Source organism: Aeromonas allosaccharophila, from assembly GCF_016026615.1.
Taxonomy (GTDB): domain Bacteria; phylum Pseudomonadota; class Gammaproteobacteria; order Enterobacterales; family Aeromonadaceae; genus Aeromonas; species Aeromonas allosaccharophila.
In genome coordinates, this window is record NZ_CP065745.1 from 3,397,501 (window position 1) to 3,510,975 (window position 113,475).

The window sequence follows — 113,475 nt, forward strand, 5'->3', positions numbered from 1 at the left end:
GGTCCATGGTAGCGCCAATCAGGAAAGCTGGTTACCATGGAGGTGAATATAGTGTTGCACCTTTTTTGCTTTCATTTACAAAAGGTCTTTTAAGATGAATTTATCCAAGTTTCCCGTATATATGCAGGCCGCAATCCTTGCTCTGGTATTGGCAGTGGTTGGCTACCTGGTTGCCCAGGCCCTGCAGTTCTCTTTGAAAGCGGAAGTGATTTTTGCAGCAGGTCTGGCCATCGGCGGTTTCGTGGTACCGCTGTTCCTGAAGCGCACCCCGGCTAATGTCGCCGAGTCGATCGCCAATCAGGAGACTTGCACCTTATATGTAGGCAACCTGCCCTATCGCGCCAACGAGATTGCCGTGCGCGAATTGTTTGCCGAACAGGGCCAGGTCATTTCCGTGCGGTTGATGAAGGACAAGTCAACCGGCAAACGCAGAGGTTTCGGTTTCGTGGAGATGCCCGCCGCCGATGCCGCCAAGGCGATTGCCGCGTTGAATGATAAAGAGTACCAGCAGCGCACCCTCAAGGTGCGTGAAGCGAATGACAAACGTGATAAAGAGGAGAGGGAAGGTAGCGAAGCTGACGCCTAACCGCTCGTCAGTACCTTACCTCTTCCAGTGATGACAGCCCCCATGCTTGCAAGGGGGCTGTCAGTTTCTGGGCCTCCTCATCCAGTCGGGTACAGTAAGCCCTGGCAATCACCTCTTCTATATATACAGGCTGCACGGCGCCATGCCCGCCATTGCTCAGCAACCAGGCCACCCGTTTGGCAACGGCACAGCCCGAGTCAATCAGCTGGCATTGCGGCATCAGTTGCCCAATCTCTTCATTGAGTAGCGGAAAGTGGGTGCAACCGAGCACCAGCGTATCCGGCTTATCTTCCCCCTCCAACCAGTCGGCCAGCACTTCACGCAGTAACGCCATATTGACCGGTAAACCCGCCAGCTTGTGTTCGGCTTCGATTACCAGCTCGGTGGTGCCCTTGAGCAGCACCCGCTTGCCGGGAGCGAACTGGGCGATCAGTTCGTGGGTATAGTCGCGACTCACCGTGCCCGGCGTAGCCAGCAGACCGATACAACCGTTGCGGGTCTGTGCGGCGGCAGGCTTGATGGCTGGCACCACCCCCACCACGGGAATATCCAGTGCCGCACGCAGGGCTGGCAGCGCTATGGTGCTGGCCGTGTTGCAGGCGATCACCACCAGATCGATATGATGACGGGTCACCATGGTGGTAACCAAGCGGGTGCAGGCAGCAATCAGGGCGGGCTCGCTCAATTCACCATAGGGGAAGTTGGCATTGTCGAAGCAGTAGAAATAGTTGTGTGCCGGCAGAACGCGGCGGATCTCGCGGTAGATGGTCAGGCCACCCATACCGGAATCAAACACGAGAATATTGGCCACTTGAGCTCCCCTTTGGTGCAAGGCGGCGATCATACTCCCGCCTGCCGCCAATAGAAAAGGCCCTGCCAATGGCAGGGCCCGGGTTTTTCCCATCAAGAGGAGACTATTTACAGGGAGTAATCCATCGTCACGTAGTAAGCGCGCTCATCGGCCGGATAACCCACCGCAGTCTGATACTCCTTATCCAGCAAGTTGTTGATCTTGCCAGATACCTTGAGCGCCGGGGTGACCTTGTAGCCGACCGCCAGATTCCACACGCTGTAGCCACCAAGTGTTGTGGTGTTGGCCGCATCGCCATAGCGCTCACCCTGATAGATCCAGCTCAATGAACCATCAAACTGCTGCCACTGCGCCTGCGTCACCCACTTGGCCCCTTTGCGGGAGATCAGCTGCAACTGCTTGTCGGTTACCTTGTCTTTGGGATCCTTGTATTCGGCAGAGACTCTATGACTCAACCAGCCGGTATCAAACTCCCCTTCCAGCTCGATCCCTTCAATGCGCGCCTTGCCAACGTTCTGTGGTGTCCACATACCCTGACTGTTGGGCGCCCACTGGATCATCTGTTCGAAGTCGTTGCGATAACCGGTGGCTCGCCACTCCACGCCAGCGGTTTGACCGTCCAGCATCAGCTCGCTGCTCTTCGACTCTTCCGGTTTCAGGTTGGGATTGCCAGAGCCCGGATAATAGAGGTCGTTAAAGGAGGGGGCGCGGAAACCGGTGCCGTAGCGGGCACTCAGGCGGTAATCCTCGACAAAGCGCCAACCTGCGCCGGTTTGCCAGGTGTTGTGGCGACCAAACTGCTCGTTGTCGTCGCTACGGCCGCTCAGCTCGCCCTGCCAGGTCTGGTTGTCAAACAGGGCAAGGGCATAGAGACCGGTGTTGTCGCGCTCTTTGGCGTCGGCTGGATACGTGGCGCCGGAGGAGCGGGAGCGATCATCCAGTCGATCACTCTGCCAATCGGCCCCGCCTCCCAAGGTCCAGCTCTCGTTCAATTTCAAGCTGTTGACCCAGTTCAGGCTGTACTGGCGGGTATAGGTCCGGTTATCAGCCTGATCGCGGCCACTAGTGTCCTGATAGTCGTACGCATCCTGTTTGGAGAAGGCGCCACGCAGCTCGCTCAGATAGCGGTCATCGTGATAGCGCGATCCCAACTGATAGCTCTGGTTTTCAGTCCAGGTCTCGTTGCGCTGATGGGTGGCAGGCCCCCAAGCGGAAGCGGTGGAAGAGCGGTCGTACTGGGCGACATTGCGGAACCAGCGGGTCGTACCGAACAGATCCCAGTTGCTGTCGAGCGCCTGCTGGTAGTCCAGCATGGCATTGTAGCCCTGATGCCCATGACGGTCGCCATCGTTGATGCCGGGCAAGGGGTGTACGTTGTAACCCGATTCATCATCGAAGCCACCGGCAACCTTGAGTTGACCGGCCTCGCCCACCTGGCTGGCGCTACTGAAAGCGGCCTGGCGCTGTTGATGGGAACCGGCACCAATATTGAACTTGTGCTGATTGGTCCCCTTGTCGGGGCGGGTAATGATGTTGATCACCCCGCCGATGGCGTCAGAACCGTAGATGGTGGCGCGCGGACCGCGGATATACTCGATCCGCTCTACCTGATTGAGCGGCAGGTTATTCAGTTCGGTCATCCCGGCGGTCAGGGAGGCACTGCGCACCCCATCCACCAGCACCAGCGTCTGGGAAGAGGTGCCGCCACGCACCCGCAGCGAGCTCAGCTGGCCACGGCCGCCATTGCTGACCACTTCCACTCCGGGCAGGGTCTTGACCACATCGGTCACGGTCTGGGCTTGCAGACGATCGATCTCGTCCCGGGTCACCACATTAACCGGGGCAAGCACGCTGGAGGCAGGTTGGGCGACGCGGGTGGCGGTCACCACCATGGTGGGATTGACGGGAATGGTCAGCTGCTGGGCAAACGCCGCCGTCGGCAACAGGGCAGCCGCCAGAAATTTCTTCGACATGAGAGATCCTTAAGTTCGCGTAAGTATCTACTTCGTGGCCGGTTTCTCTCGGCCCGAAATACGAACTCTGGCAGGTCTTCGGGCTCGGGGGCTGATGGCCTACGGCGACGGCTTCCCGCCTGACGGCAGTGCCCTGATGTCGCTTCGTTCCCCCTTACCGCTGCGCGCCAGCTCCGGATTCTCACCGGATTCCCTATTAAGCATGATGCGCCAAAGCGGGAGGATTATAGGCAGAGCAAAGCTGGATGTATAGCCATCCAGATTTCTATTTATTGCCAACCAGCGCTGCCAGCCGCTGTTGAGCCCCCTCCATCACCGCCTTCACCCCGGGATGGGAGAGATGGCGCCCCGCCGAGACCAGATAGTAAGAGAGGGTGACCTCGGTCAGTGTCGCGATCCGCTCCACCCCGTAGAGGCGACCAATCTCGTCGGCCATTGCCAGCGGCGCCGGGAAGATCCCCATCCCCGCCTTGCCGAACGACTTCATCAGGGTTGAGTCGTCAAACTGACCAACCAGATGGGGATGTATGCCCTGCTGGCGATACCACGCCAGCAGCCGATCGTGGGTGGCCGATTTCTCTCCAGGGATCAGCAGCGGCAACCCCTCCAGCGAGGCGGGAAAGCCATCCCGTGCCCGCGCCGCCACCTCCGGGCTGGCAAACAGCGCCAGCGGGCTGCGCCCCAGCTCGTGGTTGTAGCCACGCACCCCGCTGTCGGGAGGAAGCGGGCGATCGATCAGCACCATGTCCAGCTTGTGGCGTGCCAGCTCGCTGAACAGCTGCTCGGCCCGCTCCTCGTGACACACCAACCGCAGCGGGGTCGCCAGCGCCATGGCGGGGGCCAGCAGCTCGAACGCCAGTGTGCGGGGTACCGAATCGGCGATCCCCACCTGCATGGTCAGCTCCTGACTGGCGTGGCGCAGGGTGTGCTCCAGCTCGGCGCCGAGCGAGAAAATCGCCCCCGCCTGCTCCTGCGCCTGCCGTCCGGCGGCGGTCAGCACCAGACGCCGCCCCACCCGGTTGAACAGTGCCACCCCGAGGGACTGCTCCAGCTCGGCGACCTGACCGCTGATGGTCTGCGGCGTGAGATGCAGTTGCTCGGCGGCTTGCGTCACGCTGCCGCAGCGCGCCACATGCCAGAAGTAGTAGAGCTGTTTGTAGTTGAGCATGCCGTTCCCTATCAGTTTTTACCGAACAACCATCAGCGAGAATCTGATTTTATCGAAACATTGCGGGCTCTAGCATGCAACCATTATCTGAACTGCCCTGCGAACCATCATGCTGGACGTTGTTGTTCTCTTCTTTCTGTTTGGCCTGCTGGCCGGTCTGGTGCGCTCCGAGCTCAAGCTGCCACCTGCCCTCTACGACACCCTCTCCCTCTTTCTGCTGCTGGCCATCGGCCTCAAGGGCGGCGTCGGTCTGGCCCAGCAGTCCTTGCAGCCCCTGCTGCCACAACTGGCGCTGGTGATCCTGCTCGGTGTGGTGCAAACCCTGCTCGGCTTTGCCGTGCTGCGCCTCAAGATGAACCGGGTCGATGCCGCGGCTACCGCCGCCCACTACGGATCGGTCAGCGTTGCCACCTTCGCGGTCGGGGTGAACTGGCTCACCGAACGGGGCATCAGCTTTGAATCCCAGCTCTCCATCTTCCTCGCGGTGATGGAGATCCCGGCCATTCTGGTGGGCATAGTGCTGGCCCGCGGCATCAGCCGCGAGACCCGCTGGCGCATGCTGGCCCACGAGACCTTCCTCGGCAAAGGGGTGACCCTGCTGCTGGGCGGCATGGTCATCGGCTATCTGGCCGGACCGGATGGGATTGCCCCGCTCAAACCGCTGTTTGTCGACCTGTTCAAGGGGGCGCTGGCGCTGTTCCTGCTGGAAATGGGCCTCATCGTCGCCCGCCAGTGTCAGGACTTGCGCAAGCATGGCTTCTTCCTGCTCGGCTTCGCGCTGTTGATGCCGCTCGCCTCAGCGGGACTGGGATTGGCTACTGGCCAGCTGATGGGGCTCTCCCTCGGCGGCCTGACCCTGCTGGCGACTCTGGCGGCCAGCGCCTCCTATATTGCCGTGCCGGCCACCATGCGCATCGCCGTGCCTCAGGCCAACCCGGGGTTGTCCCTCAGCGCCGTGCTGGGGATCACCTTCCCGTTCAACATCATGCTGGGGATCCCGCTCTACCACAGCTGGGCCCGCCACTTCACGGAGTAGCCACATGCAGACCGAGAGCCGCACCCTGCTGACCGTCATCACGGAGGCAAATCTGGAGCCAACCCTGCTGCGCACCCTCACCCGCGAGGGGCTTCGCGGCTACACCATCACGGATGCCCGCGGACGCGGCGATCACGGCGAGCGCAACGCCAGCTGGAGCGAGAGCGGCAACATCCGGCTGGAGGCGATCTGCAGCCGGGAGCAGGCGGAACGGTTGCTGGCCCACCTGCAGAGTCGCTACTACCCCGACTACGCCATGATCGCCTTTCTGCAACCGGTCGAAATCGTGCGACCCGAGAAATTCTGAGCCGGCTTGCCGGCTCTTTTTGTTTACCGAAAGCAAACGTTTAACAGCAAGGAACCAGAAAAGATGAACACCCCTCCCCTGATCGGCCTGGTAATGGGCTCCGACTCCGACTGGCCAGTGCTGCAGGCTGCCGCCCGTATCCTCAAGGAGCACGGCGTCCCCTACGAGGCGCGTGTGGTCTCGGCCCATCGCACCCCGGACCTGCTGTTCGAGTATGCCGCCACTGCCCGCGAGCGCGGCCTGCGCGCCATCATCGCCGGAGCTGGTGGCGCCGCTCACCTACCGGGCATGGTCGCCGCCAAGACCACATTACCGGTGCTGGGGGTGCCCATTCCCTCCCGTCATCTCAAGGGGATGGACTCGCTACTCTCCATCGTGCAGATGCCCAAAGGGGTGCCGGTCGCCACCTTCGCCATCGGCGAGGCGGGGGCTGCCAACGCCGCACTGTTTGCGGTCTCTCTGCTCTCCGTTGCACAAGACGGCGACGCCCCCCGCTACCGGCAGCAGCTCGACGACTTCCGCACCCACGAGCGAGATCGGGTGCTGGCACTGCAACTGGAGGAACCGACATGATAGTGCCACCCGCCACCCTCGGCATGCTCGGCGGCGGTCAGCTTGGCCGCTACTTTGTGATGGCCGCCCACCGCCTCGGCTACAAGGTGGTGGTGCTGGATCCCGACCCCGCCAGCATCGCCGGTGCCGCCGCCGATCACCATATTGTCGCCCCCTATGACGACCCGACCGCCCTGCACGAGCTGGCCAGCCGCTGCGAGGCCATCAGTTGCGAGTTCGAGAACGTGCCCGCCGCCACCCTCGCCCTGCTCGAAAAACAAAAGCCGGTGCGCCCGGCCGCCAGCGCGGTGCGCATCTGTCAGGATCGCCGTGAAGAGAAAGCCTTTCTGCGCGGAGCCAACATCCCGGTCGCCCCCCATCTGGCGCTACAGCCGGAAGAGCCCATCCCCGCACAGACCAGCGAACTGTTCCCCGCCATCCTCAAGACCGCCCGCGAAGGGTACGACGGCAAGGGGCAGTGGCAGATAAGCAATCTGGATGAGTTGGCGAGCGCGCTGGCCGCCAGTGGCGTGCCTTGCGTACTGGAGCAACGGCTGGCGCTGGAGGGGGAGTTTGCCCTGACCCTGGCCCGCAGCCCGAGTGGCGCAATCAGCGCCCTGCCGCTGGTGCAGAACTGGCACAGCGACGGCATCCTCGATCAGACTCGCTCCCCGGCCAATGTGCCGGTGCTGGAGAGCGAGGCCAAAGTAATCGCCGAGCGGCTGATCGCCGCCCTCGATTACGTCGGGGTACTGACGGTGGAGTTCTTTCTGGTGGAGGGACGACTGCTGGTCAACGAGCTGGCGCCCCGCCCCCACAACTCGGGTCACCCCAGCCTCGACAACGCTGCATGCAGCCAGTTCGAGCTGCAGGTGCGGGCCCTGTGCGATCTGCCGCTACCAGAGCAGATCGCCGTGCGGCCCGCCCTGTTAATCAACCTGCTGGGGGATCTCTGGCAAGACGGCACGCCCGACTGGGCCGCCCTGCTGGCGCTGCCCGGCCTGCATCTGCATCTCTACGGCAAGGGCGAACCCCGCCCCGGCCGCAAGATGGGCCACATCACCATCACGGGTAACAACTGGCCAACGGTGGCGGAGATCTGCCGCCAGGCCCGCCAGCTGCTGGGGCTAGCGCCGCGCTGATCGACCATCGGAAATGCAAAGACCCGGGCATGGCCCGGGTCTCTGTTATTGCTTGCTGTGGCAGGGAGGCTTAATCAGGCCCGCTCCACCGCTACCGGCGCCGGCAGGCGGATGGTGAGGGAGAGCACCAGCGCCACCACCAGCAACACCAGGATCAGGTTGAAGGTCGCCATAAAGCCGCCAAACAGGGAGGCCACGATGGAGCCGATGATGCTGCCCAGGCCAAAGCCCAGATAGATGACGCCGTAGTTCTTGGTCAGGTTGTTGAGACCGAAGAAGTCGCTCACCAGCGAGGGATAGACGGTGATGGTGCCGCCGAAGCTGAACGCCACACAAGCCACCGCCACGAAGAACAGGTTGGCGTTGAGCGGCACGAACAGCAGCAGCACCATGCCCGCCAAGGTAATCAGCTGGGCGATGGTGATGACCCGGATGCGGGACATCTTGTCGGAGAGGATACCCAGCACCAGACGGCCACCCAGGTTGGCCATGGCGATGATGGCGACGGCGTTGGCGGCCACCACGGCAGGCAGACCCACCATGTTTTCGCCGATATCCTTGGCCACGCCGATGACATAGAGGCCACTCATGCAGGCGGTGAGGAACATCAGCGCCAGCATCCAGTACTGCGGCTTGCGCATCGCCTCGGCCAGGGTGAAGTCACGGCTCTCGCTCTGTTGCAAAGAGGCGGCCTGCTTGGGCGCATCCTTCATCAGCATGCCGCCCACCAGCACCATGGACATGGCGATCAGCCCCCACAGCTGGAAGGTGGTCTCAAGGCCGGAGCTGGAGAGCAGCAGCAGGTTGATGTATTTGAAACCGAGGCTGCCAAGGCCATAGGCTCCGATGGAGCAGGCGGAGATCAGCCCCTTGCGCTCGGGGAACCACTTCACGCAGTTGGAGAGGGTCATCAGGTAGCCGGTACCATCGGCAAAACCGACCAGAATGCCCGCGCAGAGATAGAGCATCGCCAGATTGCTGGCGTGGGCGGTGAGGAAGAAGCCGATGCCGAGCAGCACACCGGCACCCAGGGTCACGTTGCGCACCCCGAACCGCTCCTGCAGCTTGCCCGCCATGGAGGAGGCAACCGCCAGCGACAGGCTGAGCAGGCCAAAGGCGAAGGCCACCTGACTCACCGGCTCGTCCAGCTTGTCGGAGAGCTGGGCGTTGAACAGGCTCCAGGTGTAGACAGAACCCAGTGCGAACTGGGTGATGATGGTACCGATCAGTGTCAGGTACCGGGTGCGATTCATCTCTTTGGTCATGATGCGTCTCGGTCGATGGCCTTAAGGAAACTGGGGCCACTATAGACAAGACGCTGTTCACGCCGATCGATTAAGGCATGAAATGCAGATCGGCGGGAATGAATGACAATCAGAGCCGCATCAGCTGACGGAACGCCTTGATGTTGCTGCGACTGACCGGCACCTCGAACGGCAGATCATGGAGCCGGATGAGATAGGTGCTGTTAAACCAGGGGACTATTTCGCGGATCTTGTTGATGTTGACGCAGTAGGAGCGGTGGCAGCGGAAGAACCCCTCGGCAGGCAGGCGGCTAACAAACTCGCTGATGGTCATGGTCATCACGTAGCGATCATCGCGGGTGTAGACATAGGTGAGCTTCTCATCGGCTTCCGCGTAGTAGATCTGCTCGCAGGGGGTGACGATGATGCGCTCCCCCTTCACCAGATTGACGGTGCGATTGTGCGGGCTGCTCCCCTCGCCGTTCGCCTCCCCCGTGGTGGCAGGCTGCGACTTGCCCGCATGCTCGAGCTTTTGCAGCAGATTGATGATGCGCGGCTCGTTGTAGGGCTTGAGGATATAGTCGAACGCCTCCAGCTCGAACGCCTCCACCGCGAACTCCTTGTAGGCGGTGACGAAGACGATGTGGGGCGGATGGCTCGACTTGTGCAGGTTCTTGGCCAGCAACAGCCCATCGATTGAGGGGATCTGGATATCCAGAAACACCACATCCACCTCGTGATCCTGCAGGTATTTGAACGCCTCCAGCCCATCTTCGAAACTCGCCACTATCTCGATTTGGCTGTGCTGCCCCACCAGATAGGCCAGCTCTTCACGGGCCAGATACTCGTCTTCCACAATGATCGCTTTCAGCATGACAACACCTCTCGCGGCACACACTTATCCTCAACCATGATGGCACTCAGCATGGCATCGACTCCTGATCCGGCAGATAGAAACTCACTTCGGTACCCGGCTCCAGCCGCTTGAGGTGCAGACCATCGCCATAGAGCAGCTTGACCCGCTGATGCACGTTCATCAGACCGATGCTGCGGCTCTCCACCCGACCGGCGGCGACCCCGTCGATCACCGCCTGACTGATGCCGTAACCTGTGTCTCGCACCGATACCCGGATGCCGCCCGCCAGCTGTTTCACCTCGATGGTGACCCGGCCCGGCGCGCTGCGCGGCTGAATGCCGTGCAGGATGGCGTTTTCCACCAGCGGCTGCAACAGCAAGCTCGGCACCTCGATATGCACGTCATCCACATCGAACACCACCTCCAGTTTGTCGCCAAAGCGGGCCTGCTCGATGGCCACGTAGTCGCGCACCTGCTGCAACTCCTCCTTGATGTCGATGAGGGTGTCACCCTTGTTGAGGTTGTAGCGCAGGTAATCCGCCAGATTGGCAATAAGCTGGCGCGCCTGCTGGGGCCGGATGCGGATCAGCGATGAGATGGCGTTGAGGGCATTGAACAGGAAGTGCGGGTTGATCTTGCTCTGCAGCGCGGTGAACTCCGCCTTGCGGGTCATCTCCTTGAGCTGCTCGATGCGCGACACCTCCATCTGGGTGGAGATGAGCTGGGAGAGGCCCACCGCCATCTCCCGCAACGAGCTGGTGATGCTGTGGGTGCGACGGTAGTAGATCTTGAGGGTGCCGCTGACCGAGCCGTTTTCCCGCAGCGGAATAATGATGACCGAGTGGAAATCGGAGAGGTGATACTGGCGCAGATCGTTGTTGATGATGATCTGGTCGAGCAGCACCGCCTGCTGGGTCATGCCGCTGATGGCGTGGTGCTCGTCCAGCTCGTAATAGTCCTTGCCCACCCCGACATAGGCCAGCACGTCATGGGTATCGGTGATGGCCACCGCATCGGCGCTGATGTCGCGCCGGATCACATCGCACACCTGACTGAGGGAGTGGCGATCGATGTTCTGGAAGAAGGGCAGTGTCTTGTTGGCGATATCGAGCGCCAGCTTGGCCTGCTTGGCGGCAATCAGCTCCTTCTCGTCATCCAGATCCTGCACCAGCTTGATGATAAGACCGATACAGAGCGCCCCGGCGATCATCGGATAGGCGATATGGCTGACGATCTCGACGCCCACCTCATGGGGTTCGGTCAGCAGCCAGATCAGCAACATGGTCAGCCCTTCGCACAGCATCCCCGCCAGAATGCCGTAAAGCCAGAGCCGTGACTTGCGGCAGCGCAGGTGCAGCCAGGTGGCGAGCAGACCGGCGATGATGCTGGCGATAAGGCAAGGGATGGAGGTGTGGCCATCCATGTCGATGAGGTAGCGGTGCAGACCGGAGATGACCCCGGCCGGAATGCCGACCCAGGGGCCGAACAGGATGCCGCCGGAGATGATGGCGATGATCCGCACGTTGATCAGCGCCCCCTCCACCGGAATGCCGGTGTAGGTGCTGAACACCGCAAACAGGCAGAAGATGGAGGCCACCAGCACCAGCTCGGCCGGGGTGTGATCCCGCTTCTGGAACAGCCGCTGGAACGGCCGGGTGCGGGTCAGAAAGAACAGGGTCATCAGCATCAGCGCCGCCCGTTCGAACACCGCCAACAACATCATCTGATTCTCAAGCATCTGCGCCCCCTTGCGGCGACCCGACCGATCACCCTAACCCGGACCAATAAATCGGGGCCGGATAAACCAGCCCCTGTGACATCAACAGTACTGACCGGCCACCCAGCCGGAGGACCAGGCCCATTGGAAGTTGTAACCGCCGAGCCAGCCGGTCACGTCCACCACTTCGCCGATGAAGTAGAGACCCGGCACCTTGCGCGCCTCCATGGTCTTGGAGGAGAGCTCGTTGGTATCGACGCCGCCCAGGGTCACTTCGGCGGTGCGATAGCCCTCGGTGCCGTTGGGCAGGATCTGCCAGTCACCCAGCAGGTTGGCCACCGCCTCCAGCTCACGCTCGTTGTATTGGCGCATCGGCTTGCTGACCAGCTGGCCCAGCTCCACCAGCTTGTCGACGAAGCGCTTGGGCAGCTCGCGCCCCAGCACGGTTTTCAGCTCCTGCGCCGGGTGCGCCTGCGCCCATTCGCGCAGGGCGGCCGGAATATCCAGCTCCGGCAGCAGGTTGATGTGGATCTTCTCACCGGCGTGCCAGTAGGAGGAGATCTGCAGGATGACGGGGCCGGAGAGGCCGCGATGGGTGAACAGCATCGCCTCCTTGAAGCGGGTGCCATCCTCGGCGGTAACCGCTACCGGCAGGCTGATGCCCGCCAGATCGGCGAACGCCTCTTTCTCGGCCTGATGGAGGGTAAAGGGCACCAGTCCGGCACGGGTCGGCAGCACGTTGAGGCCGAACTGCTCCGCCAGCTTGAAGCCGTAAGGGGTAGCGCCCAGCTTGGGCATGGAGAGTCCACCGGTCGCCACCACCAGCGAGTGGCAGCCGATCTCCCCCTTGCTGGTGGTCAGCAGGAAGCCATCGTCCTGTTTGCTGACGGTGAGGATCTCGGTCTGGAACTGCAGGGTTACCCCGGCCCAGTCGCACTCGGTGAGCAGCACATCAACGATCTCCTTCGCGCTCTCGAGGCAGAACAGCTGCCCCAGAGTGCGCTCGTGATAGTTGACCCCGTGGCGGTCCACCAGATCGATGAAATCCTGCTGGGTGTAGCGGGCCAGAGCCGACTTGCTGAAGTGAGGGTTGGCGCAAAGGTAAGCGTGGGCGCCCGCCTGATGGTTGGTGAAGTTGCAACGACCACCGCCACTGATGAGGATCTTGCGGCCCGGCTTCTTGGCGTTGTCGAGCACCAGCACGGAGCGGCCACGGTAGCCCGCCTGCGCCGCACACATCAATCCGGCCGCACCGGCCCCAATCACCACCACATCGACCTGCTTCATCATCACTCACTTATCAAAATAGAAACGGCACTTGGCCTGAACCGTGATTGCCTCTGGCGGAACAGAACGTTGGTTTCGCATCAGAATAAATAACGGCCCTTAAAGGGGCCGTTATTGTACTGGCTGAACACTAAGTGTCCACGACTATCAGGCGTTGCTGTCCATGATGCTGGCAGGAGCGCCCTTGGCCAGTTCGGCCAGCTCCTTGTCGATGAAGTAGAGGCCTTTGCCATCTTCACCCACCAGACCGAGACGGTCGACAATGCTCTTGAACAGCTTCTCCTCTTCATGCTGCTCGGCCACATACCACTGCAGGAAGTTGAAGGTGGAGTAGTCCTGGGTGGTGAAGGCCACGTGGGCCAAGCCATTGATGCACTTGGTGATGTGGTATTCATGCTCCAGCGTGGCGCGGAATACATCGCCCAGCGACTTGAACTCGTGGGGAGGGGCATCGATGGCACCCAGACGCGGCATGGCGCCGGTCTCGCTCACGTAGGTGAACAGGCGCTCCATGTGCTGGCGCTCCTCGACCGCATGTTGGCGCAGGAAGGTCGCCGCTCCCTCGAAGCCCTTGTCTTCACACCAGGCACTCATCTGCAGATAGAGATTGGAGGAGTAGAACTCCAGGTTAATCTGCTCGTTCAACTTCTCGATCATGGCTTGGGCCAGCATCTTGTTTCTCCTCAGTGATTTGGTATCGATTGTCGCCACACTCCCGCCGCGAATCAACCCGCCAACGAGAGGGAGATCCCGTTTCTTTCAGCTCAGGGGGTCAGCTCGCCAAGGGAGGCGACATCCACCGGCGCCGCGTAATCGACGCCCGGCAGCTCGAAGCCGTTGAGCTGCATGAAATCCTGCCGCAGCCCGACAAAATCCCCCAGCGCGTGGAAGTTGTCAGGCGTCACCTTGGGCCAGAGTGCCGAGACGGCAGCCTGAATGGCCGGGTCGAGCTCGTGGTCATCCATCCGGATCAGCCGGTTGCCATCGGCCACCACCCCATTGGGCCCGTACATCTTGGCGGCAAACAGTCGCTGCATCTGTTCGATGCAGCCCTCATGGACGCCGCGATCCTTCATCACCCCCATCAGCAGGCCGAGATAAACCGGCAGCACCGGAATATAGGCGCTCGCCTTGGTCACCAGCGCCTTGCAGACCGATACCCAGGCGTGGCCACCGATCTCGGCCAGCAGCAGATTGATGGTCTCGGCGGTGGCGTGCAGATGCTCCTTGGCATAACCGATGGTGCCATCCCGATAGAGGGGATAGGTGGATTCGGGGCCGATGTAGGAGTAGGCCACGGTCTGGGCGCCGGGCGCGAGGCAATCGGCCTGCTGCAACGCCTGCATCCAGAGCTGCCAATCCTCGCCGCCCATCACGGTGACGGTGTCGCGGATCTCCTCTGGCGTGGCAGGCGCCAGCGACTGCTGCACCAGAGTATCGCGCTCCAGATCCAGCCCCCAACCGCTGAATGGCAGGCCGGTGGTCTTGAGCACGGAGCGCACTTGCGTGCCGTCGGGCAGCACCCGAATGCCGCTCGCCAGCGAGTAGATCACCAGATCCACCTGCCCCAGCTGCTGGCGGATGGTGTCGATGGCCTGCTGGCGCATCCCGTCGGAGAAGGCATCACCGATCAGGTTGATGGCGATACGCCCCTCCTGCTCCGCCTCCTTGCGAAACCAGATGTTGTTGTACCAACCGGCGCTGCCGAGCCCCTTGTCGGAGGGGCCACGCTCGAACGAGATGCCGATGGTGTCGGCACTAGCCCCAAAGGCGAGCGCAATGCGCGACGCCAGCCCGAAACCGGAGGAGGCTCCCAGCACCAGCACCCGCTTGGGCCCGTTGAACTGGCCAGCGGCCTTGATGCGTTCGATCTGCTGCTGCACGGCGGCGCGACAGCCGATGGGATGGCAGTTGCGGGCAACGCAACCTTGAATCTGGGGATGAATGATCATGGGAAGGCCTCCAAAGAAACTGGCTACAGCATAACCAACTCGCGGGAGATTAACTTGATGCCGGATCGCTATCAGTCAGAAAAGCAGCGGGGAATGAGGCAGAAAAACAAAAGGGAGCGCGAGGCTCCCCAAAGCGGTATTCAGATGCTTTTTGTTGTTTTGTGTTCATTGCGAAGCACGGGCCCATCCTATGCCTCTCCCCTGTCATGGGCAAGCCAAAGGGTGTGACCGGCTTCAAACTCCTGTTTAATTTATAGGCAAACAATGGTCAGTAACTGAGTGGCCAACCCTGCGACGTTAAAAATTAAACTCATTTAAATCCCGAAACTGTGCCTACGACACCATTTTAGTTTCAGCAGAGATGGGTATAGTGGAGTGAAGGATCGGTAAGGAGATATCCCATGAGTGGAACAACCTATTACAAGCATATTCTGGCCGCGATCGACCTCTCTGAAGACAACCGCAAGGTGATCGACAAGGCGGTGGACAGAGCCCGCTCCAACGGCGCCAAGCTGTCGGTTATCCATGTCGATGTGGACCTCAAGGATCTCTACACCGAGATGATCGATATCGACATCGACAACGTGCAGGATCAGGTGATCGCCGAAGCGAAAGAGAAGCTGGAGGCCTTCCTTGCCTCGGTGGACTATCCCATCGAGAAGAAGCTGGTGATCTGCGGCGATCTGAGCGAGCGAGTCAATCAGGCGGTCAAGGAGTACGAGATCGATCTGCTGGTGTGCGGCCATCGCCAGAGCTTCTGGAGCCTGCTCACCTCCAGCGCCCGTCAGCTGATGAATACGGTGCCCTGCGATCTGCTGGTCGTCCCCTTGCAGAAGTAATGAAACCGGCGTAGTTTGATTTGCTATGAACATGACCGCATTCAATCACAACTACTGGTGGTGCTGCTCCTAAACAGGCGGCACCGCGTTTCTATTCGAGATTTTCCCAAATAAAACACCGTGACCGCCGAGAGGCGGTCAACTGTTTTTATCCCTTTGTCGCCTCCCGGCTCACCCAACTGGAGAGAGTGACATGCACAACCCCGTTATCCTGACTGGCGATCGTCCCACCGGCAAACTGCACATCGGCCACTATGTCGGTTCCCTACGCCAGCGCGTCGAAGCCCAGCACCACTACCGTCAATTCGTGATGATCGCCGATCTGCAGGCGCTGACCGACAACGGCCACAATCCGGCCAAGGTGACCGACAACGTGCTGGAGGTGATGGCCGACTATCTGGCGGTCGGCCTCGACCCGGCCAAAACCACCTTCTGTCTGCAGAGTGCCCTGCCCGCCCTCGCCGAACTCACCTGCTACTACCTCAATCTGGTCAGCGTCGCGCGGCTGGAGCGCAACCCCACCGTCAAGGCGGAGATCCAGCAGAAAGGGTTCGAGCGCACGCTGCCGGCCGGTTTTCTGGTCTATCCGGTCAGTCAGGCCGCCGACATCACCGCCTTTCGCGCCAGCCACGTGCCGGTCGGGGAAGATCAGCTGCCGATGCTGGAGCAGACCAACGAGATCGTCCGCCGCTTCAACACCCTGGTGGGCAAAGAGGTACTGACCGAGTGTCAGCCGATCCTGAGTGACACCGGCCGCCTGCCCGGCATCGACGGCAAGGCCAAGATGTCCAAATCCCTCGGCAACACCATCGAGCTCGGCATGTCGGCGGAAGAGGTCAAACAAGCGGTGTTCGCCATGTATACCGACCCCAACCACCTCAAGGTGAGCGATCCGGGTCAGGTGGAGGGGAATACGGTGTTCGCCTATCTCGATGCCTTCCACCCCGACAAAGATCTGGTCGCCGAGATGAAGGCGCACTATCAGCGCGGCGGATTGGGCGACATGCGCTGCAAGCAGGTGCTGAACGATTGCCTGCAAACCCTGCTCGCCCCGATGCGGGAACGCCGTCAGGCCGCCATCGCCGACAAGAAGATGCTGCTGGAACTGCTCTATCAGGGCACCGAGCAGGCCCGCATCATCACCGATGAGGTGTTGGCGGAGGTGAAAAGCGCTATGGGGCTGGATTACTTCGCCAGACTGCGCTGAGCCGGGGTGCCGAGCGCATCGGCGCCGTAGAGGTCGAACACCAGCTGGTGCAGCAGGCTCTTGAACCAGCCGATCGCCTCGTCGTGGGCGGTCAGCGGGTGCCCAGCCATCAGGTAGACGATGGGGATGGCGGGGTCGAGCTGGTGCATCCGCAGCGGGTAGTAGCGGCAGAAGTGGCGTCCGATCATCTCGGGCACCACCACCAGATAGCGGCCGGTCGCCATCAGCGGCGGTACCGCCATAAAGCTCGGCAACCGTACGCCCAGCTCCCGCTCCACCCCAAAGCGGGCCAGCCAGAGCTCCACCATCGCCTGACTGTGACCCCAGCTGGAGGTATGGATGTGGGGGCGGCTCACCAGTTCGACTGGAGTCAGCACATCGGGCAATTCACTGCCGAGCGGCGACAGGCAGACCAGCGGGTTGTTGAACCACTCCTCCCGCCACAAGCGGGGTGAGAGGTGATTCGCCCCGGCGAAGCCGATCACCAGATCCAGCTCCCCCTTCTCCAGCTCCCGCTCGTAATTGCTGTCTGCCAGCTCGCACACCTCAAGCCGACAGTGAGGGGCCTGCCGATGGAGCCTGTCCACCAGCACCGGCACCAGCCCGTGCTCCACCGAGCCCGGGGTGGCGATACGGAAAATCCGCCGCGCGGTGGCGGGATCAAACCCCTTGGCCTGCCGCAATCCCTGCTCCAGCATCGCCAGCGCCTGGCGCACCGGCCCGGCCAGCGCCTTGGCCCGCTCGGTCGGCATCATCTCGCGCCGACTCATCACGAACAGCGGATCATCCAGCGCCACCCGCAGCCGCCCCAAGGCGTGACTGACGGTGGATTGGGAGAGATGCAGCCGTTCGGCGGCACGGGTGACGTTGCGTTCCTGCATCAGCATGTCGAATACGGCGAGCAGGTTGAGGTCGAGACGGGCGAGCGAGCTATCCATCGATATTAGCCATAGTTAAATGCCAACAATTCATTTTTACCATAGTAACAGATTGCCTAGAATGCGCTGGCTTAATACATCGGAGATTAAAATGCGTAGCTATCTGTTATTGCTGGCCATTGGCCTGCTCTGGGGTTCCCAGTTCATTTTCATGCACCAGGCCGTTGCCGAGTTGCCCCCCATTCTGGTGGCTGCCGGTCGTGCCCTGTGCGGCAGCCTGACCCTGGGTCTGCTCTGCCTGTTCATGCGGCTCAAGAGTGAGCACACCCCGTGGCGCACCTATATGCTGATCGCCCTGCTGGATGCCACCATCCCCTTCATCATGGTCGCTTGGGGCCAGCAGTACGTGGATAGCGCCATCGCCGCCGTGGTCATGGGTTGTATCCCGTTTGTGACCATTCTGGCTGCACCGCTGTTTATTTCTGGTGAAAGAATCACCAAAACCGGTCTGCTTTCCGTGATCATCGGCTTTGCCGGTGTACTCACCCTGTTCTGGCCGAAACTCTCCCAGGGCATGAACGCCGGCCTGCTCGGTGCCGTCGCCATCCTGTTCGGTGCCAGCTGCTTCGCCATCGGCCTGCTGATGATCAAGCGCTTCGCCAAGGACCATCCGGTCGTGGTTGCCCGCAATATCCTGATCTCCTCGGCCACCCAGTTGCTGCTGGTCGCACCCTTCATGGTTGACCTGAGCAACCTGACCATGCCGAGCAGCCAGGCCCTGAGCGCGATCACCGTGCTGGGTACCCTCTGTACCGGTCTGGTCTACTTCCTCTACATGGCGCTGATCCAGAAGGCTGGCCCGACGTTCGCCTCCTTCAGCAACTATCTGGTGCCGCTGTTCGGTGTGATGCTGGGTGCCCTGTTCCTCGGCGAGCAGATCCACCCCACCACAGGTGTTGCTCTGGCCCTGATCCTCGGCTCGGTCGCCATGAACCAGTGGGCGCAACAGCGTCGCACACAGCGCGAGGTCACCCTATGTCAGGCATCCTGACCACACTGTGCGGTGGTCTGGTACTGATTGCCGGCTGGCAGTATCGCCAGCGACTGGCCGGGATCATGGGCCTGCTGATGGTACTGCTGCCCTGGTTCTTCGATAGCAAGCTGCAAGCCATGCTGAGCTATGCCCTGAATGCCTGAAGTCCATCTCTGAATGTGTGACGAGAGTCTATCTCTCCTGTTTTGGGACTGTTTTTAAAAAAACCTCCGATTTGTCCCCCGCTACCGGCGCTCTGCGCCGGTTTTTTTATGCCTGCCAGCCGGCGTCAGAGCAGATAGCGATAGCTGAGCCGCTCGTTCTTGCGCGGCCCGGTGATCTGCCAGCTCAGCAGAAAACCGCCGTCGATCTCGGTCAGCTCGGCGCTGTAGTGATCCGCCCCGCACAGATGCGGCTCGGCGGTCAGCCAGCGGCCATCCCCTTGCGGCAGCAACTCGAACAGTTCGACCGGCGCCTCATAACGCAGATGGGAGAGGCGGATCCCCCGCTCGCCGCGCTGCCACCAGAAACGGTTGTGCATGGCGAGCTCCCTTCCATGGGGCGTGGTGTAGCGACCCTGCTCGCTAAACAGCCAGCCCCCCTGATGATCGGTCACCTGCACACACCCCTCGCCCCGACCATTCCAGTCGGTCGCCGACCCCTCGCCATTGCTGGCGGTAAAGCTAAATGCTCCGACCTGTGGCAATCGCCCCCATAAACACTGGATTGCCGCTTCCATCTCGGCCATCATAGCCCCCTTGAAATTGACAACTGACGATAAATCAAACACATGAACCACTTGATAGGGGTCACCCTGCTCTGGTCATTCTCCTTCAGCCTGATCGGGGTCTACCTCGCTGGCCAGGTGGATGCCTACTTCTCGGTGCTGACCCGCATCGCCCTCGCCAGTCTGGTGTTTCTCCCCTTCCTGCGCCGCCGCTGGCTGCGCCCCGATCTGGTGGCCAAGCTGATGGCCCTCGGCGCCATCCAGCTCGGCATCATGTATCTCTTCTACTACCACTCCTTCCTGCTGCTGACGGTGCCGGAAGTGCTGGTCTTTACCATCTTCACCCCCCTCTACGTCACCCTGCTGCACGATCTGCTGGAGCGGCGCTTCAAGCCCACCTATCTGTGGGGCGCCCTGCTGGCAGTGCTCGGGGCTGCCGTCATCCGTTTCGACGGCCTGACCGAAAGCTATGTGCTGGGATTTCTGGTGGTGCAGGGGGCCAACCTCTGTTTCGCGCTCGGTCAGGTGGGCTACAAGGTACTGCTGGCACGGGAGACGGAGCAACCACCGCAACTGGCAGTGTTCGGCTGCTTCTATCTGGGGGCGCTGGTGATCGCCCTGCCCGCCTGGTGGCTGCTGGGCAAGCCGCAATATCCGACATCAGGGTTGCAGTGGGGCATTCTGCTCTGGCTGGGGGTCGGGGCTTCCGGCCTCGGCTACTTCCTGTGGAACAAGGGGGCGACGCTGGTCAGTAGCGGAGTGCTGGCGATCATGAACAATGCGCTCATTCCGGCCGGCTTGCTGGTCAACCTGCTGCTCTGGGGCAAGGATACCGATCTGACCCGGCTGACCATCGGCGGCCTGCTGATGCTGGCCTCGCTCTGGGTCTGCCAGCGCGACAAGCGCGGCCAGCCCTGACCGCACTCAGCCGACGACGGTGTTGTGCTCCCGTCTGGCCTGACCGTGGCAGGTGGCCAGCCGGGCCAGCAGATGATCGAGCTGCTCGCCGGTCTGGCTCTGCACCAGCCCGATGCTGACGGTGACCGGCCGCTGTGACAGCAGGCTGGCATCGGCAATCTCGAGGCGCAGACGCTCGGCGATCTCCAGCGCGCTCATCCGCTCGGTCTGGGAGAGCATCAGGATAAAACCGTCCTCATCCCAGCGGGCGAAGGGATCTTCCCGCCGCAGTTCATGGCGCACGATGCGCGCCAGCTTGGCCAGCATGGCATCGCAAGCCGCTTCGCCAAACAGTTGCTGGATTTTGGCCATGTGATCGACCGAGAACTGCAGCAGGCTGAAGCTGCCGCTCTCGGTCGCCAGCCGCTCCTCAAGCAGTTGCTCGAAGCGACCACGGCTCTCCAGACCGGTCAGCGGATCGGTGCCATGCCGCTCCTCCACCAGCACCACGGCAGGATCGAGGTGACGGACCACCCCCAGCAGATAGCCCCGCTCATCGCGACGCATCCGCTCTTCCAGCCGGATGTAGTGACCATGATGATGCAGAATGCGGTATTCGAGGCGCAGACCGCTGCTGCGGCCGCTCTGACAGACGAGCAGGGCATCTTCCAGCCGGGCAACATCGTCGGGATGAACCCGATCCAGCCAGCCGAGATCATCCGGCCAGCTCTCTCCCAACCCCAGCAGGCGCAGGCAGGAGGGATCGCGGCGCAACCCCTGTTGTGCAGACCAGGTCCAGATGCCCGCCTCCAGCAGCGTCATGGCATCAGACAGCAGACCCGGATCAAGCCGGGCAGTCACATCGACCAAAGGTGTCTTGAGCATTTCCATGGGGCGCCTCGAAACCGGATCTGAATACCTGCTCAATAAGTAACATTGGCGTTCACGCCGAGCAACAGGGTCAGCTCGCTTTTGTGTGATACCCGTTCATCAGCGTCTGCCAGTTCTCCGGTACGAAGTGGAAACTGGTATGCAGTTGAGACTCTTTATTGAATGAACGGAGCAAGCGCTCCAGATTGGCCTTCTGCCACTCACCGGGAGAGCGGATCGCCCCCTTGTCAAAGTCGATCACCCACACCTTGTCCGCTTTATCGAGCAGCAGGTTGTGGCTGTTGAGATCGGCGTGATAGACCCCGGCATCGTGCAGCTGACGCACCGTCTGACCTATCTTGTGCCACACCTCGGTCGCCACCGGCCCCTGTTTGAGCAGCGCCACCATATCCTTGGCACCACGAATCCGCTCGATCAGGATATCGGCGCGATAGAAGGGGCCATGCTTGACCATGCGGGCACCAAACGGACGCGGCACCGGCAACCCCAGTTCGCACAACCTGGCCAGCAGGGTGTATTCGGCCATGGCGCGGCTCGACTCGACCCCTTCGAACCAGAAGCGATCCCGCACCACCTTGCCCACCATGCCGCCGCGATAGTAGTGGCGCAGCACCAGATGACGGGACTCATCCTTGACGAACCAGGTCACCCCCCGCCCGATGGACGTACCCACCACCTGACGGTTGTTCTGCCACCAGGCAGGATCGAATAACTGGGGAGAGGGGTCGCGAAAGGCCCCTTCGGCGTACCAGCAGATCTGGTTGTGTTCGGTCTGTATTCGCATCGTGGAGATCCCGCTCGGTGGGTCATGGATCGCAATTTTTCAATTGGCGATGAGGCTGCCGCTCTGGCATGCCCGCAATAGTGGCCTTTATCAGCGATGTGCAGAGACAGGTCATGGCACTGGGCCCGGCCGATCCTGGCTGACGATTGTGCGCAATTTTACAATCCACAGGGGAGTTTGCATAATGCCATCCACCCTTTTTGCCAGCCGTGCGCCACAACATGCCGCTATTTCAAACGCCACCCTCCTCCATCTGCATCCTGCGGCTCTCCGCCATCGGGGATTGCTGCCACGCACTGGCGCTGGTGCGCGTCATCCAGCGGGAGTGGCCACAGACCCGCATCACCTGGATCACCGGCAAAATCGAGGCAACCCTGTTTGCCGATCTGCCCGGGGTCGAGGTGATCCCCTTCGACAAGAGCAAGGGATGGCGCGGCTATCGCGATCTCTGGCAGACCCTCAAGGGGCGCAAGTTCGATGCCCTGCTCCACCTGCAGGCGGCCATGCGTGCCAGCATTGCCACCCTCGGCATCCGGGCCAAGGTCAAACTCGGCTTCGACAAGGAGCGGGCCAACGATGGTCAGTGGCTTTTCACCAACCACAAGGTGCCCTCGCCCGACTCCCCCCATGTGCTGGACGGTTTCCTCGCCTTCGCCAAAGAGCTTGGCATCAAGGATCTGACCCCGGACTGGCAACTGCCCATCAGCGCCGAACATCAGGCGTGGGCAAAGGAGAAGATTGGCGGCAAACCGACCCTGCTGATCTGCGCCGCCGCCAGCAAAGCGTTCAAGAACTGGACTGCCGCAGGCTATGCCGCGCTGGCGGATCACGCCGCCAGCAAGGGCTTTCAGGTTTATCTCTGTGGCGGACCTGCCAAACTGGAGCGGGACCTGGCTGCCGACATTCAGCGCTTAAGCCAGAGCAAGCCGGTCGATCTGGTGGGGCAGACCAACCTCAAGCAACTGCTGGCGCTGATTGGCGGGGCGAGTCTGGTACTGGCCCCCGATACCGGCCCCACCCATATGGCCACCATAGTGGGCACGCCGGTGATCGGCCTCTATGCCCACCACAATCCAGCTCGCACCGGCCCCTATCTGTGCCGCGACTACGTAGTCAGCGTCTATCAGGAGCTGGTCGAGCAGGAGACCGGCAAGCCGCTGGCCGAATTGAGCTGGCGCACCCGCCTCAAGGACCCGGAGGCCATGGCCAAGATCACCCATGAGCAGGTGATCGCCGCCTTCGATCGGCTCTGCGCCGATCGCCAGCTGCCGTACTGACAGGGCAACTCGGGAATTCCGAGCCATCAGGCAGGGATAACCTGATGGCCCCAACCTGCCCCAAAAGGCACAATCAAGGCTGATGTGGGTTACGCTCCCGCAGCAAGCTACGAATACTTTGATCGGCTGGAATATGATTCCGGCCGTTTTTTTATTCGCCGCATTCTGGTAAAATTCGCCGCCTTTACATCCTCCTGACTCAATAATTTTCCGCGTTTTGCGTTTGGCTGTCTCCCTTTCGGGCACAAGACGGCGGCCTCTGCTACAACCAAAACAGCGGTTTCGATTAAAGGTAATAACATGGCGCAACAAGGCACTCTCTATATCATCTCTTCTCCGAGCGGCGCGGGTAAATCCAGTCTGCTCAATGCCTTGCTGACCCAACATAACGCTGCGGGCAAGATGCAGCTGTCGGTTTCCCACACCACGCGCGCCACCCGTCCGGGCGAAGAGCACGGCGTGCACTACCACTTTGTACAGGTGGAAGAGTTCAAGGCACTGATCGAACGCGGTGATTTTCTGGAGTGGGCCGAAGTATTCGGCAACTACTACGGCACCTCACGCGCCGCCATCGAAGCCTGCCTGGCCAAAGGGATCGACGTATTCCTCGACATCGACTGGCAGGGTGCCCGCCAGATCCGCGAGCAGATGCCGACCAAATCCATTTTCATCCTGCCCCCCAGCCGCGAAGAGCTGGAACGCCGCCTGATTGGGCGCGGTCAGGACAGCAGCGAGGTGATCGCCGGCCGGATGGCGAAAGCCATTGCCGAAATGGTGCACTACGACGAGTATGACTATGTCATTATCAATGAAGACTTCGAGCAGGCGCTGTTCCAGCTCAGGTCCATTATTGAGTGCCAACGGCTGGAGATGCGTCACCAGCAACAGGCTCAAAAAAACTTGCTGCAACAGCTACTGGCAGAGTAAGCCAAAAACAAGTAAACTTTTGCGTCATTTTTAAACACTGCTTTTCTAAATACAGAAAGCCCAAACACTGGAGTCCTGCATGGCACGCGTTACTGTAGAAGATGCTGTAAAACAGGTAGGTAACCGTTTTGACCTGGTGCTGGTCGCCGCGCGCCGCGCTCGTCAAATCGCGGTACAAGGCAAAGATCCCCTGGTCGACGAAGAGAACGACAAGCCGACTGTGATCGCCCTGCGTGAGATCGAGCTGGGTCTGGTGAACAATCAAGTGATGGACACCCAGGACCGCTACGAGCAGCAAGAGCAGGAAGCCGCCGAGCTGGCTGCCGTTGCTGCCATCGCCGAAGGCCGCGGTTAAGTAATTCCCCCGGTTGGCACCCGCCCGGGTGCCGACTGTTCATCCCCATTTACAACCGCTCGAAAACCTCGCAAACTCAGGGCTCTACCCTCAATTCCACGAATTGCCGTTTCACCGCTGCGGGGACTGTCTTGTATTTATTTGAAAACCTTAAAGAAATAGCCAGTTCCTACCTGCCGCCAGAGCAGGTTGAGAAGCTCAAGCAAGCCTATGTGGTGGCCCGCGATGCCCACCAGGGACAGATGCGTTCCAGTGGCGAACCCTATATAACCCACCCTGTTGCCGTTGCCCGGATCCTGGGTGACATGCGCCTCGATCATGAAACCCTGATGGCCGCCGTGCTGCACGACGTCATTGAAGACACCTCCGTGACCAAGGCCGACTTGGCCGAACAGTTTGGCAATGCGGTTGCAGAACTGGTGGCCGGGGTCTCCAAGCTCGACAAGCTGAAGTTTCGCGATCGCAAAGAGGCGCAGGCCGAGAACTTTCGCAAGATGGTGATGGCGATGACCCAGGATATCCGGGTCATTCTGATCAAGCTGGCCGACCGCACCCACAACATGCGCACCCTGGGCTCACTGCGACCGGACAAACGCCGCCGCATCGCTCGGGAAACCCTCGAAATCTTCGCCCCCATCGCCAACCGCCTCGGTATTCATACCATGAAGAACGAGCTGGAAGAGCTGGGCTTCGAGGCGCTCTATCCGATGCGATCCCGTGTGCTGCGCGAATCGGTGCGCCGCGCCCGTGGCAATCGCCGCGAGATCATCGACTCCATCCAGAGCGAAATCAGCGGTCGCCTGAAAGAGGCGGGGATTGAGCATCAAGTCAGTGGCCGCGAGAAGAATCTGTTCTCCATCTACAACAAGATGGAGAAAAAAGAGCTGCAATTTCATGAGGTAATGGATATCTACGCCTTTCGGGTCAAGGTGAAGGACATAGATACCTGTTACCGGGTGCTGGGGCAGATGCACAGCCTCTACAAGCCGCGCCCCGGCCGCTTCAAGGATTACATCGCCATCCCCAAGACCAACGGTTACCAGTCGCTGCACACCTCGCTGGTGGGGCCGCACGGGGTGCCGGTGGAGGTGCAAATCCGCACCGAATTCATGGATCAGATGGCCGATAAAGGGGTTGCCGCCCACTGGGCCTACAAGCAGGATGGCGACAGCTCGGGCACCACCGCCCAGATCCGCGCCCAGCGCTGGATGCAGAGCCTGCTGGAATTGCAGCAGAGCGCCGGCAGCTCCTTTGAATTTATCGAAGGGGTCAAGACCGACCTGTTCCCCGACGAGATCTACGTCTTTACCCCGGAAGGGCGCATCATGGAGCTGCCCGCTGGCGCCACGCCGGTGGACTTCGCCTACACGGTGCACACCGACATCGGCCATGCCTGTGTCGGCTCCCGGGTCGATCGCCACCCCTACCCGCTCAGCAGCCCGCTGCACTCGGGTCAGACGGTGGAGATCATCACGGCGCCGGGCGCCCGCCCCAACGCGGCCTGGCTCAACTTTGTGGTGACCACCAAGGCACGCTCCAAGATCCGCCAGTTCCTCAAGAACCTGCGCACCGAAGAGTCGGTGGTGCTGGGTCGCCGCCTGCTCAACCATGCGCTGGGCGCCAAGAATATCGAAGACATCCCCGAGCCACGCATCAAGCAGGTGCTGGCCGACACCAAGCACGAGAACCTGCAGGGGCTGCTGGCCGATGTGGGTCTGGGCAACGCCATGAGCGTCATGGTGGCGCGCCGCATGCTGGGGGATGAACTGCCGCCGGAAGAGCAACCCAAGTCCAGCAGCAAGAAGATGCCGATCAAGGGTGCCGACGGCATGCTGGTCACCTTCGCCAACTGCTGCCGCCCGATCCCGGGGGATGCGATCATCGCGCACATCAGCCCGGGCAAGGGGCTGGTGATCCACCAGGAAACCTGTCGCAACATCAAGGGCTACAGCAAGGAGCCGGACAAGTACCTGCCAGTGCAGTGGGAAGTGGACAAGGAGCAGGAACAGGAGTTCCGCACCGGCATCAGCATCGAGATCATCAATCATCAGGGTGCGCTGGCCGAGCTGGCCAACGTGATTGCCGCCACCGGCGCCAACATTCACGCCATCAGCACCGAAGAGAAGGATGGCCGGGTCTATCAGGTCAGCCTGCTCATCACCACCAAGAGCCGCATCCACCTGGCCAACATCATGCGCAAGATCCGCGTGATGCCCAACGTGCTCAAGGTGAGCCGACAGAAGAACTGAATACAGGCGGCGCAAGCCGCCTGCTGCTTTTATAGAGACAAGCCATGACCCCCGAACGCTTCAAGCGCATCACCGACATGCTGGCCCAGCGTCAGCTCGATTTGACCGTCTGTATGGAAGAGGTCCATAAACCTCACAATCTGGCCGCCATCGTGCGTACCGCCGATGCCATCGGCATCCACCGGGTACACGCCGTCTGGCCCAAAACCTGGATCCACAAGCGCAAGGGCACCGCCCGCGGCAGCCAGAACTGGGTGGATGTAAAACTGCACCCGGATATCGGCAGTGCGGTTGCCGAGCTGAAAGCCTCCGGCATGCAGATCCTGGCGACCCATCTCTCCGACAGTTCGGTCGATTTTCGCGCCATCGACTACACCAAACCGACCGCCATTCTGGTGGGTCAGGAGAAGCACGGCATCGGTGACGAGGCGCTGGCGCTGGCCGATCACCATATCGTCATCCCCATGGTCGGCATGGTGCAGTCCCTCAACGTTTCGGTAGCGGCTGCCGCCATCCTCTACGAAGCGCAGCGCCAGCGCGAGCTGGCCGGTTGCTATCAGCGCGGCTGCCCGCTCACTCTGGAAGAGCAGAACAGTATCCTGTTCGAGGGGGGTTACCCCATCTATGCCCAGCTCTGCAAAGAGAAAGAGATGCCCTATCCCCAGCTCGGCCCGGCCGGTGAAATTCTGGCGGACGAAGAGTGGTGGCAGCGGATGCAGCTGACCCGCAAAGGCTGGGCGCAGCAGAGCGAGCAGGACGATCCGCAGGAGGAGTGATGGAGAACCCTTTTGGCAGCTGGCTGGAATCGCAAATCATCCGGGATCACCTGACCAACCCGAACATAGAGGCCGGCGACTACAGCTACTACTCCGGCTACTACCACGGCAAGCCGTTCGAGGATCACTGCGTACGCTATCTGCTGGGGGATGGCTCGACCCGTGCCAGCTGGGACAGCGGCCAGTGGGGCACGGAAGTAGACCGCCTGATCATCGGCAAGTTCTGCTCCATCGCCTCGGGTGCCACCTTCATGCTGGCGGGCAATCAGGGCCACCGGCTGGACTGGGTCTCTACCTTCCCATTCAACCCAGACACCTTTGGCGAAGGGGCTCGCAGCGGCTTTCTGCGCAAAGGAGACACCCGGATTGGCAACGATGTCTGGATCGGCTCGGAAGCGATGATCATGCCCGGCATCACCATCGGTGATGGTGCCGTCATCGCCACCCGCGCCGTGGTGACCAAAGATGTGGCCCCTTACACCATTGTCGGTGGTAACCCGGCCCAGCCGATCCGTCGCCGTTTCAATGAGGAGCAGATCGTCATGCTGCAAGAGATGCAGTGGTGGGACTGGCCCCTGCCCAGCTTGCAAGCCAGCATGGCGCTGCTCTGCTCGGGGGATATCGCCGCCCTTTATCACCATTGGCAACAGGAGTGTGCCTGATGAACCCCCTCGCTCTTTCCCTGTTGGCCTTGACCCTGTTTTCTGCCGGAGCCCTTGCCGTGACCAATACCTATCCGCTCACCAGCGAAGCCGATGTGCCCACACTCTACCGGCAAACCCTGCCCGACTTCTGGCGCCAGCATGCCGTCGAAGGGGAGTTCAAGGGCAAGGATGGCGTCACCATCCGCTATGCCGCCCTGCGGCAGGAGAAAGTCGATCGCGCCATCCTCATCGTCAATGGCCGGGTCGAGAGCTATCTCAAGTATCAGGAGCTGGCGTGGGATCTCTGGCGCCAGGGCTACAGCCTCTATCTCATCGATCACCGTGGTCAGGGGATGTCCGGCCGGATGCTGGATGATCCGCAGAAGGGATATGTCGACCAGTTCGACGATTATGTGGTCGATCTCAAGCAGTTTCACGACCAGATAATCATGGCAGACCAGCCTGCCAAGCTGTTCCTGCTGGCCCACTCCATGGGCGGTGCCATCTCAGCCCGCTATCTGGAGCGCTGGCCCGAGGATATCAAGGCAGCCGTGCTCTCCTCCCCCATGATGGGCATCAACCTCGGCGGCCTGCCCAAGTGGCTGGCCAAGGGGCTGGCAGCCACCCTGGGGACGGTCGGCGGCTGGATCGGCGAGCCCCCCTACGGCCCCGGTCAGGGCCCCTATCAGGATGACGGCTTTGCCGATAACGGGCTGACCCACAGCCACTCCCGTTATCAGGCCTTCCGCCAGCTCTACGAGCAGTACCCGCAGATCAAGCTGGGTGGCGCCACTGCCCACTGGATTTATCAGGGTATCACCGGTGCCGATGCCGCCATCGCCGGGGCGGGTGCCATCAAGACCCCCCTGTTGGTCCTGCAGGCAGGCGACGACAAGATCGTGGACAATGCCGCCCAGGATCGCTTCTGCACCCTGGCAAAGTGCGAAGGGGGCAAGCCGCTGCGGATCGAGGGTGCCTGGCATGAACTGCTGATGGAGACGGATGACAAGCGCCAGCCCGCCCTGACCGCGATGGCTGAATTTTTCGCCCGCTTCTGAGCTGGCTATTTTTTGTAACCCTAAATAAATGGGGTGACAGTGCGGGCTAAGGTAAACTGCCCCTGTTTTCAATTGATGCCGAGGTAATGATGTTCAAGGTAGTTGTATCCGATCTCGATGGCACCCTGCTCAACAAGCAGCACCAGATCTCTTCCCGCACCCGGGATACCCTGCACCGCCTGGTAGAACAAGGTGTGAAATTTGTGGTCGCCACCGGCCGTCACCACGTGGACGTGCGCAGCTTCCGCGATGCGTTGGGGATGGACATCTACCTCATTACCTCCAACGGTGCCGTCGTTCATGACAAGCAGGACCAGCTGGTGTTCAACCAGCCGCTGCCAGCCGAGATCGCCGCCGAGCTGATCGCGCTGGAGCGCGACCCCTCCATCCACCTCAACGTCTATCAGGGCGATGACTGGGTGGTCGAAGAGGAGCTGCCCTGGTTGCTGAGCTTCCACGACGAGTCCGGCTTCACCTATCGGCTGGTCGATGATCTGACCAAGGAGCCGAAAGAGAAGATCAACAAGGTGTTTTACATCGGCGACCACGAGAAGCTGCTGAAGATCGAGGCGCACCTCAATCAGCGCTACGGCGACCAGCTCAACGTCACCTTCTCCCTGCCGGACTGCCTCGAAGTGATGCACGCCGGGGTCCACAAGGGTAATGCGGTGCGTGCCGTGCTGGAACAGAACGGTTTCGACATGTCCGAGGCGATCGCCTTCGGGGATGGCATGAACGACTTCGAGATGCTGACTATGGTGGGACGCGGCATTGTGATGGGCAACGCCCATGACCGCCTGAAAATGGCGCTGCCGGAGTATGAGCAGACCCTCACCTCCGATGAAGATGGCGTCGCAGTCTATCTGGAAAAACTGTTCGAACTGGAGAGCGTCAGCGCAGCCTGAGTTCAGGCCAGAAGCAGATCAACATGGATACCCGGTGTGGTATCCATGACTGTCACTGTGCCGAAGTAGGCGTGCTCACCGCTTGAAACGGTAATCACAGGCCGTGCAGCAATATTCCCGTGAAATCTGCCGATCGATGGAACGGCCCAGCAAAAGACCCAACCCGCCTCCGGTCGCCCCACCCAGCAAGGCGCCCCCCACTGCGCCTGCGATAGCGCCGACCGGCGTGCCAAGACTGCCCAAAGAGGCTCCCCAACCGGCACCCAGCTTGGCAAAGGTGGCGGCACAAGCGTAGCCACCCGCAGCACCACACCCCATTGCACAGGCCTTGCCGACCCGTTCATCCTCAACCTTGTCCACCGCCTCACTCATGCAACTTGGACATCTCATGATCCACTCCCGCTCAATCAGGACTGCATCATTATCGGTCAGGATCGATGAATGCGTCACCTGCAACCGCCATCAGCTACCAGGCTTGAACTGCTCCTTGTCGAGCCCGTGCTTCTTCATCCGCAGATAGAGCTTCTTGCGGGGAATGCCAAGGTAGCTGGCCGCCTCGGTCACCCGGCCAGAAAAGAGGAACAGGGTGTCCTCAATCACCCGCCGTTCAAACTCGTCGACCAGATCGTCCAGCGGCTCCTTGGCATTCGCGCCGGGGATGGCTCGCTCAGAGCCCGCCAGCTTGATGATCCCGACCGCATAGAGTTCGGCCACGTTTCTCAACTCGCGAATATTGCCGGGCCACTGGTGGCGCTTGAGGGTCTCCAGATAGGCACGATCCACTGCGGGCACCGTCTTGCCTATCCGCTTGCACCCTTCTCGCAAAAAATGGCGAAAAAGGGGAATGATGTCACAGCTTCGCTCAACCAGCCTCGGCAGTTTGAGTCTCACCTGTGAAAGAAAGTAGTAGAGCTGGGGCATCAGTAGTTGTTGCTCAACCAGCGCCTCGGGAGACTCCTCAAACAGGGCGATGGTACGCAGTGACTTCTCTCCCCGCCGCTCCTGCTCCAGCAGATGGTTACCCAGCCAGCGCTGGCACTCTGCCGTCAGCCTTGCCGGAGATTGCAGCACCAGCGTCCCCTGTTCCGCCTTGACCAGGCTGGCCTGGATCTCGCTCAGGGAGCTCGCTGACGAACAATCATGAAGGTGGAATGGATGCGCCTTACGCGCACTGATCTTGTGCAGCAACTGCGCCAGCGTGTAGCGACCGGAACCCGGCGCCCCCTCCAGCATCAGATCCTTGTCGGTCTGTGCCAACTGGTTGATCTGCTGGCGGATAGCGACCAGTTGCGGACTGGTGCCGATCAACTCATCCTCAACCGTCGCCCGGATCTCGCTACGCTGGACCATGATCGCGCTGCGTTGTGCACAGGCCCGCTCCAGCAGATCGAGCAACGACTGGGGATTAAGCGGTTTTTCCAGAAAATCGAAGGCCCCCAGCTTGACTGCCCGCACCGCCAAAGGGATATCGCCGTGCCCGGTGATCATGATGACCGGCAGCTCGCCATCGATCTCCAGCACCCGGTCCAGCAGCTCCATGCCGTTCATGGCTGGCATATAGATATCGGACACGACCACCCCCGGCCACTGCTGTGACAACAATGTCAGCGCCTCATGGGGAGAGGTGGTAGCCCTGGGCTGGTAGCCGGAGAGGCGCAACAGGTGGCAATAGGACTCCAACACGTCCTCATCGTCGTCCACCAGCAACACGTTGGCCTGACGATTATGGGGTAACAGCATCGCTTTTCATCTCCTTCGGGGGCTCACGCCCCCCGGCAAATTCCACTATGACCATGGCCCCCCTCTCCAACGTGGAGCCCAGTAAGATATCCGCCCCGCAGCGCGCCAGCAGGGAGCGACAGATGGTCAGTCCCAGCCCCAATCCCACCTCTTTGGAGGTGGTAAAGGGGGTAAAAAGTTTGGGCAAGATGGCCTCCCCAAATCCGGGTCCACTGTCGGCAATCCCGATGCGCAGCGACCCGCCCTCCTGTGCGAGACACAGCAGACGGATCTGGCGCAGCTCCCGTCCGGCGATGGCATCCATCCCGTTGACCAGCAGATTGACCAATACCTGTTCAACCAGCACGGGATCAGCCTCAATCCACAGTCCATCCGGCAGCTCGTTTTGCAACTGGCAGCCATCGCGCTTCGCACGGGTTTCGAGTAGCAACAGCGCCTGATCGGCCAGCTCTTTCGGATCGAGCCGGATGCGAGTATCGGGGGTGGGCGATTTACGGGCAAAATTGCGCAAAGCGGTAATGATGCGATGCATGCGCTGGCTCAGTTTCTCGATCTTGCCAAGATCGCTGCCCAGAGAGTGGTAGTGACCGGCATCCAGCGCCGCACGGCTGGTATAGAGGTAAGTCATCATGGCTGACAGCGGCTGATTGAGTTCATGGGCCAGACTGGTCATCGCCTGCCCCACCACGGCCATCTTGGCCGCCTGGATCAGCTCATCCTGCGCCTGCAGCAAGTTGTGTTCTGCCTGTTTCCGCTGCACCACCTCTGCGGCAAGCAGCCGGTTGTTCTCTGTCAGCTCCCGGGTACGCTCAGCCACCAGCGACCCCAACTCTCGGGCCGTCAGCTCCTGCCGGGTCACATCCGTGATGGTGATAATGAACCTGTGTCCGCGCCCCTGCTCGAACCGGCGCAGGTTGAAGTGCAGGAAACGGGGCTGACTGTCAGCGCCGGTGGCAATGGTGCACTCACTGTAGCCCAGTGTGAGCAGTTGCTGCCCGGGCTCGAACTGGGCAGCCAGCATGGCTTTGGCATCATCGGGGAATACCTGCCACAGAGGTTGTTCCGGTTTGATCACTGTTTGCTGGAAAAGGGTCAAGGCACTGGGGTTGACCGACTCTATGGTGCCATCGGGATGACAGGTAATTAAGCAGGCCTGGGTGTTATTGATGAGGTTGAGGGCATTGGTTTTCTCCATTTGCTGCAACTGCTGACAGAAGTGGCGCAGGCTCTCCCCCAGTTGACCGATCTCGTCCCGGCCTTGCGTTCTGACCACCGCATCCATCTGACCTTCCGCAACCCGGGCAAGATCCTGCCCCAGGGTATCGAGTCGACCAATCAACCTGCGCCCAATCAGCACCACCAGCACGAAGATGCTGATCAAGATGGATAGTCCAAGCACCACCAGGATCACCAGCTTGCCCGTTGCCACCATCTGGCTACTGTTGCGACCGAGCGCACTCAGAGAGCGGTTCGCCTCGGTCACGCTCAGAGAGACCCGCTGATGGTAGCGAGAGACGGCGCTATCAAGCTGTGGCCGTAGTGCTGTGAGCTGTTGGTGGGTTTGCGCATCGGCTTGCAACAACAGGTAAAGGTGTCCGTTCGGCTTCACCAGCGTCACGATATCCTGCAGGATCTGGCGATAGCTCACGGTCGAAGGATACTCGGCCAGGCGGGAGATCAACTCATCCATCTCGTCGATCTTGTAGCCGATAAACAGAAATGCACTCTCCAGATCCTGCTGATTGCGCTGGGCAATCACCTCGTTGACCAGCGCCAGCAGCTCATTCTCCTTGAAAGTAAGGTCTTGCAAGGCAGAGAACTCCTTGATGACGGAGCCAAACTCCCCCATGTCATTCGGGCTGCCAACCATACCGGTGAGATGCCACTCTACCTCTTGCAACAGCGGCGCCACATCGTCCACCAAATCCTGATGCAGCCAGTTGATTCGCTTCTGTAACTGTTGCAACGACTCAAGATGATCGATCTGGCGCTTGAGGTAAGTACCATGATTTTCCACCAGCAAGTTCAGTTCGGTGAACGCCTGCTGCTGTGAGCGATCATCCTCACTGCCCCGAGGATATGCGTTGCGGATATCAAGCAGGGTGCTGGAGACCGCCGCAGAAAGCTGGCTGTATTTCACCGGATCCCGGGTATCACGCAACTGTGCCAATAGCAGCAACAGACGGGAGCTGGCCCGCTCCAGCTGATAGGCGCTGCCGATGGCCGGCAGGCTCTCTTCAACAATCCGGTTTACCTGCTGCCCCAGTCGACCCCACACCATGTAAGCCGCCATCCCCATGACACAGGTCAGGACAGTAATGGAAACAAACGCGAGAATAAGGCGGCGGCCCAGACTTCTCGGCAAGCGCAGCAAGCGACCCCAACCCATCATGGCTTGACCGCCTGATCGACCAGCAGGCGAGCCTCGCCAAGACGAGCTTCCATAGCCTGGCGCCACTGGTGCATCACCTTCTCGGTTTGCGGATTGCTCTGATCTCGTTCATACAGTCCGTCAAACTGCGCCAGCAGGGCCGGGTCACTAGCCTCCAGCTCACTCAAAGGGGGTGTGCTGGCCTTGGCTCTTGCCTGCTCCAGCAGACTCTCACGGGCAGGATCACCCCGGGTATCCGCGCCGTTGATCTCCTGCCAGGTGAGCTTCAACCGCGGTAACTGCTGGGTAATGGTCTGCTCGAACAACGCCTTGAGCAGACCGGCGCGCCGGTACAGCAGATCTTTGTCGGTGACATATTTTGCCTCGCTGGCAAGGCGGGGCTGATTCAGCGTCACCTTGGCCATACCCGGGGTGGCAATAATGGCCTGCCCCTTGGCTGATAACAGATACTTGATGAAGCGGGCTGCATTGGCCGGATGTTCGCTGCTGCGAGCAACGCCAAGATAGGTAGGCAGGATTACCGCATCGGGCAGGATATTAAAGCCAACGTGATCGAAACGAGCCTGACTGTTGCGGGCATAGCTGTCGATCACCAGACCGGCACCGGCCAGACCGCGAGTCACTCCATCGCTAACCCCGAAACTGCGGGCCGTAATGGCCGACAGGTTGCTGCCGAGCCTCATCAGGAGTGCCCATCCCTGCTCCCAGCCATACTGCTGCAAGACACTCTCCACCATCATATGGGTCGTACCTGACTGGGAAGGGGAGCTCATCATCACATGCCCCATGAACTGTGGCGAAGCCAGCTGCTGCCAGGTAGTCGGTACCGGCAGGTGGTACTTGTCCAGATAGCGGCGGTTATACATGATGCCGCTGCCCGAGTATCCAACCACGGCCACCTTGTTGCCCAGACCCAACATATGGGGAGTCAGCCAATCGGGAGGCACTGTTTCAGCCGATAAACCGGCCAGCAAACCCGCCTGATCCAGCGTGTGAAAAAAAGTCGGGGATGAAGACATGATGATGTCGACCCCGGGAGCATCATCTGCCGTCAGCAGCCGCAAGGCGGGAAGCGTCCGGCGATAGATGACCTCAACGCGGATCGCCGGATATTGCCGGGAGAATCCCTCGATCACCGCCTTGACCGGCGCCTCCGAAAAGGAGGTCAATACCGTCAGGGTCGAGGCATGGAGAGGGGTCAAAGGCAGCAGGATCGCGACCAGCAAAAACGGGAGCTGTCGGCAAAATATGGGCATGGTCTCTCTGTCGGCTCGCTGGCAATTATCGGATTATGTGCGGTACATCCAATATTCAACACAAGGTGTAAAAATCATTTCATCAGGGGTGAGCCAGTTTTGACTCACCTCCCTGTTACAGGAGCCTATTGTTATTCATCGCTCGTTACCGGGACAGTCAAAAGAAGTCATTTTCGCCCCATGAAACCCACACGATTGAGTCAAGATTGACTCATTTCGGCCATTTTGCCGCTCCGTTTTCTCCTTTCATATGATGGCTCCAGCTAACAGAGCTTCCTCTGAAACCTTGCTGCCCAACATACACGGAGAACAATATGTTCAACTTTTTCAAAACGCGAGCAGACCTTCCGGTCATGGATGCCTCGCCCGATAAAATCCGCTCGATTTACCGCAAGTACCAATGGCAGGTGTTCCTCGGTCTGGTACTCGGCTACGCCATGTTCTACGTCGTCCGAATGAGTTTGAACGTGGTCAAGAAACCCATGCTGGACGCCGGCATAGTGACGCTGGAAGAACTGGGGATCATTGGCTCCGCCTTCCTGTTCACCTATGCCGTAGGCAAGTTCTCGAACGGCTTCCTCTCCGACTACGCCAACATTGGCCGCTTCATGTCGGTTTCGCTCGGTCTCTCCTCCATCTGTACCATCCTGATGGGCATGAATACCGCGACCTTCTTCCTGGTGCTGATGTGGGGTCTGAATGGCTGGTTCCAGTCGGTCGGTTCTGCACCATCCTGCGTCTCCATCTTCCAGTGGTTCTCCCCCAAACAGCGGGGCTCCGTCTATTCCATCTGGGGCGGCTCCCGCAACATCGGTGAAGGCATCTCCTGGATCCTGACCGCCAGCATCGTCAGCTTCTTCGGCTGGAAAGCAGGCTTTATCGGTGCCGGTCTTGCCTCTCTGGCTGCCGCGCTGTGCATGTATCTGGTGCTGAAAGATCGCCCGCAGACCTATGCCCTGCCAGAACCTGCCGTTGCCTTTGGCGAACAAGCGGAGATCACCAAGAAGGTCGAGCCAGCCGAGATCCGTCGCGCCCAGCTGTTTGTGCTTAAACAGCCGACCGTATGGCTGATCGCGGCAGCCTGTGCCTGCATGTACATGTCTCGCTACGCCATGAGCTCCTGGGCCGTGCTCTATCTGCAAGAGCAGAAAGGGTACAACCTGATCGATGCGGGCTTTGCCATGTCTGCCTACCCCATCGCCGGTTTCCTCGGCGCCATTCTGGCGGGCATCATCTCTGACAAAATCTTCAACGCCAACCGCCACATCCCGACCCTGCTCTACGGGTTGGCCAACATTGCCGGTATGTGCCTGATGTTCTGGGGCCCGCAGAGCCGCATGATGGATGCCGTCGCACTGGCGCTGATCGGTTATGCCATCGGGGGACTGGTCGTGTTCCTGGCGGGCCTGACAGCCTGTGACCTGATGCCAAAAACTGCCGTGGGCGCCGTGAAGGGCTTTATCGGCCTCTGCTCCTACATCGCAGCCTCCTGTCAGGAGCTGGTCTCCGCCGCCCTGATCAAAACCAGCGTGGTCGATGGTGTCACTCACTATGACTTCAGCAGTGCCCAGTATTTCTGGCTCGGTGCATCCGTGGTCTCCATGCTGCTCGCCTTGACGGTATGGAACGCCAAAAAAGTTGTCGATTATTGATCTTGTAACAGACAAAGGGTGGTCAATTGACCACCCTTTTTTCATTGCCAAATCCGAGAAGGGATGTTTCCGATGCGTAAAACCAAAATCATTGCCACTCTGGGCCCTGCGAGCTCAACGGCCGACATGGTGGAAAAACTGATGGTGGCTGGCGCCAATGTGTTTCGCCTGAACTTCTCCCATGGCTGCCGTGAGCAACATATTGCCACCGCCAGCCTGATCCGCACGACCGCCGCCCGGCTGGGGCTCCATGTCGGGATACTGGCCGACCTGCAAGGCCCAAAAATCCGTATTGCCTGCTTTGCCACAGGGAGCATCACCCTGACCCCTGGCGCCTCTTTTATCCTTGATGCGTCTTCAGGTGACCAACCGGGCGATCAGGATCGCGTCGGCCTCGACTACCCGGAGCTGATCAACGACGTACGCAGCGGCAACATCCTGCTGCTGGATGATGGCCGGATCCAGCTTGAGGTCCTGCATATCGAAGGAAACAGTATCTTCACCCGGGTGCAGATCGGTGGCCCCCTCTCCGACCGCAAGGGGATCAATGTACTGGGTGGAGGGCTCAGCGCCCCGGCACTCACCGACAAAGACAGAGCCGATATATTGACCGCCAGCCAGATCGAGGCCGACTTTATCGCCGTCTCCTTCCCTCGTTGTGCAGCCGATCTTGTTGAGGCCAGAACGCTGATCCGGGCCGCAGGCAGTCATGCCGCCATCGTCGCCAAGGTAGAACGAGCGGAAGTGGTGGCCTCGGTCGAGGCGATGGACGAGGTTATTCGCGCCGCAGACATCGTCATGGTGGCACGTGGAGATCTGGGGGTAGAGATTGGCGATGCCAGACTGCCCGGCGTACAAAAGAAGCTGATCAAACGTTGCCATCAGCTTGGCCGACCGGTCATCACGGCCACCCAGATGATGGAGTCCATGATCAGCAGCCCCATGCCAACCCGAGCCGAGGTGCTGGATATCGCAAATGCGGTGATAGACGGCACGGATGCCGTCATGTTGTCGGCCGAATCAGCGGCAGGTCTCTATCCGGTCGAGGCAGTGGAAGCCATGGCTCGCATCGCACACGGAGCAGAACGTGAAATAGACCCGATTCAACCGCGCTGGCAGAAAGCGTCCCATCACAGCGATCAATCCAGCCACTGCATGGCACTGGCAGCAATGACGGCTGCGTTCAGTCACGATCAATCCTGTGGTATCGCTGTGCTGACCTCACAGGGAGATGCAGTCACCGCTATCTCTCGCAGCAACCTGAACAATCCAATCTGGGCACTGTCCAACAAACCCATGTTACTCAACCAGATGACGATTCTGCGCGGTGTCACCCCCCTCTTTTATGAAGAGGAGGTGGAAGATGAGAGAGACTCACGGCAGCTGATAGCAACGCTGGAGCAAGCCAATCAACTACAGGGCATTCAATCTCTGCTGATCAACCGGCTCGATTCGCTGGAAGGGGCGGGTAGTGAAGATGTCTGCCGCCTGATCCCGCTCGGCAGCAAGCACCGCGACGCTCCGCCCAGCCGGAGCCCATCTTTCCTCTAACGCCGAATAGAGAAAACAAAGCCTCACCATGTGAGGCTTTGTTTTTTCAGGGTCTCCAGCCAGGGATTGGGCCGTTGCCAGCTGAAACTCTGGTTTGCGCCACCGTAACATTCGGCCAGCCGCAGCGGCGTACCGGGAGTATGGCGTCGCCCGGCCACATCGAGGCAGCGGGAGACCTTGCTGTTGAACAGCCGGTCCTTCTGCCACTCCCACTGCGGCTGACCGTCACAGGGGGCCAGCATCAGCTCGCTGTCGTTTTTGGCTTGCAGACAGCGATCCTGCAGGCGCAACTCCCCAAGATCCCACTCGAATAGCTGATCGTCTTTGCCGCTGCAGGAGAGGGCCAGCACCTTCTGTTGCGACACCGCGACGCAAAAGTCGCCGCTGGTCAGCAAGGGAGAGAGCGCCCGCTCCTGCGGTTGCGAAGTAATGGAGCCCATCATCACATCGGTTGATGGCGGCTTGATGGTACATCCCCCCAGCAGCAAGGCAGCCAGTATGGCAGGGGTGCAAGCAACGGAAATTTTATTATTCATGGAAAAACGCCTGAAGTGGGCCGATGACATCCGGTTGTCAGTGACTCGAGGCAGCAGCATAACCGAAAGCCGGGGCGCGCTGCCCGGATAGAGTGTAAACAGACGTAACAGAGATAGAGGAGAGCTGGCGCAGAAAAGGCCGGAAAGCAAAAAACCCCGCCTAAGCGGGGTTTTTCTAAATGTGGTCGGTGATAAAGGATTCGAACCTTTGACCCTCTGGTCCCAAACCAGATGCGCTACCGGACTGCGCTAATCACCGAGGCTATTTCTTTCAAAATAGTTTACTTCAAAAAACAAAGACGACCTGATGGTCATCCTCATCATACAGCAAGTATGGTGCGAAGAGAGGGACTCGAACCCTCACACCCGGGGGGCACTAACACCTGAAGCTAGCGCGTCTACCAATTCCGCCACCTTCGCATACCTGACAAGCTGTAAAATGGGGTGGCTGATGGGGCTCGAACCCACGACAACCGGAATCACAATCCGGGACTCTACCAACTGAGCTACAGCCACCACAGCTGTTTTCGTTCCACAACACGCCCGTTTAACCGGCGCACGTTTGATGGTGCGCCCGACAGGATTCGAACCTGTGACCTCTGCCTCCGGAGGGCAGCGCTCTATCCAGCTGAGCTACGGGCGCTACGCTGTCGAACGGGGCGCATTATTGATGATGAACGGGGGTTTGTCTACACTTTTCTGCCACCAATGCACTGACCGTTGATTTTTCAAGCATATCGTGCATTTTTCTTCCACTTATCCCCTGCTTGCCCCCGAAAAGGGGTAATTCCCATGTCAAATTGTCTTGCAACCTTGACTTGATTTGACACCCACCTAGAATGAATGAACGTTCATTCAATTGAAAGACACACTGATGATTCCGGATAAGAAAGAGAGCATCTTCAACGCAGCCCATGAGGTGCTGGGTGAGCGGGGTTTTCATGGTCTGTCGATTGCGGAAGTCGCCAAGAAGGCCAACGTGGCTACCGGCACCATCTATCGCTACTTCGGCGACAAGGATGATCTGATCCGGCAGCTGCATCAACACACTATCTTGCAGTGTGTCCCCATGGTCATGGCCGGTGTAGATGTCGATAAAGTTTCATTTCAACAATTTCGCCAACTATGGCTCAATATTCATACCATTTTTGTTAACGAACCAAACGCCATCAAGTGCAAATTGCAGTACGAGAGCTCGCCATTGGGGGCAGACCTGGAAACCAATCCGGTCATCCTGGCGGCATGGGAACCTCTGGACCGCTTTTTTGCACAAGGCGTGGCACAAGGACTGTTTATTGACTTACCGATACGGGCACTCCAGGTGTTGAGTCTGGACAGTGTCATGCATCTTGCCCTGCAGTGCAGGGTACACAACATCACGTTGACCGAATTGCAGTTGGAAACCGCGATCCGCGCCAGCTGGAATGCCATTTTACTCCCCCACATTTCCACCTCAGGAGCCTGTTCATGAAAAAATGGATGGCCATTATGTTGCTGATAGCGATCGCCCTGTTTGGCAGCGTCATCGGCTTCAATTTGTTCAAACAGAAGATGATTGCCCAATACATGGCCAACCGGCCGGAACCCGAGTTCCCTGTCACCGCCATGGTGACCAAGGCGCAGGATTGGGTACCGACCATCGAAGCGATCGGCTTCATCGAGCCGAATCAGGGGGTGACCCTCTCCACCGAGCTGGCGGGTACCATCGATGCCATCACCTTCGAATCGGGCAAACCGGTCAAGGCCGAACAGCTGCTGCTGAGTCTGGACTCCACCGTGGAGCGGGCCAACCTGCGCGCCTCCCAGGCCAAGCTGCCGGCGGCAAAGGCCAAGTTCGAGCGTTTCCAGAACCTCTACAAGACCAGCTCCATCTCCAAAGAGCAGCTGGATGAGGCGGAAGCGGCCTATCGCTCGCTGGAAGCGGATATCGAGAGCCTGAAGGCGACCATTACCCGCCGTGAAGTGCGCGCGCCGTTTAGCGGTGTCGTTGGCCTGCGTAACGTCTTCCTCGGCCAGTATCTGCAGCCGGGCACCGATATCGTGCGGCTGGAAGATACCAGCGTGATGCGCCTGCGCTTCACCGTGCCCCAGACCGATATCTCCAAAATCACTCTGGGCCAGACCATCAAGATCAATGTGGATGCCTATCCGCAAACCCAGTTTGACGGTCACATCACCGCCATCGAGCCAGCGGTCAACTACCAGAGCGGCCTGATCCAGGTGCAGGCTGACATCCCGAACAACGACGGTCAGCTGCGTTCCGGTATGTTCGCCCGCGCCAGCATCATTCTGCCGACGGTGAAAGATCAGATTGTGATCCCGCAAACCGCCATCTCCTTCACCCTTTACGGTCAGAACGTCTACGTGCTCAAAGAGGGCGAAGAGACTGACAAGGAAGGCAACAAGGTGAAAGTGCTGCGGGCCAAGCAGGTGGTGGTCAAGGCGGGTGAGCGCCGTGGCAACGATGTGCACGTGCTCTCCGGCATCCAGGCCGGTGACCAGATCGTACTGTCGGGTCAGGTTCGCCTGAGCAACGACACCAAGGTGCATGTGGTCGAGAACGATGCCCTGGCCGTCCCGGCACAAACCCCGATGCTGTAAGCGCGGAGATCTGCGATGCGATTTACTGACATATTTATAAAACGGCCTGTGCTGGCGATCTCGCTCAGCTTCCTGATCGCCTTGCTGGGCTTTCAGGCCATCTTCAAGATGCAGGTACGGGAATACCCCGAGGTGACCAACACGGTGATCACCGTCAGCACTGGCTACTATGGCGCCAGTTCTGACCTGATCCAGGGGTTCATCACCCAGCCGCTGGAACAGGCGGTCGCGCAAGCCGACAACATCGACTTCATGACCTCCTCCAGCCAGCTGGGCAGCTCCACCATCACCGCGTACATGAAGCTCAACACCGACCCCAACGCCGCACTGTCCGACATCCTGGCGAAGGTGAACTCGGTGCGCTCCCAGTTGCCGAAAGAGGCGGAAGACCCGTCGGTCACCTCCTCGACCGGTTCAACCACAGCGGTGCTCTACCTCGGTTTCACCAGCCCGGAGCTCAACTCCAGCCAGATCACCGACTATCTGGAGCGGGTTATCAAGCCGCAGCTCTTTACTGTGGGCGGGGTCTCCAAGGTTGACCTCTACGGCGGTGTCGAGTTTGCCCTGCGGGTATGGCTGGATCCGGCCAAGATGGCGGCCTTCAACCTGACGGCCAGCGACGTGATGACGGTGCTCAACAGCAACAACTATCAGTCCGCGACAGGTCAGGCGACCGGCTACTTCACCCTGTTCAACGGCAACGCCGAGACCCAGGTCAAGGATGTCGACGAGCTGAAGCGTCTGGTGGTTGCCACCCGTGACGGCAAGGTGATCCGCCTCTCCGATATTGCCAAGGTGAGCCTGGAGAAGAGCCACGACATCTATCGTGCCAGCGCCAACGGCCGCGAAGCAGTGGTCATGGCGGTCAACGCCGCGCCGACAGCCAACCCCATTAACATCGCCCGCGATGTGCTGGATCTGCTGCCGAGCCTTGAGCGCAACATGCCGAGCACCATGCATCTCAACGTGATGTATGACTCCACCGTGGCGATCAACGAGTCCATTCACGAGGTTATCAAGACCATCCTGGAGGCGGCTGCCATCGTACTGGTGGTCATCACCCTGTTCCTTGGCTCGTTCCGCGCGGTCATCATCCCGATCATTACCATTCCGCTCAGTCTTATCGGCGTAGTGATGATGATGGATATGTTCGGCTTCTCGATAAACCTGATGACCCTGCTGGCGATGGTACTGGCGATCGGTCTGGTGGTGGATGACGCCATCGTGGTGCTGGAGAACGTCGACCGCCATATCAAGGAGGGGGAAGAGCCGTTCCGGGCAGCCATTATCGGTACTCGTGAAATCGCGGTGCCGGTCATCGCCATGACGGTCACCCTGGCCGCGGTATACGCGCCTATCGCCCTGATGGGCGGCATCACCGGCTCCCTGTTCAAGGAGTTTGCCCTGACGCTGGCAGGCGCCGTGTTCGTCTCGGGCATCATCGCGCTGACCCTGTCGCCGATGATGTGTTCCAAGATGCTCAAGGCCAATGAAACGCCGGGCAAATTCGAGAGCACTGTCCACCACCTGCTGGAACGGATGACCGATCGCTACGACAGCATGCTGCATGCGGTGATGAAGAAGCGCATCGTCATCGTGGCGTTCGCCGTCATCGTGTTCGGCAGCCTGCCGTTGCTGTTCAAGTTCATCCCGAGTGAACTGGCCCCGTCAGAGGACAAGGGGGTCATGGCCGTGCTGGGTACCGCACCGTCCAACGCCAACCTGGACTACATCGAAAACACCATGGCGGATGTGAACAAGATCCTGGATGAGCAGCCAGAAATCGCCTTCTCCCAGGTCTTCTCGGGGGTATTCAACGCCAACCAGGCGTTCGGTATCGCCTCCATGGTGCCCTGGAGTCAGCGTGAAGCGAGCCAGAAAGAGGTGCTGGATCGGGTCGCCAATCTGGTGAAAGACATCCCGGGTATGGCCATCACCACCTTCCAGTTCCCGGAACTGCCGGGAGCCTCCAGTGGTCTGCCGATCCAGTTCGTCATCACCACCCCGAACAGCTTTGAAAGCCTGTTCCTGGTGGCCGGTGAAATTCTGGCTGCCGCTCAGGGTAACGGTCAGTTCGTCTATTCGGATCTCGATCTGAACTACGACTCCGCCACCATGAAGATCCGCATCGACAAGGACAAGGCGGGTGCCTACGGCATCACCATGCAGGACATCGGTATCACCATGGGCACCATGATGGCAGACGGTTACGTCAACCGTATCGACCTGGATGGCCGCTCCTACGAGGTGATCCCGCAGGTCGAGCGCAAGTACCGTCTCAATCCGGAGTCCATCAAGGGCTATTACGTGCGGGCCGCAGACGGCAAGTCGATCCCGCTCGGCAGCCTGATCACCATTGAAGTGGTTGGCGAGCCCCGCGCCCTGCCCCACTTCAACCAGCTGAACTCCGCCACCATCGGCGCCGTTCCGGCTCCGGGCGTGGCCATGGGTGATGCGATCAACTGGTTCCAGACCGTCGCCGACGAGAAGCTGCCACAAGGCTATCGTTACGACTTCATGGGGGAAGCCCGTCAGTTCGTCACCGAAGGCAATGCACTCTATGCCACCTTCGCGCTGGCACTGGCCATCATCTTCCTGGTGCTGGCCATCCAGTTCGAGTCGGTGCGTGACCCGCTGGTCATCATGGTCTCGGTACCGCTCGCCATCAGCGGGGCGTTGATTGCCCTGGCATGGGGACTGGCGACCATGAACATCTACTCACAGGTGGGCCTGATCACGCTCGTTGGCTTGATTACCAAGCACGGCATCCTGATCTGTGAAGTGGCAAAGGAAGAGCAGCTGCTGCGCGGCATGAACCGGATGGAAGCCGTGATGCAAGCCGCCAAGGTGCGTCTGCGTCCGATCCTGATGACCACCGCCGCCATGATTGCCGGTCTGATCCCGCTGCTCTACGCCACTGGCGCCGGTGCAGCCCAACGTTTCAGCATCGGTATCGTCATCGTGGCCGGTCTCGCCATCGGTACCCTGTTCACCCTGTTCGTGCTGCCGGTGATCTACACCTATCTGGCGTCCGAACACAAACCGTTGCCGGTATTTGATGAAACCATTCCGCCCAAGGCAAACAGCGGACACTGATCATCACGACACACCAAGGCCCCGACACGGGGCCTTTTTTATGCTTCGCAGGAAAGACGACATAAGTGCATGAAGCAGTTAAACTAAAAAACATCACATCCAGACCGCAAGGACGCCATGTCAGGACTTATCTCCAAGACCGCCGAGGCCGTAGGCCGCAACGGACTCTCATACCGCCTGCTCTCCTACATTCTGGTGTGCAGTACCGTATTGGCGATGATCATTACGGTGTTGCAACTCGCCTGGGATTACCGCAAGGATGTGGCCGTTATCGAAGACAGCATCGGCCAGATCGAGGCCTCTTTCCTGCAACCCATCGCCGCCAGCTTGTGGAACCTCGATGAAGAGCAGGTCAAGGTGCAGATCGAAGGGATCATGAACCTGCCCAACATGCAGTTCGTGATGGTCAAGGAGATGCTCGGCAACTCGGAAGTCCCGCTGTTGACCCAGGGGACCGAACGGGAAAGCTACGATATCTCCCGCGAATTCAACCTCACCTATCAGGGTGAAATCGTCGGCAAGCTGTTCGTTGCCGCCTCTCTCGAGCAGATCTACCAGCGCCTGATCGAAAAATCGGTGCTGATCATGGTCAGCCAGACCATCAAGACCCTGGTGGTCTCATTTTGTATCCTGATCATCATTTACTATCTGGTGGTGCGGCACCTCAATCGCATTGCCAGCTACGCCCAGAAGTTCAATCTGGACCGGCTCGATATGGAGCTGGAGCTGGAGGGGCGCCCGCAACCGCGCAAGAAACCCGATGAGCTGGATACCCTGGTCGCCACCCTCAACCAGATGCGCACCCGACTGCGTGACGAACTGGTTGCCCGCCATCAGGCGGCTGAACAGTTGCAGCAGGAGAGGGACTTCTCCGCCACCCTGATCAACTCGGCCAACATGGTCATCTGCTGCATGGAGCCGGATCTGACCATTGCCAGCATCAACCCGGCCGCCATCCTGCTGACCGGCTACCACCAGCAGGAGCTGCTGCAGCACAACTGGCTGGATCTGTTTGTCAGCCCGACCCAGCGGGAAGAGCTGAACAATATCCTGGCCGCAGAGGGTTCGCTGGCAGACCAGGAGGTCATCATGCATGACCAGCAGGCCCACGAGCTGGTGCTGCAGTGGACCTTCGTTCCCTTCTACGATGGCCCCAACCTCAAGTACCAGATCGGGTTTGGCTACGACATCACCCAGCTGAAAAAAGTCGAGCGGGAGATTATCCAGCTTAACGAACAGCTGGAGGGCAAGGTGGAGGAGCGTACCCGCAGCCTGAGCGAGGCGAACAACCAGCTGGGCAAGGCCTACGACGATCTGAAACAAGCCCAGCAGACGCTGGTGGAGTCGGAGAAGATGGCCTCCCTCGGCTCGCTGGTAGCCGGGGTGGCACACGAGATCAACACCCCGATCGGCATCAGCGTGACCGCCTCCTCCTATCTGCAGGAGCGGGTCGCCGACTTCAAGTCCCATATCGACTCCAAGCAGCTGTCGCGCTCCTATCTCAACGAGTTCACCGTCAACCTCGACGAATCGATGCAGCTGCTGCAGAGCAACCTGCGCCGCGCCTCCGAGCTTATCGCCAGCTTCAAGCAGGTAGCGGTCGATCAGTCATCGGAAGCGCGTTACAACTTCAGCCTCGCCGACAACCTGCATCAGGTGGTGGTCTCCCTCGGTCACAAACTGAAGAAGAGTCAGTGCGAAGTGGATATCCAGTGCGATCCCAAGCTGTCGATCTTCTCCTTCCCAGGCAGCTTTACCCAGATCTACTCGAACCTGATCCTCAACTCCATCAACCACGGTTTCGACAACTGGGACAAGCCGAAGAAGATCACCATCAAGGTGGAACAGCAGGGAGAGGAGCTGTTTATCGACTACTCGGACAACGGTCGCGGCATCCCGCCCGAAATATTGCCGCGCATCTTCGATCCCTTCGTCACCTCTAAACGGGGCCAGGGTGGCAGCGGGCTCGGTACCCACATCATCTACAACCTGGTGGTGCAACTGCTGAAAGGCCGTATCAGCTGTGCCAGCGAACCGGGCAACGGTGCCCAGTTCCATATTCGCCTGCCGATCCAACATAACTGAGCGCTGGCTCTTGTGAGCCAGCCGCTTTATCCCCATCATGCTGTGATTGCATTCTTAATGAGCGGAGAACCTCGCAATGGCACAGCATTTTGACTATATCGCCATCGGTGGCGGCAGCGGCGGCATCGCCTCGGCCAACCGGGCTGCCATGTATGGCAAGAAAGTCGCCCTGATTGAAGCCAAAGAGTTGGGTGGAACCTGCGTCAACGTCGGCTGCGTACCGAAGAAGGCCATGTGGTATGCCGGCCAGATCGCCGATGCCCTGAAATATGGCGCCGACTACGGTTTCGACACCACCCTCAACCACTTCAGCTGGGCCAAGCTGGTCGAGTCCCGCCAGGCCTACATCGGCCGCATCCACCAGTCCTACGAGAACGTGCTGGGCAAGAACCAGATCACGGTGATCAAGGGCTTCGCCCGCTTCGTCAGCAGCAACACCATCGAGGTCAATGGCGAGCAATACACCGCCGATCATATCCTGATCGCCACCGGTGGCCGTCCCGAAGTACCTGCCATTCCGGGCGCCGAGCTGGGTATCGACTCCGACGGTTTCTTCGAGCTGCAGAGCCAACCCAAGCGGGTAGCCGTAGTGGGTGCGGGCTATATTGCCGTCGAGATCGCTGGCGTGATGCAAGCGCTTGGATCCGAAACCCATCTGGTGGTGCGCAAGCACGCGCCGCTGCGCAACTTCGACCCCATGATCCACGAGACACTGGTGGAAATCATGGCGCAGGAAGGGCCCAAGCTGCACACCCACGCCATTCCCAAAGCCGTGCTCAAGAACGCCGATGAGAGCCTGACCCTGCAGCTGGAAGATGGCCGCCATCTCACCGTCGACTGCCTGATCTGGGCCATCGGCCGCGTACCGGCTACCGACAACCTCAATCTGGCTGCCGCTGGCATCGCGCTGGACGAGAAGGGCTTTATCCCGACCGACAAATTCCAGAACACCGCCGTCGCCAACATCTATGCGGTGGGTGACAACACCGGCCGCATCCAGCTCACCCCGGTGGCCGTCGCGGCGGGCCGTCGTCTCTCCGAACGGCTGTTCAACAACAAGCCGAACGAGCACCTCAACTACGATCTGGTACCGACCGTGGTGTTCAGCCACCCGCCCATCGGTACCATTGGCCTGACCGAGCCGGAAGCCATCGCCGAATACGGTGAAGATCAGGTGAAGGTCTACCGCAGCCAGTTCACCGCCATGTACTCGGCGCTGACCCAGCATCGCCAGCCCACCAGGATGAAGCTGGTCTGTGTCGGCCCGGAAGAGAAGGTGGTCGGTCTGCACGGTATCGGCTTTGCGATGGACGAGATCCTGCAAGGTTTCGGCGTCGCCATGAAGATGGGTGCCACCAAGGCGGACTTTGACAACTGTGTCGCTATCCATCCGACCAGTGCGGAAGAGTTTGTGACAATGCGATAGGCACGTTGGAAGCTGGCCTGTCACTATCAGACCCGCTTCAACAACTGTGTTTCCACGCCTCATCCCACCAGCGCAGAAGAGTTTGTAACCATGTGCTAAGCACGTCGAAGCCGGCCTGATCACCATCAGGCCGGCTTCGACAACTCAGTTCCGCTTTCCTTCCCTACTCACGACTGCATGACAGAGTGGGCCACCACACGCCAACCACTTCCTGTAGCAGCGCTATCACCACACGGCGAGATTCGACCACGGTCTGCGCATCAGTACCGCCATCACACTGCGGTTCTTACGCAGTGGCTGTCAGGTTGAATGGCATGACGATCGTATCTCCTCGCATTGCATCCAAGTCCAATCTGGCAGATTGAGGTACTCAGGCTTGCGGCTGATATCGTTCGGCCGCATGGGCTTGGCGAAGATCCGACATCAGCCCTTGACGTGCCTCATCCAGAGCGGTCCAACGTTCGGCGACATGAAGCGGCGGAATCGTCACCAACTCGCGGCGATCGAACCCGACCAGTGCAGCATCAACCAGCTCACCCACTTCCATCACCTCGGGGAGCGTGTTGACATCCACACCTGCATGCGCCCAGATTTCGGTGCGGGTTGTGGCCGGCAACACGGCTTGCACATAGACCCCTTTGGGTGACAGTTCATGAGCCAGCCCCTGCGACAAAAACAGCACATAGGCTTTGGTCGCACCGTAGAGAGAGATACCGAACTCGGGCGAAAATCCCACCACCGAACCAATGTTGACGATGCTCCCCGTGCCGGATTGCGCAAGGCGCGGTGCGATCGCTGCGGCGAGCCGCGTCAATGCGGTTATGTTCAGCGCGATCTGGGATTCGATGGCCTCGGGAGATTGCTCCAGAAAATGCCCGGATTGCGGCATACCGGCATTGTTAATGAGGATGCCGATACGTGCGTCATGCCGCAGGCGAGTTTCCAGTGCCGGCAGCTCTGCCGAATTGGTCAGGTCAGCCTGCAGCACCTCAACGGCTATCTGGTGTTGCTCACGCAGGCGCATGGCCAGCGCATCCAGCCGTGACTTGTTGCGCGCAACAAGAACAAGATCGTGGCCGCGACGAGCAAAACGTTCGGCATAGGTGGCACCGATACCGCTGGAGGCGCCGGTGATAAAGACTGTCGGTAGTGTGGTCATGTTATTTCCTTGATATGGATGGCGTGGGTGAACGAGCCAATGCGGCCGTGATCACGGCTTGATGCTGACGACGACCTTGCCCCTGGCGTGGCCCTTGGCGAGGTACTCCAGCGCTTCTTTGGCCTGGTCGAACGGGAATACCTTGTCGATAACCGGCTTGATGCGTTGAGCATCGAGCAGCTCGCCGATTTCGGTGAGTTGGTCGCCATCGGGACGCACAAACAGGAACGAGTAGGCGACGTTCCGCTTGTTCGCCCGCGACCTGATTTTTCGGCTCATCAGCCCGAACAGGAAGCGGAGCAATACGTTCAGCCCCCGGGCCCGCGCGAAGGCAGCATCCAGCGGGCCGGTGAGGGAGATAATCTTGCTGCCCGGTTTGAGGATATCGATGGCTTTTTCGATCGCATCTCCCCTGACGGTCCCCAGCACGGCGTCGTAGCCGTGCAGTTGGTGCTCGAATGCCTGTTGCTTGTAATCGACCACCTCATCAGCCCCCAGCTCGCGCACCAGCTCGATGTTGCCGCTACTGACGGTGGTGCCCACCCTGGCCCCCAGCAGCTTGGCCAGCTGGATAGCAAAGGTGCCGATGCCACCGGATCCGGCAGGGATAAACACTTTTTGGCCAGCCTGCAGATTGGCGCGCTCCTTCAGCGCTTGCCATGAGGTGAGCCCGACCATCGGGATCGAGGCGGCTTGCACGAAATCCAGATTGGCTGGTTTCAACGCCGCAGCGCGCTCAGGCACCACCGCAAATTCGGCCAGCGATCCGCTACCGAGATCGAAAATACTGGCGAAGACGGCATCGCCCGGCTTGAAACGGGTCACCTGACTGCTAACCTCGGTCACGACACCGGCCAGATCGCTGCCCAATGTGGCGGGAAGCTGAAAATGGAGCACCGGTTTGAACATGCCGGTCGGAATCATGTTGTCGATCGGATTCACGCCGGCGGCATAAACCTGAACCAGCATTTCGTCCGCCTTCAGTGCGGGACGCGGGATATCCGTGAGCCCAATCTCCGGCGACTTGCCGTAGCGTTTGAATGTGAGTGCTTTCATGGTTCGGTCATTCATCCTTGGCTGTGCATCGGGGTCAGGTCTGCGTCATCCGTGAGGAAGGCCAGCACCTCGGGCACAAAGGCCCGATAGTGCTGAAAAATGCCACCGTGCCCCGAGTCGGGGTAAATCGTCAGTCGGGCATTCGGCAGCCGGCGAGCCATGTCCGCTGACAGTCGGCTATCGACCATCAGATCATGGTCACCATTGGCCACGAACACCGGTTGCGTGATGACCGAGAGATCATCCGGCGCACTCAATCCCGCACTCCGGATCGCCTTGAGCTGGGCATATCTGGCCTGCAGGGAGATGGGCTGGTCACGGTCAGTCGTGCGCGCTTTCAGGCGAGAGAAGTACTCTTTTGCCGCGCGCTTGCCATCCGGTGTGCGGGGAAAAAACAGGAAGTGCCGCGGATCGTTCAGCGTCAATGCCGCTTTGAGGTAGGCGGTGGCGGCAACCTTGTTGATCTCGTCGATACCGCCACCACCCCGCGGCCCGGTTCCGGCAAGCACAATCCGGCGCACCAGATCCGGCGCCTGCAACGCCACCATTTGCGCCACACCACCACCTAACGAAAACCCGAGCAGATCGACCTGCTGCAATCCCATGGCGCGAATAAAGGCGATGGCATCACGACCCATCTCCTCAATGGTATGTGGCACCGCTCCCCCCGAGGCACCGACGCCGCGATTATCGAAAGCGATAACCCGACGCTTCGCGGCGATGCCATCGATAACACCGGGATCCCAGTCATCGAGTACCGCCATCAGATGGTGCAAAAAGATCACCGGCACACCGGTGTCGGGGCCCAACGCCCGATAGGCAAAAGATGTTCCGTTCACATTAAGGGTGCGGGTCGGCACATCTTTCCAATGCATATGCCCTGTCTGACGAACGGTGCTCACCGGGCGGTGACCGGCCGATCTCCCGGTTATCGAGGCGATCCCCATCTTCTTTGTAACCATGTCCGAGATCTCCGTGTTGGGTGGATTGTTTGTGGTTGCAGTGTTACTATCAAATTGATATCAACTTACTATCAATTCACAACCAAGTCACTATCAAAACAGTATGAACATGAAAAAAAGTTACGATACCCCATGCCCAATCGCGCGCAGCATGGCGATTGCTGGTGATGCATGGAGCATATTGATCCTGCGCGATGCCCATGCCGGTCTCACTCGCTTTGACCAGTTCCGGAAAAGTCTGGGGATAGCGCCCACGATGTTGACCCGCCGACTGGCGACGTTGACCGAAGAGGGTTTGCTGGAAAAAAGGCTTTATTCTGAACATCCACCCCGTGAGGAGTATCTGCTGACCGCCGCCGGTCGCGATTTTCTACCGATACTCTTCATGATTGGTGAGTGGGGTCGCCAATATCGGGGCGACGACAACATGATCCGTTTCTTCGATATGGAGGCCGACACAGAAATCAAGGCCATCGTGGTCGATGAAGTGACCGGGGCAAAGATTGGGACCCGCCCGCTGCGCGTGGTGATGCCTGATGAAAGCTGACAGGTGATTTGGCAATCGCATCGTCTTTCACCCGAACCCGGCTCAGGCCGGGTTTTTTGATCTCTCCTCGCCATTTCTCTCGCAAAACCGCCGTTCTTTACGCCGATTTTACGCCTGCCCCATGGCGCTTTATGGCGCCTTTACGCCTGTTTTACATACCCTTTCAGCGTCAATGACACCAACAGAGTCGATAGGGTTTTACATCGACTCTCGCAGCTAATTATCTCAATGGAGTCGATATGAATTGGCTATATCTGCTGCTCGTCCTCGCCTTGATGGTCTACCTGCTGCGTGCACTCACGCGCAGTCACGAGTGAGGGATCTGATATGTGGCAAGAAGTGATCTATCCGGTGGCCTTCGTGCTGCTGGTTCTGCTGCCGGCACCGCTGCTGGGCAACTACATCTACCGGGTATTTGAAGGCAAAACCCGCTGGCTGGCACCGGTCGAGCGCGCCACGCTGGCCTGTTGCGGCACCGATGGACGGGAGCAGGACTGGAAGTCCTACGCCCTCAGCCTGCTGGCCTTCAACGGCGCCGGTTTCGGTCTGCTGTTCCTGATCCTGATGGCGCAGGGGTTGCTGCCACTCAACCCGCAACAACTGCCGGGTCTGAGCTGGCAACTCGCCTTCAACACCGCGGTCAGCTTTATGACCAACACCAACTGGCAAGCCTATTCCGGTGAGGCCAGCCTCTCCTACTTCAGCCAGATGGTGGGCCTGACCACCCAGAACTTCGTCTCCGCAGGGACGGGCGCCGCCGTAGCCATTGCCCTGTTCCGCGGTATCGCTCGCCAACAGACCATCAACCTTGGCAACTTCTGGCAGGATCTGGTGCGTTTCTGCCTCTACGTGCTGCTGCCAATCGCGCTGATCATGGCGCTGGTGCTGGTGTGGCAAGGGGTGCCGCAAAGCCTCTCCGCCTATCTGCCGTTCCACGGTGTGGAAGGTCAGGAGCAACTGCTGCCGCTCGGCCCGGCGGCTTCTCAGATCGCCATCAAGCAGCTTGGCTCCAACGGCGGCGGCTTCTTCGGCATCAACTCGGCACATCCGTTCGAGAACCCGACAGCCCTCTCCAACTGGCTGGAGATGGTGACTCTGCTCACTATCGCCGCAGCCATGGTCTTTACTCTGGGCCGCTATGTGAAAGACATGGCCCACAGCCGTGCCATTCTCGGCGCCATGACCCTCATGCTGGTGCTGGGGCTCTTCGTCTCCATCACTCAGGAGCTGAAACTGGATCCGGCCCTCGCCCACCTCACCACTGACGCCAGCAATATGGCAGGCAACTGGGAAGGCAAGGAGAGCCGCTTCGGCCCGGTGCTCTCCAGCATCTGGGAAGTGGCGACCACCGCCGCCTCCAACGGCTCGGTCAACGCCATGCACGACAGCTTTGCCCCCCTCGCCGGTATGGTTGGCATGATCAACATGCTGCTGGGTGAAGTGGTGTTCGGCGGCGTGGGTGCCGGTATCTACGGCATGATGCTGTTCGTGCTGCTGACCGTGTTCCTCTGCGGCCTGATGGTGGGGCGCACCCCGACCTATCTGGGCAAACGCCTCGGTATCACCGAGATGAAGTGGGTGGTCGCCAGCATGCTGGTGATGCCGCTGGGTGTGTTGGTGATCGGTGGTATCACCCTGCTGATGCCGGATGCCAGCACCATCATCGGTCACGACGGCCCGCACGGTCTGTCACGCCTCATCTATGCCTACGCCTCGGCTGCCGGCAACAACGGCTCCGCCTTCGCCGGTTTTGCCGCCGGGGACAACTGGCAGTGCATCGCCATCGGTCTGGCCATGCTGCTCGGTCGCTTCGGCTACATCATTCCGGTACTGGCCATCGCCGGTCAGCTGGCCCGCACACCCCGTCAGGAGACGAGCGAAGGTGACTTCCCCATCAGCGGCCCGCTGTTCGTTACCCTGCTGATCATCACTGTCCTGCTGATAGGTGGCCTCTCCTTCCTGCCGGTGCTGGCACTGGGCCCGGTGGCCGAACATCTGAGCCTGATCGGGGGGGCGTTCTGATGAACCTGACCCTGTCGATCACCATCCGGATGCCAATAGCCAACTATCTGATGCTGGGAGCTTTCCAATGAGCAAGTCCACTGCAATGAGCACCGACACCATTAAGGTGAAGGGCAAGAAACAGAAATCACAGGTCCTGCAAGCCATGGTTGAGGCCCTCTATCGCTTCAATCCCAAGGCGCTGTTTGGCAGCCCTATCCTGTTCACCCTCTGGCTGGCCGCTGTGATGGCGACCGTTGAATCCCTGCTGGGGCAGCCCTTCTCGGGTGTTGCCCCCTCGCTGGCCTGGCAGCTGACCGCCTGGCTCTGGCTGACCCTCTGGTTTGCCAACTTCGCGGAAACCCTGGCCGAGGGGCGCGGCAAGGCCCGCGCCGACAGCCTGAAAGCGGGCATGAGCCAGCTCAAGGCCCGTCGGGTGACCGATGCCAAAGATGGTCAGGGCGAGTGGGTATCGGCCACCAGCCTGATGAAGGGTGATCTGGTGCTGGTACGCAGCGGCGAGATGATCCCGGCCGACGGTGAAGTGATCGCCGGTATCGCCTCGGTCAACGAGGCCGCCATCACCGGCGAATCCGCCCCCGTCATCCGCGAGTCGGGCACCGACCGCAGCGGTGTGACCGGCAACACCACCGTCGTCTCTGACGAGATCTGGGTGCGCGTCAGCAACAATCCGGGCGAAAGCACGCTGGATCGGATGATCGCACTGGTGGAAGGGGCCAAACGTCAGAAGACCCCCAACGAGATGGCGCTCGACGCCCTGCTGGTGGGGCTGACCCTGATCTTCCTGTTGGTGGTCGCGACCCTGCCTTGGTTCCTCGACTACAACGGCACTCAGGTACCGCGCCTCTACCTGATCGCTCTCTTCATCACCCTGATCCCGACCACCATCGGCGGCCTGCTCTCCGCCATCGGCATTGCCGGTATGGATCGACTGGTGAAGCTGAACGTCATCGCCAAGTCAGGCCGTGCCGTGGAAGCGGCTGGTGACGTGCGCACCCTGCTGCTGGACAAGACCGGCACCATCACCTTCGGCAACCGGATGGCCGACGAGTTGATCCCGGCACCGGGCGTTGACCCCGCCCTGCTGGCACAAGCCGCCATGCTGGCCTCGCTGGGTGACAATACCCCGGAGGGCAAATCCATCCTGACTCTGGCCAGCAAAAGCATGGCCAAGCCGAGCCAGCTGGAGAGCGACAAGGTGATCCCCTTCAGCGCCGAAACCCGGCTGAGCGGACTGGATCGCAACGGTCATCAATATCGCAAGGGGGCGGTAGATGCCGTGCTGAACTACCTCAGCCTCGACCGCAAGGCGGTACCTGAGCTGGTGCTCAAGTCAGTCGACAGCATCGCCCGTCAGGGTGGGACTCCGCTGCTGGTCTGCACTCAGGAGAAACTGTTGGGGGTGGTCTACCTCAAGGACATCATCAAGCCCGGTATCAAGGCTCGCTTCCAGATCCTGCGCCACATGGGGATCCGCACCGTGATGATCACCGGCGACAACCCGAAAACCGCCGCCGCCATCGCCGCCGAAGCCGGGGTGGATGACTTCATCGCCGAGGCGACGCCGGAGAAGAAGCTCGCCTATATCCGTCAGGAGCAGGCCGATGGTCGTCTGGTCGCCATGTGCGGTGACGGCGCCAACGACGCGCCCGCGCTGGCACAGGCTGACGTGGGGCTGGCCATGAACGAGGGTACCCAGGCCGCCAAGGAGGCGGGCAACCTGGTGGATCTCGACTCCAACCCCACCAAGCTGCTGGATGTGGTGCTGGTCGGCAAACAGCTGCTGGTGACCCGTGGCGCCCTGACCACCTTCTCCATCGCCAACGACGTGGCCAAGTACTTCGCCATCCTGCCAGCCCTGTTCATCGCCGCCTACCCGCAACTGGGAGCACTGAACCTGATGCAGCTGGGCAGCCCACAGAGCGCCATCCTGTCGGCCATCATCTTCAACGCCCTGATCATTGTGGCGCTGGTGCCGCTGGCGCTGCGTGGTGTCGACCTGAAAGGCTCGGCCGCCAGCCTGCTGCGCCGCAACCTGCTGATCTACGGTGTCGGCGGCCTGCTGGTGCCTTTCATTGGCATCAAGCTGATCGACCTGGTCATTACCGGCCTGGGTTTGGTGTAACGACATAACCGGGATGCGGGACAGACCCGCATCCCCAGCCATCCTTTTGGAGCAAGAGAATCATGATAGCAATCAGAACCCTGTTGACCCTGACCCTGCTGCTGGGGATCGCCTACCCGCTGGCCGTCACCGGGCTGGCCCAACTGCTGTTCCCCTGGCAGGCCAACGGCAGCCAGCTCACCGACAGCAAGCAGCAACTGATCGGTAGCGCCCTGCTGGGACAGAAATTCGAGCGGGCTGACTACTTCCATCCCCGCCCCTCCGCCAGCGATTTCAACACCATTGGCGGTAGCGCCAGCAATCTGGGGATGAGCTCACCGCTGCGGGCAGAGTTTGCCGAACAGGCAGCCAAGGCACAGCCTGAAACCAGCTCCCCCGCCATGCTGACACGCTCGGCTTCCGGCCTCGATCCCCACCTGCCGCTCGATGCGGTGCTGGCTCAGGTGGACCGCGTTGCCAAAGAACGTGGGCTGGATCCCGCCCAACTGACGGAGCAGGTCAAGTCAGCCACACAAGCTGGTATCCTTGGCCCGCAGGTGGTCAACATTCTCCAGCTGAATCTGCAACTGGATCATAAAAAGGGCGCCTGATGGCGCCCATTCCGGTTTGGTGATGACCTCGATTTTCGAAACGGGCAGTTGGCTCGATAGGGATAACAATGGCTGATGTGGCAAGCGCTGATGCCCTGCTGACGAGTCTGGTGCAGGAGCATGGGGATGCGTGATGAAGCAAGGGCCGACGCCCTGCTGGCGAGTCTGGAACAGGAGCACAAGGGCAAGCTGAAGGTGTTTCTCGGGGCCGCTCCCGGCGTGGGCAAGACCTACGCCATGCTGCAGGCAGTGCGGGAACAGGCCAAAGAGGAGGTCGATATCCTGATCGGCGTGGTGGAGACCCACGGCCGTCAGGAGACCCTGGCTCTGCTCGACAAGCTCGCCATCATGCCGCGCAAGATCCACATGCACCGCCAGCAGCGGCTGGAGGAGATGGATCTCGACGGCCTGCTCGCCCGCAAACCGGCCATCGCCGTGGTGGACGAACTGGCCCACAGCAACGCCCCAGGCAGCCGCCACGAGAAGCGCTGGCAGGATGTGGAGGAGCTGCTGAACGCTGGCATCGACGTCTACACCACCCTCAACGTGCAGCATCTGGAGAGCCTCAACGATCTGGTGTGGCAGCTGACCGGGGTCAGGGTGAAAGAGACCCTGCCCGATCAGGTGCTGCTGGAAGCCGACAGTCTGGTGTTGATCGACCTGCCCCCCAAGGAGCTGCTCGGCCGCCTCAAGGAGGGCAAGGTCTATGTGCCCCATCAGGCCAAGGCGGCGCTGCAATCCTTCTTCTCCCTCAACAACCTCACCGCATTACGGGAGCTGGCGATGCAGACCGCCGCCAGCCATGTGGAAGGGGATCTGCAACTGCAGTGGCAGGCAGCAGGCAAGACCACCTTGCCGCTGCGGGGCAAGCTGATGGTCTGCCTCGGCGATCAGCACGGCTCGGCGCTGGTGCGCTATGGCCACCGCTTTGCCCAGCGCCGCCAGCTCCCCTGGCTGGTGGTGCATATCGACAGCAATGGCCGCCGATCTGCCGATGTGGAGCAGGCGCTGGCGCTCGCCTCCCACCTCGGTGCCAAGGTGCTGACCCTCTCCAGTCCGGCGGTCGCCAACACCCTGCTGGAGACCGCCGAGCAGCAGCAGGTCTCCCAGTTGCTGCTCGGCAAACCCCACAAGGCGCCGTGGCGCCGCTCGCTGGTGCAACACCTGCTCAAGCAGGCGCAGGGGCTCGAAATCACCCTGGTCGATACCGGGAAGCACCAGCCCGGAGTGGGGATGCGCTCCGCGACCCCGAAGGATATCCACCACAGCCTGCTGGCGGTAGCCATCATGGGGATCACCTCGGCTGCCGCCTGGGGGCTCTCCTACTGGCTGCCACCTGCCGCCCTGCCGCTGCTGTTCGTGCTGGGGGTGCTGGCGACCGCCCTCACCACCAGTCTGGTGCCTGCGACGCTGGCGGCGGTGCTGGGCTTTATCGCCCACAATCTGCTATTCACCGCCCCCTACTTCTCCCTCAGCGTCGCCAACCACAGCGACCTGCTCACCCTGTTCGTGCTGCTTATCGTCGGCATGACGGCGGGGCGGCTCGCCTCCCGCCAGCGGCAGCAGTTGATCGGCCTGCGCGAGACCCAGCAGCTGGGCAATGCCCTGCTCTCCCTCAGTCAGGGACTGGCCACCGCCAGCAGTCCGGAGGAGGTACTCAGACAAGGTGCCCAGGCCATTTCGCTGGCGCTCGGCCAGCCGACTGTGGTGATCGACAAGGAGTTCAACGACCGGCTCGGCAACGAGAAGCACAGACCGGGACAGACCGACAAGGCGGCCATCGACTGGTGTCTGGCCCAGAAACAGAGCGCCGGGGCCCACACAGCGACCCTCAATGCCGCTGAGGCGCAGTATCACCACCTCAGCGACGATCTGGTGATTGGCATAACCCTGACCAATCCGCTCTCCTCCTCCGCCGAGCACCAGCTGCAGGCGCTGCTCACCGACATTCGCGCGGCACTGGCGCGGATCGACCTCAACGAACGGCTGGCCGACAGCCAGCTACAGGCGGAGACCGACCGGATGCGCGCCGCTCTGCTCTCCTCGGTCTCCCACGATTTGAAAACCCCGCTGGCGACCATCATGGGGGCTGGCAGTACCCTGCTGGAATATGGTGACCGGATCCCTGCTGAAGACCGCGACGAACTGCTCCACTCGGTACAGGAGGAGGCTCGCCGCCTGCACAGCTATGTGCAGAATCTGCTGGATATGACCCGCATCGGCTCCCCCGATTTCCAGCTGAAACGGGACTGGGTCGATCTGGCGGATCTGGTGGAGAGCGCCCGCAAGCGGCTCGACTCCTCCTGGCGCCAGCACAAGCTGCTGGTCCATTTCGATCAGCATGTGCCCCAGCTCTATGTGCACGGCGCCCTGATCGAGCAGGTGCTGGTCAATATTCTCGACAACGCCTCCCGCTACTCGCCGGCAGGCACCCCCATCGAGTTCAAGGTGATGCTGGCCGAGCCCGATCTCATCATCGACATCATCGATATCGGGGTCGGTATCGCCGAGTCGGATCGGGAGAAGATCTTCAACCTCTTCTACACCCAGCCGGTGGGCGATTGCGGCAGCCGTGGCACCGGGCTTGGCCTCGCCATTTCCCGCGCTATGATAGAGGCCCACGGCGGCAAGATTTGGGCCTTCTCAGGCCCCAATGGCAACGGCACCTGCATGCGCATCTCCCTGCCGCTCGCCCTCAATTCACCGGAGGTTTGATGGCTCACATTCTGGTCATTGATGATGAAGCGGCGATCCGCCGCTTTCTGCGGATCAGCCTGATTGCCGAGGGGCATCAGGTGAGTGAGGCGGTGGGGGTCAATGAAGGGCTGGAGCAGTATCGCCACCTCAACCCCGATCTGGTGATCCTCGATCTCGGTCTGCCGGATGGTGATGGCATTCAGGTGTTGCAGGCCATTCGCGAGCATCACCCCAACCCGGTACTGGTGCTGTCGGCCCGCGATTCGGAGCAGGAGAAGGTGCGGCTGCTGGATGCGGGAGCCAACGACTATATGAGCAAACCATTTGGCATTGGCGAGATGATGGCCCGCATTCGCGCGCTCTTGCGCCAGCGGGCTGGCGTCAGCAGCGGCGAGCGGCGCCACTTCCCCCAATGCGGGCTGACGCTGGATATCAGCAGCCACAAGGTGACCATGAAGGAGGAGGAGATCCCCCTCTCTCGCAAGGAGTTCGCCCTGCTGCAGGCGCTGGTGTGCCACCCCGGCAAGCTGGTGATGCAGACCCAGTTGCTCAACGACATCTGGGGGCCGAGCCACAAGGAAGACACCCACTACCTGCGCATCGTCATCGCCAGCCTGCGCAAAAAGCTGGGGGATAACCCCCAGCAACCGGCGCTTATCGAGACAGAATCCGGTATCGGCTACCGCTTTATCGGCAACTGACGTTTCACGTGGAACGACGCCCACTGCAAAGCAGCGCCAGCAGGCCGCAGCCACTGAGCAACAGGCCAAGATCCTGCAATCCGGCCGCCACCGCCAACCCCAGACTGAGCAGCAGGTAGTAGCCAAGCCCGAACAGGGCGCCAGCACTGCCTGCCACTTCGCGATAGGCCAGCAACGCCTGACTCAGCACATTGGGGATCGCCAGACCGAAAGCAACCACCACGCCCATCATGGGCAGCAGGAACCAGAGGCTGCCCTGACTCGTCCAGACCAACAATCCGGCAACCAGCGCCAGAGCGCAGGCCAGCCTGACCAGAGATGACGGCAGCCACCCCCTCCCCAGCAGATGCTTGTTGAGCAGGCTGCCGAACAGGGTCGCCAGCGCCAGCAAGATCCCCGAGTAACCAAACTCGCCGGTACTCAATCCCAATCCGGCAAACAGGAACGGCGCCAGACTGTAGTAACCAAACAGCATGGTGTTGAACAGCGCGACCAGCATGGCACTGCGCCAGAGTCCGCCATCCTTCATCATCCGGCACGCCAGCGGCCAGAGCGCGACTCGCTGAGTAGTGGCCGGACGGGTTTCCGGCAGTTGCCAGCAGGCCACCAGCAGCAAGAGAGCCGCCAGCACCAGCAGACCACTGAATACCCCGAGATAGCCGAACCCGCTCGCCAGCTGGCCGCCACTGAGCAGCCCCAGCACCGGGCTCAGGGAGAGTGCAATGCCCATCACCGAGAAGACCCGCGCCAGATCGCTACCCTGATAGCTATCGCGCAGCATGGTCTGGGTCACCACGGAGCCCACGGCGGCGCCAAAGGCCGAGATGACCCGGGCCAGCAATAGAGTTTCAAACTGGTTGGCCAGCAGCGCCAGCAGGGTGCCGACGCCATAGGTGAGCAACCCCGCCAGCATGGCGGGACGCCGCCCAATCAGATCGCATAGCCGCCCCCAGCAGACCACGCCTACCGCAAACGCCAGAAAATAGACCGACAGTGTCTGGGATGCCTGCCCTTCGCTCACCCGAAACTGGCTGGCGATGTGAGTCAGTACCGGGCTGTAGATGGTCTCCACAATCTGGGGAAACATCATCAATCCCACCACCAGCCAGAGCGGTGGCAACTTGTTGTTCATGACAAACCTCCTTCACAAGAGGTCGCCATTCTAGAGAGATGCCGATTGTCTGATTACAATAAGCAGGACTATAAACATCAAAAATCGGACACATGGCCTTTATTCTTCCCGATCACCCTTTTGACCCCGACCAGCTGACGGGCAGCGTGATCGGCATTGCCTCCGCGCTCGGCTGGCACGACTCTGGCCTGCATCAGCATCAGCGCCATCAGCTGCTGTTCGCCCAATCCGGCTGCATGATCATGGAGCTGGAAGGTCGGGTCTGCCTGCTGCCGCCTACCCGTGCGGCCTGGCTGCCAGCGGGCACAGCCCATCGGGTACTGATGCGTGGTGTCGTCGCCTACCGCTCCCTCTACTTCCAGCCACACCCCGAGTTGCCCGCCACGGTGGAGGTGCTGGCGGTCAATCCGCTGCTGTACGAACTGATTGAACGGATGGCGCTCTGGCCGTGGGACAAGCCGCAAGAGCAGCAACAGCGGACGGTGGCGCTGTTTATGGAAGAATTGGGGCTGGCGCCGCGAGAGTCATGGCAACTACCGCTGCCGACCGATCCCAGACTGGGCGACTGGCTACAGCAGTTGAAACGGGGGAATGCCCTGCCCGATCGGCTCAACCGGCTGGCCGAACGGGTGGGTGCCAGTGACAAGACCATTGGCCGCATCTTCATGCGGGAGACCGGCATGAGCTATCAGGCGTGGCGTCAGCAGTGGCGGCTGTTGCGCGCCATGGAGTTGCTGGCAGAAAGCGAGCCCATCAGCCGGATTGCCGCTGCGCTGGAGTTCTCCAGCGACAGCGCCTTCATCAGCTTCTTCAAACAACATACGGGGCAGACTCCCCTGCGCTATCTCAGCTCTCGGGGTGAGTCGCAGCAGCCTGACTCGCCTCCACCACCAGGGTATCCAGCATCAGCAGCTTGAGATTGTGGAGCGCATCCTGCACCACGGCATGGGATGCCTGTTGCAACTCGCTCTGCACATCTTGCTCCAGCTGGGCACTCTCCAGCTCGGGTCGCGGGTTCTCGTTGGCCATCACGTTCAGGCTCAGGGCACTCACAATCAGGGTGGCGATCAGGCTTTTCATCTGGTTTGCTCCGGTATGGTTGAGATGACCAGATAGCTATTCCAATAGTTGTGCCAATCCTAATGCAATTCATAACATGATGATTTTGTTTAAATTAACTATCTTGCGACAGCAAATTGAGTCGCAAAATGCATTCCGCTCGGTCATTTTTAAACCAACAGTTGGTGCTTTTAACCACGCTTGATTTTTGCACCATGTTCCACGTGGAACGTCCCATCTTTTTGATCGACACCCGCTTTTAAACTGAGCTATGGTGCTACATCTTCGTAACTGACTCTGGATCTGTCACCGAATGGAATTTTCCTTGTTCGGCGAGAAGTTCACTCGCCACGCCGGTATTACCCAACTCATGGATGACCTCAATCAGGGGCTGACCAATCCGGACGCCATCATGCTGGGTGGCGGCAATCCGGCCCCGATCCCCGCCATGCTGGAACGCTTTCAGGCCGAGGCCAAGAGCCTGCTCGACAACGGCGAGCTGGTCAAAGCGATGGCCAACTACGATGGCCCCCAGGGCAAAGACAGGTTCACCAGGGCGCTGGCAGCCCTGCTCAGCAAAGAGCTGGGGTGGGATATCTCAGCCCGTAATATCGCCCTGACCAACGGCAGCCAGAATGCCTTCTTCTACCTGTTCAACCTGCTGGCCGGTGAATTTGCCGATGGCCGCAAGAAGAAGGTGCTGTTCCCGCTCGCTCCCGAGTACATCGGCTATGCCGACTCGGCGCTGGCCGACGACTACTTCGTGGCCTACAAGCCCACCATCGAGAAGCTACCCGATGGCCAGTTCAAGTACCATGTGGATTTTGAGAGCCTGCAGGTGGGTGACGATATCGGAGTGATCTGCGTCTCCCGCCCGACCAACCCCACCGGCAACGTGCTGACCGACGAAGAGATCGAACACCTCGATCAGATCGCCCGCGACAAGGGAATCCCGCTGCTGATCGACAACGCCTACGGCGTCCCCTTCCCGGGCATCATCTTCAGCGAAGCCAAGCCGTTCTGGAACGCCAACACCATCCTCTGCATGAGCCTCTCCAAGCTCGGCTTGCCGGGCACCCGCTGCGGCATCGTCATCGCTGACGAGAAGATCATTCAGGCCATCACCAACCTGAGCGGCATCATCAATCTGGCGCCGGGCAGTCTGGGCCCCGCCATCACCATCCCGATGATCGAGAGCGGCGAGATCATCGCCCTCAGCGAACAGGTAGTGAAACCCTTCTATCAGCAGAAGGTGGAGCTGGCGGTGCAGCTGCTGCGCGAAGCGATCCCCGACCCGCGCTTCCATATCCACAAGCCGGAAGGGGCCCTCTTCCTCTGGCTCTGGTTTGAAGGCTTGCCGATCCACTGTCAGGAGCTTTACGAGCGACTGAAGGCGAAGAACCTGCTGATTGTGCCGGGTCACTACTTCTTCCCCGGCATCGACGACCCCGAGTGGCGCCACAGTCAGGAGTGCATCCGCCTTAACTACTCCCAGAGCGAGGAGCTGGTGCGCCGTGGCATCGCCATTCTGGCAGAGGAGATCAACCGCCTCTACGCCAGCTAATCCAGTTCGGCGATGCAAAAACACAAAGGCCTGCAGATGCAGGCCTTTGTCGTTTATCGCGATCCGGTTTGCTTAACCGGGCAGCGCCAGCTGGTCGGGTTTACCGATGGGGATAGCGCGGGGCTTGAGCGCCTCCGGCAGTTCGCGGGCCAGGTCGATGGTCAGCAGACCATGCTCCAGCTTGGCACCCTGCACCTCTACGTGCTGGCTCAGCTTGAAGGCGAGCTCGAAGTCACGCTCGGCAATCCCCTGATGGAGGAACTGACGCTCACCGGCCGCCGCCCCTTTGCGCCCCTTCACCTTGAGGGTGCCGTTTTCGGTCTCCAGCTCCAGCTCTTCGCGCTCGAAGCCAGCCACGGCGACCGTGATGCGATAGCCATCCTGATCACGCTTCTCAATGTTGTACGGGGGGTAAGCGGCGGTCTTCTGATCGAACAGACCTTCCAGCTCACGGGCCATCCGCTCGAAGCCGACGGCATTGGAATAGAGATGAGAAAAATCGAGGTTACGCATAATCCTATCCTTCTAATAAGCAACAGGTTCAACTCTCCACAGGCCCGTTATCGGCACCCGGGAAATTTTAAAATTTCAGTGAATTCAGGCTATCAGCCGTTGATCTCAATCTTGCGCGGCTTCATCGCCTCGGGCACTTCACGCACCAGCTCGATGTGCAGCAAGCCGTTTTTCAGATCAGCCCCTTTCACCCGCACATAGTCGGCCAGCTGGAAACGGCGCTCGAAACCCCGTTCGGCGATCCCCTGATAGAGATAGTTGCGCCCGGTGTCGGCCTGCTTGTTGCCCTTCACCGTCAGCAGATTTTCCTGGAAGCTCAGCTCCAGCTCTTCCTGGGCAAAGCCCGCCACCGCCATGCTGATGCGGTAGTCGTTGTCACCCAGCTGCTCGATGTTGTAGGGGGGATAACCGGCATTGCCATTGCTGGCCGCAGATTCGATGAGATTGGCCAGACGATCGAAACCGATGGCAGAACGATAGAGCGGAGAAAAGTCGATAGAACGCATAGTATTACCCTCTTGTGAGCGATAACGGATTGTTTGCCCTCCTGATGGACGGGCGACTGGGTCGAAACCTCTGTTGAGCGTTCCGGCCTTGTTACCTATATAGGGGCTCACTTTTTCCTTTCAAGGGGATTTTTTTCAAATTTTTTAAATGGCCACACTTATCACCCTGTTGGCCCGATTCTGATGATAATCGACCCGTGGGCCACTGATGGCAACGCGTTCAGCCCCCCATAATGGGTTGCATATCTACCAGCCAATATGGAGCCTCCCATGAAGATTACCCAGGTTCGCAACGCCACCCTGCTGCTCGACTATGCCGGCACCCGCTTTCTGATCGACCCCATGCTCTCGGCCAAAGGGGCCTTCCCCGGCTTTGAGGGCACCGCCAACAGCCAGCTGCGCAATCCGCTGGTCGAGCTGCCGCTGTCGATCGATGCGCTGGTCGATGTGGACGCCGTGATCGTCACCCACGATCATCCTGACCACTGGGATGACGCCGCCAGAGCCCTGATCCCCAAACATCTGCCGATCTTGGTACAACATCAGAAGGATGCCGATGCCATTCGTGCCAGTGGCTTTGAGGATGTGCGCCTGCTGAGCGACCAGCCCGAATTTGCCGGTATTCGCCTGCAGCAGACCGGTGGCCAGCACGGCAGCGATCAACTGATGGCGGTACTGGGCGAGCGCATGGGAGAGGTGTGCGGCGTGGTCTTCTCCCACCCCGATGAGCAGAGCCTCTATCTGGCCGGTGATACCATCTGGCATCCCTCGGTCGAGCAAGCCCTGCAACAGCATCAGCCCGAGGTCATCATCCTCAACTGCGGCGATGCGCAGGTGCCCGGGCTCGGTTCCATCATCATGGGCAAGGAGGATGTCGTCGCCGTATATCAGGCCGCACCGCAGGCCACGCTGATCGCCAGCCATATGGAGGCGGTCAACCACGCCGTGCTGTCACGTCAGGAACTTCATACCTATCTGACCGAGCGAGGCATGATGGATCGGGTGCGGATACCGGCGGATGGCGAGGCTCTCTCGCTGTAACTGACCGGGCCATGCCGAACAGCGCGCATGGCCCTTCGGCTTTCACTGCCGAACGCTTATGATGAGTGGTCTGCGCGCAGAGAGGAGCCAACACCATGACCACCCCGATCGTTGCCGTGGTGACCTTCGATCACTTCAGCCCTTTTCACTGCGCCGTCCCCTGCCTCATCTTCGGCGATATTCTGCCGGGCCAGCCGCTGTTCGAGCTCAAGATCTGCTGCGGCGATGGCAACCGCCACTCACACTCGGCACAAGGCTTCACCATTCAGGCCTCCTATGGGCTGGAGGTACTGACCGAGGCAGAGATCATCGTCATCCCCTTCTGGCACGACCCGGCTGCACGGCCACCGGCGGCGCTGATCGATGCGCTGATCGCAGCCAGAGCCAGAGGTGCCCGGCTGGTCGGGCTCTGTCTCGGCACCTATGTGCTCGCCTATGCCGGGCTGCTCAATGGTCGCAAGGCATCGACCCACTGGGAGTACGAACAGGATTTCTGCCGCTGCTTTCCCTGCGTGCAGCTCGATACCAATGCCCTCTACGTGGATGACGATGGGCTGGTCACCTCGGCAGGCACCGCCGCCGGACTGGACTGCTGCCTCTATCTGGTGCGTCAGTACCACGGCTCGGCCATCGCCAACAAGGTGGCGCGGCGACTGGTGATCCCGCCCCACCGCGAAGGGGGTCAGGCCCAGTTTATCGAACAACCGGTGCCCGCCTCCACCCGCGATGTCCGGATGAACCATTTGCTCGATCACCTGCGTGCCCATCTGGCCGAACCCCATACCCTGGATTCTCTGGCGGCCCACACCCTGATGAGCCGACGCACCTTTACCCGCCGTTTTCATCAGGCTACCGGTCTCTCGGTGGGTGAATGGCTGCTGGCGGAACGGCTCAGGCGCAGTCAGGAGCTGCTGGAAGTGAGCGGTCATTCCATCGATCGCATCGCCGAGCTGGTCGGCTTCAAGAGTGCCACCTCCCTGCGCAATCACTTCCGCGCCCGCTTTGCCATCTCCCCCAGCGAGTGGCGACGATCTTTTCGCGGCCATAACTCCTGATGATGCCCGCTGTTGCACGACCACTGGCTAACTGACCAACCTGGCATCCACTTAAGTTTTTCCTGCAAGTGTTTCACGTGGAACGTCGAGAGGCTGACTACATTGTCTGTGCTATCATCCCCGCGCCTTACTCTCTGGAGAAACAATGACCACTCGACATAACCCGCTCGAACTGTTCCAACCGGACAACAGCACCCCCGATGAACTGAGCGAGCGACAGCTGGCGCTATTTGCCCTGCTGCAACTGCGTGAACAGGAGTTTGGTTTCAATCCGAACGTCATCGTCCACTACCCGGAAACCCGTTTTCTCAATGCACCGCTCGATTATCTGGCGCAACTGATCCAGGCGCAGCAGCAACAGGGTCTTCTCATCAATGAGGTGGTGATACTCACCACTTATCCTCAGGTGCACACCCCACTGGTCGAGCGTGGCTATCGGCATGAAGCGGTTCATATGCCCGCAGGCCCCGACCATACGGCGATCTTCAGGATGCAATCTGGCACTCATGTGGCAGGCAAGACGCTCTATATCGAGGCCGTCAACGAGCAGGATCCCAAGATCCGGCCAACCTTTGTGTTGATGCTGCGCGATGAAAATGGTGAATTGCAGGGTGGCATGTCCGGATCAATCTGGAACCAGGATGAGCGACGTTACGCCTATATCGGCACAGTGGTGATGCGACCGGGACAACCCGCGGGAAGCGGCACCCGACTCGCCAATGCCGTGCTGGAGTACCTGACCCGGCAAGGGGTTTACGAGGTCAATCTCGGTACCCAGACCGCCGAGCCCTTCTATACCAAACTGAGCTTCCAGACCATTCACCACATAGTGCCAGCCTTGCGTCACCGCATGGCTAGCGATGGCACCCAATTGCCACACAATCTGGTCATCATGAGCAAACTGCTCTGATCGGGCAGATTGCAGATGTAAAAAAGCCGCTCACAAGGAGCGGCTTTTTGCTGTCTGACTGCGTCGATTAGACGTCGAGGTTGGCCACGCGCAGGGCGTTGGTCTCGATAAAGTCACGACGGGGCTCAACGGCATCACCCATCAGGGTGGAGAAGAGCTGGTCAGCACCGACGGCGTCATCGATGGTGACACGCAGCATGCGACGGGCTTCCGGATCCATGGTGGTTTCCCACAGCTGGTCCGGGTTCATCTCACCCAGCCCTTTATAGCGCTGGATGTAGATGCCACGCTTGCCTTCGCTCATCAGCCAGTCGACCGCTTCCACGAAGCTGGCAACCGGTTTGACCTTCTCGCCACGCTTGATGTAACCACCTTCCTCGATCAGGTTGGCGATCTCCTTGCCCAGCGAGACCAGTTGACGGTACTCGGAGGATTGCAGGAAGTCGTAGCTGAGCGGGTATTCGCGGTCGACACCGTGCTGACGTACCACGGCGTGCGGCACGTACAGGCTGCGCTCTTCGTCACGACGAACCTGGATCTGGTACTGGATACCGTGGTTGCTCTCGTTGAGCACGGCTTCCATACCCTGACACCAGGCCAGCAGATCGCTCTCGCTGGCCAGCAGCGCTTCGTTCAGCTCCGGCTGATAGATCAGCTGGGTCAGGACGGCATCCGGCGCGCGGCGGGACATGCGGGTGATCAGGTGAGACACGGCACGGTGCTGATTGACCAGACGCTCCAGCGCCTCGCCACCGATGGCCGGAGCAGATTCGTTGACGTGCAGGGTTGCACCATCCAGCGCCATGGCGGTCTGGTACTGCAGCAGCGCATCTTCGTCTTTCAGATACTGCTCCTGCTTGCCCTTCTTCACCTTGTAGAGCGGCGGCTGGGCGATGTAGACGTAGCCACGTTCGATGATTTCCGGCATCTGACGATAGAAGAAGGTCAGCAGCAGGGTTCGGATGTGCGCACCATCGACATCCGCATCGGTCATGATGATGATGTTGTGGTAACGCAGCTTGTCCGGGTTGTACTCGTCGCGACCGATACCGCAACCCAGAGCGGTGATCAGGGTGCCCACCTCTTGCGAGGAGATCATCTTGTCGAAACGGGCCTTCTCTACGTTCAGGATCTTGCCCTTGAGCGGCAGGATGGCCTGGTTCTTACGGTTGCGACCCTGCTTGGCGGAACCGCCAGCAGAGTCCCCTTCCACTATGTAGAGTTCGGACAGCGCCGGGTCTTTTTCCTGACAGTCAGCAAGCTTGCCGGGCAGACCGGCGATATCCAGCGCGCCTTTGCGGCGAGTCAGTTCGCGAGCCTTGCGGGCCGCTTCACGGGCACGGGCCGCATCGATGATCTTGTTGACCACGATCTTGGCATCGCCCGGGTTTTCCAGCAGGAAGTCGGCCAGCTTCTCACCCATCGCCTGTTCAACGGCGGTCTTCACTTCGGAAGAGACCAGCTTGTCTTTGGTCTGGGAGGAGAACTTGGGATCCGGCACCTTGACGGAGATAACGGCAATCAGACCTTCACGAACGTCGTCGCCACTGGCGGCAGACTTGGCCTTCTTGCTGTAGTCCTCTTTATCCATATAGGAGTTCAGAGTACGGGTCAGCGCGGTGCGGAAGCCAACCAGGTGAGTACCACCATCCCGCTGCGGGATGTTGTTGGTGAAGCAGTAGACCCCTTCCTGATAGGCGTCGTTCCACTGCATCGCCACTTCAACGCCGATGCCATCCTGCTCGGTGGTGAAATGGAACACCTTCGGGTGGATCGGGGTTTTGTTCTGGTTCAGGTATTCAACGAACGCCTTGATACCACCCTCATAGCAGAAATGTGCCTCGCGGCCATCCCGCTCGTCCAGCAGACGAATGGAAACACCGGAGTTAAGGAAGGAGAGCTCACGCAGGCGCTTGGCCAGGATCTCGTAGTGATACAGGGTATCGGTAAAGATGGTCGGGCTCGGCCAGAAGCGAACTTCGGTACCGGTGCCGGTGCTGTCGCCAATCTGCTTGAGCGGCGCCTGCGGCTCACCCAGATGATAGGTCTGCTCGTAGACGTGGCCGTTACGACGAATGGTCAGCAACAGCTTGTCAGAGAGGGCGTTAACTACCGAGACACCCACGCCGTGCAGGCCGCCGGATACCTTGTAGGAGTTGTCATCAAACTTACCGCCAGCGTGCAGCACGGTCATGATGACCTCTGCGGCGGAGCGGCCCTCCTCCTCGTGCATGTCTACCGGGATACCCCGGCCATTGTCACGCACAGAGACAGAACCGTCGGAATGGATCTTGACCAGAATATCGGAGCAGTAGCCAGCGAGCGCCTCGTCAATGGAGTTATCGACGACTTCGAACACCATGTGGTGCAGACCCGAGCCATCATCCGTATCGCCGATATACATCCCCGGGCGCTTGCGGACCGCATCCAGGCCCTTCAGCACCTTGATATTCGAGGAGTCGTAAGTATTTTCACTCATAGCTTACTCTCTGCCTTCTCTAACGTTTCGGAGATTTTACCCTGTTCCACGTGGAACAACTTGCAGTCATTCGCATCCATCATGTCTGCGAGCTGACCGGTATCGATGGCGGTGATAAACACCTGGGACGCACACTGCTTCAGCCTTGCGGCCAGCAAGCGGCGCTTGTCGACATCCAGTTCAGAGGCAAAATCGTCAATTAAAAAAATACAGCCACGGCTGCTATGTTGATTCAAATAGAGCCCTTGGGCCAGTCGCATGGCGCAGACCAGCAACTTCAGCTGACCCCGGGACAAAATATCCTGAGCGGGCACCCCGTTCGCCTTGAGGCGTACATCGGCTTTCTGTGGACCGACACCGGTATAGCCCAGCGCCCGATCCCGCTCAAACCCCGCCTCCAGCAGATCGCCGAGGGGAGTATCTTTCTCCCAGCCCCGGTAAAAGCCGAGACTGATATCGAATTCCGGCAGAAAATCCGCCGTCATCTCCTTGATCAGGGGCGTAATGGCCTGACAATAACTGGCGCGAAACTCGGCCAGCTCACCACCCAGCCGCACCAGTTCTTGATCCCAGAACGCCAGCTGGCGGTACTGGGTGCTCTGGCGCAGCAGCGCATTGCGCTGTTTCAGCAGCCGCCGCACTCGTCCCCACAGGGCAAAGAAGGTCGGCTCCTGATGGAAAACGCCCCAATCGAGCCAGGCGCGGCGAGCCTGAGGCCCGCCAGTCAGCAGGTTGAAACCATCGGGATGGATCAACTGCACCGGCAACAGCTCCGCCAAATCGGCCAGCCGCTGGGCCTGCGCCCCGGCAATCTTGAGCTGGGTCTCGCCACTCTTGTCTTTGGCAAGACCGATCGGAACCTGACGCCCCTCCAGTTCGCACTGGGCAAACAGGGTAAACGCCCTCTCCCCCTGGCGGATGACCCGCCCGGTCAAATGAGTGCGAAAGGAGCGCCCCAGACCAAGGTAGTGAATGGCTTCCAGCACGCTGGTCTTGCCGCTGCCATTGCACCCGACCAGAATGTTGAGGCCGGGCGACAGCTTGAGACTGGCTTGCTGGATATTGCGAAAGTCGCTGAGCTGGAGTTTGACCAGGGACACGACTAGATCCGCATCGGCATCACCACGTACTGAGCATCCTGATGTTCAAAATCCTCAATAATGGCACTGCTGATGGAATCGCTCAGGCTAATCCGAATTTGGTCACATTTTAACGTATTCAGCACGTCGAGCACATAAGAGACGTTAAAACCGATCTCCATCTCGCCAGCAGCATATTGTACGTCAAGCAGCTCTTCAGCTTCTTCCTGTTCCGGGTTGTTGGCGGTGATGCGCAGCAGGTTTTCCTGCAGATTGAGACGCACCCCACGGAATTTCTCGTTGGAGAGGATGGCGGCACGGGCAAACGCCTGACGCAGATCCTCGCGACCGGCGATCAGGGCCTTGTCGCTGTTGCGCGGAATGACGCGGCGCCAGTCCGGGAAGCGGCCATCCACCAGCTTGGAGGTGAAGATGAAGCCGTCCAGCGCAGCACGCAGGTTGCTGCGACCGATCTGCAGCCGCACCGGCTTGTCTTCCGCTTCCAGCAAACGCACCAGCTCCAGCACGCCCTTGCGGGGCAGGATAACCTGATGATCGGGCAGCGATTCCCCGACAACCTCGCGGCGGCAGGTGGCCAGACGGTGACCATCGGTCGCCACGGTACGCAGACCGTGGCCTTCGCTCTCGAACAGCATGCCGTTCAGGTAGTAGCGCACGTCCTGGCTGGCCATGGAGAACTGGGTCGCATCGATCAGCTTCTTCAGCTCCAGCTGGCTGATATCGAACTCGAGCACGGATTCCCAGTCCTCGATGTTCGGATACTCGGTCGCTGGCAGGGTCGAGAGGTTGAAGCGGGAGCGACCTGACCGGATGATCAGGCGCTCGCCTTCGGTATTGAGACGGATCTCGGCGCCTTCCGGCAGACCACGGCAGATATCCAGCAGCTTGCGCGCCGGTACTGTGGTGCGGCCATCTTCACTGGCCCCGTTCAGATAGACCTGACCGATCATCTCTACTTCGAGATCGGTACCGGTCAGCGACAGCAAACCGTTGCTGACATCAAGCAGCACGTTGCCGAGGATCGGCAGGGTCGGTCGGCCGCCGAGGGCGCCGGACACCAGTTGCAGAGGACGTAACAGGGCCTCACGGCTAATTTCGAGCTGCATCTGTGCTCTCCGTTGTTATCAGGAGGAAAGGGTTCGGATCAGGTTGGAATATTCGCGCTGCATCTGTCCACTCCGTTCCGTTATCAGGAAGAAAGAGTACGGATCAGGTTGGAATAGTCCTCCTTGATGTCGTGACTCTCCTCCTTCAGCTGCTCGATCTTGCGGCAGGCATGAAGAACGGTAGTGTGGTCACGGCCACCAAAGGCATCACCTATCTCCGGCAAACTGTGGTTGGTCAGCTCCTTGGCCAGTGCCATCGCCAGCTGACGCGGACGGGCAACGGAGCGGGAACGCCGCTTGGAGAGCAGATCCGCCAGTTTGATTTTGTAGTACTCCGCCACCGTCTTCTGGATATTGTCGATGGTGACCAGCTTCTCCTGCAGTGCCAACAGATCGCGCAGCGCTTCGCGCACGAAATCGATGTTGATGGCACGACCGGTGAAGTTGGCGTTGGCGATCACCCGGTTGAGGGCGCCTTCCAGTTCACGGACGTTGGATCGCAGACGCTTGGCGATGAAGAAGGCCACTTCGTCCGGCAGATGAACCTGGTTCTCGTCGGCCTTGCGCATCAGGATCGCGACGCGGGTCTCGAGCTCCGGTGGTTCGATCGCCACGGTCAGACCCCAGCCGAAGCGGGACTTGAGACGATCCTCGACACCGTTGATCTCCTTCGGATAGCGATCCGAGGTCAGGATGATCTGCTGGTTACCTTCCAGCAAGGCATTGAAGGTATGGAAGAACTCCTCCTGGGAGCGCTCCTTGTTGGCGAAGAACTGGATATCATCGATGAGCAGGGCATCGACGCTGCGGTAGTAACGCTTGAACTCTTCAATGGCGTTATTTTGCAGCGCTTTCACCATGTCCTGAACAAACCGCTCGGAGTGCATATAGATGACTTTGGCATCTTTTTTACTCTCCTTGATGGCATTGCCAACGGCGTGCAGCAGGTGGGTTTTACCCAGGCCGGTGCCGCCATAGAGGAACAGCGGGTTGTAAGCACCACCCGGATTGTCCGCTACCTGACGGGCAGCCGCACGCGCCAACTGGTTGGACTTACCCTCGACGAAATTCTCGAAGGTATAGTTCACGTTGGTGTTGCTCTTGTGGTTCGGCTCTGGCTTGGTTTCAGCCTTGCGTTCCCAGCTCTTCTGCAAGTTATTCACAGGCGCGGCCCCCTGCACTGGCGCTCTGGCGACAGCGACGGGATGGGGACGATTGCCTATATCAAAACGCAGGGTGGGGCCGTCGACCCCATAGAGTTCATTGATGATGCCGTTAACCCGGATGAGATACTTATCTCGTACCCAGTCCAGAACAAAGCGATTCGGTGCATACAGGGTCAGAGTATTGTCACTCAACTCCGCTTGAAGCGGCCGGATCCACATGCTGAATTCTGCCGAGGGCAACTCATCTTGCAGCCGGTTAAGGCACTGCTGCCATAGCGAAGCAGTCACTCTAAACTCCTGTCGATTGATTAACTAAAGACCGGCTATTCTACGTTTTTAGCCGCCGGATCTCCAGCCGTCGCCCGGTGGATCCGGCAAATAAGATCCTTGACTTTCAAGGATCCAGCGCCTTTGGATCGGATTTCATCCCCAAAGTTACCCACAGCTTGATCCACTGCCTGAATTAACGGATCCCGTCCCTCTCTCCTGTTATTTCATATAACCAAATGTCATTTATTTTTTAAATTTTATTCCAATAACATCAGGGCCAAACCAGTTATTACAACTACAAATACAAGACATTGAGAGAGAGAAACACCATGAAAACATCCATCAAACTGATTTCCGGCGCTGCCATCCTGCTCGCCACCCTGTCCGGTCAGGCCATCGCCCAGGAGACCATCAAGGTTGGCATGTCTGGCAAATATTTCCCGTTCACCTTCGTCAAGCAGGACAAGCTGCAAGGCTTTGAGGTGGATATGTGGAACCAGATCGGCGAGCGCACCGGCTACAAGGTCGAATTCGTGACCGCCAGCTTCTCCGGCCTGTTCGGCATGCTGGAGACCGGCCGCATCGACACCATCTCCAACCAGATCACCATCACCGACGAGCGCAAGGCGAAGTACGACTTCTCCCAGCCTTACGTCTATGACGGCGCCCAGATCGTGGTGCGCAAGGGCAACAGCACCATCCACGGCATCAAGGATCTGGAAGGCAAGAGCGTTGCCGTGAACCTGGGTTCCAACTTCGAAGAGCTGCTGCGCAAGAACGACCCGAACAAGAAGATAGATATCCGCACCTATGACTCCGCCTTCGAGCAGGATGTCGCCCTGGGTCGCATCGACGCCTTCGTGATGGACCGCGTCTCCACCGCCCAGCTGATCAAAGAGTCCAAGCTGCCGCTGCAACAGGCTGGCGCACCGTTCGAAACCATCGAGAACGCCCTGCCCTTCCTGAAGACCCCGGAGAAACAGGCGCTGCTGAAGAAGGTCGACGAGGCCCTGACCGCCATGCGCAAGGATGGCTCCCTGCGCCAGATCTCCGAAAAATGGTTCGCTTCCGACATCACCGACAAATAAATGATGGAATTTGACCTCGAATACACGCTGGGGCTGTTTCCCATCCTGCTCAAATATCTGGGCACCACGATGGAGATGGCCCTGTGGGGATTCGTGCTGGCACTCGTACTCTCGCTGGCCCTGGCGATAGTACGGGTGTTTCGCGTCCCCGCGATCCACTGGCTGGCGATGCTCTATATCTCGTTCTTTCGGGGTACACCGCTGCTCGTTCAGCTGTTCCTGCTCTACTACGGACTGCCGCAACTATTCCCGATATTCGTGGGGATGGATGCCTTTACCGCCGCCATCGTCGGTCTGACCCTGCACTTCGCCGCCTACATGGCCGAGTCGATCCGCGCCGCCATCCTCGGCATTCACAAAAGCCAGATGGAAGCGGCGCTCAGTATCGGCATGAGCCGTTATCAGGCGATGCAGCGGATCATCCTGCCGCAGGCGGCACGTATCGCCACCCCGTCGCTGATGAACTACTTCATCGACATGATCAAGAGCACCTCGCTGGCCTTCACCCTGGGGGTGGCCGAGATCATGGGCAAGGCGCAGATGGAAGCCTCCTCCTCCTTCAAGTTCTTCGAGAGCTTCATGGCGGTGGCGCTGGTCTACTGGGTGGTGGTGATCTTCTTTACCCGCTTGCAGCACCTGCTGGAAATTCGTCTCAACCGTGCCTATTAGGGGTTTGCCATGACAAAGCAACTGACCCGCTTGCAATGCACGTCGGAAGTCCGTTTTAACACTGCGCCTGTTTAAAGGAGGGCTCTCATGATCAAACTAACCGGCCTCTCCAAGGCATATCACGGCAATCAGGTGCTCAACGGCATCGATCTGGAGGTCAAAAAGGGGGAAATTGTCGTCATCATCGGCCCCTCCGGCACCGGAAAATCGACCCTGTTGCGCTGCCTGAACCTGCTGGAGACCCCGGATGCGGGCACCCTGGCCATCGACGATCTGCAGCTGAATCTGGCCAAGGCCAGCGAACAGCAGGCGATCGAGCTGCGCAAGCGGGCCTCCTTCGTGTTCCAGAACTACGCCCTGTTTGCCAACAAGACCGCGCTCGACAACATCGCCGAAGGGCTGATCACCGTCTGGAAGCAGCCAAAAGCCGAGGCCCGTGCCACTGCGCTCGGCATCCTCAAGGACATTGGCCTCGCCGACAAGCAGGATGCCTATCCGGCCTCGCTCTCCGGCGGCCAGCAGCAGCGGGTCGGCATTGGCCGCGCCATGGCGGCCCACTCCAAGGTGATCCTGTTTGACGAGCCCACCTCGGCCCTCGATCCCGAGTGGGTCGACGAGGTTTTGGGGTTGATGAAGGAGTTGGCCCGCCAGCACCAGACCATGGTGGTGGTGACCCATGAGATTGAATTTGCGCGTGATGTTGCCGATCGGGTGATCTTCATGGAAGGGGGGCGGATCGTCGAACAGGGCCCGCCGGATCAGATATTGGTCGATCCCAAGGATCCCCGTACCCGGGAGTTCTTGCGGAAAGTCCTTAAATAGCTCTCTCTTTGGCGGCCTGGCCGCCTTTTTTATTGAGGGATCCCTTGTTTAACCCCGGGTTGCCAGTATAATCCGGAGCCCTTGATCCTCTGGATCCTCACGCTCGGCAGTGGCCTTTTCAAGACCATGGCAGGATGAGAGGGAACGGCGGATTGACTAAAAGCCGAACTCTGTTTAGAATTCGGCCTCTTTTGCTAGTCGTCACACGCTATAGCTGGCGCGTCGGCTAAGTGTGACAATCAAAACTGTACAGAAATACGGAATCGAATCATGAAACGTACTTTTCAACCGTCCAACCTGAAGCGCAAGCGCTCTCACGGTTTCCGCGCCCGCATGGCAACTGCCAACGGTCGTAAAGTTCTGGCCGCTCGTCGTGCCAAGGGTCGTGCCCGTCTGGTAGTTTAATGCCTACCCAGCACACCTTCTCTCGGGAGTTACGTCTGTTAACTCCCGAACACTTCAAACGCGTTTTCGCCGAGCCTGTCCGGGCTGCTTCCCCGCAAATTACGCTTCTCGCCTGCCCCAATTCACTCGAACACTCTCGTCTTGGTCTCGCTGTGCCCAAAAAAGCACTCAAGCGTGCCGTCTGGCGTAACCGTGTCAAACGGGTGGTCCGGGAAAGTTTCCGCCTCAAACAACATCAGCTGCCCGCTATCGACATAGTGGTGATCGCCAAGGCCGGTGTGAAAGAGATGGATAACGAGGAACTGTTCAAGTTACTGGAAAAGCTATGGCGCACTCTGTCACGCCGTTGCAATGGGTAGCTATCAAACTGATACGCCTGTATCAGCTAATCATTAGCCCTCTGCTCGGGCCGCGCTGCCGTTTTACTCCAACTTGTTCCCAATTTGCGATAGAAGCCATCCGACTTCACGGTTTCATAAAAGGCGTTTGGTTAGCTAGCAAACGTCTATTAAAATGCCATCCCTTATCCGAGGGTGGTTATGACCCGGTTCCGCAACCAAAGCGAAGAAACTGAAGACTATGGAATCACAACGCAATCTACTCCTGATCGGTTTGCTGTTCGTGAGCTTTCTGCTCTGGCAACAGTGGGAGTCCGACAAGGCTCCGAAGCCGGCCCCGACTACCGTGGCCCAAACCGAACATTTCGTACCTGAAGCCGGTCAGACCGGTGATATTCCTCAGGTTTCCGAGCAAGCCAACGCGACTGCCGCACGCAAGCTGATCACCGTCTCCTCCGACGTGCTCAAGCTGACCCTGGATACCCAGGGTGGTGACGTCGTGTCTGCCGAACTGCTGTCTCACAAACTGGAAGAGGGCAAGGACCAACCGTTCGTGCTACTGACCAGCCAGCCAGAGCACCTCTATATCGCCCAGAGCGGTCTGGTGGGTCGCAACGGTCCGGACAGTCAGGCCGAAGGTCGTCCTACCTATGAAGCCGCCCAGACCAGCTATCAGCTGGCCGATGGTCAGGATCAAGTCGTCGTTCCGATGACCTGGACCGACAGCAAGGGCGTGGTCTTCACCAAGGAGTTCATCCTCAAGCGTGGCGACTATGCCGTTGGCGTTGATTACAAGATCGACAACAAATCTGCCGAGCCGGTTCAGGTGCAGTTCTATGGTCAGCTGAAGCAGACCGTAGCAACACCGAAGGATCAGGAAGGTCATGCCATGGTAGCCAGCGCTTACCGTGGTGGTGCTTTCTCCAGCGAAGAGACTCGCTACAAGAAGTACACCTTCGACGAGATGAAAGATGCCGACCTGAACAAGACCACCAAGGGTGGTTGGGTCGCCATGCTGCAACACTACTTCGTCTCTGCCTGGGCACCGAATGCCGACGATACCAACAGCTTCTACAGCCGCGTGATCCCTGGTAAAGGCCAGGCCATCATCGGTTACAAGGCGCCGCTGGTAGACGTGGCCGCCGGCCAACAGGCCGAAGTGACCAGCAAGCTGTGGGTCGGTCCCAAGCTGCAAGACCAGATGGCCAAGGTGGCTAACCACCTCGACCTGACCGTCGACTACGGCTGGCTGTGGTTCATCGCCCAACCGCTGCACTGGCTGCTGACCGTGTTCCACGGTTTCGTCCAGAACTGGGGTCTGGCCATCATCATGCTGACCCTGCTGGTACGCGGCATCATGTTCCCGCTGACCAAGGCCCAGTACACCTCCATGGCCAAGATGCGCATGCTGCAACCCAAGATTGCGGCCCTGCGCGAGCGCTTCGGCGACGACCGCCAGAAGATGTCTCAGGGCATGATGGAGCTGTACAAGAAGGAGAAGGTCAACCCGCTGGGTGGCTGCCTGCCGATCCTGGTTCAGATGCCGATCTTCATCGCCCTTTACTGGGCACTGATGGAGTCCGTCGAACTGCGTCACGCGCCGTTTGCCCTGTGGATCACTGACCTGTCAGTGAAGGACCCCTTCTTCGTGCTGCCAATCCTCATGGGTGCCTCCATGTGGTATCTGCAGAAGATGAGCCCGACCACCGTGACCGACCCGATGCAGCAGAAAGTGATGCAGTTCATGCCGATCATCTTCACTTTCATGTTCCTCTGGTTCCCGGCTGGCCTGACTCTGTACTGGCTGGTGAGCAACGTCATCTCCATTACCCAGCAGACCATCATCTATCGTCAGCTGGAGAAGAAAGGCCTGCACACTCGCAACTGATGCGCAGCTAATCTTCCCGTGATGACAAAAGAGGCGGCCTTCGGGCCGCCTTTTTTATTACAATGTCTCCCACTACGTTTTCCTATCAGCGAACAAACGAGCCAAGCAAGATGACAACAGATACGATCGTGGCCCAAGCCACCGCCCCAGGCCGTGGTGGCGTCGGCATAGTCCGGGTCTCCGGCCCCGCCGCCGAACAGGTCGCCGGGATAGTGCTCGGCAAGCTCCCGCGGGTGCGCTACGCCGAATATCTGCCGTTCAAGGATGAGCAAGGCCAGGTACTGGATCAGGGCATCGCCCTGCTGTTCAAAGCGCCCAACAGCTTCACTGGCGAGGATGTGCTGGAGCTGCAGGGCCACGGCGGCCCCGTCATCATGGACATGCTGATCCGCCGCATTCTGAAAATCGACGGCATCCGCCCTGCCCGCCCCGGCGAGTTCAGCGAGCGCGCCTTCATCAACGACAAGCTGGATCTGGCCCAGGCCGAGGCGATTGCCGACCTTATTGAAGCCTCCAGCGAACAGGCTGCCCGCAGCGCCATGCACTCCCTGCAGGGGCAGTTCTCCAGCAAGATCCAGCAGCTGGTGGAAAACCTGACCCGGCTGCGCATCTATGTGGAAGCGGCCATCGACTTCCCGGACGAGGAGATCGACTTCCTCTCCGATGGCAAGGTGGCGGGCGACCTCTACGCCATCATGTCCGAGTTGGACGACGTGCGTGGTGAAGCCAAGCAGGGCGCCCTGCTGCGGGAAGGGATGAAGGTGGTGATCGCCGGTCGTCCCAACGCCGGCAAATCGAGCCTGCTCAACGCTCTGGCAGGCCGTGAGTCAGCCATCGTTACCGAGATTGCCGGTACCACCCGCGACGTGTTGCGCGAGCACATCCATCTCGATGGCATGCCGCTGCACATCATCGACACCGCCGGCCTGCGCGACACCCAGGACAAGGTGGAGCAGATCGGTATCGAGCGCGCCTGGGCCGAGATCGAACAGGCCGACCGGGTGCTGTTTATGGTGGATGGCACCACCACAGACGCGGTTGACCCGCGCGAGATCTGGCCGGAATTTGTTGATCGGTTGCCAAAAAATATCGGCCTCACCGTCATTCGCAACAAGGCCGACCTGACCGGCGAGGATCTGGCACCGAGTCAGGAGCAGGGCCATGCCGTCTACCGTATCTCCGCCAAGACCGAGCTGGGACTGCCTGCCCTGCGCGAGCACCTGAAAGCCTGCATGGGCTTCCAGGGCAACACCGAAGGGGGCTTTATGGCCCGCCGCCGCCATCTGGATGCACTGGAGCGCGCCGCTGAGCGCCTGCTGGTGGCCAAGGAGCAGCTGGAAGTGTTCGTGGCTGGCGAGCTGGTGGCCGAAGAGTTGCGCCTGGCGCAAGAGTCCCTCTCCGAGATCACCGGCGAATTCAGCTCAGACGATCTGCTGGGCCGCATCTTCTCCAGCTTCTGCATCGGCAAGTAACGCCGCACGACAGACAATAAAAAGCCCGGGTTCATTCCGGGCTTTTTTGTGCGTTTTTTATCCGAAAACCTAGAGGCGGCGCAGACACCACATGAAGTAAGCACCCCCTAACAGGGTGGAGACCAGCCCGACCGGTACCTCCTGCGGGAAGAGGATTTGCTGACCGATCCAGTCCGCCGATACCATCAACAGGGCACCGAAGGCGGCAGCCCCGAGTAGATGCCAGCGGGCCCGTACCAGCCCCATCAGCTTGGCCATGTGCGGGGCCAGCAGACCAACGAACGAGAGCGGCCCCACCACCAGGGTGGCGCTGGCGGTGAGCACGGCCACCAGCAGCAGGATGGCGAGCTGGGCACGGTTGAGGCGAATGCCTAGCGCGGTCGCCACCGCAGTTCCCATCGGTAGCAGATCGAGCCAGCGACTCACCAGCAGGCAGGCGGCCAGCATCAACAGCGCCAGCCCTACCAACCCATAGGCCACCGGCAGGGTGACGTAGTAGGTGGAACCGGACATCCAGGAGAGCAGTTGCAGCACCCGCATGTCGCCGTTGGCCAGCGCAATGGCCTGCAGCGGCTCAAACAGTGCCGTGATGGCGATACCGGACAGCAGGATCCGCTCCGGCTGGAAGCCGTGCTTGCGATTAACCACCACCAGCAGCAACAGGCAGCCGAAGGCACCGAGCAGGCCACCGACCAGCATCAGCGGCAGGGGCAACGCGGGCAGCAGCAAGGCCGTCGCTATCACCCCCATAAAGGTGCCGCCGCTCACCCCCAGCAGCTCCGGGCTCGCCATCGGGTTGTTGCTGACCCGCTGCAACAGGGTGCCCGCCAGCGCCAGCAGTACGCCAGCCGCTCCCGCCGCCAGAGTGCGCGGTAGCCGCCACTCCAGCTGGGCCTGCCAACGGAGCCAGCTCGGCCAGCTCCAGCCCGTCATTCCCTGACCAAACAGCAGGGAGGCGACCATGGCCAGCAGCAGCCCGACCAGCAACAAGCCGATAAGGCGAGCCGGTGCCGGATGGCGGGCCACCAGCAGAGCGGCGTTTGCCTTAGGCGTACCCGACTTGATGCCAAGGCGCGGGATCAGCCAGAGCAGCAGTGGTGCCCCCAGCATGGCGGTCATGGCGCCGGTGGGGATCAATACCGGCCAGAAGCGGCTCAAACTTTGCAGCAGCAGATCGGTCGCCGCCAGCAACAGGGCACCGAGGATCGGTGCCCACAGCAGCCGCTGGCCGAGCTGGCGGATCCCGAGCAGCCGTACCATGGCGGGCGCCGCCAGCCCGATAAAGCCGATCAGCCCCACCACGCTCACCACGCAAGCGGTGACAAACACCGCCAACCCGAGTCCGGCAAAGCGCAGATGCTGAAGGGAGACCCCCAGACTGCGGGCGCTGGCATCATCCAGCTCCAGTACCGCCAGCGGGCGTACCAGCACCGCGGCCAACGCAGCGGCTGCCAGCAGGCGGGGCAACAGGTAACTCACCCCGCTCCAGCTGTTCTGCACCAAAGAACCACTGCCCCACACCAGCAAGCCTTTCAGCTCCTCCTGAAAGAACAGCAAGAGTCCCATGCTGATGGCCGCCAGATAGAGGTTGATCACCAGCCCGGCAAAGACGATGACCACCGGATTGAGCTGGCGACGCCAGGCCAGGGCAAACACCAGTGCCATCGCAAGGCTGCCGCCGGCCATGGCGATCCACTCCCGCCCCAGCAGCAACCAGGAGGGGGCAAACAGTGTCACCATCATCAGCGCCAGTTGGGCGCCGGAGGCCACCCCAAGAGTGGTGGGTGACGCGAGCGGGTTGCGCAGCACCTGCTGCATCAGGGTACCCGCCAGCCCGAGCGCCGCGCCGGCCAGCAGGGTGACCGCCAAGCGGGGCAGCCAACTGAAATGCACCACCGCTTGGCTGACGTCATCCAGATTGGGGGCGAACAGGCTCTGCCACCAGAGCGCACCGGGCAGCTGGCGAGCCAGATCCCAACACGCGAGCGAGAGGGTCAACCCCAGCAGGATCGAGACCGGCCGCAGTAGCGGCGAGGTGAGCAGTCGCTTCATCGGCTCACCTCCATACGCTCGGCATCTTGCAGCAATGCATCGCTGAGCAGACCGGCGAAACGGCGGGTGGCAAGTACGCCACCAAAACTCCAGACCGCAGGCAGATGCAGCACGGGCGCCTGCCGTACCAGCGGCAGATGCTGCCACAGCCCAGGCTCCTGCAGCCGTTCGCTCACCCCGATCGGAATGGGATCGACCACCACCAGCCGCGCATTGGGCAAAGTCATAAACTGCTCGATGCTGACCACCGAGAACCCCCAGTCATTGGTCTGCTCCTGCCAGCCATTGCGCAGACCGAGCCGCGTCATCACCGCATCGAACAGGCTGTGGCGACCAAACACCCGCACATGGCGCTCATCGATAAACTGCACCACCAGCAGGGGCGGCAGATCCGAAGGCAATTCCGCCTGCATCTTGGCGAGATCCCGCTCCAGCCTAGCCAAAAGTTGTTCGCCCTCGGCGGTTTTGCCCACCATACGGGCGAGGGTCAAGGTCACCTCGTGCAGCCGCTGCCACAGATCGGTTTGTGCATCATAGAGGGCGATGGTGCTTACCGGCGCGATGCGGGAAAGGGTTGGCGCCAGCGGGGCCGCCAGCGGCGAGATGAGGATGCGATCGGGTTTGAGCTCCGCCAGCAGCTCGCGGTTGGGCTGGGTGCGCAGGCCGATATCCACTACCTCGGCGGGTAACCGTGGCTCGCCGACCCAGGCCTGATAGGGGCCAGCATCCCCCACCGCCAGCGGCGTCACCCCGAGCGCCAGCAAGGTTTCGGCGATGGTCCAGTCGACGGTGGCGATACGGGGTAGCGGCGCAGAAGCGCTCGGGGATGTGTCGGCCTGCGCCGCAAGTGGCAGCAGCAGGCTAATAAGGCAGGGTGCCATCTTCTTCAATAAACGGTTCAAGAGAGCCCCCCGGTCAGACGATGGCGATGGGATGGGCATGAGCCGGATGGCGAATGACCTCCATCGGGATGCCATAGATGGCGTGCAGGGTCTCGCTGGTCATGATCCCCTCCGGTTCGCCGTGGGTGAGCAGGCGGCCGGAGTGAAGCGCCACCAGCCGATCACAGAAGCGGGATGCCATATTGATGTCGTGAATGACGATGATGACCCCGAGGTTAAGCTGACGGCTGAGCTGCCTGACCAAGGTCAGCACCTCCACCTGATGGGCCACATCCAGCGCGGCCAGCGGCTCGTCCAGCAGGATGAAGCGGCTCTCCTGCGCTAGCAGCATCGCCAGCCAGACCCGGCCCCGCTCGCCACCGGAGAGGGTATCCACCAGCCGATCGGCAAAGCGTTCGGTATGGGTAAGAGCGATGGCCCGATCGACCTGACGGTGATCCTCCGCCCCCATCCGGCCCAGCAGGCCACGCCAGGGGTAGCGGCCCATCTCCACCAGCTCCCGCCCGAGCAGATTCTCGGCGCTCGGCAGATGCTGGGGCAGATAGGCCACTTGACGGGCGAACTCCCGGTTGCCCCAGTCGGGCAGGGGCTTGCCATCGAACAGGATTTCGCCATCGCTGAGCGGTTGCTGGCGAGCCAGCAGCTTGAGCAGGGTCGATTTGCCCGAACCATTGTGGCCGATGAGGCCATAGACCTGTCCCTGCTCGAAACGCAGGTCAGTGGGGTGCAGCAGCGTGCGGTCATTGACCGTGAAGCTGGCTGATTTCATCTCGAACATAAGCCATTCCTGTGCTGGCTTGCCGCCAGTCTCATCGATGCCGACATCAAGCCGGCACCTCGCAATCCAGGTGGGCGATCGCATCGCGGCTCACTGCGGCACGGCGCGCGCCGGTCAGTTCAGTGAGCTGGCCCTGACGCATCTCCAGCAGGCGATCGGCCAGCGGGAAGTAGTGATCGTCGTGGCTGATGGCGATCACCGTCTTGCCCATCTCCTTGAGGCGCGGCAACAGCAGCTGATAGAAGATGCGGCGGAACTGGGGATCCTGATCCGCGGCCCACTCGTCAAACAGCATCACCTCGCGCTGCTCGGCCAGCGCCAGCAACAGAGCGACCCGCTTGCGCTGTCCCTGGGAGAGATCAATATCGGCGATAAAGTTGTCCTCTATGGCGAGCTTGCTGCCCATCTGCAACCGCTCCAGCCACTCGGCCACCAGCTCATCCTTGGGTTCCGGCCCCAGCAGGTGCTGGAACAGGTGATAGTCGGTGAAGATGGCGGAGAAGAGCGCCAGATAGGCGTTGCGATCGGTGACGGGTTCACCATCCAGCAGGATCCGGCCCGATACCGGCTGGTAAAGGCCGGTCAGCAGCATGGCCAGCGTCGACTTGCCGGATCCATTGCCACCGATGATGAAGATCTGCTCACCTTTTTCGATGACCAGATCGATGGGACCGACGGCAAAGCCGCCCTCCCCCTGATAGTGAAAGCTCACCTGCTCCAGCTCGATTCGCTGCCAGGGGCGGATGGTGGGTGGCAGCGGGAAGTCAGCATCCGGCTCGGCCAGATTGAGGGCGGCGATCTTGTCGAACGCCACCTGGGCGGCAAGCAGAGTCGGCAGGGCGCCAATCCCCTGCAATAGCGGAGTGCGCAGGAACAGCAAGGTCAGCGCAAAGGTAGCCGCCACATTGGTATTGGCCCAGCCCAGCCCGTTGGCCAGAAAGAAGACCAGACCGATGGCCCCCAGCATCATGATATTCGACCAGTTCACCGCGCTCAGGTGATAGGTGTCGGCGCGGATGATCTGCTGGCGGTAGTCACGGGCATTCTGCTCATAGAGCTGGTGATAGACGAAGTGAGCCCGCTCGCGGTTGAGTGCCAGCTCCTTGCTGCCGGCGATGATGGCCTGATAGTTCTGATAGAGCCGATCTTCGGCCTGACGCATATGAGAGAGATGGCGATAAACACGGTTCACCAGCAGCCAGCCCACCACCATGGTGACGGTGACCCAGAGCGCGGTTACCCCGAGCAACGCAGGAGAGAGCCAGCCAAGATAGAGGGCAGAGCCCAGCGTGAGCACCAGCCCCTGCACCAGCTCCGGCAGGCGCACGAAGGCGATGGTGATCTGGCCGATATCGCTGGAGAGGGAGGCCAGCAGCGGCCCCTGACCAATCTGGCGGATGCGGGCGACATCGGTATCCAGCAGTTGCTTGAGCAGACGGCCGCGCAACCGGTAGACAAAATGGTGACCGAGGGTGGTCAGGGCCAGCTGAGATCCGAGTGTGATCACAAGCAGCAGCACTATCAGGCCGACCAGCTGGCCGAGGATCGGCAGCGGATCACCTATAGATTCGATAAGAGACTGATTGATAAAGGCAATGACGCCAATCCCGCTGACGGCACTGAGCAGACTGAGCAGGGTAATGGCGATAAAGGGCCAACGATATTGGCGATAAACCAGAGACAATAGTTCCATAACGGGCCGGTATTCCAGAGAGATCAGGACAACTGCGGGTGAAAAGAAGGGCGGGAACCCGGTTCCCGCCCGACTTCGATTACCAGCGGTAGTTGATGCTGCCCACTACGCTGCGCGGCTCGCCGTAGTAGCAGTAGTAGTCACAACTGGCCACGTAGGTTTCACCCAACAGGTTGTTGACGTTGAGCTGGGCACGCCAGTTCTTGGCAAAGTCATACCCGATCATCGCATCCCAGACGGTATGGGCCGGCACCTCGGCAGAGCCGTAGATGGGGGTGTAGTCCGCATTCACGGCGCCGATGCCGACGCTGGAACCGATATAACGCACGCCGGTACCCAGCTCCAGACCGGAGGCCACCCCTTGCTGCACCTTGTAGTTGCCCCAGAAGGAGGCGATGTGGCGCGGGATCAGACTGGCACGGCGATCGCCACTGCCGGTGTCATTGGTTTTGGCATCGGTGTAGGTATAAGCCGCGGTCAGACGCAGCGCATCGGTCGCCTGCACGCTCCCTTCCAGCTCAATCCCCTGAGAAGTCACTTCACCCGCCTGGGTCTGCTGGCCGGAACCGGTAGAGACCAGCGAGTTGGTCTGGGCCAGATCGAACAGCGCCAGATTGATGTAACCATCGAGGAAGGCTGGCGCATACTTCACGCCGGTCTCGTAGAGCTTGCCCTGGAGCGGCTTGTAGGAACTCTTGGTGTTGGGATCGATCCCCGGCAACACCTCGAACGACTCGGCATAGGCAAAGTAGGGAGAGAGACCGTTGTCGGCCAGATACATCAGGCTGCCCGAGAGGGAGAGCTCGTGATCGTACTGGCGCTGGTCCTTGCTGGTATTGGTGTTGTGGGTCTCCACATAGTCAAAACGACCACCGGCAGTCAGCAACCAGCGATCGTCCCAGCGGATCTGGTGCTGGGCATAGAGGCCGCTCTGGCCCTTGGTGCTCTTCTGGTGAGTGGCGGTCGACTCGTCAAAACCGGGGAAGCCGCTGTAATCCGGGTTCATGGTATTGATAGAGCCCATGCCGTAGTTGTCGGCCTCGACACCTTCATTGACATGGCGCTGCAGATCCACCCCCAGCAACAGGGTCTGCTCGGTGCTGTCGGTGTTCCAGTAGCCCACCATCTGGTTATCCATGGTGGCACTCTTGGTATTGCCATCCCGGTAGACCAGACCGCGGTAGGCGGTCGTGCCTTCATAGGTCGGGAAGATATAAGTCTGGCGCAGCAGCAGATCGTTGTAGTTGAAGCGGACGTTCTGCTTGAACTCCCAGCTCTGGTTGAGCTGGTGGGCCAGCTCGTAACCGGTGGAGATCTGGGTATTGCGGTTGCGATCGTAATCCGGCTGGCTCAGGTTGGTGGAGGGATCGATCTGGCCGCCCGAAGTGTTCAACGTGCCATAGACCGGGAAGAAGCCGTTGGTCGGGACTCCTTCGTCGTGCAGGAAACTGGCCAGCAGGGTCAGGCTGGTACGATCCGAAAGATCGAAGGTGACGCTCGGCGCCAGATAGACCCGATCGTTATAGGTGCCGGTGAGCACCCCATCACGCTCTTTATAGAGAGCAACCATCCGGTAGCGGCTGCTGTCGGAGAGCGAGTCAGAGACATCCACCCCGACCTGATGATGATCCCGGCTGCCAAGCTGCAGATCCACCTGCCCTTGCGGCGTGGCGGTCGGTCGTTTGCTAATGGCATTGATCACCCCGCCCGGAGGTGCCTCACCGTAAAGGATCGAGGCTGGCCCCTTCAGCACTTCCACACTCTCCAGACCGAACGGTTCCGGCGTCCAGACGTAATAGCCGGTGCCAAACAACCGGTTGCCATCCAGATAAGAGGCTGCATCGAAGCCACGCACCTTGAACCAGTCGGTGTTGTTGTCGGAACCATAGAGGCCGGTCAATACGCCGGAACGGTAGCGAATCGCTTCATCCAGCTGCAACACGGCGTGCTGATCCAGCTCCTCGCGATTAACCACGGAGACGGCGCGAGGGGTCTCGGCCATCGGCACTTCCACCTTCATGGCCGTACCGGTCACCACCATGGTTTCGCTGGCTTTGGGCAGCTCAGCAGTGGTTTGTTCGGCCATCAGCGGCAGGGAGACGAGCAAACCGGAGAGTGAAAGCACGCCGAAGGCGCCCTTCTTGCCGGGTCCTGTAGTGTATTTTTGCGCAATCATATTAAAGTCTCGTTTATCAATGAGTTATGTTGTTTTAATTGTTATTTTTGGTCGTTTTTAACGACATCACCCTGTTCCATGGGCGAATAAAGCAGCGCAATCCTACTACAGGAGCCGTGATCGAATCGATTCAATAATTGCTAATCATTTGCATCTGCATTGTTATCTAACTGCGTTATTGGCAGGATTTTACGGGGGATGGGAGTCATCAGGAGAACCATTCGCGGAGAAGAAAATGAAGAGGAGTATAAAGAAACAGAAAAAAGATCGGCGGGATGGATCCAACGGCATTATCTGACTGGATCCATTATCCCCAAGCTTTATCCATATTTATCCACACCCTTTGGCGGTAGAATCCGGCTTTCCGTTTCTTTGTCTGAAATCAGGATCCATTCCATGGCCAAACTCAATCTCGTCGTCGGCTCCATGCTGGGCGCCGCCGAATATGTCGCAGACCACGTCGCCAACCTGCTGGAACAGGCTGGCCACCAGACCCGGATCCACAACCCGGCCAAGCTGGCAGAGGTGCTGGATGATGCGGGATCCATCCTGCTGGTGGTCACCTCGACCCACGGTGCCGGTGATGTGCCCGACAACCTGCAACCCTTCGCCAAGGATCTTGCCGAGCAGCATCCGGATCTTAATTCATTGAAATATGGCGTGATCGCCCTTGGCGACAGCAGTTATGACACCTTTTGCCAGGGCGGCAAGACGCTGGATCGACTGTTGACCGAGTGCGGTGCCAGCCGGATCGGCGAGCGGCTCGACATCGATGTGACCCAACACGAGATCCCCGAAGATGCCGCAGAAGTGTGGATCCGCGACTGGATGACGATGATCGCCTGATCAGCGTGCGGGAGATCCTGAAAAAAAGCTTGATCTCCCCACTTATCCCCAGATCGACTATCCACCATGTTATTAACAGATTGATCCGGGGGAGTTGTTCTACAAGGTTACCCACAACGCCCAGGGGTAATGTGCATAACTACGGTGTAAAGCTCTGCAAAACCTATAGTTATCCATGTATTAGATCCAGACCGGCAGACCTCTGTGTATAAAAGCCCTGGTTATCCCCTCGTTCACCGGGCCAGGATCCAAGCTTTTCCACAAGCTAGGATCGTCCTTAAATTAATGATCTTTATGATCAAAAAGGGCTTATCAACAGAAAGGGCGGATCCTAATAAGAGATCCAGTAAAAGATCGATCTAAAGATCCTTAAGATCTAATTAGTGGATCCTCCCTTCATACTGAACGTTAAGTAGACGTTCCCCTCAGGACGCGAAACAGATAGAATGTTCCGCCCTTTAGCCCAGGCAAATAAAGATCTTCAGGCGTGCAGATCAAGGTGATCCCAATGCAATACCATGAACAATTTGATGTGATCGTCGTCGGTGGCGGTCATGCCGGAACCGAAGCAGCAACTGCGGCAGCCCGTATGGGCATGAACACCCTGTTGCTGACCCACAATATCGATACGCTGGGACACATGTCCTGTAATCCGGCGATCGGCGGGATCGGCAAGGGACACCTGGTCAGGGAAGTTGACGCACTCGGCGGGATCATGGCGCGTGCCATCGATCTTGGCGGGATCCAGTTCCGCACCCTCAACTCCTCCAAGGGCCCGGCGGTGCGAGCCACTCGTGCCCAGGCGGATCGCCTGCTCTACAAGGCCGTCGTTCGCCAGATGCTGGAGAACTACCCGAACCTGAAGATCTTCCAGCAGGCCTGTGACGATCTGATCATGGACGGGGATCGTGTTGCCGGTGTGGTCACCCAGAGCGGGATCCGCATCAGCGGCAAGACTGTGGTGCTGACGGTCGGTACCTTCCTGAACGGGTTGATCCACATCGGGATGGAAAACTACAAAGGCGGCCGCGCCGGGGATCCTCCCTCGATCGCCCTGGCCCAACGCCTGCGTGAACTGCCGCTGCGCATCGATCGTCTCAAGACCGGTACGCCGCCGCGCATCGATGCCCGCAGCGTCGATTTCTCTGTGATGCAGGCCCAGCATGGCGATGATCCGCGTCCGGTCTTCTCGTTTATCGGCGATGCCAGCCAGCATCCGCGTCAGGTGCCCTGCTACGTCACCCATACCAACGAGCGTACCCACGAGGTGATCCGCAATAACCTGGATCGCAGCCCCATGTACGCCGGGGTGATCGAGGGGATCGGCCCGCGCTACTGCCCGTCGATCGAAGACAAGATCACTCGTTTCGCCGACAAGACGGCGCACCAGATCTTCGTCGAGCCGGAAGGCCTGACCACCCACGAACTCTATCCGAACGGGATCTCCACCAGCCTGCCGTTTGACGTGCAGGTGCAGATCGTCCGTTCCGTGCGTGGCTTCGAGAACGCCCACATCACCCGCCCCGGCTATGCCATCGAATATGATTTCTTCGATCCGCGGGATCTCAAGGCCAACATGGAGAGCAAGTGCATTCCAAACCTGTTCTTCGCTGGCCAGATCAATGGCACGACCGGTTACGAAGAGGCGGCGGCACAAGGCCTGATGGCCGGTCTGAACGCCGCCCTGCGTGCTCAGGACAAGGATCCCTGGAACCCGCGTCGGGATCAGGCCTACATGGGCGTGATGATGGACGATCTCTCCACCCTGGGGACTCGCGAGCCTTACCGCATGTTCACCAGCCGCGCCGAATACCGCCTGCTGCTGCGGGAAGACAATGCCGATATCCGTCTGACCGCCATCGGTCGCGAACTGGGTCTGGTGGATGACGAGCGCTGGAGCAAATTCAACGCCAAGATGGAACAGGTCGAGCTGGAGCGTCAGCGCATGCGTTCAACCTGGATCCACCCGCAACACCCGTCACTGGAAGCGGTCAACGCCCTGGTCAACACCCCGCTGACCCGCGAACAGAGTCTGGAAGAGCTGCTGCGTCGCCCCGAGGTGACCTACGATGCGCTGATGGCCATCGAAGGGGTTGGCCCTTCCGTGACCGATCCTGCCGCGGCCGAACAGGTTGAGATCCAGATCAAGTACGCCGGTTACATCGAGCGTCAGCACGATGAAGTGGAAAAGCAGCTGCGCAACGAAAACACCCTGCTGCCGCTGGATCTGGACTATCGCGAGGTGAACGGCCTCTCCAACGAGGTGAAAGCCAAGCTGAACGATGCCAAGCCGCAGACCATTGGTCAGGCTTCCCGTATCTCCGGCATCACCCCGGCGGCCATCTCCATCCTGCTGGTTCACCTGAAAAAACACGGCCTGCTGCGTAAAACCGCCTGAGGAATCCCATGCTGGAAAGATTGAACGGCCTGCTCAAGCAGGCCGAAATTGTTATCACCGATACCCAAAAGAGCCAACTGGTGCAGTTGGTCGAGTTGCTGCACAAGTGGAACAAGGCTTACAATCTCACCTCGGTGCGAGATCCGGACGCCATGCTGGTCAAGCATATCCTCGATAGCCTGGTGGTAAGCCCCCACTTGCACGGTGAGCGCTTCATCGATGTGGGGACCGGTCCCGGCCTGCCGGGATTGCCGCTGGCGATCATCAATCCGGACAAGCAGTTCGTCCTGCTCGACAGTCTGGGCAAGCGGATCAACTTTATCCGTCAGGTGATCCAGGAGCTGGGTCTGACCAATGTGACGCCGGTCAAATCCCGGGTTGAAGAGTATCAACCCGAGGTGGGGTTTGATGGTGTACTGAGTCGGGCATTCGCCTCGCTGGAGGACATGCTGAGCTGGTGTCACCACCTGCCGTCAGAACAGGGCTGCTTCCTGGCGCTCAAGGGACAATATCCCGAGCAGGAGCTGGCCCAGTTGCCTGCCAATATCCGTCTGGTAGCCTGTCATGAGTTGCGGGTGCCGGAGCTGGAAGGCGAACGTCATCTGCTGGAATTCAAACATATCCAGCCCGAATAGGGTCGCAGTTTCATTTAGGGGATCGTGTGGGAAAAGTCATCGCCATAGCCAACCAGAAGGGTGGAGTGGGTAAAACTACCACCTGTGTGAATCTGGCCGCCTCCCTGGCTGCCACTCGGCGCAAGGTGCTGGTGATCGATCTGGATCCGCAGGGCAATGCCACCATGGGCAGCGGTGTCGACAAGTATGACGTCGAGCGCACCGCCTATGAGCTGCTGATCGAGGATGCCCCCATCAGCGAAGTGATCATCCCCGAAACTTCCGGGGGTTATCACCTGATCGCCGCCAACGCCGACGTGACCGCGGCCGAAATCCGTCTGATGGAGTTTTTCGCCCGCGAAATCCGCCTGCGCAATGCGCTGGCCTCGGTGCGGGACAAATACGACTACGTCTTCATCGACTGCCCGCCTTCTCTCAACATGCTGACCGTGAACGCCATGGCTGCCGCCGACTCCGTGCTGGTGCCCATGCAGTGCGAATATTACGCGCTGGAGGGGCTGACCGCCCTGGTCGACACCATCAGCAAGCTGGCCGCCGTGGTCAATCCGGAGCTCAAGATCGAAGGGGTGCTGCGCACCATGTTCGATCACCGCAACCGGCTGGCCAATGATGTGTCCGATCAGCTAAAACAGCACTTCGGCGACAAAGTCTACCGCACCATCATTCCCCGCAACGTTAGACTGGCGGAGGCCCCGAGTTTCGGTGCCCCGGCCATGCACTATGACAAATCATCGGTGGGCGCCAAGGCCTACCTGGCACTGGCTGGCGAAATGCTGCGCCGCCAGGAGCAGGAGCGTCAGGCGACCATCGCAGACCGAGAGAGCATATGACTCCGAAAAAACGTGGACTGGGCAAGGGGCTGGATGCCCTGCTCAGTACCAGCACGGCTGCCCGCCAGAAACAGGTGATGAGCGATCAACGTACCGAAGAGGCCATGGCCCCTACCAATCAGGGCGAGCTGCGCAAGCTGCCGGTGGAGTGGTTGCAGTCCGGCAAGTACCAGCCCCGCAAGGATATGTCCCAGGATGCACTGGAAGAGCTTGCCAACTCCATCCGCGCTCAGGGGGTGATCCAGCCCATCGTGGTACGCCCTCTCGGCGAGCAATCCTTCGAAATCATCGCCGGTGAACGGCGCTGGCGCGCCTCCCAGCTGGCCCGTCTCGAGGTGGTGCCCTGCATCGTCAAGGATGTGCCCGACGAGGCCGCCGTCGCCATCGCGCTGATTGAAAATATTCAGCGGGAAGACCTCAATGCCATCGAAGAGGCGGTCGCTTTACAAAGACTGCTGACCGAATTCGAACTCACCCACCAGCAGGTGGCCGAGGCGGTGGGCAAGTCCCGCACCACGGTGACCAACCTGCTGCGCCTCAACCAGCTCAACGACGACGTGAAGCGTTTCGTCGAGCATGGCGACCTCGACATGGGTCATGCCCGTGCCCTGCTGGCCCTGAGCGGCCAGGCCCAGTCCGAACTGGCCAAGCTGGTTGCCCAGAAGGGGCTGACCGTGCGCGATACCGAGAAGCTGGTGCAAAAAGCGCTCGAACCGGCAAAAGCCAGGGTCGAACCTGCCCGTGATCCGCAGATCGGTTACCTGGAGCGCCAACTGGCAGAAAAAATTGGCAATCAGGTGCAACTTCAGCCTGGCAAGCGGGATAGCGGGAAGTTAGTAATAAGTTACGAGAATTTGTCTGATTTGGACCGTATATTGGGCTATTTTGGCGTGTCGGAATCGTGATTTTTACGCTTTTTGTAGTAATAAAACATCCATTCCTTTTGATATGGCCATAACCTTGATTTGCCGCTGAAAGCCGCAAAAATTAAGGATTTTTGTCATATTGCAATAGCTGCCCTCAAGGGTATAATTTGACCGGCTTTAAGAGCTGTTAACATGGGGTCTTCGGATCCCGATTTTTTACAGTTCTGTAATGTTCAGGGGTAGGTTGGTGAAGCAGAAATTAGCCTTGGAAGGTTTGACACTGGCCTTGGTTATGCTCGTTTGTCAGCTCATCCTGATCCTGGCGATGAGTGCCGTCTGGTTTTACCTGACTGGTGCCAGCGCCGGTTATTCCGCCCTTTACGGAGGGGGGATGTACTGGGTTCCTCAAGCCTTGTTTACTGTCTGGGTGCTGCGCCGCAAGGTGACAACCGAGAGTGTGGGCCTGGTTTTGCGGGACTTTTATGGTGGGGCTGGGATTAAGCTCATGTCGACGGCAGGTCTGTTTGCCCTGTTGTTTGGTGCGGGAGTCGAGGTCGTTACCGTCTCGTTTTTCGCCACTTATATCCTCGCCCTCGTTGTACAGTGGATGGTTTCATTCACGCTTAACAACCACTATTAGGAAAACTCATGTCTGCAACCGGAGAAGTCCTGACTCCTCAGGGATATATCTCCCACCACCTGACCCACCTTCAAGTCGGGTCCGGGTTCTGGACGGTCAATATCGACTCAATGATATTTTCCGTCGTGCTAGGCGCCCTGTTTATCCTGTTGTTCCGCAAAGTAGCCGTTAACGCTACCAGCGGTGTGCCGGGTAAGCTGCAGTGCTTTGTGGAGATGCTGGTCGAGTTTGTGAATGGTAACGTCAAAGACATCTTTCACGGTCGCAACAAGGTCATCGCACCTTTGGGGTTGACCGTGTTTGTGTGGATCTTCCTGATGAACTTCATGGATCTGATCCCCGTTGACTTTATCCCTCACGCTGCACAATTGATGGGTATTCCCTATCTGCGTGTGGTTCCCTCTGCTGACGTTAACATCACCATGTCCATGGCTTTGGGCGTGTTCTTCTTGATCCTGTACTACAGCATCAAGGTCAAGGGTATCGGCGGGTTTGTGAAGGAGCTGACGCTTCAGCCTTTCAACCACCCGGCGGCCATCCCGGTTAACCTCATCCTGGAAACTGTTACGCTGATTTCCAAACCTGTTTCTCTGGGTCTTCGACTGTTCGGCAACATGTATGCTGGCGAACTGATCTTTATCCTGATTGCGGGTTTGTTACCCTGGTGGTCACAGTGGATCCTGTCCGTGCCTTGGGCAATTTTCCACATCCTGATCATCACTTTGCAGGCATTCATTTTCATGGTTCTGACCATCGTCTATCTGTCGATGGCGCAGGAAGACCATAATTAATGCAACTCAAATAATCCTTTTTATACAATCAATTACATCTAAATAACTGGAGATCCTCATGGAAAACTTGAACATGGACCTGCTGTACATCGCTGCTGCAATGATGATGGGTCTGGCTGCTATCGGCGCTTCCATCGGTATCGGTATCCTGGGTGGCAAGTTCCTGGAAGGTGCTGCTCGTCAACCGGATCTGATCCCTGTTCTGCGTACCCAGTTCTTCATCGTAATGGGTCTGGTGGATGCGATCCCGATGATCGCCGTTGGTCTGGGTCTGTATGTGATGTTTGCGGTTGCTGGCTAAGTCGTTACGACTCTCCAGGCATAACCCATTAACTAACTTAAGAGGACATCGGCTGTGAATATCAATGCCACCCTCCTCGGCCAAGCAATTGCTTTTTTCTTCTTCGTAGTGTTTTGCATGAAGTACGTATGGCCGCCGCTGATTGCTGCCATCGAAGCCCGTCAGAAAGCTATTGCTGACGGTCTCTCTTCTGCCGAACGTGCCAAGAAAGATCTGGATTTGGCCAAGGCCAACGCCACCGATCAGCTGAAAGAAGCCAAGCTGCAGGCTGCTGAAATCATTGAACAGGCTAACAAACGTAAAGCCCAGATCATTGATGAAGCTGCCGCTGGTGCCCAATCCGAGCGGGAAAAAATCCTGGCTCAGGGCCGTGCCGAGATCGAAGCTGAACGTCATCGTGCCAAAGAAGAACTGCGTAAGCAGGTTGCTGCTCTTGCCATTGCTGGTGCAGAGAAGATCCTGGCGCGTCAAATCGACCAGGCTGCCAACAGCGACATCGTCGACAAACTGGTAGCAGAACTGTAACGGGAACGGGGCTATGTCTGAACTGACTACAATCGCTCGCCCCTACGCCAAGGCTGCTTTCGAGTTTGCCGTTGAGCACAAGGCGGTTGACCAGTGGCTGGGTATGCTCGGTTTCGCTGCGCAAGTAGCGGAAAACGAGACCATGCACAACCTGGTAAACGGCTCTGTGGCTGCCGAAGAGCTGGCAAATCTATTTGTCGGTATCTGTGGTGAGCAACTCGACGAGCATGGCCAGAACCTGATCCGGGTGATGGCCGAGAATGGTCGCTTGGGTGTGCTGCCGGCGGTCGTTGCTGAATTTGTAGCGTTCAAAGCTGAACTGGATAAAGAGGTTCAGGCTGACGTGATTTCGGCGATCGAACTGACCGACCAGCAGAAAGCCAATATTCAGGCTTCTCTGGAACAACGTCTCGCGCGCAAAGTGAAGCTGAATTGCAGCATCGATGCGTCCTTGATGGCCGGGGTGCTCATCAAGGCCGGTGATCTGGTAATCGACGGCACAGTCCGCGGTAAGCTGGATCGCATGGCTGACGCGCTGCAATCTTGATTGGGGTATTAGAGCATGCAACTGAATTCCACTGAAATCGCCGAGCTGATCAAGCAGCGCATTGCGCAGTTTGATGTAAAAAGCGAAGCGCGTAACGAAGGTACTATCGTCTCTGTGAGCGACGGTATCATTCGTATTCACGGCCTGGCCGATGCCATGCAGGGTGAGATGATCGAGCTGCCGGGCAACCGCTACGCTCTGGCATTGAACCTGGAGCGTGACTCCGTCGGTGCAGTGATTATGGGTTCCTATGACGGTCTGTCAGAAGGAATGAAAGTAAAAGGTACTGGCCGTATTCTGGAAGTGCCGGTAGGTCGTGGTCTGTTGGGCCGGGTGCTGAACACCCTGGGTCAGCCGATCGACGGTAAAGGTCCGATCGACAACGACGGCTTCTCGCCGATCGAAGTGATCGCACCGGGCGTTATCGAGCGTAAGTCTGTTGACCAGCCGGTCCAGACCGGTCTGAAAGCCATCGATGCCATGATCCCTATCGGTCGTGGCCAGCGTGAGCTGATCATCGGTGACCGTCAGGTTGGTAAGACCGCCATCGCGATCGACACCATCATCAACCAGAAAGATTCCGGCATTAAGTGTGTTTACGTTGCGATTGGCCAGAAGGCCTCCACCATCGCCAACGTGGTGCGCAAGCTGGAAGAGCACGGTGCCTTGGCCAACACCATCGTGGTCGTCGCCTCTGCCTCCGAAGCGGCTGCCCTGCAGTACCTGGCTCCGTATGCCGGTTGCTCCATGGGTGAGTACTTCCGTGACCGCGGTGAAGACGCGCTGATCATCTATGATGACCTGTCCAAACAGGCCGTAGCTTATCGTCAGATCTCCCTGCTGCTGCGCCGTCCGCCAGGACGTGAAGCTTACCCGGGTGACGTTTTCTATCTGCACTCCCGTCTGCTGGAGCGTGCTGCTCGCGTTAACGCCGAGTACGTAGAGAAGTTCACCAATGGTGCCGTAAAAGGCCAGACCGGTTCTCTGACCGCGCTGCCAATCATCGAAACCCAGGCGGGTGACGTTTCTGCGTTCGTTCCGACCAACGTGATCTCCATCACCGATGGTCAGATCTTCCTGACTTCACAGCTGTTCAACTCCGGTATTCGTCCGGCGGTTGACCCGGGTATCTCCGTATCCCGTGTAGGTGGTGCTGCCCAGACCAAGATCGTCAAGAAGCTGTCCGGTGGTATCCGTACCGCACTGGCCCAGTATCGCGAACTGGCGGCATTCGCCCAGTTCTCTTCCGATCTGGACGATGCGACTCGCAAGCAGCTGGATCACGGTGTGAAAGTGACCGAGCTGATGAAGCAGAAGCAGTACTCTCCGCTGAGCGTGGCTCACCAGTCTCTGGTGCTGTTCGCCGCCGAGAAAGGCTATCTCTCCGATGTCGAGCTGAACAAGATCGTCGACTTCGAAGCCGCTCTGCTCTCTTACGCCAATACCCAGCATGCCGAGCTGATGGCTGAAATCAATGCCAAGGCCGACTACAACGACGCGATCGTTGGCAAGCTGACTGCGTTGCTGGATGACTTCAAGGCAACCCAGACCTGGTAAGCGTGTGTGGCAGCGCGAGCTGCCACCTGATGGAGAGTAAGAGATGGCCGGCGCAAAAGAGATACGTAACAAGATCGGGAGTGTGAAAAACACTCAGAAGATCACCGGCGCTATGGAAATGGTGGCAGCAAGCAAAATGCGCCGTGCGCAGGAACGCATGTCTGCCAGCCGTCCGTACGCTGAAACCATGCGCAAGGTGATCGGCCATATCGCTCAGGGGAACTTGGAATACAAGCACCCCTACCTCATCGAACGTGAGGTCAAGCGAGTGGGTTACATCGTCGTCTCCACCGACCGTGGCCTGTGTGGCGGTTTGAACATCAACCTGTTCAAGGCTGCCCTCAATGATATGAAGCAATGGAGCGCGAAAGGTGCCAAGGTTGACCTGGCACTGATCGGTAACAAGGCCTCCAACTTCTTTGAACGGCACGGCGCCAAGGTGAAAGCTCACGTCGCAGGACTGGGCGATAACCCGAGCGTCAATGACCTGATTGGTTCAGTCAAGGTCATGCTGAAGGCTTACGACAACGGTGAGATTGACAAGCTGTATCTGGTGTACAACAAGTTCGTCAACACCATGGTGCAGCAACCACGGGTCGATCAACTGCTGCCTTTGCCCGTAACTGAAGACAGCAAGCTCGCCAAGAAACACCACTGGGATTACCTCTATGAGCCGGATCCCAAGCAACTGCTGGATACCCTGCTGATTCGCTATGTCGAGTCCCAGGTGTACCAGGGGGTAGTGGAAAACTTGGCAAGTGAACAGGCAGCCCGAATGGTTGCCATGCAAGCCGCGACTGACAACGCCGGTAACCTGATTAACGATCTGCAACTGGTATACAACAAGGCCCGTCAGGCCAGTATTACCCAGGAGCTGACAGAGATCGTATCCGGTGCTGCTGCGGTGTAAGGCAAGGGTTATCAAAGGTTTAGAGGATTTGACATGAGTAACGGTTTCATCGTCCAAATCATCGGCGCTGTGGTGGACATCGAGTTCCCGCAGGATGCCGTGCCCCAGGTGTACGATGCACTGAAGGTCGTTAGCGAAGGTCAAGGCCAGGGTCTGGTGCTGGAAGTTCAGCAACAGATCGGTGGCGGCGTCGTTCGTTGCATCACCATGGGCTCCTCCGACGGTCTGCGTCGTGGGTTGGAAGTAGTGAATAGCGGTAAATCCATCCAGGTTCCGGTCGGTACTGCGACTCTGGGTCGGATCATGAACGTACTGGGCGAGCCAATCGACGAAAAAGGTCCGATCGGTGAAGAAGAGTGCTGGTCTATCCACCGCGCTGCCCCCAGCTACGAAGATCAGTCCAACAGCAACGATCTGCTGGAGACCGGCATCAAGGTTATCGACCTGGTATGCCCGTTCGCCAAGGGTGGTAAGGTTGGTCTGTTCGGTGGTGCCGGTGTAGGCAAAACCGTAAACATGATGGAGCTGATCCGTAACATCGCGATCGAACACAGTGGTTACTCTGTGTTCGCCGGTGTAGGTGAGCGTACCCGTGAGGGTAACGACTTCTACCACGAGATGATGGAGTCCAACGTACTGGACAAAGTATCTCTGGTTTACGGTCAGATGAACGAGCCGCCCGGAAACCGTCTGCGCGTAGCGCTGACCGGCCTGACCATGGCCGAGAAGTTCCGTGACGAAGGTCGTGACGTGCTGTTCTTCGTGGACAACATCTACCGTTACACCCTGGCCGGTACTGAAGTATCCGCACTGCTGGGCCGTATGCCTTCCGCAGTAGGTTACCAGCCGACTCTGGCCGAGGAGATGGGTGTTCTGCAAGAACGTATCACCTCCACCAAGACTGGTTCCATCACCTCCGTACAGGCCGTTTACGTGCCTGCGGATGACTTGACTGACCCGTCTCCGGCGACCACCTTCGCCCACCTGGATGCGACTGTCGTACTGTCCCGTCAAATCGCGGCACTGGGTATCTACCCGGCCGTTGACCCGCTGGACTCTACCTCTCGTCAGCTGGATCCGCTGGTGGTTGGCAAAGAGCACTACGAGACCGCTCGTGGCGTTCAGACCGTACTGCAGCGCTACAAAGAGCTGAAGGACATCATCGCCATCCTGGGTATGGATGAACTGTCAGAAGAAGACAAACTGACCGTAGCCCGTGCCCGTAAGATCGAGCGTTTCCTGTCCCAGCCGTTCTTCGTAGCAGAAGTGTTTACCGGTTCTCCGGGTAAATACGTGCCGCTGAAAGAGACCATTCGTGGTTTCCAGGGCATCCTGAAAGGCGAGTATGACGATCTGCCCGAGCAGGCGTTCTACATGGTTGGCGGTATCGACGAAGTCGTCGAGAAATCCAAGAAACTGTAAGCCTCGACAGGAGGGCCCATGGCAGAGATGATCTCCTTTCACCTGGATGTGGTGAGCGCCGAAGGAAAACTGTTTTCCGGTCGCGTGCAAACTGCTCAGGTATCAGGCTCCGAAGGTGAGTTGGGTCTCCGCCACGGTCATGCTCCGTTGCTGACTGCCATCAAGCCGGGCCTGGTCCGCTTGGTGAAGCAGAACGGAACTGAAGAGGTGCTGTACATCTCCGGCGGCATGCTGGAAGTACAACCTGAATCCGTGACCGTGCTGGCGGACACCGCGATTCGTGCTGACGACTTGGATGAGGCGAAAGCCCAGGAAGCCAAGCGGGCAGCCGAAGAGCGGATCCACAGCTCCCATGGTGATATCGACTACGCCCAGGCCGCTACCGAGCTGGCCAAGGCGATGGCTCAACTGCGAGTCATCGATATCGTCAAAAAGAATTACCGCTAATAACGGTGATGTAAAAAGCGACCTTCGGGTCGCTTTTTTTTTACCCGTTCGATAGACTCCGCCGAGTATTTCCACACAAGTTCAAGGTCGAAGTCATGTCTCTCAACGTCGTGATCCTGGCGGCGGGTAAAGGTACCCGCATGCGTTCCGTTCTGCCCAAGGTACTGCACCCAGTAGCCAACAAACCCATGGTTTCCCATGTGATCGATACCGCCCGTCAGGTCGGTGCCGAGCAGCTGCATCTGGTCTATGGCCACGGTGCCGAGCTGCTGAAAGAGCGGATCGTCGCCGCCGATGTGAACTGGGTGCTGCAGGCGCAGCAGCTGGGGACCGGTCATGCGGTCGCCCAGGCCATCCCGTTCTGGCAGGATGAAGACGACGTGCTGGTGCTGTACGGCGATACCCCGCTGATCCAGCCAGAGACCCTGCAACGACTGCTGGCTGCCAAGGCAAGCGATGGCATGGCACTGCTGACCGTGGTGCTGGACAACCCCACCGGCTATGGCCGCATCGTCCGTGAAAATGGTCAGGTGGTCGGTATCGTCGAGCAGAAAGATGCCAACGCCGAGCAGCTGACCATTCGTGAAGTGAACACCGGCGTGCTGGTGGCCAACGGCGGTCAGCTGCGCAGCTGGCTGTCGCGTCTGGACAACAAGAATGCCCAAGGCGAGTTCTATCTGACCGACGTGATCGCCATGGCGCACGGCGATGGCTGCCCGATCGCGGCGGTCCATCCGGAGCGTGCCGCCGAGGTGGAAGGGGCCAACAACCGGGTCCAGCTGGCTGCCCTTGAGCGCAGCTACCAGCAGATGCAGGCCGAGAAGCTGATGATCGCCGGTGCTACCCTGATCGACCCGGCCCGCTTCGATCTGCGCGGAACCCTCGAGATCGGTGAAGAGGTGGTGATCGACGTCAACGTCATCATCGAAGGCAAGGTAACCCTCGGCAACCACGTCCGTATTGGTGCCGGTGCCGTGCTGAAGGATTGCGTCATTGGCGATCACACCGAAGTGAAGCCCTACTCCATCGTTGAAGGGGCTCAGGTGGCGGATCAGTGTTCGGTCGGCCCGTTTGCCCGTCTGCGCCCGGGCGCGGTGCTGGAGCAGGATGCCCACGTCGGCAACTTCGTCGAGATGAAGAAGGCCCGTCTGGGGGTTGGCTCCAAGTGTGGTCACCTCACCTATCTGGGAGATGCCGAGGTGGGTGCCAAGGTGAATATCGGTGCCGGTACCATCACCTGCAACTACGACGGCGTGAACAAGTTCCAGACCATCATCGAGGATGATGTGTTTGTCGGTTCCGATACCCAGCTGGTGGCGCCGGTGCGTATCGGCAAGGGCGCGACTCTGGGGGCGGGTTCCACCATCACCAAGGATGTGGCCGAGAACGAGCTGGTGATCACCCGGGTGCCCCAGCGTCACATCAAGAACTGGGCTCGCCCGGTCAAGAAGAAGTGATGCCCGATCAATAAAATAGAACCGGCGCCTGATGGCGCCGGTTTTTTTTGGACTTATCACTGATGGTTGGCGTCACCGGTCGATGACTGGGGAGCCGCCCATGTGGTGGTGGGGGCGCTGTAGTCCATCACCTGATACCAGTCCAGCTTGCGGGTCAGCAGCATGATCAGCGCCAGGGTGGCGAACAGCAGCAGGGCGCCGAGCAGCAGGGCGATCTCTTCGGCCTGCAACAGGCTGTAGAGGATGGCATAGACCAGCCCGAGCAGTGCCGCGAAGCCGATCCCCTGTTTCGGGCCGCCCAGCACATGGCTGAGGTAGAAGCCGTTGAGCAGCACGCTGGCCAGCGCGGCCACCAGATAAGCCCAGCCAAAACCGAGGTGTTCGGTCAGCGCCAGCAGAACCAGATAGAAGATGGCCAGCCCCATGCCCACCAGCGCGTACTGGATCGGGTGGACCCGCAGCCCCTTGAGCAGCTCGAACATGAAGAAGCTGATAAAGGTGAGGCCGATAAACAGCAGGGCATATTTGGCCGCCCGCTCGTTGAGCTGATAGTGATCCACCGGCTGCACCAGACTGACGCTGAAGCTGGAGAGATTGCTATCGCCCCCGTTCATCATCCGGTTGAAGCGGGTCTCCATGTCGCTGGCAAACCAGCTGGTTTGCCAGTTGGCCTCAAACCCTTGCGGGCTCAGGGTGCGACTGCCCGGCAGAAAGTCGCCGATAAAGTTGGGATGGGGCCAGTTGCCCGCCAGCAGCAGGGTGCTCTCCTTGCCCAGCGGCACTATGTCGAGGGCATTCATCCCCTGCAGATTCAGCTCCAGATGAAAGGTGCCATCCTGCTGCGGCAGGCTGTCGAGCGGGGCATGGATACCCGCCAGCGCGTCACCGAGGCGGGCGCCGGGGGCAAACGGGATCCGCTGGGTGCCGAGTTGCAGTTCGGGGACGCTGTTGATACCGCGGGCATCGGAGAGCACCAGACTCAGGTAGGGTTTGCCCGCCACCAGCTCGGCCGCTTCATCAAGCGGTGGGGTCGCGTTATCCAGCAGATTCTGTCGGGTAGGCAAGCGGCCGGAGAGGGTGAGCCGGGTCTGATAGACCTGCGCCTGATAGATGCCCAGCTTGCGCGGGGTGACCTCCATGTTGGCCTTGATATCCAGCTGCTCCGGCAGCAGGTAGCGGTAGACCTGCTCTTGACGGACGAAGCGCTTGCCCTCCTGTTCGACCGTCATCGAGCGGGTATAAGGCTGCACCAGGATGGGTCCCATCAGTCGCTGCGGGCCGCTGCTGCTGGCCATGATGCTGTGAATGGCCTGACTGCGGTAAGCCTGACGCTCCCGGTTCAGCTCCATGATGGATTGCACCGGTACCATCAACAGCAAGCTGAGCAACAGCAGCAGAAAGATCTTGTGGGTGAATATCTGTTTGACCATGACACGTCTCCTTGTTGGATGGAGCGAGTCTGTCAGTCCGGCGTGAAGTGGTGATGGGCTTGTGTGAAGTTGCGGTGAACTGTTGAAAAACGGCGCTATCAGGCGCCGTGGGATTGTTCAGGGGCGAGAGCGCACCAGTCGGGCGGCTTGCGCGAAGCGATCGGTATGGCCATCGATCACTCCGTGTATAAAGTCGATGTAGTAGACCAGTTCCGGCATCTCCTCGATGGTGCTGGATGTCCAGTAGGGAGCGGCATTTTCCCCGTTGTCATGGATGTCCGGAAAGAAATTGGGATCTGTCATCGGTGCCCGGCAATCTTCGTCGAGCAGGGTGAAGAGCTCCTCTATGGTGGGGAGTCGCCACCCCTCGCCAAGGCGGGCAGCTTCATCCTTGGCTTCAAGCAGCGTCAGCAGGGCCGGTGTGCCCACGCACCCTTTCCCCTCCTGCCACTGGCTGCCAAGGCTGCACGCCTGCCACTCCAGCTGATTGAGCCGATCATGGATGATTCCCCCCTGCCGCGTCAGGCGGTCGGAGAGGTCGCAGGCGGCCAGCGCCATGCTGGCCGGAAGCCAGAGCAGCCACAGGAATAATTTCATTTTTGTCTCTTGTGCGGATGGCTGTCAGCCCGGTGTTGGCGGGCTGACCCTGATGATCGGAGCGGGCTGCGAAGCTTTGGCCTCGAGCCCTGTCGTCAGGTTATGTGGGGATCAGAGCTTCTTGAGTTGCGCGGGCAGGGCGGCCAGCACCTCTTCTTTCGCCTTGAGGGAGGCGAACTGCTTGCCGGGCTTTTGCACCACGGTATGGACGAAGATCAGCAGCTTGCCCGGTTTGCTGGCCCAGCCGACGAACCAGCCAATCTGCTGATCGCGGTTGAGACTGCCATCCAGCTTCTTCGGGTAGCCCATGCCGGTCTTGCCGTGGATCTGCCAGCCATCGATCTCGCTCACCTTGAGGATATTGGCGGTGTACTGCAGGGTCTGCGCCGAGACCGGCAGCTTGCCGCTCACCATCTTGCCGAGGAAGCGGGCCTGCTCCTCCGGGCTGATGGCAAGGCTGGAGCTAAGCCAGGCCTGGGTCAGGCCGTCATGCTTGCCCGGATTGCCGGATAGATCCCGGTTGCCGTAGTCGAAGCGGTCGACGTATTGCTGGAAGCGTTCCATCCCCAGCCATTCGGTGATCTGCTGGGAGAACCAGACCACCGAGTAGGTTTCCCAGCGGCGCGGCGTGGTGGTTTCGCGCCAGGCGGGCAGCCAGTCGTCGTAACCCGGTTTGAAGGGCAGCGCCGGATGCTCTTCATCCACCAGAAAACCGCTGTCGTAACCCATCAGCGCCAGCGGGATCTTGAAGGTAGACGCTGGCGGCAGCTGGCTGGAGCAGTCCCCTTCGCTGGAGAGGGTCTGGCCGTTGCCGTCAGCATAGAGAAAACAGCCGCTGGCGGCGGAGGCGGGCAGAGCGGCGAGTAGACCGGCAGCCAGCAGGCTGGAGAGAAGCAGGCGGGACATAGCATTTCCTTGAGCAAATGGATGAGGCTAATCAATAAGATAAGGCGGCAGTTTAACGCCGCTTTGTGTGGTGAATGTGAAGTTGTGGGGAGGTGACTAGGCGAACGGCAGCCAGAGTTCCGCCAGCGCGCCACCTTCCGGCCGGTTGCTCAGGGTCAGGCGACCGCCATGCTGGTGGGCAACCTCATGGGCGAAACTGAGCCCCAGACCGCTGCTCTTGCCCTTGTCGGGGCGCGGCAGTGAGTAGAAGCGCTCGAAGATCCGTGGCAGGGCGTAGTCGGGAATGCCGGGACCGCTGTCGCAAACCCGGAAGCAGTAACCCTCCTCCTGCTGGCTGCCGCTCAGGGTGACTTGCCCGTTGGCGGGAGAGAAGTCGATGGCGTTATCCAGCAGGTTGCCGATGGCCTGCTCCACCAGCAGCGGATCCCACTTCTGTTTTGGCGCACTGGCCAGCTCGGCCACCAACTCGACCTGACGGCGCAGGGCGATAATCTGGCGAGCATCGAGGGTGCGCTTGCCCAGTTTTGCCGGTTCCACCGACTGGCGATCCAGCCCCTGCCCCGACTCCAGTCGTGCCAGTTGCAGCATTCGCTCGATCAGCTGCTGCATGCGGGCGGTTTCCAGATTGATGTTGCCGATAAAGCGTTTGGCGACTTCGGGGGGCGGCGTTTCGGCCAGAATCTCCCCTGCCCCGCGAATGGCGGCCAGCGGGCTCTTCAGCTCGTGGGTCAGGCTGTGGACGTAGTCCTCGATGTAGCGCTTGCCATCGAGCTGGTGGCGCATGGTCTCCAGCGAGCGGCCGAGCCGATCCAGTTCGACGGTGTGCAGCCGTGGCAGCGGTGCCGCCTCCCCCTTGCTGACCGAGTCGGCGTAGTGCACCAGCTTGCCGATGGCGCGGTTGAGCCACCACACCAGCAGGCTGCCGATCAGCAGCGAGATGAGCAGCATCTGGCCACCAGCCCGCAGCAGCTCCTGCTCCCCGCGTTCGATGGCGGGCATCAGGGTGCGATTCGGTTTGGCGACGGTGAGGGAGCCGATGATCTCGGCTCCTTCCCGCAGCGGGGCCGCCACATACATGGTCGAGCTGGCGGCATCGTCGGGATCGGTGCGGGTGCTGCGGGCGCCATATTGGCCGCGCAGGGTACGGTAGACATCGTTCCAGCGCGAATAGTCCTTGCCCAGATCCGTGCCGTCGGAGTCGTAAATCACCATACCCTGCCGGTCAGTGACATAGATGCGGTACTCCGCCTGCTGCTTCAGGTGGCCGTCGATCATCGCATTGATGGGATTCTGGTTGAGGCGGGCGAAGGCGCTGGCCAACCGCCCGTTCATCATATTGCCCTCTTGCAGATCATCGAGGGCCAGCGGCGCCAGCAGCTGGGTCATGTCGACAAGAGTATCCTCGGTGGCGCTGCGCACCCCCGGTTTGATCTCCTCGACGAAGATCTCCAGCACGAACCAGGCGGCCAGCGCGAAGATCAGCAGCAGGCCACACAGCAGTTGCAGCCCGAGTCTCATGCCAGCTCCAGGCTGTAGCCAAGCCCGCGATGGGTGAGGATCAGGTTGGCCTCGGGATCATGCTCGCGCAGCTTGGCGCGGATGGTCTTGATATGGGTATCGACGGTGCGATCCAGACTCTCTTCTGCATCCTGCCACACCAGATCCATCAGCTGCTGGCGGGAGTAGACCCGCCCCGGTGCCTGCATCAGGGTCTTGAGCAGCAGATATTCGTAACGGGTGAGGGCCAGTGGCTGGCCGCGAAAATGGATGCGGGCCCGCTCCTCATCCAGCACCAGCAGGGCGCTGGGTTGGGGGGCGACAGGCTGGCTGCGGCGCAGGATGACCCGCACCCGGGCACACACCTCCCGTGGCGAGAAGGGCTTGGCCACATAGTCGTCGGCCCCTATCTCCAGCCCGATCAGCCGGTCTATCTCCTCGCTGCGAGCGGTGAGGAACATCAGGGGAATATCGGTCAGCGCCCTCACCTGCTTGCAGAGTTCGAAGCCGCTGATGTCGGGCAGCCCCACATCGAGGATCAGGAAGTCGGGTCGCGTCTGTTCCAGTCGTGTCAGTAACTGCTGGCCCAACATGAACCACTCCACCTCGAACCCGTCGGTCTGCAGGGCGTAAATCAGGGTATCGGCGATGCTGGCCTCATCCTCCACCAGCCAGATGACTCTCTTTTGCATGGCATCCTCGTCGCAAATTGGCCCCCCATTCTGGCATCGAACCAAATCGGATCCTATTTGCTGTTTTATTTTTCCGAAAAAGAGGCTAACATTTCGATGTTCTTTCGAATCGAAACTTAAAAATGACTAAACGTAATACTCAACAACGCCGCCACACCATAGTTACCCTGGTACAAGAGCAGGGTGAAGTGAGTGTCGACGCCCTCGCCAAACACTTTTCTACCTCCGAAGTGACCATCCGTAAAGATCTGGCGGTACTGGAGACCGGCGGTCTGCTGCTGCGCCGTTACGGTGGCGCCGTCCCCTTGCCGAGCGAGATGGTGGTCGAGGCCAATCCTGAACAAGTTTCGAACCGAAAGTTAGCCATTGCCCGCGCGGCGGCCGAGCGACTGCGTGATCACAACCGCGTCATCATCGACAGCGGCAGTACCACCAGCGCCATGATCCCCATGCTGGGCAACAAGCGCGGCCTCATCGTGATGACCAACTCCCTCAATGTGGCCGGTGCCCTGCGCGAGCTGGAAAATGAGCCTACCCTGTTAATGACCGGTGGCACTTGGGACCCTCACTCCGAATCCTTTCAGGGGCAGGTGGCGGAACAGGTGCTGCGCTCCTACGACTTCGACCAGCTCTTTATCGGTGCCGACGGCATCGACCCGGAGCGTGGCACCACCACCTTCAACGAGCTGGTGGGCTTGTCGCGGGTGATGGCCGAGGTATCGCGGGAGGTCATTGTGATGGTCGAATCGGAAAAGATCGGCCGCAAGATCCCCAATCTCGAACTTCCCTGGTCGAGCATCCATACCCTGGTGACCGACGAGGGGCTGGCCAGCGAGGCCAGAGAACAGATTCAAGCCCAGGGGGTGACGCTTATCTGCGCCCCGGTCACTTGCTGACATCGAGCTCTGAACCATCCAACTGACTTTACGATTTGCATCTCAAGGAGAAGTGTATGTGTGGCATCGTCGGGGCTGTTGCCCAACGTGATGTGGCTGAAATTCTGGTAGAGGGCCTGCGCCGTCTGGAGTACCGCGGTTATGACTCCGCCGGTGTGGCCGTGTTCAGCGCCAACCAGCCGCTGCAGCGGGTTCGCCGTCTGGGCAAGGTGGCCGAGCTGGCCAAGGCGCTCGACGAGCAGTCCGTCCATGGCGGTACCGGCATCGCTCATACCCGCTGGGCCACCCACGGCGAGCCGTCCGAGCGCAACGCCCACCCCCACGTCTCCGAGCATATCGTGATGGTGCACAACGGCATCATCGAGAACCACGAAGAGCTGCGGGAAGAGTTGAAGGCGCTGGGCTATGTGTTCAGCTCTGATACCGATACCGAGGTGATTGCCCATCTGGTCCATCACGAGCTGAAGAGCGCCCCCAGCCTGCTGGTCGCCATGCAGATTGCGGTGAAGCAGCTGCGCGGTGCCTACGGTACCGTGGTGATGGACAGCCGCGACGACAGCCGCGTGGTGGTTGCCCGCTCCGGTTCGCCGCTGGTGATCGGCCGTGGTATCGGCGAGAACTTCATCGCCTCCGATCAGATGGCGCTGCTGCCGGTGACCCGCCGTTTCATCTTCCTGGAAGAGGGTGATGTGGCTGAGGTGACCCGCCGCGACGTACACATCTTCGATACCAACGGCAACGCCGTGATGCGCGAGGAGCAGGAGTCCGAACTCTCCCATGATGCCGGTGACAAGGGCGAATACCGCCACTACATGCTCAAAGAGATCTACGAGCAGCCCAAAGCCATCACCAATACCCTGGAAGGGCGTCTGGGCAGCGATCACGTGGTGGTCGAATCGTTCGGCAACGGCGCACGCGCCATCTTCGACAAGGTCGAGCACGTGCAGATCGTCGCCTGTGGCACCTCCTACAACTCCGGCATGGTGGCCCGCTACTGGTTCGAAGAGATCGCTGGCGTCTCCTGCGATGTGGAGATCGCCTCCGAGTTCCGCTATCGCAAATCGGTGGTGCGCCCCAACAGCCTGCTGGTGACCCTCTCCCAGAGTGGCGAGACCGCCGATACCCTGGCGGCGCTGCGTCTGGCCAAGGAGTCCGGCTACATGAGCTCGCTGGCTATCTGCAACGTGCCGGGCTCCTCGCTGGTCCGTGAATCGGATCTGGCCTTTATGACCCGCGCGGGGGCAGAAATTGGGGTTGCCTCTACCAAGGCGTTCACCACCCAGCTGGCTGGCCTGCTGATGCTGGTGGCCTCTGTCGGTCACTGCCGTGGCAACCTGAGCGCGGCTGCCGAGGCCGAGCTGGTCAAGGCGCTGCAAGCCCTGCCGCTGCGCATAAAAGAGAGCTTGGCGCTGGCCAAGGATATCGAAACCCTGGCCGAAGAGTTTGCCGACAAGCACCACAGCCTGTTCCTCGGCCGTGGCAGCCAGTACCCCATCGCCATGGAAGGGGCGCTCAAGCTCAAGGAGATCTCCTACATCCACGCAGAAGCCTATGCCGCTGGTGAACTGAAGCACGGCCCGTTGGCGCTGATCGATGCCGAGATGCCCATCATTGTGGTGGCACCGAACAACGATCTGCTGGAGAAGCTCAAGTCCAACGTGGAAGAGGTGCGCGCCCGTGGCGGTATCCTTTACGTGTTCGCCGATGCCGATACCGGCTTCAAGAGCGACGAGACCATGCGAGTCATGAACCTCAACCATGTGGAAGAGGTGATCGCTCCCATCGTCTATACCGTGCCGCTGCAGCTGCTCTCCTATCACGTTGCCCTGATCAAGGGCACCGACGTGGACCAGCCGCGCAACCTGGCAAAATCGGTGACCGTTGAGTAAGCCACTCTCTGATAAGTCACTTTCTGACATGAAAAAGAGCCGCAATTGCGGCTCTTTTTGTTTCGGCTGAGGGGTTACGACAGTCGCAGATTGGTGATGGTCACCTCGTCGAGGGAGGGCACTATGATGCCGCTGGTGATCCCCTTGGCAATGGCCTGACTGCGGTTCTTCGAGTCGGTCTTGTTGGTCACCTGGGTCAGGTGAAAGTTGACCGTCCGCTCACTGATTCCGAGGATGGTGGCGATCTCCCAGGAGGTCTTGCCCTCGCTGGCCCAGAACAGGCACTCCTTCTCCCGATCCGACAGTTCGGTCAGGTATTTCATCATATCCGGTCTGCTTTTGATCAGTTGCAGTGCGGAGTTGAAGATGTAGCTGGCGCAGAACGACAGCAGCGGGACATTTTCAAACATCAGGTCGGAGTTGGATTTCTCCTTGGTGATGAATGACAGGATGCCGTGCTCTCCCTGCGGGGTGTGCAGCGGAAAGGAGACGCCATTGCGTACCCCGAAATCGGCCGCCAGGTTCATCACGTCGCGGCTGGCGCTGGGCAGCCAGGGCGAGTCGCAATCGAGCTTGTTCCAGAAGATCGGCTGGGTCTGTTTCAGCCCCAGATAGACCACCGGATCCTGGGTCAGATACTGGTTTTCGCTATAGGCGTCAAACCAGGTGGTCGGACAGTTGTTGAACAGTGCCACGTGGGATTTTTGCATGCTGATGGGGAAAATAATCAGCAGCCGAAAGTAATCAAAGCCCATTTGATGACTGAAGCGCTCCAGCAGTTGCTGGATATCGCTGGTTTTTGTTGCCTTGGTGAACTGGTCGATATGTTCCCAGATCGCATCGTTGAGCATTACTTTCTCCTTTTTCGATCTCTATCACACTGATCGAAAAGATTTTTTCTCGTTATTTATATTTGTGCGGTGGCTATTGGCGCCACTTATTCCGTGCGTGCTTAAAAATTATCCTGTTTTTGTGCATAAAGGCCAAGGAAATCCTCTCGTTGCCAGTCTGCGCTGCATTTGAGATAATGATAATAGTTATCATTAATAAGATGTATTTCAATGAACAAGTTATGGGGTGTGGCCCTGCTGCCACTGTCAGTCCACTTTGCTGCCATCGGGGATGAGCTGGTTGCTCCCGCCCTCAAGAACAGCATAGCTGCCGGGAAAGCCTCCCAGCAGCGGGTGGAAAAAGCCGCCGATGCCGCCGTTGCCGCACGGCTGGAGCTGCAAAATGCCCAGCTGCAGCTGCGCGATCTCGAAGCCTACAACCGTTACATGCAATCTCTGGTGGCCGATCAGCAAAATGAGCTGGGCAAGCTGAGCCAGCAGCTGGAAGCGGTGCAAGAGACCCGTCAGGGCTTGATCCCGCTGATGCTGCAGATGCAGGCAGATCTGGAACAGCTGGTGCAAAACGATATCCCGCAGCGCAAGGAAGATCGGCTGGCGCGGGTTGAACAGTTGAAAGCGACGCTGGCCCGTGCCGACGTGAGCGAGGCGGAGAAATTCCGTCAGTTGCTGCAGGCCTATCAGATTGAAGCCGAATATGGCAGTCGGATGGATAGCTATTCTGCCGAGCTGGAGCTGGATGGTGCACCGCGTCGGGTTGATGTGCTGGCGCTGGGTCGGGTCTCCCTGCTGGCGATGACTGCCGATCGCAGTCAGGCATGGCGCTGGTCTGCCGAGGCGAAGCAGTGGCAAGCCCTCGACAGCCAGTGGCTCTCCCCCATCGCCGAGGCGATGGATGTGGCCGCCGACAAGAAAGTTCCCCAGTTGCTCAATGTCCCCCTCTCTGTCAGCCGTAGTCAGGAGGCCCAATCATGAGAGTCACCATGAAGTGGTTCCCCCTCCTTATTGCCCTCTCCTGCGGTGCCAACGTCGCTGTCGCCGATGAGTGGCAGCAGCAGGAACAGGCTCGTGAACAGCAGGCTCAGCAAGATCTGGCGACCGTTGCCAAGGAGCTCGGCACTGCCCGCGCCAGACTGGCCGAGGCCCAGCGCCTGAGCAAGGAGCTGGCCAGCCAGTTCGCCAGCAACGAGAAGCAACTGGTCGAACTCAACGCCCAGTGGGAGCAAGCCTCCGGCGACATGAACGAGATCTTCGCGGTTACCCGTCAGGGCGCCAGCGATGCAGTCAAGCTGCTGAGCGAATCCGCCGTCGAGGGCCAGTACCCGGAGCGTCTCGCTCCGCTGAAGGCCATGGCACAGGATAAACAGGTGCCGGATCGCGCCGCCCTCGCCCTGCTGCCCGCCACTCTGCTGCAGGAGATCCGCGAATCTGGCCGGATTGCCCAATTTAACGGCAAGGTGCTCGATGCCCAGGGGGCTGCCAGCGAGCAGTCGCTGACCCGGGTTGGCAGCTTTGCCCTGCTGGGGAGCGACGGCTTCCTGCAACCGACCGCCGAAGGCTTGAGCCCGGTGCTGGGGCTGCCCGGTAGCGTGCTCTCTGCCGTTGCAACTTATCAGGGTCAGGAAGGGGAAGCGCTGCCGCTGGATCCTTCTCATGGCACTCTGCTGGCGATGCTGGCGCAGGCGCCCACCTTCTGGCAGCAGGTACAACAAGGTGGTCAGGTTGGCGCCATTATCGTGCTGCTGGCCGCCATCGGTTTGGGAATTGCGGCGGTACGGCTGTGGAGCCTCTCTCGTGAACTGGGTCGTGTGCGTCGCCAGCTCAAGAGCGGCGAGTACCATGCCGACAATGCCCTCGGTCGGGTGCTGACGGTGGCGGACAAACACCCCGAGCTGAGCATGGAGACCCTCGAACTGCGTCTTGATGAGGCAATCCTGCAGGAGACTCCTCGTATGGAGCGCGGCATCGGCATGGTCAAGGTAATCGCGGCCATCGCCCCCATGCTGGGTCTGCTCGGTACTGTGACCGGGATGATCGGCACCTTCCAGGCCATCACCCAGTTTGGTACCGGCGATCCCAAGATCATGGCGGG

Annotated in this window: 103 protein-coding genes, 4 tRNA genes and 1 riboswitch (1 of these 108 only partly in view); of the genes, 63 read left to right on the forward strand and 44 right to left on the reverse strand. The window is 59.7% G+C overall.

Annotation, left to right across the window (positions count from 1 at the left end):
* The first annotated feature begins 94 nt into the window (after positions 1 to 94).
* Entirely contained in the window at positions 95 to 586 is a 492-nt protein-coding gene (locus tag I6G90_RS15500) for an RNA recognition motif domain-containing protein (RefSeq protein WP_042657372.1), read from the forward strand.
* 7 nt (positions 587 to 593) lie between these two features.
* Here the strand turns inward: I6G90_RS15500 and murI are convergent, their stop codons facing one another.
* The 3 genes from murI to I6G90_RS15515 form a co-directional block, all read right to left on the reverse strand.
* Positions 594 to 1,397 carry a glutamate racemase gene (murI, locus tag I6G90_RS15505; protein WP_197928219.1) on the reverse strand — a complete coding sequence of 268 codons (804 nt, stop codon included), beginning with the start codon at positions 1,395 to 1,397 and terminating at the stop codon, positions 594 to 596.
* Between the two features lie 107 nt (positions 1,398 to 1,504).
* Complete coding sequence (locus I6G90_RS15510) at positions 1,505 to 3,370, reverse strand: TonB-dependent receptor domain-containing protein (protein WP_197928221.1); 1,866 nt, start codon at positions 3,368 to 3,370, stop codon at positions 1,505 to 1,507.
* 52 nt (positions 3,371 to 3,422) lie between these two features.
* Positions 3,423 to 3,600, reverse strand: a riboswitch (cobalamin riboswitch).
* Between the two features lie 35 nt (positions 3,601 to 3,635).
* Entirely contained in the window at positions 3,636 to 4,538 is a 903-nt protein-coding gene (locus I6G90_RS15515; protein WP_197928223.1) for a LysR family transcriptional regulator, read from the reverse strand.
* Between the two features lie 109 nt (positions 4,539 to 4,647).
* On the opposite strand from I6G90_RS15515, the gene I6G90_RS15520 reads away from it, so the two are divergent.
* The 4 genes from I6G90_RS15520 (at position 4,648) to I6G90_RS15535 (ending at position 7,575) form a co-directional block, all read left to right on the forward strand.
* Positions 4,648 to 5,574: a sodium-dependent bicarbonate transport family permease gene (locus I6G90_RS15520; protein WP_197928225.1), complete on the forward strand. Its 927-nt coding sequence runs from the start codon at positions 4,648 to 4,650 to the stop codon at positions 5,572 to 5,574.
* A gap of 4 nt (positions 5,575 to 5,578) precedes the next feature.
* Positions 5,579 to 5,881: a P-II family nitrogen regulator gene (locus I6G90_RS15525; RefSeq protein ID WP_042657376.1), complete on the forward strand. Its 303-nt coding sequence runs from the start codon at positions 5,579 to 5,581 to the stop codon at positions 5,879 to 5,881.
* Positions 5,882 to 5,944: 63 nt separating this feature from the next.
* Positions 5,945 to 6,454 carry a 5-(carboxyamino)imidazole ribonucleotide mutase gene (purE, locus tag I6G90_RS15530; protein WP_197928227.1) on the forward strand — a complete coding sequence of 170 codons (510 nt, stop codon included), beginning with the start codon at positions 5,945 to 5,947 and terminating at the stop codon, positions 6,452 to 6,454.
* Complete coding sequence (locus I6G90_RS15535; protein ID WP_197928229.1) at positions 6,451 to 7,575, forward strand: 5-(carboxyamino)imidazole ribonucleotide synthase; 1,125 nt, start codon at positions 6,451 to 6,453, stop codon at positions 7,573 to 7,575. Before purE ends, I6G90_RS15535 begins: the two co-directional genes overlap by 4 nt.
* 74 nt (positions 7,576 to 7,649) lie before the next feature.
* On the opposite strand, the gene I6G90_RS15540 is transcribed toward I6G90_RS15535, so the two are convergent.
* The 6 genes from I6G90_RS15540 to fabV form a co-directional block, all read right to left on the reverse strand.
* Positions 7,650 to 8,840 (reverse strand): L-lactate MFS transporter, encoded by a 1,191-nt coding sequence (locus tag I6G90_RS15540; RefSeq protein ID WP_042063549.1) that lies wholly within the window; start codon positions 8,838 to 8,840, stop codon positions 7,650 to 7,652.
* A gap of 109 nt (positions 8,841 to 8,949) precedes the next feature.
* Complete coding sequence (locus I6G90_RS15545) at positions 8,950 to 9,693, reverse strand: LytR/AlgR family response regulator transcription factor (protein WP_197928231.1); 744 nt, start codon at positions 9,691 to 9,693, stop codon at positions 8,950 to 8,952.
* 46 nt (positions 9,694 to 9,739) lie between these two features.
* Complete coding sequence (locus I6G90_RS15550; protein WP_197928233.1) at positions 9,740 to 11,413, reverse strand: sensor histidine kinase; 1,674 nt, start codon at positions 11,411 to 11,413, stop codon at positions 9,740 to 9,742.
* An 81-nt stretch (positions 11,414 to 11,494) separates the two neighbouring features.
* A complete protein-coding gene (locus tag I6G90_RS15555) occupies positions 11,495 to 12,679 on the reverse strand; it encodes a BaiN/RdsA family NAD(P)/FAD-dependent oxidoreductase (protein ID WP_197928234.1) in 1,185 nt (394 codons plus the stop codon).
* 147 nt (positions 12,680 to 12,826) lie between these two features.
* Positions 12,827 to 13,351: a non-heme ferritin gene (gene ftnA, locus I6G90_RS15560; RefSeq protein ID WP_042063553.1), complete on the reverse strand. Its 525-nt coding sequence runs from the start codon at positions 13,349 to 13,351 to the stop codon at positions 12,827 to 12,829.
* A 92-nt stretch (positions 13,352 to 13,443) separates the two neighbouring features.
* On the reverse strand, positions 13,444 to 14,631 hold the full coding sequence (fabV, locus tag I6G90_RS15565; RefSeq protein WP_197928235.1) for an enoyl-ACP reductase FabV: 1,188 nt from the start codon (positions 14,629 to 14,631) through the stop codon (positions 13,444 to 13,446).
* Between the two features lie 401 nt (positions 14,632 to 15,032).
* Here fabV and I6G90_RS15570 point away from each other — a divergent pair, with 401 nt between their 5' ends.
* The gene (locus I6G90_RS15570) at positions 15,033 to 15,470 is read left to right on the forward strand and encodes a universal stress protein (protein ID WP_005339229.1); all 438 of its coding nucleotides are present in this window, start codon (positions 15,033 to 15,035) and stop codon (positions 15,468 to 15,470) included.
* 193 nt (positions 15,471 to 15,663) lie between these two features.
* On the forward strand, positions 15,664 to 16,677 hold the full coding sequence (gene trpS, locus I6G90_RS15575; protein ID WP_197928236.1) for a tryptophan--tRNA ligase: 1,014 nt from the start codon (positions 15,664 to 15,666) through the stop codon (positions 16,675 to 16,677).
* On the opposite strand, the gene I6G90_RS15580 is transcribed toward trpS, so the two are convergent.
* Complete coding sequence (locus I6G90_RS15580; RefSeq protein WP_042063558.1) at positions 16,656 to 17,615, reverse strand: LysR family transcriptional regulator; 960 nt, start codon at positions 17,613 to 17,615, stop codon at positions 16,656 to 16,658. The two genes, trpS and I6G90_RS15580, sit on opposite strands and share 22 nt — an antisense overlap.
* 91 nt (positions 17,616 to 17,706) lie before the next feature.
* Between I6G90_RS15580 and I6G90_RS15585 the strand changes: the two genes are divergently transcribed.
* Both I6G90_RS15585 and I6G90_RS15590 read left to right on the forward strand, forming a co-directional pair.
* Entirely contained in the window at positions 17,707 to 18,606 is a 900-nt protein-coding gene (locus tag I6G90_RS15585) for a DMT family transporter (protein ID WP_042063560.1), read from the forward strand.
* Positions 18,591 to 18,752, forward strand: coding sequence for a hypothetical protein (locus I6G90_RS15590; protein WP_111808873.1), 162 nt, complete (start codon positions 18,591 to 18,593; stop codon positions 18,750 to 18,752). Before I6G90_RS15585 ends, I6G90_RS15590 begins: the two co-directional genes overlap by 16 nt.
* A gap of 125 nt (positions 18,753 to 18,877) precedes the next feature.
* On the opposite strand, the gene I6G90_RS15595 is transcribed toward I6G90_RS15590, so the two are convergent.
* A complete protein-coding gene (locus tag I6G90_RS15595; protein WP_197928237.1) occupies positions 18,878 to 19,339 on the reverse strand; it encodes a DUF6314 family protein in 462 nt (153 codons plus the stop codon).
* 39 nt (positions 19,340 to 19,378) lie between these two features.
* Between I6G90_RS15595 and I6G90_RS15600 the strand changes: the two genes are divergently transcribed.
* A complete protein-coding gene (locus I6G90_RS15600) occupies positions 19,379 to 20,233 on the forward strand; it encodes a carboxylate/amino acid/amine transporter (RefSeq protein ID WP_197928238.1) in 855 nt (284 codons plus the stop codon).
* 6 nt (positions 20,234 to 20,239) lie between these two features.
* Here I6G90_RS15600 and I6G90_RS15605 read toward each other — a convergent pair whose 3' ends face one another.
* Positions 20,240 to 21,103 (reverse strand): GGDEF domain-containing protein, encoded by an 864-nt coding sequence (locus I6G90_RS15605; protein ID WP_197928239.1) that lies wholly within the window; start codon positions 21,101 to 21,103, stop codon positions 20,240 to 20,242.
* A gap of 70 nt (positions 21,104 to 21,173) precedes the next feature.
* Positions 21,174 to 21,887, reverse strand: a complete 714-nt coding sequence (locus I6G90_RS15610) for a 3-deoxy-D-manno-octulosonic acid kinase (RefSeq protein WP_042656849.1) — start codon at positions 21,885 to 21,887, stop codon at positions 21,174 to 21,176.
* Positions 21,888 to 22,108: 221 nt separating this feature from the next.
* Here I6G90_RS15610 and I6G90_RS15615 point away from each other — a divergent pair, with 221 nt between their 5' ends.
* From I6G90_RS15615 to I6G90_RS15650, 8 genes are all read left to right on the forward strand, one after another.
* The gene (locus I6G90_RS15615) at positions 22,109 to 23,164 is read left to right on the forward strand and encodes a glycosyltransferase family 9 protein (protein ID WP_197928240.1); all 1,056 of its coding nucleotides are present in this window, start codon (positions 22,109 to 22,111) and stop codon (positions 23,162 to 23,164) included.
* Between the two features lie 300 nt (positions 23,165 to 23,464).
* The gene (gene gmk / locus I6G90_RS15620) at positions 23,465 to 24,091 is read left to right on the forward strand and encodes a guanylate kinase (RefSeq protein ID WP_042063568.1); all 627 of its coding nucleotides are present in this window, start codon (positions 23,465 to 23,467) and stop codon (positions 24,089 to 24,091) included.
* Positions 24,092 to 24,170: 79 nt separating this feature from the next.
* Positions 24,171 to 24,446 carry a DNA-directed RNA polymerase subunit omega gene (gene rpoZ, locus I6G90_RS15625; RefSeq protein ID WP_005307060.1) on the forward strand — a complete coding sequence of 92 codons (276 nt, stop codon included), beginning with the start codon at positions 24,171 to 24,173 and terminating at the stop codon, positions 24,444 to 24,446.
* Between the two features lie 131 nt (positions 24,447 to 24,577).
* A complete protein-coding gene (gene spoT, locus I6G90_RS15630) occupies positions 24,578 to 26,695 on the forward strand; it encodes a bifunctional GTP diphosphokinase/guanosine-3',5'-bis pyrophosphate 3'-pyrophosphohydrolase (protein WP_042063569.1) in 2,118 nt (705 codons plus the stop codon).
* Positions 26,696 to 26,739: 44 nt separating this feature from the next.
* Positions 26,740 to 27,471, forward strand: a complete 732-nt coding sequence (gene trmH / locus I6G90_RS15635) for a tRNA (guanosine(18)-2'-O)-methyltransferase TrmH (RefSeq protein ID WP_197928241.1) — start codon at positions 26,740 to 26,742, stop codon at positions 27,469 to 27,471.
* Positions 27,471 to 28,133, forward strand: a complete 663-nt coding sequence (locus tag I6G90_RS15640; RefSeq protein WP_197928242.1) for a CatB-related O-acetyltransferase — start codon at positions 27,471 to 27,473, stop codon at positions 28,131 to 28,133. The genes trmH and I6G90_RS15640 overlap by 1 nt, the downstream gene beginning before the upstream one ends.
* Entirely contained in the window at positions 28,133 to 29,173 is a 1,041-nt protein-coding gene (locus I6G90_RS15645) for an alpha/beta fold hydrolase (protein ID WP_197928244.1), read from the forward strand. The genes I6G90_RS15640 and I6G90_RS15645 overlap by 1 nt, the downstream gene beginning before the upstream one ends.
* A gap of 89 nt (positions 29,174 to 29,262) precedes the next feature.
* Positions 29,263 to 30,078: a Cof-type HAD-IIB family hydrolase gene (locus I6G90_RS15650; RefSeq protein ID WP_042063577.1), complete on the forward strand. Its 816-nt coding sequence runs from the start codon at positions 29,263 to 29,265 to the stop codon at positions 30,076 to 30,078.
* Positions 30,079 to 30,153: 75 nt separating this feature from the next.
* Here the strand turns inward: I6G90_RS15650 and I6G90_RS15655 are convergent, their stop codons facing one another.
* The 4 genes from I6G90_RS15655 to I6G90_RS15670 all read right to left on the reverse strand — a co-directional run bounded on the left by I6G90_RS15655 (position 30,154) and on the right by I6G90_RS15670 (position 35,466).
* Positions 30,154 to 30,468 (reverse strand): hypothetical protein, encoded by a 315-nt coding sequence (locus tag I6G90_RS15655; RefSeq protein ID WP_075112347.1) that lies wholly within the window; start codon positions 30,466 to 30,468, stop codon positions 30,154 to 30,156.
* A gap of 72 nt (positions 30,469 to 30,540) precedes the next feature.
* Complete coding sequence (locus I6G90_RS15660; RefSeq protein ID WP_197928245.1) at positions 30,541 to 31,818, reverse strand: sigma-54-dependent transcriptional regulator; 1,278 nt, start codon at positions 31,816 to 31,818, stop codon at positions 30,541 to 30,543.
* Positions 31,802 to 34,210, reverse strand: coding sequence for an ATP-binding protein (locus I6G90_RS15665; RefSeq protein ID WP_197928247.1), 2,409 nt, complete (start codon positions 34,208 to 34,210; stop codon positions 31,802 to 31,804). The genes I6G90_RS15660 and I6G90_RS15665 overlap by 17 nt, the downstream gene beginning before the upstream one ends.
* Positions 34,207 to 35,466: an ABC transporter substrate-binding protein gene (locus I6G90_RS15670; protein ID WP_197928249.1), complete on the reverse strand. Its 1,260-nt coding sequence runs from the start codon at positions 35,464 to 35,466 to the stop codon at positions 34,207 to 34,209. The genes I6G90_RS15665 and I6G90_RS15670 overlap by 4 nt, the downstream gene beginning before the upstream one ends.
* A gap of 314 nt (positions 35,467 to 35,780) precedes the next feature.
* On the opposite strand from I6G90_RS15670, the gene I6G90_RS15675 reads away from it, so the two are divergent.
* Both I6G90_RS15675 and pyk read left to right on the forward strand, forming a co-directional pair.
* Positions 35,781 to 37,118 (forward strand): MFS transporter, encoded by a 1,338-nt coding sequence (locus I6G90_RS15675; RefSeq protein ID WP_075112322.1) that lies wholly within the window; start codon positions 35,781 to 35,783, stop codon positions 37,116 to 37,118.
* 72 nt (positions 37,119 to 37,190) lie between these two features.
* Positions 37,191 to 38,669: a pyruvate kinase gene (gene pyk, locus I6G90_RS15680; RefSeq protein WP_197928251.1), complete on the forward strand. Its 1,479-nt coding sequence runs from the start codon at positions 37,191 to 37,193 to the stop codon at positions 38,667 to 38,669.
* A gap of 23 nt (positions 38,670 to 38,692) precedes the next feature.
* Here the strand turns inward: pyk and I6G90_RS15685 are convergent, their stop codons facing one another.
* The 5 genes from I6G90_RS15685 to I6G90_RS15705 all read right to left on the reverse strand — a co-directional run bounded on the left by I6G90_RS15685 (position 38,693) and on the right by I6G90_RS15705 (position 39,848).
* Positions 38,693 to 39,205 carry a ricin-type beta-trefoil lectin domain protein gene (locus I6G90_RS15685; protein WP_111808859.1) on the reverse strand — a complete coding sequence of 171 codons (513 nt, stop codon included), beginning with the start codon at positions 39,203 to 39,205 and terminating at the stop codon, positions 38,693 to 38,695.
* 182 nt (positions 39,206 to 39,387) lie between these two features.
* A tRNA-Pro gene (locus I6G90_RS15690) sits at positions 39,388 to 39,464 on the reverse strand.
* Between the two features lie 75 nt (positions 39,465 to 39,539).
* Positions 39,540 to 39,625 (reverse strand) — tRNA-Leu (locus I6G90_RS15695).
* 20 nt (positions 39,626 to 39,645) lie between these two features.
* A tRNA-His gene (locus I6G90_RS15700) sits at positions 39,646 to 39,721 on the reverse strand.
* Between the two features lie 50 nt (positions 39,722 to 39,771).
* Positions 39,772 to 39,848: transfer RNA gene (locus I6G90_RS15705), tRNA-Arg, on the reverse strand.
* 231 nt (positions 39,849 to 40,079) lie between these two features.
* Here I6G90_RS15705 and I6G90_RS15710 point away from each other — a divergent pair.
* The 5 genes from I6G90_RS15710 (at position 40,080) to gorA (ending at position 48,413) form a co-directional block, all read left to right on the forward strand.
* The gene (locus I6G90_RS15710; RefSeq protein WP_058052668.1) at positions 40,080 to 40,676 is read left to right on the forward strand and encodes a TetR/AcrR family transcriptional regulator; all 597 of its coding nucleotides are present in this window, start codon (positions 40,080 to 40,082) and stop codon (positions 40,674 to 40,676) included.
* The gene (locus I6G90_RS15715; protein WP_042063327.1) at positions 40,673 to 41,806 is read left to right on the forward strand and encodes an efflux RND transporter periplasmic adaptor subunit; all 1,134 of its coding nucleotides are present in this window, start codon (positions 40,673 to 40,675) and stop codon (positions 41,804 to 41,806) included. Before I6G90_RS15710 ends, I6G90_RS15715 begins: the two co-directional genes overlap by 4 nt.
* A gap of 15 nt (positions 41,807 to 41,821) precedes the next feature.
* A complete protein-coding gene (locus I6G90_RS15720) occupies positions 41,822 to 44,902 on the forward strand; it encodes a multidrug efflux RND transporter permease subunit (RefSeq protein WP_042656855.1) in 3,081 nt (1,026 codons plus the stop codon).
* 117 nt (positions 44,903 to 45,019) lie between these two features.
* Positions 45,020 to 46,987 (forward strand): ATP-binding protein, encoded by a 1,968-nt coding sequence (locus I6G90_RS15725; protein WP_042656856.1) that lies wholly within the window; start codon positions 45,020 to 45,022, stop codon positions 46,985 to 46,987.
* 76 nt (positions 46,988 to 47,063) lie between these two features.
* Positions 47,064 to 48,413: a glutathione-disulfide reductase gene (gorA, locus tag I6G90_RS15730; RefSeq protein WP_182938591.1), complete on the forward strand. Its 1,350-nt coding sequence runs from the start codon at positions 47,064 to 47,066 to the stop codon at positions 48,411 to 48,413.
* Between the two features lie 370 nt (positions 48,414 to 48,783).
* On the opposite strand, the gene I6G90_RS15735 is transcribed toward gorA, so the two are convergent.
* From I6G90_RS15735 to I6G90_RS15745, 3 genes are read right to left on the reverse strand one after another with little or no spacing between them, the layout of a single operon-like run.
* Complete coding sequence (locus tag I6G90_RS15735; RefSeq protein WP_058052666.1) at positions 48,784 to 49,572, reverse strand: SDR family NAD(P)-dependent oxidoreductase; 789 nt, start codon at positions 49,570 to 49,572, stop codon at positions 48,784 to 48,786.
* 51 nt (positions 49,573 to 49,623) lie between these two features.
* The gene (locus I6G90_RS15740; RefSeq protein ID WP_197928252.1) at positions 49,624 to 50,628 is read right to left on the reverse strand and encodes an NADP-dependent oxidoreductase; all 1,005 of its coding nucleotides are present in this window, start codon (positions 50,626 to 50,628) and stop codon (positions 49,624 to 49,626) included.
* An 11-nt stretch (positions 50,629 to 50,639) separates the two neighbouring features.
* Positions 50,640 to 51,503 carry an alpha/beta fold hydrolase gene (locus I6G90_RS15745; RefSeq protein WP_232254366.1) on the reverse strand — a complete coding sequence of 288 codons (864 nt, stop codon included), beginning with the start codon at positions 51,501 to 51,503 and terminating at the stop codon, positions 50,640 to 50,642.
* 196 nt (positions 51,504 to 51,699) lie between these two features.
* On the opposite strand from I6G90_RS15745, the gene I6G90_RS15750 reads away from it, so the two are divergent.
* The 6 genes from I6G90_RS15750 to I6G90_RS15775 all read left to right on the forward strand — a co-directional run bounded on the left by I6G90_RS15750 (position 51,700) and on the right by I6G90_RS15775 (position 60,272).
* Positions 51,700 to 52,137 (forward strand): winged helix-turn-helix transcriptional regulator, encoded by a 438-nt coding sequence (locus tag I6G90_RS15750; RefSeq protein ID WP_232099153.1) that lies wholly within the window; start codon positions 51,700 to 51,702, stop codon positions 52,135 to 52,137.
* A gap of 327 nt (positions 52,138 to 52,464) precedes the next feature.
* Positions 52,465 to 54,159: a potassium-transporting ATPase subunit KdpA gene (gene kdpA, locus I6G90_RS15755; RefSeq protein ID WP_197928254.1), complete on the forward strand. Its 1,695-nt coding sequence runs from the start codon at positions 52,465 to 52,467 to the stop codon at positions 54,157 to 54,159.
* A gap of 67 nt (positions 54,160 to 54,226) precedes the next feature.
* Complete coding sequence (gene kdpB / locus I6G90_RS15760; RefSeq protein WP_197928256.1) at positions 54,227 to 56,284, forward strand: potassium-transporting ATPase subunit KdpB; 2,058 nt, start codon at positions 54,227 to 54,229, stop codon at positions 56,282 to 56,284.
* A 62-nt stretch (positions 56,285 to 56,346) separates the two neighbouring features.
* On the forward strand, positions 56,347 to 56,874 hold the full coding sequence (locus I6G90_RS15765; RefSeq protein ID WP_197928257.1) for a potassium-transporting ATPase subunit C: 528 nt from the start codon (positions 56,347 to 56,349) through the stop codon (positions 56,872 to 56,874).
* 126 nt (positions 56,875 to 57,000) lie between these two features.
* Complete coding sequence (locus I6G90_RS15770; protein WP_197928259.1) at positions 57,001 to 59,589, forward strand: sensor histidine kinase; 2,589 nt, start codon at positions 57,001 to 57,003, stop codon at positions 59,587 to 59,589.
* Positions 59,589 to 60,272, forward strand: coding sequence for a response regulator (locus tag I6G90_RS15775; RefSeq protein WP_197928260.1), 684 nt, complete (start codon positions 59,589 to 59,591; stop codon positions 60,270 to 60,272). The genes I6G90_RS15770 and I6G90_RS15775 overlap by 1 nt, the downstream gene beginning before the upstream one ends.
* 4 nt (positions 60,273 to 60,276) lie before the next feature.
* Here the strand turns inward: I6G90_RS15775 and I6G90_RS15780 are convergent, their stop codons facing one another.
* A complete protein-coding gene (locus I6G90_RS15780) occupies positions 60,277 to 61,404 on the reverse strand; it encodes a multidrug effflux MFS transporter (RefSeq protein ID WP_197928262.1) in 1,128 nt (375 codons plus the stop codon).
* 92 nt (positions 61,405 to 61,496) lie between these two features.
* On the opposite strand from I6G90_RS15780, the gene I6G90_RS15785 reads away from it, so the two are divergent.
* On the forward strand, positions 61,497 to 62,321 hold the full coding sequence (locus I6G90_RS15785) for an AraC family transcriptional regulator (protein WP_197928263.1): 825 nt from the start codon (positions 61,497 to 61,499) through the stop codon (positions 62,319 to 62,321).
* Here I6G90_RS15785 and I6G90_RS15790 read toward each other — a convergent pair.
* Positions 62,251 to 62,484 carry a hypothetical protein gene (locus I6G90_RS15790; RefSeq protein ID WP_197928265.1) on the reverse strand — a complete coding sequence of 78 codons (234 nt, stop codon included), beginning with the start codon at positions 62,482 to 62,484 and terminating at the stop codon, positions 62,251 to 62,253. The two genes, I6G90_RS15785 and I6G90_RS15790, sit on opposite strands and share 71 nt — an antisense overlap.
* A gap of 292 nt (positions 62,485 to 62,776) precedes the next feature.
* Here I6G90_RS15790 and I6G90_RS15795 point away from each other — a divergent pair, with 292 nt between their 5' ends.
* Positions 62,777 to 64,027, forward strand: a complete 1,251-nt coding sequence (locus I6G90_RS15795; protein ID WP_197928267.1) for a valine--pyruvate transaminase — start codon at positions 62,777 to 62,779, stop codon at positions 64,025 to 64,027.
* A 72-nt stretch (positions 64,028 to 64,099) separates the two neighbouring features.
* Here I6G90_RS15795 and I6G90_RS15800 read toward each other — a convergent pair whose 3' ends face one another.
* Together I6G90_RS15800 and I6G90_RS15805 are read right to left on the reverse strand one after the other, a co-directional pair.
* Positions 64,100 to 64,540, reverse strand: coding sequence for an Hsp20 family protein (locus I6G90_RS15800; RefSeq protein WP_042063298.1), 441 nt, complete (start codon positions 64,538 to 64,540; stop codon positions 64,100 to 64,102).
* A 92-nt stretch (positions 64,541 to 64,632) separates the two neighbouring features.
* Positions 64,633 to 65,046, reverse strand: a complete 414-nt coding sequence (locus I6G90_RS15805; protein WP_197928269.1) for an Hsp20 family protein — start codon at positions 65,044 to 65,046, stop codon at positions 64,633 to 64,635.
* A 270-nt stretch (positions 65,047 to 65,316) separates the two neighbouring features.
* Between I6G90_RS15805 and I6G90_RS15810 the strand changes: the two genes are divergently transcribed.
* The 3 genes from I6G90_RS15810 to I6G90_RS15820 all read left to right on the forward strand — a co-directional run bounded on the left by I6G90_RS15810 (position 65,317) and on the right by I6G90_RS15820 (position 68,052).
* A complete protein-coding gene (locus I6G90_RS15810; protein ID WP_197928270.1) occupies positions 65,317 to 66,087 on the forward strand; it encodes an MBL fold metallo-hydrolase in 771 nt (256 codons plus the stop codon).
* A 95-nt stretch (positions 66,088 to 66,182) separates the two neighbouring features.
* Positions 66,183 to 67,142, forward strand: coding sequence for a helix-turn-helix domain-containing protein (locus I6G90_RS15815; RefSeq protein ID WP_197928272.1), 960 nt, complete (start codon positions 66,183 to 66,185; stop codon positions 67,140 to 67,142).
* 145 nt (positions 67,143 to 67,287) lie between these two features.
* Complete coding sequence (locus tag I6G90_RS15820) at positions 67,288 to 68,052, forward strand: GNAT family N-acetyltransferase (RefSeq protein WP_197928273.1); 765 nt, start codon at positions 67,288 to 67,290, stop codon at positions 68,050 to 68,052.
* 67 nt (positions 68,053 to 68,119) lie between these two features.
* Here the strand turns inward: I6G90_RS15820 and gyrB are convergent, their stop codons facing one another.
* The 4 genes from gyrB to dnaA form a co-directional block, all read right to left on the reverse strand.
* Complete coding sequence (gyrB, locus tag I6G90_RS15825) at positions 68,120 to 70,531, reverse strand: DNA topoisomerase (ATP-hydrolyzing) subunit B (RefSeq protein WP_042063292.1); 2,412 nt, start codon at positions 70,529 to 70,531, stop codon at positions 68,120 to 68,122.
* Positions 70,528 to 71,631: a DNA replication/repair protein RecF gene (gene recF / locus I6G90_RS15830; RefSeq protein ID WP_005339305.1), complete on the reverse strand. Its 1,104-nt coding sequence runs from the start codon at positions 71,629 to 71,631 to the stop codon at positions 70,528 to 70,530. Before recF ends, gyrB begins: the two co-directional genes overlap by 4 nt.
* Before the next feature lie 2 nt (positions 71,632 to 71,633).
* Positions 71,634 to 72,737: a DNA polymerase III subunit beta gene (dnaN, locus tag I6G90_RS15835; RefSeq protein WP_005339306.1), complete on the reverse strand. Its 1,104-nt coding sequence runs from the start codon at positions 72,735 to 72,737 to the stop codon at positions 71,634 to 71,636.
* 83 nt (positions 72,738 to 72,820) lie between these two features.
* On the reverse strand, positions 72,821 to 74,191 hold the full coding sequence (gene dnaA, locus I6G90_RS15840) for a chromosomal replication initiator protein DnaA (protein ID WP_042063291.1): 1,371 nt from the start codon (positions 74,189 to 74,191) through the stop codon (positions 72,821 to 72,823).
* 311 nt (positions 74,192 to 74,502) lie between these two features.
* Here dnaA and I6G90_RS15845 point away from each other — a divergent pair, with 311 nt between their 5' ends.
* From I6G90_RS15845 to mnmE, 8 genes are all read left to right on the forward strand, one after another.
* Positions 74,503 to 75,261 carry an amino acid ABC transporter substrate-binding protein gene (locus tag I6G90_RS15845; RefSeq protein ID WP_019445519.1) on the forward strand — a complete coding sequence of 253 codons (759 nt, stop codon included), beginning with the start codon at positions 74,503 to 74,505 and terminating at the stop codon, positions 75,259 to 75,261.
* Positions 75,262 to 75,930: an amino acid ABC transporter permease gene (locus tag I6G90_RS15850; RefSeq protein WP_111808823.1), complete on the forward strand. Its 669-nt coding sequence runs from the start codon at positions 75,262 to 75,264 to the stop codon at positions 75,928 to 75,930.
* An 87-nt stretch (positions 75,931 to 76,017) separates the two neighbouring features.
* A complete protein-coding gene (locus I6G90_RS15855) occupies positions 76,018 to 76,752 on the forward strand; it encodes an amino acid ABC transporter ATP-binding protein (RefSeq protein WP_128816799.1) in 735 nt (244 codons plus the stop codon).
* Between the two features lie 270 nt (positions 76,753 to 77,022).
* Positions 77,023 to 77,157 carry a 50S ribosomal protein L34 gene (gene rpmH, locus I6G90_RS15860; protein ID WP_005307156.1) on the forward strand — a complete coding sequence of 45 codons (135 nt, stop codon included), beginning with the start codon at positions 77,023 to 77,025 and terminating at the stop codon, positions 77,155 to 77,157.
* Positions 77,157 to 77,516, forward strand: a complete 360-nt coding sequence (gene rnpA / locus I6G90_RS15865; RefSeq protein ID WP_005339313.1) for a ribonuclease P protein component — start codon at positions 77,157 to 77,159, stop codon at positions 77,514 to 77,516. The genes rpmH and rnpA overlap by 1 nt, the downstream gene beginning before the upstream one ends.
* Positions 77,483 to 77,731, forward strand: a complete 249-nt coding sequence (gene yidD, locus I6G90_RS15870; RefSeq protein ID WP_010672280.1) for a membrane protein insertion efficiency factor YidD — start codon at positions 77,483 to 77,485, stop codon at positions 77,729 to 77,731. Before rnpA ends, yidD begins: the two co-directional genes overlap by 34 nt.
* Before the next feature lie 5 nt (positions 77,732 to 77,736).
* Positions 77,737 to 79,383, forward strand: a complete 1,647-nt coding sequence (yidC, locus tag I6G90_RS15875) for a membrane protein insertase YidC (protein ID WP_058052648.1) — start codon at positions 77,737 to 77,739, stop codon at positions 79,381 to 79,383.
* 110 nt (positions 79,384 to 79,493) lie between these two features.
* Positions 79,494 to 80,855 carry a tRNA uridine-5-carboxymethylaminomethyl(34) synthesis GTPase MnmE gene (mnmE, locus tag I6G90_RS15880; protein WP_197928275.1) on the forward strand — a complete coding sequence of 454 codons (1,362 nt, stop codon included), beginning with the start codon at positions 79,494 to 79,496 and terminating at the stop codon, positions 80,853 to 80,855.
* 69 nt (positions 80,856 to 80,924) lie between these two features.
* Here the strand turns inward: mnmE and fhuB are convergent, their stop codons facing one another.
* The 5 genes from fhuB to I6G90_RS15905 form a co-directional block, all read right to left on the reverse strand.
* Positions 80,925 to 82,907 carry a Fe(3+)-hydroxamate ABC transporter permease FhuB gene (fhuB, locus tag I6G90_RS15885; protein WP_197928276.1) on the reverse strand — a complete coding sequence of 661 codons (1,983 nt, stop codon included), beginning with the start codon at positions 82,905 to 82,907 and terminating at the stop codon, positions 80,925 to 80,927.
* The gene (locus I6G90_RS15890; protein ID WP_197931212.1) at positions 82,904 to 83,788 is read right to left on the reverse strand and encodes an ABC transporter substrate-binding protein; all 885 of its coding nucleotides are present in this window, start codon (positions 83,786 to 83,788) and stop codon (positions 82,904 to 82,906) included. The genes fhuB and I6G90_RS15890 overlap by 4 nt, the downstream gene beginning before the upstream one ends.
* 34 nt (positions 83,789 to 83,822) lie before the next feature.
* A complete protein-coding gene (locus tag I6G90_RS15895; protein WP_144716040.1) occupies positions 83,823 to 84,587 on the reverse strand; it encodes an ATP-binding cassette domain-containing protein in 765 nt (254 codons plus the stop codon).
* 46 nt (positions 84,588 to 84,633) lie between these two features.
* The gene (locus tag I6G90_RS15900) at positions 84,634 to 86,280 is read right to left on the reverse strand and encodes a multidrug ABC transporter permease/ATP-binding protein (protein ID WP_197928278.1); all 1,647 of its coding nucleotides are present in this window, start codon (positions 86,278 to 86,280) and stop codon (positions 84,634 to 84,636) included.
* 79 nt (positions 86,281 to 86,359) lie between these two features.
* The gene (locus tag I6G90_RS15905; RefSeq protein ID WP_197928280.1) at positions 86,360 to 88,456 is read right to left on the reverse strand and encodes a TonB-dependent siderophore receptor; all 2,097 of its coding nucleotides are present in this window, start codon (positions 88,454 to 88,456) and stop codon (positions 86,360 to 86,362) included.
* Between the two features lie 396 nt (positions 88,457 to 88,852).
* Here I6G90_RS15905 and mioC point away from each other — a divergent pair, with 396 nt between their 5' ends.
* From mioC to glmU, 15 genes are all read left to right on the forward strand, one after another.
* On the forward strand, positions 88,853 to 89,302 hold the full coding sequence (gene mioC / locus I6G90_RS15910) for an FMN-binding protein MioC (RefSeq protein WP_162626935.1): 450 nt from the start codon (positions 88,853 to 88,855) through the stop codon (positions 89,300 to 89,302).
* A gap of 508 nt (positions 89,303 to 89,810) precedes the next feature.
* A complete protein-coding gene (mnmG, locus tag I6G90_RS15915; RefSeq protein WP_042063321.1) occupies positions 89,811 to 91,700 on the forward strand; it encodes a tRNA uridine-5-carboxymethylaminomethyl(34) synthesis enzyme MnmG in 1,890 nt (629 codons plus the stop codon).
* An 8-nt stretch (positions 91,701 to 91,708) separates the two neighbouring features.
* On the forward strand, positions 91,709 to 92,335 hold the full coding sequence (rsmG, locus tag I6G90_RS15920) for a 16S rRNA (guanine(527)-N(7))-methyltransferase RsmG (protein ID WP_005339331.1): 627 nt from the start codon (positions 91,709 to 91,711) through the stop codon (positions 92,333 to 92,335).
* A gap of 26 nt (positions 92,336 to 92,361) precedes the next feature.
* Positions 92,362 to 93,165 carry a ParA family protein gene (locus tag I6G90_RS15925; RefSeq protein WP_042063279.1) on the forward strand — a complete coding sequence of 268 codons (804 nt, stop codon included), beginning with the start codon at positions 92,362 to 92,364 and terminating at the stop codon, positions 93,163 to 93,165.
* Positions 93,162 to 94,070, forward strand: a complete 909-nt coding sequence (locus I6G90_RS15930; RefSeq protein ID WP_005342343.1) for a ParB/RepB/Spo0J family partition protein — start codon at positions 93,162 to 93,164, stop codon at positions 94,068 to 94,070. The genes I6G90_RS15925 and I6G90_RS15930 overlap by 4 nt, the downstream gene beginning before the upstream one ends.
* A gap of 190 nt (positions 94,071 to 94,260) precedes the next feature.
* On the forward strand, positions 94,261 to 94,671 hold the full coding sequence (locus I6G90_RS15935; RefSeq protein WP_197928282.1) for an ATP synthase subunit I: 411 nt from the start codon (positions 94,261 to 94,263) through the stop codon (positions 94,669 to 94,671).
* Between the two features lie 8 nt (positions 94,672 to 94,679).
* A complete protein-coding gene (gene atpB, locus I6G90_RS15940; RefSeq protein WP_042063276.1) occupies positions 94,680 to 95,462 on the forward strand; it encodes a F0F1 ATP synthase subunit A in 783 nt (260 codons plus the stop codon).
* A gap of 58 nt (positions 95,463 to 95,520) precedes the next feature.
* On the forward strand, positions 95,521 to 95,763 hold the full coding sequence (gene atpE / locus I6G90_RS15945) for a F0F1 ATP synthase subunit C (protein WP_005307205.1): 243 nt from the start codon (positions 95,521 to 95,523) through the stop codon (positions 95,761 to 95,763).
* Positions 95,764 to 95,817: 54 nt separating this feature from the next.
* Positions 95,818 to 96,288 (forward strand): F0F1 ATP synthase subunit B, encoded by a 471-nt coding sequence (gene atpF, locus I6G90_RS15950; protein WP_005339336.1) that lies wholly within the window; start codon positions 95,818 to 95,820, stop codon positions 96,286 to 96,288.
* 13 nt (positions 96,289 to 96,301) lie between these two features.
* Entirely contained in the window at positions 96,302 to 96,835 is a 534-nt protein-coding gene (atpH, locus tag I6G90_RS15955; protein WP_005342351.1) for a F0F1 ATP synthase subunit delta, read from the forward strand.
* 15 nt (positions 96,836 to 96,850) lie between these two features.
* Complete coding sequence (gene atpA, locus I6G90_RS15960; protein ID WP_033138551.1) at positions 96,851 to 98,392, forward strand: F0F1 ATP synthase subunit alpha; 1,542 nt, start codon at positions 96,851 to 96,853, stop codon at positions 98,390 to 98,392.
* A 43-nt stretch (positions 98,393 to 98,435) separates the two neighbouring features.
* Positions 98,436 to 99,302, forward strand: a complete 867-nt coding sequence (gene atpG, locus I6G90_RS15965; protein ID WP_042656889.1) for a F0F1 ATP synthase subunit gamma — start codon at positions 98,436 to 98,438, stop codon at positions 99,300 to 99,302.
* Positions 99,303 to 99,335: 33 nt separating this feature from the next.
* Positions 99,336 to 100,724 carry a F0F1 ATP synthase subunit beta gene (gene atpD, locus I6G90_RS15970; protein WP_005342353.1) on the forward strand — a complete coding sequence of 463 codons (1,389 nt, stop codon included), beginning with the start codon at positions 99,336 to 99,338 and terminating at the stop codon, positions 100,722 to 100,724.
* Positions 100,725 to 100,742: 18 nt separating this feature from the next.
* Positions 100,743 to 101,171 (forward strand): F0F1 ATP synthase subunit epsilon, encoded by a 429-nt coding sequence (locus tag I6G90_RS15975; protein WP_005342354.1) that lies wholly within the window; start codon positions 100,743 to 100,745, stop codon positions 101,169 to 101,171.
* A gap of 95 nt (positions 101,172 to 101,266) precedes the next feature.
* Positions 101,267 to 102,628, forward strand: a complete 1,362-nt coding sequence (gene glmU / locus I6G90_RS15980; RefSeq protein ID WP_058052640.1) for a bifunctional UDP-N-acetylglucosamine diphosphorylase/glucosamine-1-phosphate N-acetyltransferase GlmU — start codon at positions 101,267 to 101,269, stop codon at positions 102,626 to 102,628.
* A gap of 56 nt (positions 102,629 to 102,684) precedes the next feature.
* Here glmU and creD read toward each other — a convergent pair whose 3' ends face one another.
* From creD to blrA, 5 genes are all read right to left on the reverse strand, one after another.
* Entirely contained in the window at positions 102,685 to 104,058 is a 1,374-nt protein-coding gene (creD, locus tag I6G90_RS15985; RefSeq protein ID WP_197928284.1) for a cell envelope integrity protein CreD, read from the reverse strand.
* 117 nt (positions 104,059 to 104,175) lie between these two features.
* Positions 104,176 to 104,655: an Lcl C-terminal domain-containing protein gene (locus I6G90_RS15990; protein WP_197928286.1), complete on the reverse strand. Its 480-nt coding sequence runs from the start codon at positions 104,653 to 104,655 to the stop codon at positions 104,176 to 104,178.
* Between the two features lie 111 nt (positions 104,656 to 104,766).
* Complete coding sequence (gene blaOXA / locus I6G90_RS15995) at positions 104,767 to 105,561, reverse strand: OXA-12 family class D beta-lactamase (RefSeq protein WP_197928288.1); 795 nt, start codon at positions 105,559 to 105,561, stop codon at positions 104,767 to 104,769.
* A gap of 96 nt (positions 105,562 to 105,657) precedes the next feature.
* Positions 105,658 to 107,079: a beta-lactam sensor histidine kinase BlrB gene (gene blrB / locus I6G90_RS16000; RefSeq protein ID WP_197928290.1), complete on the reverse strand. Its 1,422-nt coding sequence runs from the start codon at positions 107,077 to 107,079 to the stop codon at positions 105,658 to 105,660.
* The gene (gene blrA / locus I6G90_RS16005) at positions 107,076 to 107,750 is read right to left on the reverse strand and encodes a beta-lactam response regulator transcription factor BlrA (protein ID WP_033138557.1); all 675 of its coding nucleotides are present in this window, start codon (positions 107,748 to 107,750) and stop codon (positions 107,076 to 107,078) included. Before blrA ends, blrB begins: the two co-directional genes overlap by 4 nt.
* Before the next feature lie 122 nt (positions 107,751 to 107,872).
* Between blrA and I6G90_RS16010 the strand changes: the two genes are divergently transcribed.
* Together I6G90_RS16010 and glmS are read left to right on the forward strand one after the other, a co-directional pair.
* Complete coding sequence (locus I6G90_RS16010; protein WP_005339356.1) at positions 107,873 to 108,646, forward strand: DeoR/GlpR family DNA-binding transcription regulator; 774 nt, start codon at positions 107,873 to 107,875, stop codon at positions 108,644 to 108,646.
* Between the two features lie 56 nt (positions 108,647 to 108,702).
* Positions 108,703 to 110,535: a glutamine--fructose-6-phosphate transaminase (isomerizing) gene (gene glmS, locus I6G90_RS16015; protein ID WP_197928292.1), complete on the forward strand. Its 1,833-nt coding sequence runs from the start codon at positions 108,703 to 108,705 to the stop codon at positions 110,533 to 110,535.
* A 74-nt stretch (positions 110,536 to 110,609) separates the two neighbouring features.
* Here the strand turns inward: glmS and I6G90_RS16020 are convergent, their stop codons facing one another.
* A complete protein-coding gene (locus I6G90_RS16020; RefSeq protein ID WP_058052634.1) occupies positions 110,610 to 111,386 on the reverse strand; it encodes a helix-turn-helix transcriptional regulator in 777 nt (258 codons plus the stop codon).
* Between the two features lie 210 nt (positions 111,387 to 111,596).
* Between I6G90_RS16020 and I6G90_RS16025 the strand changes: the two genes are divergently transcribed.
* Positions 111,597 to 112,358 carry a DUF3450 domain-containing protein gene (locus I6G90_RS16025; RefSeq protein WP_197928294.1) on the forward strand — a complete coding sequence of 254 codons (762 nt, stop codon included), beginning with the start codon at positions 111,597 to 111,599 and terminating at the stop codon, positions 112,356 to 112,358.
* A protein-coding gene (locus I6G90_RS16030) for a MotA/TolQ/ExbB proton channel family protein (protein WP_197928295.1) crosses the window boundary here: on the forward strand, positions 112,355 to 113,475 show its 5' portion. It continues 184 nt past the right edge of the window; the window shows 1,121 of its 1,305 coding nt (coding positions 1–1,121); the start codon lies at positions 112,355 to 112,357; its stop codon lies beyond the right edge, outside the window. Before I6G90_RS16025 ends, I6G90_RS16030 begins: the two co-directional genes overlap by 4 nt.

Bases quoted from the DNA above. Each gene is read 5' to 3' on its own strand.
- I6G90_RS15500 (WP_042657372.1), top strand. From the start codon at position 95: ATGAATTTATCCAAGTTTCCCGTATATATGCAGGCCGCAATCCTTGCT.
- I6G90_RS15510 (WP_197928221.1), bottom strand. From the start codon at position 3,370: ATGTCGAAGAAATTTCTGGCGGCTGCCCTGTTGCCGACGGCGGCGTTT.
- I6G90_RS15515 (WP_197928223.1), bottom strand. From the start codon at position 4,538: ATGCTCAACTACAAACAGCTCTACTACTTCTGGCATGTGGCGCGCTGC.
- I6G90_RS15520 (WP_197928225.1), top strand. From the start codon at position 4,648: ATGCTGGACGTTGTTGTTCTCTTCTTTCTGTTTGGCCTGCTGGCCGGT.
- I6G90_RS15525 (WP_042657376.1), top strand. From the start codon at position 5,579: ATGCAGACCGAGAGCCGCACCCTGCTGACCGTCATCACGGAGGCAAAT.
- purE (WP_197928227.1), top strand. From the start codon at position 5,945: ATGAACACCCCTCCCCTGATCGGCCTGGTAATGGGCTCCGACTCCGAC.
- I6G90_RS15535 (WP_197928229.1), top strand. From the start codon at position 6,451: ATGATAGTGCCACCCGCCACCCTCGGCATGCTCGGCGGCGGTCAGCTT.
- I6G90_RS15540 (WP_042063549.1), bottom strand. From the start codon at position 8,840: ATGACCAAAGAGATGAATCGCACCCGGTACCTGACACTGATCGGTACC.
- I6G90_RS15545 (WP_197928231.1), bottom strand. From the start codon at position 9,693: ATGCTGAAAGCGATCATTGTGGAAGACGAGTATCTGGCCCGTGAAGAG.
- I6G90_RS15550 (WP_197928233.1), bottom strand. From the start codon at position 11,413: ATGCTTGAGAATCAGATGATGTTGTTGGCGGTGTTCGAACGGGCGGCG.
- I6G90_RS15555 (WP_197928234.1), bottom strand. From the start codon at position 12,679: ATGAAGCAGGTCGATGTGGTGGTGATTGGGGCCGGTGCGGCCGGATTG.
- ftnA (WP_042063553.1), bottom strand. From the start codon at position 13,351: ATGCTGGCCCAAGCCATGATCGAGAAGTTGAACGAGCAGATTAACCTG.
- fabV (WP_197928235.1), bottom strand. From the start codon at position 14,631: ATGATCATTCATCCCCAGATTCAAGGTTGCGTTGCCCGCAACTGCCAT.
- I6G90_RS15570 (WP_005339229.1), top strand. From the start codon at position 15,033: ATGAGTGGAACAACCTATTACAAGCATATTCTGGCCGCGATCGACCTC.
- trpS (WP_197928236.1), top strand. From the start codon at position 15,664: ATGCACAACCCCGTTATCCTGACTGGCGATCGTCCCACCGGCAAACTG.
- I6G90_RS15580 (WP_042063558.1), bottom strand. From the start codon at position 17,615: ATGGATAGCTCGCTCGCCCGTCTCGACCTCAACCTGCTCGCCGTATTC.
- I6G90_RS15585 (WP_042063560.1), top strand. From the start codon at position 17,707: ATGCGTAGCTATCTGTTATTGCTGGCCATTGGCCTGCTCTGGGGTTCC.
- I6G90_RS15590 (WP_111808873.1), top strand. From the start codon at position 18,591: ATGTCAGGCATCCTGACCACACTGTGCGGTGGTCTGGTACTGATTGCC.
- I6G90_RS15595 (WP_197928237.1), bottom strand. From the start codon at position 19,339: ATGATGGCCGAGATGGAAGCGGCAATCCAGTGTTTATGGGGGCGATTG.
- I6G90_RS15600 (WP_197928238.1), top strand. From the start codon at position 19,379: ATGAACCACTTGATAGGGGTCACCCTGCTCTGGTCATTCTCCTTCAGC.
- I6G90_RS15605 (WP_197928239.1), bottom strand. From the start codon at position 21,103: ATGGAAATGCTCAAGACACCTTTGGTCGATGTGACTGCCCGGCTTGAT.
- I6G90_RS15610 (WP_042656849.1), bottom strand. From the start codon at position 21,887: ATGCGAATACAGACCGAACACAACCAGATCTGCTGGTACGCCGAAGGG.
- I6G90_RS15615 (WP_197928240.1), top strand. From the start codon at position 22,109: ATGCCGCTATTTCAAACGCCACCCTCCTCCATCTGCATCCTGCGGCTC.
- gmk (WP_042063568.1), top strand. From the start codon at position 23,465: ATGGCGCAACAAGGCACTCTCTATATCATCTCTTCTCCGAGCGGCGCG.
- rpoZ (WP_005307060.1), top strand. From the start codon at position 24,171: ATGGCACGCGTTACTGTAGAAGATGCTGTAAAACAGGTAGGTAACCGT.
- trmH (WP_197928241.1), top strand. From the start codon at position 26,740: ATGACCCCCGAACGCTTCAAGCGCATCACCGACATGCTGGCCCAGCGT.
- I6G90_RS15640 (WP_197928242.1), top strand. From the start codon at position 27,471: ATGGAGAACCCTTTTGGCAGCTGGCTGGAATCGCAAATCATCCGGGAT.
- I6G90_RS15645 (WP_197928244.1), top strand. From the start codon at position 28,133: ATGAACCCCCTCGCTCTTTCCCTGTTGGCCTTGACCCTGTTTTCTGCC.
- I6G90_RS15650 (WP_042063577.1), top strand. From the start codon at position 29,263: ATGTTCAAGGTAGTTGTATCCGATCTCGATGGCACCCTGCTCAACAAG.
- I6G90_RS15655 (WP_075112347.1), bottom strand. From the start codon at position 30,468: ATGAGATGTCCAAGTTGCATGAGTGAGGCGGTGGACAAGGTTGAGGAT.
- I6G90_RS15660 (WP_197928245.1), bottom strand. From the start codon at position 31,818: ATGCTGTTACCCCATAATCGTCAGGCCAACGTGTTGCTGGTGGACGAC.
- I6G90_RS15665 (WP_197928247.1), bottom strand. From the start codon at position 34,210: ATGATGGGTTGGGGTCGCTTGCTGCGCTTGCCGAGAAGTCTGGGCCGC.
- I6G90_RS15670 (WP_197928249.1), bottom strand. From the start codon at position 35,466: ATGCCCATATTTTGCCGACAGCTCCCGTTTTTGCTGGTCGCGATCCTG.
- I6G90_RS15675 (WP_075112322.1), top strand. From the start codon at position 35,781: ATGTTCAACTTTTTCAAAACGCGAGCAGACCTTCCGGTCATGGATGCC.
- pyk (WP_197928251.1), top strand. From the start codon at position 37,191: ATGCGTAAAACCAAAATCATTGCCACTCTGGGCCCTGCGAGCTCAACG.
- I6G90_RS15685 (WP_111808859.1), bottom strand. From the start codon at position 39,205: ATGAATAATAAAATTTCCGTTGCTTGCACCCCTGCCATACTGGCTGCC.
- I6G90_RS15710 (WP_058052668.1), top strand. From the start codon at position 40,080: ATGATTCCGGATAAGAAAGAGAGCATCTTCAACGCAGCCCATGAGGTG.
- I6G90_RS15715 (WP_042063327.1), top strand. From the start codon at position 40,673: ATGAAAAAATGGATGGCCATTATGTTGCTGATAGCGATCGCCCTGTTT.
- I6G90_RS15720 (WP_042656855.1), top strand. From the start codon at position 41,822: ATGCGATTTACTGACATATTTATAAAACGGCCTGTGCTGGCGATCTCG.
- I6G90_RS15725 (WP_042656856.1), top strand. From the start codon at position 45,020: ATGTCAGGACTTATCTCCAAGACCGCCGAGGCCGTAGGCCGCAACGGA.
- gorA (WP_182938591.1), top strand. From the start codon at position 47,064: ATGGCACAGCATTTTGACTATATCGCCATCGGTGGCGGCAGCGGCGGC.
- I6G90_RS15735 (WP_058052666.1), bottom strand. From the start codon at position 49,572: ATGACCACACTACCGACAGTCTTTATCACCGGCGCCTCCAGCGGTATC.
- I6G90_RS15740 (WP_197928252.1), bottom strand. From the start codon at position 50,628: ATGAAAGCACTCACATTCAAACGCTACGGCAAGTCGCCGGAGATTGGG.
- I6G90_RS15745 (WP_232254366.1), bottom strand. From the start codon at position 51,503: ATGCATTGGAAAGATGTGCCGACCCGCACCCTTAATGTGAACGGAACA.
- I6G90_RS15750 (WP_232099153.1), top strand. From the start codon at position 51,700: ATGAAAAAAAGTTACGATACCCCATGCCCAATCGCGCGCAGCATGGCG.
- kdpA (WP_197928254.1), top strand. From the start codon at position 52,465: ATGTGGCAAGAAGTGATCTATCCGGTGGCCTTCGTGCTGCTGGTTCTG.
- kdpB (WP_197928256.1), top strand. From the start codon at position 54,227: ATGAGCAAGTCCACTGCAATGAGCACCGACACCATTAAGGTGAAGGGC.
- I6G90_RS15765 (WP_197928257.1), top strand. From the start codon at position 56,347: ATGATAGCAATCAGAACCCTGTTGACCCTGACCCTGCTGCTGGGGATC.
- I6G90_RS15770 (WP_197928259.1), top strand. From the start codon at position 57,001: ATGCGTGATGAAGCAAGGGCCGACGCCCTGCTGGCGAGTCTGGAACAG.
- I6G90_RS15775 (WP_197928260.1), top strand. From the start codon at position 59,589: ATGGCTCACATTCTGGTCATTGATGATGAAGCGGCGATCCGCCGCTTT.
- I6G90_RS15780 (WP_197928262.1), bottom strand. From the start codon at position 61,404: ATGAACAACAAGTTGCCACCGCTCTGGCTGGTGGTGGGATTGATGATG.
- I6G90_RS15785 (WP_197928263.1), top strand. From the start codon at position 61,497: ATGGCCTTTATTCTTCCCGATCACCCTTTTGACCCCGACCAGCTGACG.
- I6G90_RS15790 (WP_197928265.1), bottom strand. From the start codon at position 62,484: ATGAAAAGCCTGATCGCCACCCTGATTGTGAGTGCCCTGAGCCTGAAC.
- I6G90_RS15795 (WP_197928267.1), top strand. From the start codon at position 62,777: ATGGAATTTTCCTTGTTCGGCGAGAAGTTCACTCGCCACGCCGGTATT.
- I6G90_RS15800 (WP_042063298.1), bottom strand. From the start codon at position 64,540: ATGCGTAACCTCGATTTTTCTCATCTCTATTCCAATGCCGTCGGCTTC.
- I6G90_RS15805 (WP_197928269.1), bottom strand. From the start codon at position 65,046: ATGCGTTCTATCGACTTTTCTCCGCTCTATCGTTCTGCCATCGGTTTC.
- I6G90_RS15810 (WP_197928270.1), top strand. From the start codon at position 65,317: ATGAAGATTACCCAGGTTCGCAACGCCACCCTGCTGCTCGACTATGCC.
- I6G90_RS15815 (WP_197928272.1), top strand. From the start codon at position 66,183: ATGACCACCCCGATCGTTGCCGTGGTGACCTTCGATCACTTCAGCCCT.
- I6G90_RS15820 (WP_197928273.1), top strand. From the start codon at position 67,288: ATGACCACTCGACATAACCCGCTCGAACTGTTCCAACCGGACAACAGC.
- gyrB (WP_042063292.1), bottom strand. From the start codon at position 70,531: ATGAGTGAAAATACTTACGACTCCTCGAATATCAAGGTGCTGAAGGGC.
- dnaN (WP_005339306.1), bottom strand. From the start codon at position 72,737: ATGCAGCTCGAAATTAGCCGTGAGGCCCTGTTACGTCCTCTGCAACTG.
- I6G90_RS15845 (WP_019445519.1), top strand. From the start codon at position 74,503: ATGAAAACATCCATCAAACTGATTTCCGGCGCTGCCATCCTGCTCGCC.
- I6G90_RS15850 (WP_111808823.1), top strand. From the start codon at position 75,262: ATGATGGAATTTGACCTCGAATACACGCTGGGGCTGTTTCCCATCCTG.
- I6G90_RS15855 (WP_128816799.1), top strand. From the start codon at position 76,018: ATGATCAAACTAACCGGCCTCTCCAAGGCATATCACGGCAATCAGGTG.
- rpmH (WP_005307156.1), top strand. From the start codon at position 77,023: ATGAAACGTACTTTTCAACCGTCCAACCTGAAGCGCAAGCGCTCTCAC.
- rnpA (WP_005339313.1), top strand. From the start codon at position 77,157: ATGCCTACCCAGCACACCTTCTCTCGGGAGTTACGTCTGTTAACTCCC.
- yidD (WP_010672280.1), top strand. From the start codon at position 77,483: ATGGCGCACTCTGTCACGCCGTTGCAATGGGTAGCTATCAAACTGATA.
- yidC (WP_058052648.1), top strand. From the start codon at position 77,737: ATGGAATCACAACGCAATCTACTCCTGATCGGTTTGCTGTTCGTGAGC.
- mnmE (WP_197928275.1), top strand. From the start codon at position 79,494: ATGACAACAGATACGATCGTGGCCCAAGCCACCGCCCCAGGCCGTGGT.
- fhuB (WP_197928276.1), bottom strand. From the start codon at position 82,907: ATGAAGCGACTGCTCACCTCGCCGCTACTGCGGCCGGTCTCGATCCTG.
- I6G90_RS15890 (WP_197931212.1), bottom strand. From the start codon at position 83,788: ATGGCACCCTGCCTTATTAGCCTGCTGCTGCCACTTGCGGCGCAGGCC.
- I6G90_RS15895 (WP_144716040.1), bottom strand. From the start codon at position 84,587: ATGTTCGAGATGAAATCAGCCAGCTTCACGGTCAATGACCGCACGCTG.
- I6G90_RS15900 (WP_197928278.1), bottom strand. From the start codon at position 86,280: ATGGAACTATTGTCTCTGGTTTATCGCCAATATCGTTGGCCCTTTATC.
- I6G90_RS15905 (WP_197928280.1), bottom strand. From the start codon at position 88,456: ATGATTGCGCAAAAATACACTACAGGACCCGGCAAGAAGGGCGCCTTC.
- mioC (WP_162626935.1), top strand. From the start codon at position 88,853: ATGGCCAAACTCAATCTCGTCGTCGGCTCCATGCTGGGCGCCGCCGAA.
- mnmG (WP_042063321.1), top strand. From the start codon at position 89,811: ATGCAATACCATGAACAATTTGATGTGATCGTCGTCGGTGGCGGTCAT.
- rsmG (WP_005339331.1), top strand. From the start codon at position 91,709: ATGCTGGAAAGATTGAACGGCCTGCTCAAGCAGGCCGAAATTGTTATC.
- I6G90_RS15930 (WP_005342343.1), top strand. From the start codon at position 93,162: ATGACTCCGAAAAAACGTGGACTGGGCAAGGGGCTGGATGCCCTGCTC.
- I6G90_RS15935 (WP_197928282.1), top strand. From the start codon at position 94,261: ATGTTCAGGGGTAGGTTGGTGAAGCAGAAATTAGCCTTGGAAGGTTTG.
- atpB (WP_042063276.1), top strand. From the start codon at position 94,680: ATGTCTGCAACCGGAGAAGTCCTGACTCCTCAGGGATATATCTCCCAC.
- atpE (WP_005307205.1), top strand. From the start codon at position 95,521: ATGGAAAACTTGAACATGGACCTGCTGTACATCGCTGCTGCAATGATG.
- atpH (WP_005342351.1), top strand. From the start codon at position 96,302: ATGTCTGAACTGACTACAATCGCTCGCCCCTACGCCAAGGCTGCTTTC.
- atpA (WP_033138551.1), top strand. From the start codon at position 96,851: ATGCAACTGAATTCCACTGAAATCGCCGAGCTGATCAAGCAGCGCATT.
- atpG (WP_042656889.1), top strand. From the start codon at position 98,436: ATGGCCGGCGCAAAAGAGATACGTAACAAGATCGGGAGTGTGAAAAAC.
- atpD (WP_005342353.1), top strand. From the start codon at position 99,336: ATGAGTAACGGTTTCATCGTCCAAATCATCGGCGCTGTGGTGGACATC.
- I6G90_RS15975 (WP_005342354.1), top strand. From the start codon at position 100,743: ATGGCAGAGATGATCTCCTTTCACCTGGATGTGGTGAGCGCCGAAGGA.
- glmU (WP_058052640.1), top strand. From the start codon at position 101,267: ATGTCTCTCAACGTCGTGATCCTGGCGGCGGGTAAAGGTACCCGCATG.
- creD (WP_197928284.1), bottom strand. From the start codon at position 104,058: ATGGTCAAACAGATATTCACCCACAAGATCTTTCTGCTGCTGTTGCTC.
- I6G90_RS15990 (WP_197928286.1), bottom strand. From the start codon at position 104,655: ATGAAATTATTCCTGTGGCTGCTCTGGCTTCCGGCCAGCATGGCGCTG.
- blaOXA (WP_197928288.1), bottom strand. From the start codon at position 105,561: ATGTCCCGCCTGCTTCTCTCCAGCCTGCTGGCTGCCGGTCTACTCGCC.
- blrB (WP_197928290.1), bottom strand. From the start codon at position 107,079: ATGAGACTCGGGCTGCAACTGCTGTGTGGCCTGCTGCTGATCTTCGCG.
- blrA (WP_033138557.1), bottom strand. From the start codon at position 107,750: ATGCAAAAGAGAGTCATCTGGCTGGTGGAGGATGAGGCCAGCATCGCC.
- I6G90_RS16010 (WP_005339356.1), top strand. From the start codon at position 107,873: ATGACTAAACGTAATACTCAACAACGCCGCCACACCATAGTTACCCTG.
- glmS (WP_197928292.1), top strand. From the start codon at position 108,703: ATGTGTGGCATCGTCGGGGCTGTTGCCCAACGTGATGTGGCTGAAATT.
- I6G90_RS16020 (WP_058052634.1), bottom strand. From the start codon at position 111,386: ATGCTCAACGATGCGATCTGGGAACATATCGACCAGTTCACCAAGGCA.
- I6G90_RS16025 (WP_197928294.1), top strand. From the start codon at position 111,597: ATGAACAAGTTATGGGGTGTGGCCCTGCTGCCACTGTCAGTCCACTTT.